This is a genomic window from Burkholderia sp. AU33423, assembly GCF_002223135.1.
Lineage (GTDB): Bacteria > Pseudomonadota > Gammaproteobacteria > Burkholderiales > Burkholderiaceae > Burkholderia > Burkholderia lata_D.
On record NZ_NKFH01000010.1, the window covers coordinates 627007 to 708187 of the forward strand.

70 protein-coding genes and 4 pseudogenes (1 of these 74 cut by a window edge) are annotated in these 81181 nt (G+C 65.5%); 21 read left to right on the plus strand and 53 right to left on the minus strand.

Annotated features, from left to right (window positions below):
* From CFB50_RS38075 to CFB50_RS38090, 4 genes are all read right to left on the minus strand, one after another.
* On the minus strand, positions 1 to 150 hold the start of the coding sequence (locus tag CFB50_RS38075) for an LLM class flavin-dependent oxidoreductase (RefSeq protein WP_089449491.1). 1038 nt of this gene lie to the left of the window's left edge; 150 of the gene's 1188 nt are visible here — the first part of the coding sequence; its start codon is at positions 148 to 150; its stop codon lies off the left edge, out of view.
* A gap of 109 nt (positions 151 to 259) precedes the next feature.
* The gene (locus CFB50_RS38080; protein WP_089449492.1) at positions 260 to 784 is read right to left on the minus strand and encodes a c-type cytochrome; all 525 of its coding nucleotides are present in this window, start codon (positions 782 to 784) and stop codon (positions 260 to 262) included.
* Positions 777 to 2051 carry a sulfite dehydrogenase gene (soxC, locus tag CFB50_RS38085; RefSeq protein WP_089449493.1) on the minus strand — a complete coding sequence of 425 codons (1275 nt, stop codon included), beginning with the start codon at positions 2049 to 2051 and terminating at the stop codon, positions 777 to 779. The genes CFB50_RS38080 and soxC overlap by 8 nt, the downstream gene beginning before the upstream one ends.
* A gap of 133 nt (positions 2052 to 2184) precedes the next feature.
* Entirely contained in the window at positions 2185 to 3369 is a 1185-nt protein-coding gene (locus tag CFB50_RS38090) for a porin (RefSeq protein WP_089449494.1), read from the minus strand.
* On the opposite strand from CFB50_RS38090, the gene CFB50_RS38095 reads away from it, so the two are divergent.
* The 4 genes from CFB50_RS38095 to CFB50_RS38110 all read left to right on the plus strand — a co-directional run bounded on the left by CFB50_RS38095 (position 3368) and on the right by CFB50_RS38110 (position 6596).
* Positions 3368 to 3733, plus strand: coding sequence for a hypothetical protein (locus tag CFB50_RS38095; RefSeq protein WP_166891747.1), 366 nt, complete (start codon positions 3368 to 3370; stop codon positions 3731 to 3733). The two genes, CFB50_RS38090 and CFB50_RS38095, sit on opposite strands and share 2 nt — an antisense overlap.
* Before the next feature lie 120 nt (positions 3734 to 3853).
* The gene (locus tag CFB50_RS38100) at positions 3854 to 4198 is read left to right on the plus strand and encodes a DUF3088 domain-containing protein (protein ID WP_069249546.1); all 345 of its coding nucleotides are present in this window, start codon (positions 3854 to 3856) and stop codon (positions 4196 to 4198) included.
* A gap of 46 nt (positions 4199 to 4244) precedes the next feature.
* Positions 4245 to 5243 (plus strand): ABC transporter substrate-binding protein, encoded by a 999-nt coding sequence (locus CFB50_RS38105; RefSeq protein ID WP_089449496.1) that lies wholly within the window; start codon positions 4245 to 4247, stop codon positions 5241 to 5243.
* A 231-nt stretch (positions 5244 to 5474) separates the two neighbouring features.
* Positions 5475 to 6596 carry a DUF2827 domain-containing protein gene (locus tag CFB50_RS38110; RefSeq protein WP_089449497.1) on the plus strand — a complete coding sequence of 374 codons (1122 nt, stop codon included), beginning with the start codon at positions 5475 to 5477 and terminating at the stop codon, positions 6594 to 6596.
* 553 nt (positions 6597 to 7149) lie between these two features.
* On the opposite strand, the pseudogene CFB50_RS38115 reads toward CFB50_RS38110, so the two are convergent.
* From CFB50_RS38115 to CFB50_RS38160, 10 genes and pseudogenes are all read right to left on the minus strand, one after another.
* Positions 7150 to 7369 (minus strand): annotated as a pseudogene (locus CFB50_RS38115) (IS3 family transposase); the annotation flags it as partial.
* Between the two features lie 5 nt (positions 7370 to 7374).
* A complete protein-coding gene (locus tag CFB50_RS38120) occupies positions 7375 to 8784 on the minus strand; it encodes a class II 3-deoxy-7-phosphoheptulonate synthase (RefSeq protein WP_089449498.1) in 1410 nt (469 codons plus the stop codon).
* A gap of 81 nt (positions 8785 to 8865) precedes the next feature.
* Complete coding sequence (locus tag CFB50_RS38125) at positions 8866 to 9909, minus strand: MDR family NADP-dependent oxidoreductase (RefSeq protein WP_089449499.1); 1044 nt, start codon at positions 9907 to 9909, stop codon at positions 8866 to 8868.
* A complete protein-coding gene (locus tag CFB50_RS38130; protein ID WP_256979426.1) occupies positions 9906 to 10799 on the minus strand; it encodes an SAM-dependent methyltransferase in 894 nt (297 codons plus the stop codon). The genes CFB50_RS38125 and CFB50_RS38130 overlap by 4 nt, the downstream gene beginning before the upstream one ends.
* Positions 10772 to 11482, minus strand: a complete 711-nt coding sequence (gene phzG, locus CFB50_RS38135; RefSeq protein ID WP_231937808.1) for a phenazine biosynthesis FMN-dependent oxidase PhzG — start codon at positions 11480 to 11482, stop codon at positions 10772 to 10774. Before phzG ends, CFB50_RS38130 begins: the two co-directional genes overlap by 28 nt.
* Positions 11448 to 12554: a PhzF family phenazine biosynthesis protein gene (locus tag CFB50_RS38140; protein WP_306427295.1), complete on the minus strand. Its 1107-nt coding sequence runs from the start codon at positions 12552 to 12554 to the stop codon at positions 11448 to 11450. Before CFB50_RS38140 ends, phzG begins: the two co-directional genes overlap by 35 nt.
* 146 nt (positions 12555 to 12700) lie before the next feature.
* The gene (locus CFB50_RS38145) at positions 12701 to 14668 is read right to left on the minus strand and encodes an anthranilate synthase family protein (RefSeq protein ID WP_306427296.1); all 1968 of its coding nucleotides are present in this window, start codon (positions 14666 to 14668) and stop codon (positions 12701 to 12703) included.
* The gene (locus tag CFB50_RS38150; protein WP_275691223.1) at positions 14629 to 15138 is read right to left on the minus strand and encodes an isochorismatase family protein; all 510 of its coding nucleotides are present in this window, start codon (positions 15136 to 15138) and stop codon (positions 14629 to 14631) included. The genes CFB50_RS38145 and CFB50_RS38150 overlap by 40 nt, the downstream gene beginning before the upstream one ends.
* Before the next feature lie 137 nt (positions 15139 to 15275).
* Positions 15276 to 15773, minus strand: coding sequence for a PhzA/PhzB family protein (locus CFB50_RS38155; protein WP_069249553.1), 498 nt, complete (start codon positions 15771 to 15773; stop codon positions 15276 to 15278).
* A gap of 57 nt (positions 15774 to 15830) precedes the next feature.
* The gene (locus CFB50_RS38160; RefSeq protein WP_256979427.1) at positions 15831 to 17075 is read right to left on the minus strand and encodes an acyl-CoA dehydrogenase family protein; all 1245 of its coding nucleotides are present in this window, start codon (positions 17073 to 17075) and stop codon (positions 15831 to 15833) included.
* Positions 17076 to 18383: 1308 nt separating this feature from the next.
* Here CFB50_RS38160 and CFB50_RS38165 point away from each other — a divergent pair.
* The 3 genes from CFB50_RS38165 to CFB50_RS38175 all read left to right on the plus strand — a co-directional run bounded on the left by CFB50_RS38165 (position 18384) and on the right by CFB50_RS38175 (position 21652).
* Positions 18384 to 19028, plus strand: a complete 645-nt coding sequence (locus CFB50_RS38165) for a hypothetical protein (RefSeq protein WP_144020767.1) — start codon at positions 18384 to 18386, stop codon at positions 19026 to 19028.
* A gap of 468 nt (positions 19029 to 19496) precedes the next feature.
* Positions 19497 to 19811: a helicase gene (locus tag CFB50_RS38170; protein ID WP_069249556.1), complete on the plus strand. Its 315-nt coding sequence runs from the start codon at positions 19497 to 19499 to the stop codon at positions 19809 to 19811.
* A 470-nt stretch (positions 19812 to 20281) separates the two neighbouring features.
* Entirely contained in the window at positions 20282 to 21652 is a 1371-nt protein-coding gene (locus CFB50_RS38175) for an MFS transporter (protein WP_089449505.1), read from the plus strand.
* A 317-nt stretch (positions 21653 to 21969) separates the two neighbouring features.
* Here the strand turns inward: CFB50_RS38175 and CFB50_RS38180 are convergent, their stop codons facing one another.
* The 5 genes from CFB50_RS38180 to CFB50_RS38195 all read right to left on the minus strand — a co-directional run bounded on the left by CFB50_RS38180 (position 21970) and on the right by CFB50_RS38195 (position 26162).
* Complete coding sequence (locus CFB50_RS38180; protein ID WP_069249558.1) at positions 21970 to 22158, minus strand: hypothetical protein; 189 nt, start codon at positions 22156 to 22158, stop codon at positions 21970 to 21972.
* A gap of 54 nt (positions 22159 to 22212) precedes the next feature.
* Positions 22213 to 22419, minus strand: a complete 207-nt coding sequence (locus CFB50_RS39370) for a hypothetical protein (RefSeq protein ID WP_144020768.1) — start codon at positions 22417 to 22419, stop codon at positions 22213 to 22215.
* A gap of 461 nt (positions 22420 to 22880) precedes the next feature.
* A complete protein-coding gene (locus tag CFB50_RS38185; RefSeq protein WP_089449506.1) occupies positions 22881 to 24092 on the minus strand; it encodes a DUF2252 family protein in 1212 nt (403 codons plus the stop codon).
* A gap of 112 nt (positions 24093 to 24204) precedes the next feature.
* Positions 24205 to 25497, minus strand: a complete 1293-nt coding sequence (locus CFB50_RS38190) for an NRAMP family divalent metal transporter (RefSeq protein WP_089449575.1) — start codon at positions 25495 to 25497, stop codon at positions 24205 to 24207.
* 281 nt (positions 25498 to 25778) lie between these two features.
* Positions 25779 to 26162: a hypothetical protein gene (locus CFB50_RS38195; protein WP_069249559.1), complete on the minus strand. Its 384-nt coding sequence runs from the start codon at positions 26160 to 26162 to the stop codon at positions 25779 to 25781.
* A 255-nt stretch (positions 26163 to 26417) separates the two neighbouring features.
* Between CFB50_RS38195 and CFB50_RS38200 the strand changes: the two genes are divergently transcribed.
* From CFB50_RS38200 to CFB50_RS38210, 3 genes are all read left to right on the plus strand, one after another.
* The gene (locus CFB50_RS38200) at positions 26418 to 26858 is read left to right on the plus strand and encodes an Hsp20/alpha crystallin family protein (RefSeq protein WP_089449507.1); all 441 of its coding nucleotides are present in this window, start codon (positions 26418 to 26420) and stop codon (positions 26856 to 26858) included.
* 15 nt (positions 26859 to 26873) lie between these two features.
* Positions 26874 to 27281 (plus strand): Hsp20/alpha crystallin family protein, encoded by a 408-nt coding sequence (locus tag CFB50_RS38205; protein WP_089449508.1) that lies wholly within the window; start codon positions 26874 to 26876, stop codon positions 27279 to 27281.
* A 208-nt stretch (positions 27282 to 27489) separates the two neighbouring features.
* The gene (locus CFB50_RS38210; protein ID WP_069249562.1) at positions 27490 to 28053 is read left to right on the plus strand and encodes an Hsp20/alpha crystallin family protein; all 564 of its coding nucleotides are present in this window, start codon (positions 27490 to 27492) and stop codon (positions 28051 to 28053) included.
* A gap of 214 nt (positions 28054 to 28267) precedes the next feature.
* Here CFB50_RS38210 and CFB50_RS38215 read toward each other — a convergent pair whose 3' ends face one another.
* The 8 genes from CFB50_RS38215 to CFB50_RS38250 form a co-directional block, all read right to left on the minus strand.
* Complete coding sequence (locus CFB50_RS38215; RefSeq protein ID WP_144020769.1) at positions 28268 to 28600, minus strand: hypothetical protein; 333 nt, start codon at positions 28598 to 28600, stop codon at positions 28268 to 28270.
* 146 nt (positions 28601 to 28746) lie between these two features.
* Positions 28747 to 29001 (minus strand): hypothetical protein, encoded by a 255-nt coding sequence (locus tag CFB50_RS38220; RefSeq protein WP_069250263.1) that lies wholly within the window; start codon positions 28999 to 29001, stop codon positions 28747 to 28749.
* 110 nt (positions 29002 to 29111) lie between these two features.
* Positions 29112 to 30734, minus strand: a complete 1623-nt coding sequence (gene groL / locus CFB50_RS38225; protein WP_089449510.1) for a chaperonin GroEL — start codon at positions 30732 to 30734, stop codon at positions 29112 to 29114.
* 76 nt (positions 30735 to 30810) lie between these two features.
* Positions 30811 to 31128 (minus strand): co-chaperone GroES, encoded by a 318-nt coding sequence (locus tag CFB50_RS38230; protein WP_069249565.1) that lies wholly within the window; start codon positions 31126 to 31128, stop codon positions 30811 to 30813.
* A gap of 208 nt (positions 31129 to 31336) precedes the next feature.
* On the minus strand, positions 31337 to 33667 hold the full coding sequence (locus tag CFB50_RS38235; RefSeq protein WP_089449511.1) for a putative bifunctional diguanylate cyclase/phosphodiesterase: 2331 nt from the start codon (positions 33665 to 33667) through the stop codon (positions 31337 to 31339).
* 54 nt (positions 33668 to 33721) lie between these two features.
* The gene (locus CFB50_RS38240; protein WP_256979430.1) at positions 33722 to 35821 is read right to left on the minus strand and encodes a putative bifunctional diguanylate cyclase/phosphodiesterase; all 2100 of its coding nucleotides are present in this window, start codon (positions 35819 to 35821) and stop codon (positions 33722 to 33724) included.
* A gap of 511 nt (positions 35822 to 36332) precedes the next feature.
* A complete protein-coding gene (locus CFB50_RS38245) occupies positions 36333 to 38030 on the minus strand; it encodes a M4 family metallopeptidase (RefSeq protein ID WP_089449513.1) in 1698 nt (565 codons plus the stop codon).
* Between the two features lie 638 nt (positions 38031 to 38668).
* Positions 38669 to 39883, minus strand: coding sequence for an MFS transporter (locus CFB50_RS38250; RefSeq protein ID WP_256979431.1), 1215 nt, complete (start codon positions 39881 to 39883; stop codon positions 38669 to 38671).
* A 509-nt stretch (positions 39884 to 40392) separates the two neighbouring features.
* Here CFB50_RS38250 and CFB50_RS38260 point away from each other — a divergent pair.
* Together CFB50_RS38260 and CFB50_RS38265 are read left to right on the plus strand one after the other, a co-directional pair.
* Positions 40393 to 41487: a hypothetical protein gene (locus CFB50_RS38260; RefSeq protein ID WP_144020770.1), complete on the plus strand. Its 1095-nt coding sequence runs from the start codon at positions 40393 to 40395 to the stop codon at positions 41485 to 41487.
* Between the two features lie 234 nt (positions 41488 to 41721).
* Positions 41722 to 42252 (plus strand): toxin, encoded by a 531-nt coding sequence (locus tag CFB50_RS38265; protein WP_089449515.1) that lies wholly within the window; start codon positions 41722 to 41724, stop codon positions 42250 to 42252.
* Positions 42253 to 42275: 23 nt separating this feature from the next.
* On the opposite strand, the gene CFB50_RS38270 is transcribed toward CFB50_RS38265, so the two are convergent.
* The 3 genes from CFB50_RS38270 to CFB50_RS39375 form a co-directional block, all read right to left on the minus strand.
* Positions 42276 to 42683 (minus strand): VOC family protein, encoded by a 408-nt coding sequence (locus tag CFB50_RS38270; RefSeq protein WP_179254276.1) that lies wholly within the window; start codon positions 42681 to 42683, stop codon positions 42276 to 42278.
* 423 nt (positions 42684 to 43106) lie between these two features.
* Complete coding sequence (locus CFB50_RS38275; protein WP_089449517.1) at positions 43107 to 47441, minus strand: YadA-like family protein; 4335 nt, start codon at positions 47439 to 47441, stop codon at positions 43107 to 43109.
* Between the two features lie 954 nt (positions 47442 to 48395).
* Positions 48396 to 48581 carry a hypothetical protein gene (locus CFB50_RS39375; RefSeq protein WP_144020771.1) on the minus strand — a complete coding sequence of 62 codons (186 nt, stop codon included), beginning with the start codon at positions 48579 to 48581 and terminating at the stop codon, positions 48396 to 48398.
* Here CFB50_RS39375 and CFB50_RS38280 point away from each other — a divergent pair.
* Positions 48576 to 49382 carry a response regulator transcription factor gene (locus CFB50_RS38280; protein ID WP_089449577.1) on the plus strand — a complete coding sequence of 269 codons (807 nt, stop codon included), beginning with the start codon at positions 48576 to 48578 and terminating at the stop codon, positions 49380 to 49382. The genes CFB50_RS39375 and CFB50_RS38280 overlap by 6 nt on opposite strands.
* Positions 49383 to 49403: 21 nt before the next feature.
* On the opposite strand, the gene CFB50_RS38285 is transcribed toward CFB50_RS38280, so the two are convergent.
* Positions 49404 to 51602 carry a TonB-dependent siderophore receptor gene (locus CFB50_RS38285; protein WP_089449518.1) on the minus strand — a complete coding sequence of 733 codons (2199 nt, stop codon included), beginning with the start codon at positions 51600 to 51602 and terminating at the stop codon, positions 49404 to 49406.
* Positions 51603 to 52047: 445 nt separating this feature from the next.
* On the opposite strand from CFB50_RS38285, the gene CFB50_RS38290 reads away from it, so the two are divergent.
* Positions 52048 to 53004, plus strand: a complete 957-nt coding sequence (locus tag CFB50_RS38290) for a mannuronate-specific alginate lyase (RefSeq protein ID WP_089449519.1) — start codon at positions 52048 to 52050, stop codon at positions 53002 to 53004.
* A 31-nt stretch (positions 53005 to 53035) separates the two neighbouring features.
* Here CFB50_RS38290 and CFB50_RS38295 read toward each other — a convergent pair whose 3' ends face one another.
* A complete protein-coding gene (locus tag CFB50_RS38295; RefSeq protein WP_089449520.1) occupies positions 53036 to 54061 on the minus strand; it encodes an AraC family transcriptional regulator in 1026 nt (341 codons plus the stop codon).
* Positions 54062 to 54414: 353 nt separating this feature from the next.
* On the opposite strand from CFB50_RS38295, the gene CFB50_RS38300 reads away from it, so the two are divergent.
* From CFB50_RS38300 to CFB50_RS38325, 6 genes are all read left to right on the plus strand, one after another.
* Complete coding sequence (locus tag CFB50_RS38300) at positions 54415 to 55662, plus strand: dienelactone hydrolase family protein (RefSeq protein WP_089449521.1); 1248 nt, start codon at positions 54415 to 54417, stop codon at positions 55660 to 55662.
* 40 nt (positions 55663 to 55702) lie between these two features.
* On the plus strand, positions 55703 to 56491 hold the full coding sequence (locus CFB50_RS38305; protein ID WP_089449522.1) for an SDR family oxidoreductase: 789 nt from the start codon (positions 55703 to 55705) through the stop codon (positions 56489 to 56491).
* Between the two features lie 70 nt (positions 56492 to 56561).
* Complete coding sequence (locus CFB50_RS38310) at positions 56562 to 57800, plus strand: styrene monooxygenase/indole monooxygenase family protein (RefSeq protein WP_089449523.1); 1239 nt, start codon at positions 56562 to 56564, stop codon at positions 57798 to 57800.
* A gap of 5 nt (positions 57801 to 57805) precedes the next feature.
* Positions 57806 to 58333 (plus strand): flavin reductase family protein, encoded by a 528-nt coding sequence (locus CFB50_RS38315; protein ID WP_089449524.1) that lies wholly within the window; start codon positions 57806 to 57808, stop codon positions 58331 to 58333.
* A 36-nt stretch (positions 58334 to 58369) separates the two neighbouring features.
* On the plus strand, positions 58370 to 59326 hold the full coding sequence (locus CFB50_RS38320) for a SphA family protein (protein ID WP_089449525.1): 957 nt from the start codon (positions 58370 to 58372) through the stop codon (positions 59324 to 59326).
* Positions 59327 to 59512: 186 nt separating this feature from the next.
* Positions 59513 to 60724, plus strand: coding sequence for a serine hydrolase domain-containing protein (locus CFB50_RS38325; RefSeq protein WP_256979432.1), 1212 nt, complete (start codon positions 59513 to 59515; stop codon positions 60722 to 60724).
* Positions 60725 to 60774: 50 nt separating this feature from the next.
* On the opposite strand, the gene CFB50_RS38330 is transcribed toward CFB50_RS38325, so the two are convergent.
* The 6 genes from CFB50_RS38330 to CFB50_RS40600 all read right to left on the minus strand — a co-directional run bounded on the left by CFB50_RS38330 (position 60775) and on the right by CFB50_RS40600 (position 68200).
* Positions 60775 to 62718 (minus strand): heavy metal translocating P-type ATPase, encoded by a 1944-nt coding sequence (locus CFB50_RS38330; RefSeq protein ID WP_089449527.1) that lies wholly within the window; start codon positions 62716 to 62718, stop codon positions 60775 to 60777.
* A complete protein-coding gene (gene hflK, locus CFB50_RS38335) occupies positions 62715 to 63758 on the minus strand; it encodes a protease modulator HflK (RefSeq protein WP_089449528.1) in 1044 nt (347 codons plus the stop codon). Before hflK ends, CFB50_RS38330 begins: the two co-directional genes overlap by 4 nt.
* Positions 63755 to 64798 (minus strand): protease modulator HflC, encoded by a 1044-nt coding sequence (hflC, locus tag CFB50_RS38340; protein ID WP_089449529.1) that lies wholly within the window; start codon positions 64796 to 64798, stop codon positions 63755 to 63757. Before hflC ends, hflK begins: the two co-directional genes overlap by 4 nt.
* A gap of 93 nt (positions 64799 to 64891) precedes the next feature.
* Positions 64892 to 66787 (minus strand): protease modulator HflK, encoded by a 1896-nt coding sequence (locus CFB50_RS38345; protein WP_089449530.1) that lies wholly within the window; start codon positions 66785 to 66787, stop codon positions 64892 to 64894.
* A 190-nt stretch (positions 66788 to 66977) separates the two neighbouring features.
* Positions 66978 to 67169: a hypothetical protein gene (locus CFB50_RS39380; RefSeq protein WP_144020772.1), complete on the minus strand. Its 192-nt coding sequence runs from the start codon at positions 67167 to 67169 to the stop codon at positions 66978 to 66980.
* 587 nt (positions 67170 to 67756) lie between these two features.
* Positions 67757 to 68200, minus strand: a complete 444-nt coding sequence (locus CFB50_RS40600) for a type II secretion system F family protein (protein WP_373452998.1) — start codon at positions 68198 to 68200, stop codon at positions 67757 to 67759.
* Between CFB50_RS40600 and CFB50_RS40605 the strand changes: the two are divergent.
* Positions 68105 to 68524 (plus strand): annotated as a pseudogene (locus tag CFB50_RS40605) (hypothetical protein); the annotation flags it as partial. The gene CFB50_RS40600 and the pseudogene CFB50_RS40605 overlap by 96 nt on opposite strands.
* 249 nt (positions 68525 to 68773) lie before the next feature.
* On the opposite strand, the gene CFB50_RS38360 reads toward CFB50_RS40605, so the two are convergent.
* The 15 genes and pseudogenes from CFB50_RS38360 to CFB50_RS39385 form a co-directional block, all read right to left on the minus strand.
* Positions 68774 to 69751, minus strand: coding sequence for a type II secretion system F family protein (locus CFB50_RS38360; RefSeq protein WP_089449533.1), 978 nt, complete (start codon positions 69749 to 69751; stop codon positions 68774 to 68776).
* A 33-nt stretch (positions 69752 to 69784) separates the two neighbouring features.
* A pseudogene (locus tag CFB50_RS38365) lies at positions 69785 to 71152 on the minus strand (CpaF family protein).
* A gap of 18 nt (positions 71153 to 71170) precedes the next feature.
* Entirely contained in the window at positions 71171 to 72379 is a 1209-nt protein-coding gene (locus CFB50_RS38370) for an AAA family ATPase (protein WP_089449534.1), read from the minus strand.
* A gap of 22 nt (positions 72380 to 72401) precedes the next feature.
* Positions 72402 to 72845 carry a TadE/TadG family type IV pilus assembly protein gene (locus tag CFB50_RS38375; RefSeq protein ID WP_069249605.1) on the minus strand — a complete coding sequence of 148 codons (444 nt, stop codon included), beginning with the start codon at positions 72843 to 72845 and terminating at the stop codon, positions 72402 to 72404.
* Entirely contained in the window at positions 72842 to 73375 is a 534-nt protein-coding gene (locus CFB50_RS38380) for a TadE/TadG family type IV pilus assembly protein (protein ID WP_089449535.1), read from the minus strand. Before CFB50_RS38380 ends, CFB50_RS38375 begins: the two co-directional genes overlap by 4 nt.
* A 13-nt stretch (positions 73376 to 73388) precedes the next feature.
* A complete protein-coding gene (locus CFB50_RS38385; protein WP_089449536.1) occupies positions 73389 to 74660 on the minus strand; it encodes a pilus assembly protein TadG-related protein in 1272 nt (423 codons plus the stop codon).
* 25 nt (positions 74661 to 74685) lie between these two features.
* Positions 74686 to 74988, minus strand: coding sequence for a hypothetical protein (locus CFB50_RS38390; RefSeq protein WP_069249608.1), 303 nt, complete (start codon positions 74986 to 74988; stop codon positions 74686 to 74688).
* 20 nt (positions 74989 to 75008) lie between these two features.
* Positions 75009 to 76943, minus strand: coding sequence for a type II and III secretion system protein family protein (locus tag CFB50_RS38395; protein ID WP_089449537.1), 1935 nt, complete (start codon positions 76941 to 76943; stop codon positions 75009 to 75011).
* A 99-nt stretch (positions 76944 to 77042) separates the two neighbouring features.
* Positions 77043 to 77882: a Flp pilus assembly protein CpaB gene (gene cpaB, locus CFB50_RS38400; protein WP_069249610.1), complete on the minus strand. Its 840-nt coding sequence runs from the start codon at positions 77880 to 77882 to the stop codon at positions 77043 to 77045.
* A gap of 35 nt (positions 77883 to 77917) precedes the next feature.
* Entirely contained in the window at positions 77918 to 79318 is a 1401-nt protein-coding gene (locus CFB50_RS38405) for an ATPase (RefSeq protein ID WP_089449538.1), read from the minus strand.
* A 32-nt stretch (positions 79319 to 79350) separates the two neighbouring features.
* The gene (locus CFB50_RS38410) at positions 79351 to 79890 is read right to left on the minus strand and encodes an A24 family peptidase (RefSeq protein WP_089449539.1); all 540 of its coding nucleotides are present in this window, start codon (positions 79888 to 79890) and stop codon (positions 79351 to 79353) included.
* Between the two features lie 54 nt (positions 79891 to 79944).
* On the minus strand, positions 79945 to 80151 hold the full coding sequence (locus CFB50_RS38415; RefSeq protein ID WP_039355490.1) for a Flp family type IVb pilin: 207 nt from the start codon (positions 80149 to 80151) through the stop codon (positions 79945 to 79947).
* A gap of 82 nt (positions 80152 to 80233) precedes the next feature.
* The gene (locus CFB50_RS38420) at positions 80234 to 80425 is read right to left on the minus strand and encodes a Flp family type IVb pilin (protein ID WP_089449540.1); all 192 of its coding nucleotides are present in this window, start codon (positions 80423 to 80425) and stop codon (positions 80234 to 80236) included.
* A 141-nt stretch (positions 80426 to 80566) separates the two neighbouring features.
* Entirely contained in the window at positions 80567 to 80758 is a 192-nt protein-coding gene (locus CFB50_RS38425) for a Flp family type IVb pilin (RefSeq protein WP_039355485.1), read from the minus strand.
* Positions 80759 to 81064: 306 nt separating this feature from the next.
* Positions 81065 to 81181 (minus strand): annotated as a pseudogene (locus tag CFB50_RS39385) (IS5/IS1182 family transposase); the annotation flags it as partial.

Consider the following 81181-nt stretch of genomic DNA (forward strand, 5'->3'; position numbering starts at 1 on the left):
CCAGCCGCCGGCCTGGATCGGCAGGAACAGCCCGAGCATCAGCGGCTGCGCGAGGACGCGCGACACCGGGCTGTCGGGGAAATCCGCCGGTGAGCGAACGTCGACGAACGGCGACGGCGCGACCGGAGCGGCGAGGGAAGTGTCGCTCATGAAGGCTTCCTTGCGGGTTGGACAGGGTCCGGACGACAACGCGACGCACGTGCGGTGGCGAATCGCCCGGGTGTCATGCACGATGTGCCTGCGCGTGGTTCGTGCCGCGTCATAGCGTGCCGGGCCTCGGATCGGACACGAACCCGTCGCGGTTCGGCATCCGCACGCGCGGCAGCGTGCGCGCGTCGAGCCGTGCATCGCTGGGCACAATGCCATTCAGATGGAGGACATACGCGGTGACCGCATAGACTTCGTCTGCGCTCAGCGATTGCGGCGCGTTGTACGGCATCGCGCGGCAGATGTAGTCGAACAGCGTCGTCGCGTACGGCCAGTAGCTGCCGACCGTCTTTTTCGGCTTGGCGCTCGCGAGCGAGCCCAGTCCGCCGACGAGCGGATCGCCAACGCCGCCTTCGCCGCCGGCGCCGTGGCACATCGCGCATTTGTCCGCGAACACGTGAGCGCCGCGCGCGACCGTGCCCGAGCCGGGCGGCAGGCCGCTGCCGTCGGGCGCGACGTCGATGTCCCACGCCGCGAGCGCCGCACGGTCGACCGGCTGGCCCAGACCGTAGCCCGCGCCGAATGCGCTCGGGACGCCCAGGGATGCGACGAGCAGGCAGGCAAGCGGTTTACGCATTGCGCACCTCGCCGTCCGCGTCGACGCGCCAGTTCTGGATGCCGTTGTAGTGGTACTGCGAGTTGACGCCGCGCACGGCGACGAGCGCCTCTCGGGTTGGCTGCACATAGCCGGTGTCGTCGGTGGCGCGGCTTTGCAGGTCGGCCGGCTCGCCGCTCCAGATCCAGTCGGCTTCGAAGCGCGTCAGCGCGCGATCGCGCACGTCGCCAGCGAGTCGCGCGGGCCGCCATGTGCGGCCGCCGTCGGTCGAGACGTCGACCGCGCGAATCCGGCCGCGTCCCGACCACGCGTAGCCGCCGATCGGGTAATAGCCGTGCGCGGCGAGCCGATGGCCGGCCGACGGCCGTGTGATGACCGACTTCGCATCCATCTCGAACACGAACTGGCGGGCGCAGCCGTCAGGCAGCAGGTTCGTGTATTTCGACGTTTCCTCGCGCGTCATCTCCGGCGCGCGCACCAGCTTCAGCCGCCGCAGCCACTTGATGTTCGTGTTGCCTTCGAAACCCGGCACGATCAGCCGTACCGGATCACCGTTCTCGGGGCGCAGCCGTTCGCCATTCTGCGCATAGACGACGAGTGCGCGCTCGAGGACCCGGTCAAGCGGCAGGCTGCGCGTCATTGCCGCACCGTCGGCGCCTTCGGCGAGCAGCCAGCGCGCGTCCGGATCGATGCCGGTTTCGTCGAGCAGCGTCGACAGCCGGACGCCCGTCCATTCGCAGCACGACAGCAGCCCATGCGTGAACTGAACGGGCAGCCCGCTCGGGCCGTTCCATTCGCTGCCGGTGTTGCCAGAGCATTCGAGGAAGTGGATCCGCGATTCGGACGGAAAGCGCAGCAGGTCGTCGATCGTGAACACGCGCGGCTCGCGCACGAGGCCGTGCACGACGATGCGATGACGCTGCGCATCGATCTCCGGCACGCCCGCATGATGACGCTCGTAGACGAGGCCGTTCGGCGTGATGTCGCCGAACAGGTCGGCGAGCGGCGTCATCGACGAGCCGGAGCCGGGCAATGCCGGCGTGCGGGCACTGCGGCGGATCACGTCGCGTTCGTGCGGCCCCGGCACGCCGTAGGGTGGCGACAGTAGCGGCGCACCCGGTCCGCGTGTCCATGGCGGCACGTCGAGCGAAGAGAGCGGGGCGAGCGGCTGGCTCGCCAGCGCGCCGCGGGCAGGCAGCATCGCTGCCGCCCATCCGCCGGCGAGCCGGCGCAGTGCTGCGCGCCGGCTGCTGCGCGGTGGATGGGGCGGGAAACGGGAGTCGGTCATGGTCGAATGCGTATCGTGCGCCGGGGCAGCACGCGGGCAAACGCCCATTCTCGGCAACCGAACCCGGTGCGACAAACAACGATTCCCGCTTTGCTTATCGCACCACGCTGCACCGCGCCCGATACACGCGCTGTCAGAACTTCACGCGCAGCCCCGTGACGAACGCGACCTGGCGGTTCGTCGACGACGCGCTGCCGATGTTCGAGATCGCCGCGATCTTGCGATAGCCGCCCGACGTTGCCGTGCTCGCGTCGCCGGCCGCGAGCTGGTAGATGCCGGACAGGTAGATATCGGTGCGTTTCGACAGCGCGTAGTCGAACCCGAGCGTGAACTGGTGCCAGCGCGGTTTCAGCGTCTGGCCGCTGGTGCCCGGCAGGCCGCTCGCGCGCCCGTCGGTGAACGTGTAGACGCCGATCAGCGTGGCGGCCGGCGTGATCTGGTAACGCGCGTTCACGTCGTAGTTGTTGAACTTGCGCGACGAGCCGTCGAGGTAGTCGAGCTGCGTGTGGCTCCACGCGTAGCCCAGCGTCGCACGGCCGAGCGCGTAGTTCGCGCCGGCCACGCCGATCTGCTGCTTGAGCACGCCGCCGTTCAGCCCGTAGAAGAATCCGCCGCTGTAATCGTTGCCGGTGGTGGAGGTCGCACCGCCCACCGCGCCGCTCGTATTCGACGTCGAATTCGGATGATTGATGCGGACATAGCCGGCGCCCACCGACAACGGTCCGTTCACGTAGTTCGCCGACGCGCCCCACGCGTTGTTGTTCGAGAATCCGGTGCCCGCTCCACCGTTGGCCTGGTTGCTGAACGCATAGAGCAGGTCGGCCGTGAAGCCGGCGATCGTGTCGCTGCGGAACTTCACCGCATTGTTCAGCCGGAAGCTCTGGTTCATGTTGTCGTTGTCGCCCACGTGCGTGGCCGGCGACCAGAAGCCGGACCCCGAGTACTGCGCAACGAGGTCGGTGATCGGCTCGTACTGGCGGCCGAAGGTCAGCGTGCCGAGCCCCTTGCTGGCGAGACCCACGTATGCGGAGCGGCCGAACAGGCGGCCGCCCTGGCCGAGCCCGCCGTCGCTCGGCCGGAATCCGCTTTCGAGCGTGAAGACCGCCTGCAGGCCGCCGCCGAGATCTTCCACGCCTTTCAGGCCCCAGCGGCTGCCGCTCAGCTTGCCGCTCGTCTGCTGGATGTTGCTCGCGCCACCCAGATTGTTCGTATAAGCGAAACCGGCATCGACGACGCCGTACAACGTGACCGAACTCTGCGCATGCGCGCTGACCGAACCGATCGAAACCAAACCCAGGACTACCGATTTTTTGATCATGACTATCCTCTGTTTTTATGGGTACATCTGCGAGGATCACGATCCTATTGACGACGGCGGTGCCGGCGAACGGTCGATCCGTGGTTTGCAAATCGCCGCGCGGCCGATTTGCAATGTGTGTTGCCGCAAACCCGGCATGTGCGCCGTGATCGCGTCCGGTACCCATGCTGCGACGAACGCATCGCGCGAACGGCGAACGTCGAGCCCCGGATACACGTGGGCGCCGTCATATCGATCGATGAAATCGTTCGATGTGCGCAATACCTGCGGCCCGGCGCGCGATGTTTTTACGCAACGCCCGCTGTGCGGCGCTCGCCCGATGCGCTACGTGCGGCCGCATATCGATTCCGCAAAACGTTGGTAGGGCCGTGCGACGCATGACGGTAGAGTCGGGCATCCGGCCTCGGGCCGGCATGCTCCGGGAGCAGAAGGGCGCCCCAGCCCATTCATCCCGGCTGGACAACGAACACGGGAGCCGTCTGTCATGAGTCGCGATGTGCTGTTTCTGCTGGAACCGGGCTTTGCCGATCCGAAGCATCCGGGCCAGCGCTTCGTCTGCCCGCATGGACTGTCGATCGAGGGGCTGCTGGCGAGCGCGCCCGATCACGCGGGTCGAATCGACGTGAAACGTGTCGGCTTCGAGCGGCCGCGGCACGCGGTGATCGACGCGCTCGACGATGCGCACCAGGGGCTGCCGGTCCTCGTGCTCGGCCGCGACCAGCCGGCGCCGGACGACGCACAGACGCTCGGCGACGTGCGCTTCGTCACCGACGCGCGCCGCATCCTCGAACTGCTGGCCGAGCGCCACGGATTTCCGGTGCTGCATTGACGCGGCATTTGTCACTTTCCGTTTGATCGACCGACAGGAGTATCCGATGTCGTCAATTTCGGCGGCACGTCGCCGTTTGCTGCTTGCCGGTGCCGCCGTGGCGGCGGCGCCATGGGCCGCGAAGGCCGCCTCCGCCACGCCCGCGATCAACACCGATCTCGCCGGCACCACGTTGCGCGTCGCAACCTACAAGGGCGGCTGGCGCGCGCTGTTGCAGGCGGCGGGGCTGGCCGACACACCGTACCGGATCGACTGGCGCGAGCTGAACAACGGCGTGCTGCACATCGAGGCGCTCAACGCGGATGCGCTCGACATCGGTTCGGGTAGCGAAATTCCGGCCGTGTTCGCCGCGCGACAGAAGGCCAACGTGCGGCTCATCACCCGTGTGCGCGAAGACCTGAACAACCAGGTCACGCTCGCGCGCAAGGACACGCCGATCCGCAGCATCGCGGACCTGAAGGGCAAGCGTGTCGGGTACGTGCGTGCGACGACGTCGCACTACTTCCTGTATCGCCAGCTCAAGGAGGCCGGCCTGAGCTTCGACGATATCCAGCCGATCAACCTGTCGCCGACCGATGGCTTGTCCGCCTACGATCGCGGCGACATCGACGCATGGGCGATCTACGGCTACAACGGCCAGCTCGCGCGCAATCGCTACGGTGCGCGCGTGCTGAAGACGGGGAAGGGTTATCTGTCGGGCAACTTTCCGGTCTATGCGAACCCGCGCACGCTCGACGATGCGCGCCGTCGCGCGGCGACGGGCGATCTGCTGCTGCGATTCCGGCGCGCGTATGCGTGGGCGAACGGGCATTTCCGCGACTATGCGCTCGTGCAGAACAGCGAGACGCGCGTGCCGGTTGCCGATCTCGTCGCGATGTTCGACCAGCGCAGCGAAGACTACGCGCTGCTGCCGGTGACGCCCGACGTGGTGGCGCAGCATCAGCAGGTCGCGGATGTGTTCGCTCGGATCGGTGTGCTGGATGGGCCGGCCAATGTGGCGCCGCTGTGGGATACGTCGTTCAACGCGCTAGTCGCGGCGACGTGATCGAGGGCCATGAGAAGACGCCCAATCATTCGCACGTTGGCGGGCATTCAAGCTATTTAACAAACGTCCCAGGTAGGAGCACATTTTTGATGGCGCCAACCGTCGCGGCCCGAGGAAGCAGGATCAACCGTGCCGAGCCGCATGTCACATTTTGACAGTTCTTGACAGCTCGAGATCAGTGCAGCGCTATGATCTAACTCTTTATTGGATGGGCATCCTGGAGAACCCCCCATGAGTTTGGCGCGCTCACTCAGCATCGGTATCACAATTGGCCTTCACCACGCGGCAGAGAGTCTCTGGGTCAACGGCATCAAGCAGAACGCCTTGTATCTGATGAGGCTCTTTCAACATTCGCCTCTTGGCCATCAGGTAACCCTCGTCAACACCACGAACGTCAAGATCACGTCGGAACTTCCGTGGGATACCACGCAGTATCCGATACGCTCGTTCGACGATGCGAAAGACTCGCTCGATGTCCTGATCGAACTCGGGGGACAAATTGACCAGCAGCAAACCGCGTATCTGCAGGCACGCGGTACAAAAGTCGTGAGCTATTGCTGCGGTCCGGAATACGTGCACATGATGCAGGCCATGATTTTCGGCAGACGGCATGCGGAAACGGTATTCATCAACCAGCGTTATGATCAAGTGTGGATCATCCCGCAAGTTGTCGATACCAGCGCGAGCTACTTCAGCGTATTACGGCGCCAGCCGGTTCGTGAAGTCCCGTTCGTTTGGGACCCGATGTGCATCGAAGAGCGGTCGGCAGCGCTCCCACATCGCGGGGAGTATCGTCCAACCGGCCAACCGAAGCGCCTCTCCATCATGGAGCCGAATATCGACGTTACGAAGTTTTGCCTCTATCCGCTCTTGATCGCAGAACTGGGCTATCGAAGATTTGGTGAAAAGATATCTTATGTGCACGCGACGAACACGGAGCATCTTGCAAAAAACAGCCCCGAATTTATTGGCGTCGCGCACCACCTGGACCTTGTGCGAGATTCAAAGGTAAGCTTTGTCGGTTATTACAGCACCCCTCAGTTTCTTTCAGAAAACACCGATATTGTAATATCCCATCAATCAGGGCTCGCGCTGAACTACTTCTATTTCGATGTTTGCTGGAACGGGTATGCGTTGATTCATAATGCATTTCTCTGTCGCGAGCTTGGTTATTTTTATAATGAACAGGACGTGGAGGAGGGTGCTCTGCAACTCGGGCAGGCAATGGATACGCACGATGAAAAATGGGTCGACTACAAGAATCGGCAGCGCGAATTTATCGGTGGATTTTTGTCGACAAATTCGAGGCAGATCGAATCGTATGACCGACTGCTGATCGGTCTTTTTGATTAGATTCACGATATTTCATTGTGAGGTCGAATAAGTCGTTGACTGAGGCGAGTGAGATTTTATTCGGAATGTACACATCGCTGCTGTCTTGAGATCGGCATTGACCGAGAGCCGGTAGCAACAAGTGGAGTGAGGTTGGTCGTACCCGTTGAATGCGCTATTTGATGCTCAACGCTTATCTCGGGCAGCACGCTCGCTGGCGATGTGCCTAATTGACATCGACTACCATACCGTGTCCTGGCCGGACAACGCCTCCGCCATTTCCGATATCAGTCTGCGCCAGTCCACCCATGTCGCTTACCGATACAACTGCATGGGCCTGTACCACGGCGCGTCGCGATGGCTGTCGGACCAACGCTCATCGCGTGCAGCCGACAGCAATACCCATACGGGCCGCCCAAGTGCTCCAGCGAGATGGCCGGTCCTGTATCCATGGCAATCAGCGAATATCATTAATTTGACATAATATGTATGATCACATTTTTCCGTTGTAGCAGCCATATCCTAATGTCGTGTCTGGGGGTGCGGCGGAATTCTTGGACTGGTTTATGTCGTCCAGCCCGAGGCTCTCCCGGTATTCAATTGGACTGAGTGCGCCAAGCGAGATCTTGATCCGTTTCTCGTTGTACCAGCGAATGTATGAGTCAACGACCTCAATGAACTGGTCGGTGCTGACGGTCTGCCAGTCCCGAGAGTAAAACAGTTCCGTTTTCAGCCGTCCAGCAGCCTTCGCACGCTGCGTTGTCGGGCAAGCAGCCCTTGCCAGCCTCACGCCGCCCCGCTACGCATACGCCAATTGCCACTTGGCGCCGATTTCGGCAACCCGCGTCATACCCAACTTGCGCACAATCAGCATCGCGATCTCCAGCGACTGCTCATAGTTCAACCTCGGATCGACCGTCGACTTGTAAGCGCGGGCCAAATCGGCCTCAGTCAGATTGCGCGCGCCGCCCAGGCATTCGGTCACGTCCTCCCCGGTCAGCTCCAGATGCACGCCGCCCAGATGCGTGCCGCAGGCGGCATGAATGTCGAAGGCCGCCTCGAGCTCGGCGCGGATGTTCTCGAAGCGCCGTGTCTTCACGCCGCCCGGGGTCGTTTCGCCGTTGCCATGCATCGGATCGCAGCACCACAAGACACGCCGGCCCTCGGCCTTGACGGCATGCAGATGCTTCGGCAACTCCGCTTCGATCTTCGCCGCGCCCATGCGCGTGATGAGCGTCAACCGGCCGGCCTCGTTCGTGGCGTCCAGCGCGTCGATCGTGCGCAGCAACTGGTCGGTGCTCACCCCGGGCCCGACTTTCAGGCCGATCGGATTGCGGATACCGGAGCAGTATTCGATATGCGCGCCGTCCAGCTGCGCGGTGCGCATGCCGATCCACGGAAAATGCGTCGACAGGTTGAACCAGCCCCAATGCCGCGATACTTGCCGTGCCATCGCCTCTTCGTAGTTCAACAGCAGGACCTCATGCGACGTATAGAAATCGACTCTCGCATCGCTACCGGCGGGCTCGCCCGCGAGCGCCTCCATGAAGCGCAGCGATTCGCCGATCGAGTGCGTCATCTTGCGATACTCGTCATAAAGCGGCGAATGCGACGCCCAGGCCAGATCCCAATGTTCGGAGTGGCGCAGATCGGCAAAACCGGCATCGCTCAGCGCGCGCACGAAATTCATCGTCAGCGCCGATTTGGAATGCGCCTCGAGCAGGCGCTTCGGGTCGGGCTCGCGCGCGTCTTTCGTAAAAGCGCTGGCGTTGACGATGTCGCCGCGGTAGCAAGGCAGCGTCACACCGTCGCGCGTTTCGGTATCCGCCGAGCGCGGCTTGGCGTACTGGCCGGCAAAGCGGCCGACCCGAACCACCGGCAGCATCAAGCCATACACGAGCACCAGGCTCATCTGCATCAGCACTTTGAGCCGATTGGCGATGATCGGCGCCGTGCAATCGTCGAAGCTTTCCGCGCAGTCGCCGCCCTGCAGCAAGAAGCATCGTCCCGCCGCAGCGTCCGCGAGCTTGCGTTTGAGCGTCAGCACTTCCCATGCGGTGACGAGCGGCGGCAGTGCCTGCAGCTGCGTCAGGGCGCGATCGAGCGCCGCCGCATCGCGATAAACCGGTTGCTGCAGCGCCGGCTTCGTCTTCCAGGAAGCGGGCGTCCAATTCGCGGCAACGCGCGCCGAAGAAAGATTGCATTCCACAGTTCCACTCCCATAATGAAATGCTGCCGATCGAGCGGGTGTCGTCGCCTGGCATGCAAGCGACGCCCACGCTCCGCACCGCTACAGCTTGACGAGCACCGTGCCCAGATAACGTCCGCTGGACGTGTCGGACAACGCGCTCGGCGCGTCATCGAGGCCGTCGATCACCGTATGCGGGAACGCGATCTCTCCGGCGCGCAGCCACTGCGCGAAACGCTCGAACCATTCGCCGTTCGCCTCCGGATTGTCGTCGGCGCTGTAGCCCCGCATCGTGATCCTCTTGAGGAGAAATTGAACGGTATCGATTTCGGCGGGCGCGGTTCGACCCGTTCCCGTCGCGGCAAGCTGGCCCGACAGCGCGCCGAGGATCAGGAAGCGCGCCCCTTCGCGGGCGGCCGTGACGGCCGCCTGTAATTGCTCGCCGCCGACCGAATCGATCAGGACGTCGATGCCGCCCTGCGCCGCTTCGAGCAACTGCTCTGCGAACGGCGTGCTGTCGCCACGCATGACGGCGGCGTCATATCCGAGCTCGGAAATGAGGCGTCGTGCCTTGTCACGCGAACTCGTGCTGCCGATCACGCGCCCCGCTCCCAGCCGCCGCGCGATCTGTCCGGCCATCGCGCCGATCGCACCGGCCGCGCTCGTGACGAACACCGTGTCGCCCGGACGGATCGGCACGCCGCGCGTCAGCGCCGCGTAGGCGGTCCAGCCGTGCCCCAGGTAGCCGAGATAGCCGGCGGGCTCCGGCAGCGCCTCGCCGACGCGCTGGCAGCCCCATGTGGGCACCACCGCGTAGTCTCGCCAGCCGTGGAAGTGCGTGACGATGTCGCCGGACGACAAACCGCTGCCGGCGGGCGCGCTCACCACCTCGCCTAGCGCTTCGCCCATCAGCGCGTCACCCGCCGACAAACACGGAAACGGCACACCGGGCACGTCTTCCGCGCCTTCGCTGATCATCGCGCGCAAGGAAGCCGAGACCAGGAAATAGCGATTGCGCACCAGCACGTCGCCCGAGCCGGCCGCCGGCGCGGCGGCGGTGACGATTTCGAAATCGTCCGGTGTCGGCAGGCCTTTCAGCTTCGCCTTCAAGCGCACCTCGCGCCGCATGGGAATCGACCGATTCATGATCCGCTCCCGCCGGGCGCCGAGCGCGTCGATGAGGCGAACCAGCCCGCCGGGATGCGCGCGACGCTGCGGCCGTGGGCGATCGTCGGGTCGTCCGAGGCATGCACGGTCGCTGTCCAGCCGTATCGGCCGAGCCAGTCGCGCACATCGTCGCGGGACGAGAGCCAACGAGCGCCCTGCGATTCGACGCGCGCCCGGGCTTCCTTGCCCTCGTCGCTCATCATGCGCGCGGCGAGATGCTCGAGCATGAGCGCGCTGCCCGGCGCCGACAGGTCGGCCACCTGACGGATCAGCGCATCGCAGTCCGTGTCGCGCAGATACATCAGCAGCCCTTCGATGAGCCAGATCGTGGGCTTGGCGGGATCGAAGCCGGCCGCGCGCAACGGGCTCGCCCAATCCGAGGTCAGATCGGCGACGAGCGGCCGCCAATCGCACTGCAGCGGCAACCCGGACTGCTTCATGAGTTCGCGCTTGAAGGCGATGATGTCGTCGAGATCGAGCTCGAACCAGCGCGTGCCGGACGGACACGCCAGGCGCGCCACGCGGCCGTCCATGCCGGCGGCCAGCGTGACGACCTGCCGTATTCCGCGGCTCAGGTTCGCGAGAATGGCATCGTCGAAGTAGCGTGTGCGGACGACGAAATATTGCGGAAAGTTCGCGCGCCGCGCGACTTCGCTGACGTGCTCATGCGTCGGCGTGCCGGCCAAGTGCTCGATCAGCGCTGCGGCGAACGGATCGTGAAACAAGGCATCCGGGCGCTGGCCTTCGGCATGACGTTGCCAGGCGATGAACAGTGCGGTTTGGCCGACGCCAACCGGAATATCGAAAGTAGACACAGGCAAGTTCCTTATCCGCAAGAGAATCAAGGTTGGAGTTGGGTGGTTTTCCAATCGTCGCCATCGCGTTCGTACCTGAGGCGCCGGTGAAGCCGGTCGGAGCTGGCGGCCCAGAATTCCATCTCGTGAGGCTCGAGCCGATAGCCGACGAAGCGCGGCGGCCGCGGCAACGCGACGCCGAGCGCGAGCAACTCGGCGGCGTGCGCGAGCAGCGCTTCGCGGTCGACGAGCTCGTCGCTCTGGTGCGAGGCGCTCGACATCGCGTGCATCGGCACCGAGCGTCCGAACCAGAGCTTGTCGTTCTCGCTTTCCTCGAGCGGTACCGCCTGGCCGGAAATCATGATCTGCTGCCCGGTTTCGCGCCAATACAGCAAGCCCGAGGCCCAGCCCGTCTCCCTGAGTTCGCGTCCTTTGCGGCTCGTCGAATGCGTGCAGAAGATCACGCCACGGTCGTCGATCGAGGAGAACGCGATGATGCGAGAAGAGATGCGTCCGTCGGACGTGGCGGTCGCGAGCGCGAGCGCCTTGGGCTCGCGGACGCCCGCTTCATCGGCCGTCGCGAGCCAGCGCTTGAGCAGCGTGATCGGCTCGGACGGCGGGTCGTCATATTCGGGGAACAGGACATCGACGCGTCCGGTGAGGCTTTCGAATCGACTGGTGTTCATGGCAATGTTTTCGTGATGGCAAAAGACGGGGGCGACGCTAGACGCCCAGGCGGCCGCGCGCGACGACGACACCGTGACCGCTGACCTCGACCGCCTCGATGCCGTGCTCCGAGCCGTTCACCCGCGCATGCATGTGCGAGGGGCGCTTGATCTCGACGCCTTGGAGAAGATGCAGCGGCTCGCCCCACGAAATCAGTCCGTGGCGGGCAAGATGAATGGCGATGGGGCCAGCGGCGGAGCCCGTCGCCGCATCCTCCACGACGCCGTAGGCCGGCGAGAACATCCGGCAGCGCCAGTGGTCGCCCGCTGGGGCCAGGCACATGGCCGACATATCCTCGAACTCGGCCAACGCGCGATGGTCCGGATGCACGTCGGAAAGCGCGGAGGCGTCGGGCACCGTGACGAACACGTGGCGCGGGCCGTTTCGATAGGCCTCCACGGGCAACACGGACGCGTCGACGCCGAGCGCTTCGAGCAGACGCTCGGCCCGATCAAAGCGCGTCCACGTCGGGATCGGCTGCTGCATGGTGACGTAAGCCTCGCCGGGCGCATCGGATCGCACATCGAACGGCACGAGCCCCATGCCCGTCTCGAACACGAAGCGATCCTGCGCCTTGACGTGCCTGAGTGCCACGGCCGTGCCCAGCAGCGGATGGCCCGCGAACGGCAGCTCGTTGACCGGCGTAAAGATGCGCACGTGCACGTCGCCGCCCTGCTTCGGCGGCATCACGAACACCACTTCCGACAGGTTCATTTCGCGGGCGATCCGCTGCATGCGCTCCGCCGGCAGCGGATCGTCGACCAGGAAGACGGCAACCGGATTGCCTTCGAGCGGTGTGCGCGTGAAGGCGTCAACGACGATGTAGTCGATTGGATGCGACGCATGGATCGGCGCCGCCGCGTGTATATTCGCGTGCGATGCCGCCGGCTCGAGCGCGCGCATGCGCGCCGCGATCTCACCGCTCGCGGCGCTTGCCTCCACCGAGAAGCGCAAGCGCTCGGCAACCGGCAAGCCGATCAGCGTCTGAGCGTCGTTCGGTGGCAATAGATGCGCGGGCGGACGCTCGCCGTCCCAGAGCATGATCGCGCCCCAGCGATTCTGGTCGTCGTCGGCGATCCAATGTTTCTCGCGCAAGCCCGGCACGTTCGACCAGCGCGCGAGGGTGCTGTCGTCCACACGCGCCTTCAGCGATTCGATGCTCTGCTCGGAACCGTCGAGGTTCCACCAAACGATGTCGACAATCATGAAACGCGTGTCCTATAGGGTTCGATAAAAAGTGCAAAGAGTCGTCAGGCCGTCAACGCTGTCATGCGTTTTTCGCGGCGTATCGCGTGTGTGATGGCTTCGCCGAGAATGCGCGGCCCGTCGACGGTCAGGACCGATTCGGCGTGGAATTGCATCGAGCTGAACGTTGGACCGCGCAAAGCATGTACTTCGCCCGTGCGCGGATCGCGGCTGATGGCCAGCGTGCCGACGCCGTCGATTTCCATTTCGTCCTGGTCGGTCCGTGCGACATACGTGTTGTAAAAGCCCACGCGCTCACGCTGGCCGAACAGATCGATCTCGACCTGGATGCCCTGATTGGGCACCTCGCGCCGCACGAGCGGAATGCCGAGGATGGCGTTCAGGATCTGATGGCTCAGGCAGACGGCCATGAACGGCTTGCCCGCGTCGATGAGATGCCGCAGCCACGCGTAGAGGCGAGCGATGCGTGGATCACCGGCGTCGCTCGGGTCTCCCGGGCCCGGCCCCATGACGACGACGTCGTAACGCGCAAGGTCCACTGCGTCATGAACCCCGCACACTTCGGTGACGAGGCCAAGCGACGACAGTTGCTGGGCGATCATCGCCGTGAAGTGATCTTCGGCGTCGATGATGAGCACGCGGCAGCCGCTCAACTCAGCCGACGCATCGGCCATCTCGACTTGTCGCCCGCCATAGGGCCGAAACCAGAAGTCCGCGATACCTTCGTTGCGCTCGCGCAGCGCCGCCTGCACCGATGGATGCTGTCCGAGCGCCGGGCCGGCTTCCGGCGGATCGAATGCGTTCGACAGCGCGGCCACCTTGGCATGCGTCTCCATGACTTCCGATACCGCGTCCGAATGCCGGACGAGCGTCGAACCGACGCCGATGCGAACGTGGCCGGCGCGGTCGATCTCCGCGGTGCGGATCAGGATGGCGGAGTCGAGCGTGCGCCCGCCGCACGCATCGCGGCCGATCAGCGCGGCAATGCCGCTGTAGTAGCCGCGGCCGGTCCGCTCGTGCCGCGCGATCACGCGGGTCGCGCTTTCGATCGGACTGCCGGTGACCGTCGGCGCAAACATCGTTTCGCGCAGCAAGTCGCGGACATCGGCCTCGGTGTGCCCGACGATGAAATATTCGGTGTGGGCGAGCCGCGCCATCTCGCGCAAGTGCGGCCCCGTGACCTGGCCGCCGGTCGGGCAGATGCGCGCCATCATCTTGAGCTCTTCGTCGAGCACCATGTACAGCTCGTCGGATTCCTTGCGATCGCCGAGAAAAGCGTTGATCCCATCGATCGTCGGCCCGCTTTGCGGATATCGATAAGTTCCGCTGATCGGGTTCATCGTCGCGCGGCCTTCATGCAGCGTCAGGTGCCGCTCCGGCGTGGCGCCGACGAACGTGCGCTCCCCGGTATGAATCACGAAGATCCAATACGCGCCGACTTCCCGGCGCATCAGACGCTTGAAGACCGCCAGCGCCTTGGCGGGCGAATAGTCGTCGAGATCGCCCTCGAGCGTGCGCTTGATGACGAAGTTCGAGCCCGCGCCGGTACCGATCTCGTCGGTGATGACGCGCTCGACGATCTCGGCGTAGGCCTCGTCGTCGATGTCGAAGTGACGCTCGCCGAGCGCGGTATCGGCATCGGGAATGGCGGCGAGCGCAAGCTGCGCGGACACCGTTTCGTGCTCGTCGCAGGTGATCGCGACGAGCGGAGCGCCGTCGTCGTGTGCTCTGAAGCCGCGCTCGTGCAGCTGCCGGTATGGCACGAGCACAAGCAGCTCCTGACGGTCCGCGGCCGCCGCCGTCGGCGCGGCCAACGGAAGCTCGGCCAGGGAGGACGGATAGGACACCGCGCCGGCGAAGATATCGATCGTCGCGCGCTCCCCGGCGCTACCCGTCGAACGCGCGATCAACGCGAAGCACGGTGCCTGTCCGTGGAGGATGCGATCGAAAAGGTTGCGGTTCGGAGCGGCGTTCATGCCAGCGCCTCCTCGGTGCTCACCACCTTGCCGCAACGCTGGGCCACGTATTCCAGGGCCTGGTGATGATGGTCTTCGGAAAAATCCGCCACGCCATCGGCGACGAAGAACGGTTGAATGTCGTTCGTGAACGCATCGACGGCCGACATCATCACGCCGATGTGCGCGTAGACGCCACACAGCATCAACTGATCGCGACCGCTCTCCCGCATGCGCTCGCGCAGGTCGGTGCGGAAAAATGCGCTGTAGCGCCACTTCGTGAGCATCCAGTCGTCCGGGGACGGGCCGACGGCCTCGGCGACGTCCCGATCGGCCGGCGTCGTCTCCATGCCAGGCCCCCAAAAATCGCGCAGCAAACCGCGTTCCGTTTCGGTCATGCGCCCGGGATGGGCCGTGTACGCGACGGGAATACCGGCCTGCTTGCACCGTTTGCGCAGCGACGCGACATTGGTCGTCAACGTCTCGCGCAGCGTCGGCGGCAACGGCGAAAGGAAATAGTTCTGCATGTCATGAATGAGCAGCAACGCGCGCGACGGATCGACACGCCATGACACGACGTTCTCGGGCAGGCTGCTCGAATCGGGCAGCGCGTACGGTTGAATCGACGGGATACCAGCCATTCGTCTCCTCCATTGGGTATGCGTTAGCTCGGTAGACCATCCCGGCGCACTTCGGGAACCTCGATACCCAACGCACGGAATTGCTCGCAAGGGTTCATGAATTCGCGCTGCTCCTTGATCAATCCGTTTTCGAAGCGGAACGAGTGAAGGAAGTGATTGCGGTAATGGCCTTGGGGGTAGCCGGGGAAAATAATCGTGCCTTCGCCGCGGCACTCGACCCAGAACCAGTTAGGGTCTTGCGTCTCGAAGATCTGGATGTCGGTCCAGACCCAATCGGGGAAGCATTGCAGCGACCACACGGCGTGCTCGCCGAGCTTCTCGCGGCCGCGAATCGCGATCGGCTGGCCGCTGTCGGTCGTCCACAGACCGCCGACGCCATCTTCCGTGAACAGCAGGTGGCGCTTGAGCCTCGCTTCGCCACGCGTGTGCATGTACTGCTCGACGATCTTGCGGTTGTGCTGCCGGGCCGCGACGTGCGCGTGATTTTCCGGCTTGTTTTCGAGGGATTCGACGTCTGACATGCAAGCTCCTGTCGTCAAAGAGGGCCGCCCCGCCGGGAACCGGGAGGCCGCGTGGGGTTACACGAGGTAGCTGATTTCGCGCGGATCGAGGCCGACGAGCGCGCGGCCGTAGACAAGTTGCGGAATGCCCATCCCGAAGCCCGCGTGGCGGCTCGCCACGTTCAGATCGCGCCAGATCAACTGCAGGGGATTGGATTCCATGAAGGCGGCGCTGCCGTAGGCCGTCATGAGGCGATCGATGGCCTCGCGGCACAGGCGCGTGACGCGCGTCGATTCCATCCGAAAGCGCGAACGCGTCACTTCGTCGGGCAGGACGCCGGCCGTTGCGTGGTGTTCGACCGTTTCGACGATGCGGCGGGCGTGCAGCTGCGCGCCGTCGATCATCATCGAAGCTTCGGCGAGATCGGTCTGGAACGCCGGCGAAACAGCCTGGCTCTTGAACGTGGACGAGGCGACGCGGCGCTCGTGGGCCTGATCGCGCACGAGTTCCAGCGCGGTGACGATCGCCCCGAGTTGCGGTCCGAGCAGACCGATCGACAGCAAGCCCGAGAACGCGCTGCTATATAAACGGTGGCGTTCCGACGGCAGGCGCGACCGGCCCTGCACGATCGGCGCGTAAGGCGTCACTCGATGGCGCGGAATGAACAGCCGGTTCGCCACGACCGTGTTGCTGCCGGTGCCGCGCATGCCCGTGATATGCCAGGTGTCGCGGACTTCGAGCTCGCTCATCGGCATGAGGACCAAGTTGATCGTCTCGTCGTCGGCATCGACGCCTTTCGGGATCAGCGCGCCGATCCATTCGGCGTGCAGGCTGCCCGATGCATAACCCCACTCTCCCGTCACCACGACACCGCCGTCGACGCGTTCGACCTGGGCGCGCGAAGGCGCAATGATGAGCGCGGTGCGCGTGTCGCGGTTGCCGCCCCACACGTCGTCCTGCGTACTCTCGGGGAAGTGAGCGATCATGTAATTGCCCATGTTGAGCACGCTCGTGACCCACGACGCCGAGCAGCAGCCGCGCCCCAGCTCGTAGCAGACGTCGAACAGCGTGGCGGGACGCGCTTCGTAGCCGCCGAGCCGGCGCGGCGTGAAGAGCCGCATCAGCCCCGCCTCGGTCAGCGCGGCGACGGAACGCTCGGTCAGGCGGCGCCCGGTATCGGCAGCGTGCGATTCTTCCGCGAGCACGCGGGCGACTTCTGCCGCCTTCGCGATCAATTGCTCATGCTCGACCACCGATTCATCGAGCCCAATGGCGTCATGTCCGGCCGAATTCCCTTCCTGCAACGTGCGTTCATTTGTCATTTCACGAGTCATGCACTGCGAGGTCTGTATCGTGCTCACGGCGTCTCCAGAATGGACTTACAATCTTTTTTGTTGAAAAATTTAAAACAATAAGGGTTGCGAAAAATTCAACGATCAATTAATCAGGAAACCGAAGCAAGCAAGCGCCACCGCCTTTAGTGGGCGCATCCGGAATTCGGAAAATATTGGCGCGACAACAGCCATGAGATCCGCACCCAGCTGTGCCTTATCACTCAAAAAGGCATTTTTATTTCAATTCCCTTATAGGTTTATTGCGTTTTTCATTTAAAGCGGCCGGGCATGCCAGTCCTTCGCGAGACAAGCTGTCTCGTCGAGTTCCTGTTCAAAGCCTGAGTGATGGAGCCTCTGGGCGCCTCTTTACACAATGGAGCGCCGCACGAGTTATTCAGCTTCGCCAGCACTTCCTACTCTTGATGCTATTCAGCGGGCGCCGAACAATATCCGGCAAATCGAGACAAGCCTTCGGCGCAAACCGGGGTCATCAGGTTTCCCACCCCATTTAATGGCATAAATATAAATCCCACCCCATTATGCCGCGCATCCCCATCCATATATGACGGTTAAGCGTAGGATAATTCCGAGAAATTACCACCTGTTAAATTTGACGGGTGATACTCCGCCAAGCTGAATGAGACCGTGAGGAAAATAAATTTGGCGATCATTTTAAAAATCTAATGATGCCCGATATCGGGTCCGAGCGAAGACCGTTCGTGGCTCTAAGCGGTCGGGTGTGATGAACTGCGGATAACTTCGAACACCAACAGCATCAATAAGTGCAAGAGACGAGAGCTGAGTTGCGTTGGTTAAAACAGTGAGTTCATCGGCCTGTCCGAACTGAATGATTGAATATTGGATCGTCTTGTCGAGCGGGCTGGCGTTGATTCTGAACTTTAATAAATGGATCGCACAATTGCTGGGCTTTCTACAATCGGATTGTCGGCGGCAGCCGGGGTGAAACGATCGATTGGATCGTGCAGGATTATCATCAAGCGATTCGTTTCTAATGACCGGAATGAAGAAATTTACGGGTTGTGTGGTCAATGAGGCAGCGAATAATCGGGTATGCATTTAAATAAATGTGTCGCACAAATACATCTTGAATTGGTTTCGCGCTGATCTACTCTCATCCTTGCGCCTGTGGAATTCAGTTTAAATTTCCAATTCTGGAAATTGAACTTCAGGCGCACAAAAAGCACTTCCGAAGTGTGTCGATGACCTTTCCCCTTCAATTGATGATCGGAGCGGCATGATTTTGTTCTTTATTCTCATGCCTGAATCATCGATTCCGTGATTGAACGGGTGCAGGCGATGGCGAGTCGATTTCGCGATTGGGGGCATCGCGTGGCGGAGGCGATTGCCGGCAGCAGCATACCAATAGCGGCAGGCGCGCCGTGGAGCTACAGCGAGGCGGGACGCAGCTTTACCGGCACCTCCACGTCGGAGTCGCCGCTCATCCTCGGCGTGACGATCGAGCAATTGCCGGCGCGGAGCAAGCCTGTCCTCGCGCTCGCCGACGATGAGCCCGGTGCCGAAGCACTCGGCGATGCGTACCGCTTTGAAGCGGGTGCGGGGGATCTGCTCGCGCAAGGCGTTACCGAGGCGCAGGCGCTGGCGCTCGGTGCGCAGAGCTGGATTCCCCGGCGTTCGCTCGAGCAGGCGGCGGTCGTGACACGCCACGCGCATGACGTGCGCGTCGTCGCGTTGCATGGCGATCCGGTCCTGGTCGACGGCATCGCGTCGATCGATTTCAACGGGACGCAGTTGACGCAGTTGACGCAGTTGAGGGCCGGGGTCTTTGCGGTCAACAAGCCGATTCCGAAAGTCGGAGCGGCTTATCAGGTAAGCGGTACGTACGACGAAGGCAACCTGCCGTTCTCGTTCGGGCTCACCTGCACCCACGCCGGCCGGCCGATATCCACATTCGCGCGGTAAGCGCGCGGCGCCCGGGCGGCGGTGCATGCCCGGGCGCCTTGCCTGCGCTAATGATCGTTCACACCCACGCAGTGTCCGATCTTGCAGCAAAAATCATCGACACGCCGTACGTCCATTTGCGGCACTGCAACGCCTCGCACGTCACGCTCGTACACGGCGCGCCGCAAGCGGTCGCCGGATCGGCTATCCGCACAACATCGCTGCTGCCATTCGATTTCCGGCGATTCGAGCCGGTCACGCGCCATTTCCTGCCAGTCGCCACGCTCCCGAGACTGAGCGCGCCAAGCGAGAACTTGACCGACTCAAGGTGATCCAGGCCGTGGTGGACACGGGTTTGAAGCCTGGACGTCCGGAGAAATCGCCCCTGCCGGACTGCCTCGAGCAACCGCGGCCGCCGCACACCGTGGCCGACTCCCGGCGAAGCCTCGCGCAGCGTTAAAATAGCGCCCCTTCTCACAGGAGACGAAAATGTCCTGGTTCGTTTACGAAGTGCCCGAATACCACGAAGACGCTGCGCGCATCGAGCCCTTCAGTGACCTGCGCAGCCGTGTGCTGCAAATCAGTGGCGTGGCCATGGCCGACGAACTGGAAAGCGTTCGCGAGAACGCCGCGGCGACGGCCGACAGCCCCGAGCGCCCGCTGCGTACGCCGGAAAATCCGCATGTCTTTCCGATTCCTTACGCCGACTCCATGATCCTGGTCGGGTTCATCTTCGATCTGAAACGCGAATTCCGGCAACTGGTCGTGTCACCCGTGGAAATGCCCTGGCTGAAAGACGCATGAATGAATGGTGAGCAGGCCTGGTTGGTCCACCGCCGATCACTACGGATCGCTTAGCCGCTTGCCCGTGTTTTCCGACTTGTCTTTGCAGGACTGCGACGGCTTCACGCACGCTATCGGCCATTGTCCGAATGTTTGCAGCCGTCACCTTCGCGCGCGTATGGCGCATGCCTATCCGCCGGATCGACATCGCGCACTGACGCTCGCACAGTGCGAGCCGTAACGACATCAGGTGCGGTCGTCGAATGCTCCGTGACATGCCATTCGGCGTCTCTGCGTGCGTATGGCTCGAACATCACACCCACCTCGTCGTTGCCAAGGCGAATGATGATCAAACCTCATATCATGATATTTAAGGATGGCTGAATGAAGGGCCCGGGCGACGAAGCGGCCATTCGTCGCTCGCGCTTGCCGGAACCTGTCGCGGGGCGTATGGTTAATTTCTCTATCGCCCTGTTCCGGGAGATATCAAAATGGCTGCCATGCAATCCGCGGCCACGCCCCTCTCCGACGAGGAAGCCCGGCGCCAGTTACGCCGCGCCGTCATCGCCAGCACGATTGGCACCACGATCGAATGGTATGACTTCTTCCTCTACAGCACGGTCACCGGCCTGGTCTTCGCAAAGCTGTACTTCCCCCAATCCCACCCACTCGTCGGTACGCTACAGGCGTTCCTGATCTATGCCGTCGGCTTTGTCGCACGTCCGGTCGGCGCAGCGATCTTCGGCCATTACGGCGACCGCATCGGACGCAAGGCCACACTGATCGTGACCCTGTTGCTGATGGGGCTCGCCACGTTCGCCGTGGCTTTCGTTCCGACCTACGCCGCGATCGGCATCTGGGGCGCCGTCATCCTCACGGTATTGCGTTTCATCCAGGGCGTCGGCGTGGGCGGCGAATGGGGCGGCTCGGTCCTGATGTCGATGGAGTGGGCGCGCACCAATGCCCATCGCGGTTTCGTCGCGTCGTGGCCGCAGTTCGGCGTGCCGGCGGGCCTGTTTCTCGCCAACCTTGCCGTGCTGGCCATGAGCTGGTTTTCCGGCAGCGCCTTCCTGACATGGGGCTGGCGCGTGCCGTTTATCCTCAGCGTCGTGCTGGTCGCGATCGGGCTCTATATTCGCCTGAATATTCTCGAGACGCCGATCTTCGCGAAGCTGCTGGCCGAGCGTCGGATCGAGAAGACGCCCATGCTCGAAGTGCTGCGCAAGCAGCCGAGGGATATCGTGCTGTCGGCGTTTGCGCGGATGGCCGAACAGGCGCCCTTCTACATCTATACGGCGTTCGTGTTCACTTACGGGATCACGGCGCTGGGCGTCACGCGCGAACTGCTGCTGGCGGCGGTACTGGCCGCATCCGTGGTCGAGTTCTTCACCATTCCGTTGTTCGGGCACGTGTCGGATCTGATCGGACGGCGGCGGATGTACATGATCGGTGCGGCTGCCGTCGGCGTGTTCGGATTCGTCTACTTCACGATGGTCGATAGCCGGAATCCGGTGTGGATCTTCACGGCGATCGTGTTGTCGCTGGTCCCGCATTCGATGATGTACGGACCACAGGCTGCACTGATTGCCGAATCGTTCACAGGGCGGTTGCGGTATAGCGGCGCGTCGATGGGTTATCAGCTCGCGTCGGTCATTGCCGGGGGCCCGGCACCGTTGATCGCGACCGCGCTGTTTGCCTACTACCACTCGGGGTATGCGATCGCGGCGTACGTGCTGGTGTGTGCGGTGCTGAGCGTGGTCGCCGCGTCGAAGCTCGGCGACTATACGAACAAGGATATTTCGCGGGAATACGACGATGCTCGGGGATTGGGGGATCACGGGCACGCGCCGCCGCTAACTTGACGAATGGGCCCGCTCAGGCCGGCGATGACGCCCGCAACCGCGATCGCAAGGCGTCACGGACGCGAGACGGACGTTGCTTGCGGGTGCATCGAGCCTGCATTGGCGGCCGACATGCCGCGAGACGGCGCCGGGCGCCGCGGAACGCCTACCCGCCCCATCCGGAGCGGGTCTGACGACAGGGCGCGATACGCGAGCCGAGACGTTCGTGATCCAGCGCTCGCCGTCCGGCGAACGCGTTCCATCTCGATCGAAATGGGGAGAGCCGCCGGACGGCGAGATCGGTGCTGTCGCGCAGTGCCTCGCCCGGCGTTACCGGGTTATCGCTCGCTGACCTTCACGCGCGGCAGCCATTCTGCCTCGGCGCCCTGCGTGCCTTTCAGATGGGCGGGAATCGCGTCCTGTGCGTGCGCGCCGAGGCGACGTGCCGCCTCGGTGTCGAGATGCCGGCCGTCGAACGTCGACTGGCGACGGGTAATCATGTTGATGCGAAGGCGTTTTGCCGCCATGGTCGGTATTCCTTGAGAAAACGGTACCTCGCCGACTGGCGAAGTACCATAGATTTACGCGAGAAAGATGTCGCTGCGATGACGCGGCGCGCGACGCAAATCCACTGCCGTCGCATCGCTTGTCGCATGCACCGCAGCGGTCGGCGCCATGCCGGGCCGCCCGCCGCTCCATCGCCTCAAGGTAGCGATGGACGCAAGCAACTCACGATGGACAAGAAACAGCGCTTCGAGTTCAGTTTGCTCGGCGGCCGTCAAGGTCACGCGTCACCGCTCCCCGCCCCTTCGCCCTTTTGCCGTTCCAGGTGAACACTCGTGCCGATCGTTTCACGAATGAATCGACGGGCGGGGGTCCCCTTGAATCCGGGACCTTGCTGGCGACGCTCGGCGCGGCGATCGTTGGGCGTCACGCAGCAATACCGTGACAACGCAGTCGAGTCCGGCCCATGGCGCGTTGTCGTACGGTCTTGTGGACGGATGTTTCAAACTTGAAATCAGCGCCGCCGGGCGTGCCCGACAGCTCGCTTCGGCGTCCGCTGACCGTCTCTCATAGCTATCAGTCTGGCGCCGACAAGTAGGGATCGATTCGCTCGCCGTCCAATCCCCGCGTGTCGGCCACCGTTGTATCGCTGGTGCCGTTCCGTTTCGGTATTCGAGGCCATCTGATTCAATCGTGAAACGACCGGAATGGTTGCCCGCTGTGCGGAGGCTGGAGTTTCGTCGACCTATCGGATGGGCTTGCCGAGTGCGTAACGCCGGCAATGCTCGAGATAGGCCTCCTCATGCGCGACCATCAGTTCGATGATGCTTCGCCACAGCCAGGAGGGTGCATCGACGGTCTTGGGGTGGTGACGCCTCAGCTCGGCGCGCCACGCGAGGCGGGTCCGCTCGTCCATCTGCTCACCATGTGCGCGTCCCACGACCCAAGCAAGATAGCGGGCAGCCTTGACGGCATCGTTTTCGGAGAGTTGCTTGGCCGCCAGTTTCAAATCCTGCGGCATCAGTTCGCGAATCACGACAGAGCGCCCGTCCAGTCGCGCCGCGCACATCCGGCTTCCCAGCATGGGAGAGACGCGTCTCGCTCCTTCGAGCACGCGTTGAGCGGCATCCCGGGGCATTCGTGCACCGGCATGCGAGGGCGCTGCGGCGACCGCAGCCTCCTTGATATCGATCAGGCATGGCGGCCCGCCGTCGGAACACGCGCCATCGATGTCGAGCATCACGGCATACCGGCGCCGGCCCAGAGAACTGCAACCCTTTACCCAGTAGGCAGCATCGAGCACCTTCATTTTGGCGGTGCTGCGCGCGCCGTGACTGAGCGCCGCGCCGATCGTGTCAACAGGCGCGGATTCGAACAACGCGTGTATTGCCGATTTTTCCTGAGTCGAGAGTGGCCAGAATCGCTTGCCCAGTGGAATGTGAGGTTCGACATTCCGGATCGTTTGCCGTTCGAGCTTCCGCCACGACCGATGCAGGGCCGCTTTCATCGCGATCTGAACCGCGGTCGGACGGCGTATCCCATCTGGCCGGTCTTCGGCCTTCCGGTCGAACGCCTGTTCGTATCCGTCGACGAGTGCCTCGATCAAGCGCCAGGTAATGACGCCGGGTAGATCGGAGCTACGAGCCGCGGTCGCGAGCGAAAGTCCAAGCCGGAGCAAATCATGAACAGGATTGCCAATCACGCTCTGGTCGAGATCACGAATCTGCACCGTCACCTCTCCCGTCTTTGACGCGAGGGGGCCGAGATTGCCAAGATGGCAGTCCCCGCAAATCCAGACCGGCGGCCCGTCAGGAAGGGATCCTTCTTTGCGACTCCCGAGCCACTCGTAAAAGTGTGCGGCGCTGCCACGCACATATGTGTGCACCGAACGCGCCATCTTCTCGTGGCGAAGCTCCGCGAGGAAGATCGACCTCTGATCAACGGCAGGCAACCCCATCAATTTCGAAGTTTTCTTCGTCACAATGCCCCCAGCTGTCGCGTTACAACACGCTTCCGATCGGTCGCCGCTTGCCTGCGTGAACTGAATGCGTCGCCTTGAGGAGTCGGTTTCATCCCGGCACAAAAATCCCCGCGGCTGCAATTGCCATTGCAAGTGTTGCAAGCCACCCTCCCCACGCAAGCGGTCCCGCAATGGCGAACTCACCCATGACCCGCTTGCTCCGAGCCATCAGCATCATGATGACCATGATGGGGACCGCCGTTACCCCGTTGATCACAGCGCTCCAATACAACGCACGGATCGGATCGAAATGCATGAATGTGATGACCACGCCACCCACGGTTGCCAATGCGATGACCGCGTAGAATTGTCGCGCGAGCGTCAACTTCAGGGCGAGGCTATTGCGCCAGCGGAATGTGCCGGCCGCCGCGTATGCGGTCGATCCGGCGAGAACCGGCAGCGCCAGCAGTCCGGTGCCGACGATCCCGAGCGCGAACAGCATATAGGCGAAGTGACCCGCGATCGGGGCAAGGGCCCGCGCGGCGTCAGCCGACGTCTTGACCTCGATGTGGTGCGCATGCAGCGTAGCCGCCGCGGTGAGCACGATGAAGAAGGCAATGACATTCGATACGCCCATCCCCAGCCAGGTATCGAAACTGATTCGGCGCAGTTGCGCCGGGGCCTGGTGGGGAACTCGGCGAAGCGGCCCTTCACGCGGCGCGGATTCCAGTTCCTCGACTTCCTGCGAGGCCTGCCAGAAGAACAGGTACGGGCTGATGGTCGTGCCGAGGACCGCGACGACCGTCGTGAGGTAGTCCGGCGCCAGCACGATATGCGGCCATACGATCGCACGGCCCACCTCGGTCCACCGGATCGGGACGATCAGGGCAACCGCCACATAAGCGAGCAGGATCAGCGCCGTCCACTTGAGAAGGCGCGCATACCGTTCATAGGGAACGAACACCTGAAGCACGACCGACAGGCCACCCAGCCCGACAACGTAGAGCTGGTGCGGCCCGGGGAGCAGCAAGCCGGCTGCGGCGCCCATCGCCGACAGGTCGGCTGCGATGTTGATGACGTTGGCGATCATCAGCAGCACGACCGCGCTATAGAGCAGCCACATCGGGTAGTGAGCCCGCATGTTCGATGCAAGCCCCTTGCCGGTCACTCGCCCGATCCGCGCGCTCACCAGTTGTATGGCCGTCATGAGCGGGTATGTCAGGAAGAGGGTCCACAGCAATTCGAATCCGAACTGCGCGCCGGCTTGCGAATACGTACCGATACCTGACGGATCGTCGTCAGCCGCACCGGTAATCAAGCCGGGGCCAAGGCGACGTGCCCAGTTCTGGCCGGTCGACTTAGGCGTCGCTTTCTCGATTTCGAGCGGTTCAGGATTGTTCATGATGGTGGCCTCCCGATACGGCCACAGCAATTCACGTACCCGTTCGATGCAGGTCGCCATCCGGTACGCGCTGAGGTTCGATCCTCGTGGATCACGCGAGGCCACCCTCTCATGCATTTTCCGCGTGCTGCTCCGAGTCACGCTGGTCCGGCGGAAGGCCGCCTGATGCGAGGTCCGCCTGCCCTCCATCGGGATATCGATCACGACCTCGCCGCTGCGCGGTGACGCGACGGGGCGATCCGGCTGGAGGCCGCCGCCCCGCCCCGTGCCGGACCGGCCGATCATCGGATTGGCGACGTCGTACCCAGTTTCTCCGACAGCATCCGCTCATACACGCCGAAGTGCAGATCGACCTCCTTTTGCGTGACGGGCGTGACCGTGATGTTGATCTGGTCAGGCAACAGGCCCAGCACAACGGCCACGGCCGCTTCGAGTTGCGGCGCACAAAACTTGTCCTCCGCCATCGTGGTGCCAACGACGACGTCGTAAGTCTTTTCCTGCCGGCACACGACCTCGACGAGTCGAGCCCGCGCACTCATGTTGTTGTCGATCGCAAGCCGGACGACCTCCGCCACGGTGCGCATCGACTCGGTCGGAAACCCCCTCGTCGAACGCAGCCGGATACGATGTCTGCCGAGCGTCAGCCAATCAGTGTCGAACTCCATGGCGTCCTCCGTAACGTAGTACCGATTCGCCGCGATGATAGGGTCCAGCGCACCGATTTCAAGTGCAAAAAAATGACGGGCGCCCCTTGAATTTCTCCGCAGAATTCCTATCTTAAGTTTCGCTCAGGCAGACGCGCGGGTCGCTTCATTCCGCGCGCTGCGTGTTTCGATTTGTTTGCCACGCAGTCTGGCAGGCGAACTGGAGCGCGTAGGCCCGTTCGCCTCCATGCTGCAACAGGCCAGGAGGATAAGATCATGAGCGATCTCTATTTCGGAACCGATCTCTTCAGCGAGTTCGACCGCCTGCAGCAACAGATGGCGCAACGCTTCGGCGGTTTCCCGTCCAGCATTCGCGCGAGCCGTTTCGGCACTTTCCCTCAGATCAATATCGGCGCGACAGACGATTCAATCGAGATCGTCGCGTTCGCGCCCGGCGTCGACGCCGCCGCGCTCGATGTGTCGATCGACAAGGGGCTGCTGACCATTGGCGGCGAACGCAAATCGGCACAACGCGACACCGGGGGTGAGCGGCGCACCTATGCGCAAGAGCGCTTTGCCGGAACGTTCCGGCGGGTCATCGAGCTGCCCGAGGCCGCCGATCCCGACAAGGTCCAGGCGCACTACGAAAACGGGTGTCTATCCATCAGCATTGGCAAGCGTGAATCGTCCAAGCCGCGTGCCATCGCTGTCCAGTAAGAGAAGGAGCCGATCATGAAAGACACTACCCAACTGGCGGAACGCGACGCGTCCGCCGTTGCGCGTCGCGAAACCGAACAGGCCGTGCGCCGGGGGACGCTCGTGCCGGCCGTCGACGTATACGAGGACAGTCACGGCGTCACGCTGTGGGCCGATTTGCCCGGCGTGACGAAGGACAAGCTGGACGTGAAGGTTCACGACAGCAGCCTCCTGATCGAGGCCGAGGCTGTGGTGCCGACGCCGGCAAATCTGCGGCTTCAGCATGCCGAGGTTCGGGAGCCGCATTTCGCCCGCACGTTTACGCTGTCGGCGGATCTCGACTCGTCGAGGATCGAGGCGAGCCTTCAGGACGGGGTGCTGAAGCTGACCATCCCGCGCCGCGACGAAGCGCGTCCACGACGCATCGAAATCAAGACCGGCTGACGCGTCATGAGCCAAGGCGCAGCACGAGCCCCTCCGTCAACTCAGAACAGGATCAGCGAGGCTTCGCTGCCTGAGTTGACGCAGGCGTATCGGTGAGGACACGCGATCCGGATCCGCACGATCCTCGTGAAACGGATCATGGCGCGCGTGTCCGCACCGGACGGCTACGCCAGGCTCAAAACAGACTGGAGATCAATCGGAGGACGCCATGAATGTCGATCCGAAAAAGTGGAACCCCTTCAAGTTCCTTCGCGGGGCCACCCGCAAGTCCGATGCGGAAGGCCCGGACAGTCCGCCGACAGGCGAGCCGTGGCGTACGTCGTGGCCCGACATTTCGCGACTGTTTTCACGAGAACCATTGCGCGCCATGGAGGAATTCCTTCATGACCCGTTCGCTGGCCACGGCGCGCTCGAACGGTGGTTTGGCGACTTCAGTTCATCGCGCTTCCAGCCGCGCATCGACGTCGTCGATGAAGGCCCGGTGCTGCGCGTGACCGCCGAACTGCCCGGAATGGAGCGCGAAGATCTGAAGGTGAGCGTCGAGGATGGGGCCATCGTGCTGCGCGGAGAGAAAAAGCAAGACGTGAGCAGTGAGGAAAACGGTTGCTACCGGCTGGAGCGCGCCCATGGAAGCTTCGTGCGCACGATCCCGATGCCGGAAAATGCCGACCCTGACCACACCTTGGCAAAGTTTGACAACGGTGTCCTCACGTTGACCGTACCGAAATCGGAGCCGGCCAGATCCACCAGTCGCACGATCGATATCGGCTGAGCTGGTTTCCCGTGCCCGCCGGTTTCGGCTTCCGGGTGCATGCGTTTGTCATGCGAAGTCTTGATGCGGATGGCCCGAATACCTGGCCACGCCGCTTTCAGGAAACGCTTCGTTGAGGTGCTGCCGCACGCGGAATCACGCAGAACGCGCCTGCTATCAGGACGGCTCATGTTGCGCCGACGGGCGACGAACGCAATGAATCCACGGATGGCGGTCAGCCAGCCGATGTGGACGGGTCGTCACGGAAACGCTCGAGGCCGGAAACGCTCGACGCATATCGCACTGCGTCGTGCTTCGAGCCTGACGCGATCTCGCACCAGAATTCCTGATGACGGGCACCGAGACGGCGGGCCGCCTCATGACGGTGAAAGTGACTGGCGAGCCAGAACCGACAGCCATCAAAGAAGACCTTCATTGCCGGTCGTGCCGCGCGCATTGAGCCACATCGGACAGCGACCATCGCCTCCTCCAGCGCTTCGCTGCTGAATTGGCCGAGGCCGGCAAGCCCTGCGTCAATCGAGAGCTGCAAGAACTTCAGGTAGTCCAAACCGAGCACGCCGGCGGGAATCCTTGGCGGCGAACCGACGGGCGAGCGGCGATTGCCTGGCATCGACGCGACCAAATCAGAAGGATAACTTATGGATGCAAACGCGCATCATGCCCCGCCTGCCGATTGAAACCGGCCAGGCCGATTCAGTCGCCCGCCATCAGATAGCGAATCACGAGTGCCGGATCGGCGATATCCAGGATCAGTCGGCGAAGAATACGTCGGCGCATGTGGTCCGCGTCGAGGCTCCAGGGCGCCCCCTTCTCGTTGAGATAACGGGTGATGGCGTCCCGGTGATCGGCGTTTTCCGGCAAATCGAGCCGAACGGCCAGCAGTCCTGCCACGACGTCGTCAAGCTCGATGTCGAGCGGTTTGGAGTCAATGCAAAGTTCGAGTTTCATGTCGATCATCGGCAAAAAGGGGCGCCGCATGATGAGGGGCAGCCTGCGGCGCCAAACGACTCGCACCGGCCGCGACTGTTGGCCGGCGCGTACACGACCCGCTGCCGGGGTCAGTGCTCGAACTCAGGTGCGGCCGACTGCACCGGTTTTGGGTCTTTCGGCGCTTCGGCTACCGTTGCGTCTGTCGTCAGGATGAGCCCGGCAATCGATGCGGCGTTCTGCAATGCCGTGCGCGTGACCTTGGTCGGATCGACCACACCTGCCTCGACAAGATCGCCGTATTCACCGGTGGCCGCGTTGTAGCCAAAGTTGCCCTTGCCTTCGAGCACTTTCGCAACGACGACCGAAGGTTCATCCCCGGCATTCGCGGCGATCACGCGCAGCGGTGCTTCGAGCGCGCGCAGCACGATACGAATGCCCGCGTCCTGGTCGCCGTTGGCGCCTTTCAGGCTCGTCGCCGTGGCACGCGCGCGCAGAAGCGCCACGCCGCCACCCGGTACGATGCCCTCCTCGACCGCCGCGCGTGTCGCATGCAGCGCATCGTCGACGCGATCCTTTTTCTCCTTCATTTCGACTTCGGTGGCCGCCCCGACCTTGATGACGGCCACCCCTCCGGCAAGCTTCGCCACGCGTTCCTGAAGCTTCTCGCGATCGTAGTCGCTCGTGGCTTCCTCGATCTGCGCGCGGATGGACTTCACGCGCGCCGCGATGTGCTGCTCGTCGCCCGCGCCGTCGATGATGATCGTGTCGTCCTTTCGAACCTCGACGCGCTTCGCGCCGCCGAGATCCTCGAGCGTGGCCTTCTGCAGTTGCTTGCCGGTTTCTTCCGAGATGACGGTTGCGCCGGTGAGGGTGGCGATGTCTTCCAGCATGGCCTTGCGCCGGTCACCAAAGCCGGGCGCCTTGACGGCCACGACTTTGAGGATGCCTCGCATCGCGTTGACCACGAGCGTGGCCAGCGCTTCGCCATCGACGTCCTCGGCAACGATCAGCAGCGGCTTGCCTGCCTTGGAGGCCGCCTCGAGGATCGGCAGCAGATCCCGGACGTTCGAAATCTTCTTGTCGTGCAACAGGATCAGCGCGTCGTCCAGATACGCCGCCTGCTTTTCCGGATCGTTGATGAAGTAGGGGCTGACGTAGCCGCGATCGAACTGCATCCCTTCGACGACATCCAGCTCGTTCTCGAGGGACTTGCCATCCTCGACCGTGATGACCCCTTCCTTGCCGACTTTCTCCATGGCATCCGCGATGATTTTGCCGATCGCCTCGTCGGAGTTGGCCGAGATCGAGCCCACCTGCGCGATTTCCCGGTTCGTGGAAATCGGCTTGGACAGTTTGCGCAGTTCATCGAGCACCGCGGCCACGGCCTTGTCGATGCCGCGCTTGAGGTCCATCGGATTCATGCCGGCGGCAACGTGCTTCATGCCTTCCTGCACGATCGCCTGCGCGAGCACGGTGGCCGTGGTGGTGCCGTCGCCGGCCACGTCGGCGGTCTTCGATGCGACCTGCTTGACGATCTGCGCGCCCATGTTTTCGAAGCGGTCCTTCAGCTCGATTTCCTTCGCGACCGACACGCCGTCCTTCGTGATGGTGGGTGCGCCGAAGCTGCGCTCGATCACCACGTTGCGACCTTTCGGCCCGAGCGTGACTTTCACGGCATCGGCAAGCACGTTCATGCCCTCGACGACACGGGCGCGGGCGCTGTCGTGGAATTTGACGTCTTTTGCACTCATCTTGTTACTCTGGATAGAAGTCGTTGATTCGATGTATCGCGAACGCCTGGTGGGTGTTCGCGATCTGCCCGGGATCTCAGGCGGCCTTGCGGGACGCGCCAGTATCGGCCTCGAGGACGCCCATGACGTCTTCTTCGCGCATGACGAGGAGTTCCTCGCCATCGACCTTGACGGTCTGGCCCGCGTATTTGCCGAAGAGAACCTGGTCACCGACTTTCAACTGGAGCGCGCGAAGCGTTCCATCCTGCAGCAGCCGACCATTGCCGACCGCGACGACTTCACCCTGCTCGGGCTTTTCCGCGGCCGAATCGGGAATCACGATGCCCGAGGCCGTCGTCCGCTGCGTCTCGATTCGCTTGACGATAACCCGGTCGTAGAGGGGACGAATCTGCATTCTCATCTCCTGAGCGATTGAAGGTTCGAAAAAGGAATCCGCCTGCCAGGCATGGCGACGCAAGCGTCGCGGCCGGGCAGCCGTACCACTGTCTGGCGGAAAGCGAAATAGAGGTGCTCGTCGCGCACTTCAAGGGGAGCGAAATGGGCTATATGTAACAAATTGTTTCAGGCTGCCAAGACGATGGCCTTGGCCGTCTCGCCGCCGCTCACGCCTGCCTGGCCGTGGCCCGCGCCGCCAGCGCGGCCCGCTCGATCCAGCGGATGGCCGGCGCATCCTGCTCGCCCGGCGCGGGCTTGCCGATCAGGAAGCCCTGCACCTCGCGGCAGCCCGCATCCGTGATGCACGCCAGCTGCTCCTCCGTCTCGACGCCTTCCGCAACGGTCGTCACGCCGAGACGCTTGCCCAGATCGGCCACCGTGCGCACGACGGCCGCGCAGTCCGGACGCGTGACCGCATCGCGCACGAAGCTGCCGTCGATCTTGATCTTGTCGAACGGGAACGCACGCAGATGCGCGAGCGACGAGAAGCCCGTGCCGAAGTCGTCGAGGGCAACGCGCACGCCCATCGAACGCAGCGCGCGCAGGTCCGCGATGGCCTTGCCCTCGTCGTGCAGCAGCGCGGTTTCCGTCACTTCGATTTCCAGCCGGTCGGGTGCGAGGCCCGCGCCGGCCAGCGCCGCCGCGAAGGTCGGCGCGATCGTGCCGTGGCCGAGCTGCCCCGCCGACACGTTGACGGCGACGCGTGCGCCGTCGGGCCAGCGCGCCGCCTCCCGGCAGGCCTGCTCGAGCACGAAGCGGCCGAGCCGGTCGATCAGGCCGCCGCGCTCGGCCACCGGAATGAAGTGGCCCGGCGAAATCCAGCCGGCGCGCGGGTGATGCCAGCGCAGCAGCGCCTCGCGCGTCGTGATCTGGCGGGTGAGGACATCGACGATCGGCTGGTAGAACACGTACAGCCCCTGGTTCTCGTCCAGCGCGACGCGCAGCTTCGATTCGAGCGCGACCCGCTCCTGCGCGCTCGTTTCCATGTCCGGCGAGAACATCCGGTAGGTGCCCTTCCCGGCTTTCTTGGCCGCATAGAGCGCCATATCCGCGCGTGACAGCAGCGCGCCGGCGTCGTTGCCGTGATGCGGCGCCAGCACGCAGCCGATCGACGCACCGATGCGGAACGGCCGGTCGGGCGACGGCGCATAGGGCGCGACGAGCGTGTCGACGAGCCGCGCGGCCGCGCCCATCGCGCCGTCCGCGTCGGTGTCGCGCAGCAGCACCGCGAATTCGTCGCCGCCGATGCGCCCGAGCATCATCCCCGGCTCGGGGCACTGCCCGCGCAGGCGTTCCGCGACCTGGCGCAGCACCGCGTCGCCGGCCGAATGCCCGCACGCGTCGTTGATCAGCTTGAAGCCGTCGAGGTCGATGAAGAGCAGCGCGATCACCTTGTCCGAGCGGCGCAGGCTCGCGTCGAATTCGGCCAGGAAGGTTGCGCGGTTCGGCAGGCCGGTGAGCGAGTCGTGATGCGCGAGCTGGTGAATTCGCGCCTCCGCCTCGGCCTGCTGCGTGACGATCGACCACGACAGCATCGGGCCGATGTAGCGCCCCTGGGCATCGCGCACGGCCGAGACCTGGAAGTCGAGCACTTCCGACCCGAGCGGAATGCGGGCGCGATGCGGCAGGTTCGCCGGATCGGCGAGCAGGCGGCGCTGGTGCTGCGGGTGCGGATGAAAGAAGTCGATCGACGCGCCGAGCGCGTCGTCCGCGCGGATCGGCAGCAGGTGCTCGATCGAGCGCAGCAGGTTGCGCGACGTCGCGTTCAGGTAGTTGATGCGGAACGTCTCGGGGTCGGCCGTCATCACGGCCACCGGCATGTCGTCGATCATCCGCATCAGCCGCGTCTGCGCCTGCTCGCGCAGACGCGATTCGGCCTGCGCATCGACGGTGCGCAGGAAGCCCCGGTAGTTGACGGAGATGACGGCGATCAGCGCCGCCGACACGAAGGCCATGTTGACCGCGGTGGCGACGAGTGTCGGCTGGCGCGTCGAGAGGAAGAACGCGATGAACGCGACGTTGACGATCAAGGCCACGCTCAGCGCGGCCGTACGCAGGTACATCAGGCTGAAGACGCAGCCGATCACCGTGATCGCCATGTAGAACGCGACCTGGGCCTTTTGCCACGCATCGCCGTACGGGAACAGCAGCAGCGCCCAGGTAGTGAACGTCACCGCGACCGGGATCACCAGCCAGTTCGTGACCGTGAGCGCGCGCATCACGGTGTCCGGCGTCGGCTCCAGCAGCCGGGTGCGGTGCCAGTGCAGCAGCCGCGCGAGCGCCGCGAGCGTCATCGCGGCCGGCATCGCGACCGACAGCCACCACGGCGTGCTGCCGAGGTGCGTGACGGCGAGGCTCCAGGTGCTCGAGATGAGGATCAGGTACGACACCGGGATCTGGCCGGCGAATACCCGGTATTGCGCCGCGAGCAGGTCCGGGTTCCGGGCCGGCGCCGCGATGCTTGCCAGTCTTGCCATCCGTGCGTAGAGGATTTTCATGTGAGCGTGCCGGCGGCAACCCGGGGACGGGCTGCCGTGTCCGGCGTCGAAGGGTTACCCGCGCGGGCCCGGGTCGAGATCGGCCTCGACGGCCGATTCGGACGCAGGAACCGCCGTGCGGACGCGGTTGCCGCCGGTCAGCGCAATCTGCCCGCTGCCGACGATCTCGTTGAGGGGGGCAGGCCGGCCGAGCAGGAAGCCCTGCGCTTCGTCGCAGCCTTCGTCGGCCAGCAGCGCAAGCTGGTCGTGCGTCTCGATGCCTTCGGCCAGGATCGGAATGCCCAGGCTCTTGCCGAGCGCGAGCACGGCGCGGATGATCGCGCGATCCTGCGGTTTCGCTTCCGCGTCCGCGACGAACGACTGGTCGAGCTTGATGCGGTCGAACGGGAACGAGCGCAGCGTGTCGAGCGACGAATAGCCGGTCCCGAAATCGTCGAGCGCGATGCTCACGCCCAGCGCCTTGATCTGCCGCAGCGTGTCCAGCGCGCGCTCGCGGCTGGCGAAGATCGTCGATTCGGTCAGCTCCAGCTGCAGGCGCGACGCCGGCAGGCGGGTTTCTTCGAGCACGTTCGCCACGAGCGCCGTCAGGTCCGCGTGCATGAACTGCACGGCCGATACGTTCACCGCGACCGCGTAGGGCGGCTCCCACGTGGCCGCCCGTGCGCAGGCCTCGCGCAGCACCCATGCGCCGATGTCCAGGATCACGCCGTTTTCCTCGGCGAGCGGAATGAACTCGGCGGGCGGAATCGTGCCGAGCGTCGCGTGCTGCCAGCGCAGCAGCGCCTCGTAGCCGCGGATCTCGCCGGTCGCGAGCGACGTCTGCACCTGGTAGTGGACGCTCAGCTGGTTGTCGGCCACCGCGCGGCGCAGGTCGGCCGCGAGGCTGCGGCGCGCGCGGACGATCAGGTCCATCGCCGGCCCGTAGAAGCAGATCGATTGCGCGATGCTGCCCTTGGCGCGGTACATCGCGAGGTCCGCGTTGTTGATGAGGACGGCCTTGGTGGCGGCGTCGTCCGGGTAGATGGCGACGCCGAAGCTCGCGCCCGGCACGACCTCGTAGTCGTCCAGCCTGACCGGCTTGTAGAGCGCCGGCTCGAGCCGTTCGAGCAGATCCATCAGGCGCGTGTCGTCATCCATCCGGCAGAGCGCCGCGAATTCATCGCCGCCGATGCGGGCGACGAACTCGCCTTCGCGCAGCAGGTTCGTCATGCGGCGCGCGAGGATGCGCAGCACCTCGTCGCCGGCATGGTGGCCGCGCAGGTCGTTGATTTCCTTGAAGCGGTTCAGGTCGATGCCGATCAGCGCGAGCTTCGTGCGTTGTTCTTGCGCAAGTGCGATTTCGAGGTCGAGCCGCTCGTTGAAGCTGGCCCGGTTGGGCAGGCCGGTCAGCATGTCGCTCAGCGCCAGCCGGCGCAGGTGTTCGAGCGATTCGGCCCGTACGTTGCTGTCGATCACGTAGCTCACGAGCCCCGTGCAGACGATCACGAGCGACGTGCCCGCGACCGCCAGCGCCAGCGGACGCAGCTCGCCCACGTCGGTCCAGTTGCCGTCGAGCATCAGCGGCGTGATGCGCAGCGCGGACATCCCGGTGAAATGCAACGCGAGGATCGCGAGCGACAGCACGCCGGCCATCTGGTTGACGGCGTGCGCCGACGGCCGCATCGCCAGATGCAGCGCGAGCGCGGCGAGCGTCATCGCCAGGACCACCGACGCGATCAGGTAGCCGACGTCCCACGACACGATCCCCTCGACCCGCCACGCGAGCATGCCGGTGTAGTGCATCAGCACGATCGCCACGCCGACGATCGCGCCGCCGAGCGCGGGCGCGATCTTGACGATGCGACAGGTCGTCAGCGCGAAGCCGATCGTACTGCCGCCGACCGCGATGAACAGCGACACGAGCGTGAGCGGCAGGTTGAAGTGCACGGGCGCGCTGGCGTTGAAGCCGAGCATCGCGATGAAGTGCGTGCACCAGATCGCCACGCCGGCCGAAATCGCCGTCAGCACCTGCCAGCCGAGCCGCTGCGTGCCGGAGGTGTTCACCGTGCGCTGGAACAGGCGCGCGGTGACCCACGAGCCGCCTCCGCACAACAGTGCGGCAAGCAACACCAGCCAGTGATTGTGCCGATGAACGATGCACCCGAAAACTGTCACCAAACCTTTCTTCCCCTATCCGTCGCATGGGCCGATGCCATTCCCGATCGACGCGGCGGGACAATGCCGCTTCGATCAGGCGCGCCTTCGAGATATCGGCATGCGATGAATAAACTGAACGCCGCGCGACCGGGCGCAAACGATTGCCCGGCAGATATTTTTTTGGGAAAAAGTGCCGGAACGGGGCGGGATGGGGGGAGCGGAGGTTCGGACGAGGGCTGGCCGGTCTAACGCGTGACGAAGGCAACGAGAAATGCGGCGTGAATCCGCGGAGGTTCACCGTCAGGTGAATAGCACGACAGGAGGCGAATCGAGGCGAGATCAGCGAGACAAGTTGCGGGTGGAATGAAAACGGGAATCTGGAAATCGACCGCCTGCAATCGCAGGCGGTCGATCAACCTCTGCCCTCTATTTACCTGGGCATCGCGTGGCTTCGACCGGTTCGCCCTGCTCCGAAGCGAAGCATCCGCCACGCGATCCTCGGGCATTCAACGCACTCACACAGGCGCCATCAATTCACCCCGACCGCACTCCACGCGCGAGCGACCGCTGCGCTTTCGGCCGAGTTCGCGCCATACAGGTCGTTCGCCGCCTGGATCGATGCACGACGCGCGTTCGGGTAGCTGGAGTTCGCGTTCAGATACACGGTCAGCGTCCGGTACCAGATCTTGCCGGCCTTCTCGCGACCCACGCCGCTGAAGGTCGTGTCGCCGTTGCAGACCAGCTGCGCCTTCGTCAGGCCGGTATCGGTCGACGGCACCGTCGGGCCTTCCGCGAGCAGGTAGAACAGGCGGTTGCCGACGCCCGACGTGAAATGCGGATCGTGGCGCGGATTCGACCACGAGAATCCACCGGACGGGTAACAGCTGAACGACCGGCCGTCGAGATCCTGCTTGTACATCTTGCGCAGGCCGCCGCTCACCACGCGCGCACCGATCACGTAGTTGCCGGGATCGTTCGGGTTGTTGGCGTAGTACTTCACGAGCGTGCCGAAAATGTCGGACGTCGACTCGTTCAGGCCGCCCGCGTCGCCCGAGTAGTTCAGATTGGCCGTGGCCTCGGTCACGCCGTGACTCATCTCGTGTCCGGCGACATCGACCGACACGACGGGTTTCGGCAGGCTGGTGCCGGGTTGGCCGTCTCCATACACCATCACGTGCGAATCGAGCCATGCCGCATTCGCGCCGGTCGTGCCGCTGCCCGTGTTGAACACCACGTGTGCATAGCTCTTCACGCCGCGGCCGTCATTGAAGATGCCGTTGCGGTTGTGCGTCGTCTTGTAGTAGTCCCAAGTCAGCGCGAGACCATAGTCGATGTCGGCGGCGACGGTCTGCCGGTCGGTGGTCGTATTGTTGCCCCACACGTTCGTGCTGCTCGTGAAGATCGGCAGGTCGGTCGCCCGCTCGACGTCGTCCGAGGTCAGCCCGCGGCCGTCGTAAACCGAGCCTGAGCCGCGGCTCGGATCGAGCATCCGGTACGCGTTCGTGCCCGTCTGGTCCGTGGTGAGCGTCAGGTTGCCGTAGTACAACGAACGGCCGGTGCCGGTCGCGGCGGCCGTCTTGATCAGGTCCTGTGCGTCGAGCACGGTGCCGGTGCGCGCATCGACGTAGTACAGCACCGCGTCGCCATGCACATCGGTCGCCTTGCCGTAGACGCGCACCGCGTAGGCCAGCGTCGGCGTGACGTCGCGTGCGAACACGACGAGTTCCGCGTCATCGACGCGGCGCACGTCCGAGTTGAAACGCGCGGCTGCGATGCGCTTGACTCGGGCGGCGCCGATGTCGGGTGCGTTGCGTACGACCGCGCGGTCGCCCACCTTGCCGATCGTGCCGGCGAGATTGATCGGCGCGAGCTGGGTCACGCTCGCCTGCTTCAACTGCCCTTTGCTCGAATGCACGACCACGTCGCCGCCGATCACGGGTAGGCCCGCGTAGAAGCGGTCGAAACGCACGTGCTCGGTGCCGTCGGGGTCGACGATCACGTCGCGCACCTGGAACTGATCGCCGTCCGCCGGCGCGCTCGCCTGCGGCCCTGCGAACTTCAACGTGCGTGCTGCGCCGCCGGCTGCGAGACTGAAGGCGGAAGGGTTCTGCTGGATCAGTTGCAGTGCCTTGTCGACCGTAGCCGACTGGTCGCCGGCCTGGGCAAAAGCACTGAGACTCGCGACGGTAATCGCGGAGATGGACAGCAGACGAGACAGTTTCTTCATGTAATCCCCCGGCTTATAAGTGGGTGATGTTCGAGGAATGCATCAAGTACAGACTTTGATGTAAGACATGTCACGAACCGCAGAGGGATGCTAGAAGGTCATCTTTATAATTACAAGATATTTTCCAACAGTTTAATTTTTTCTGTCACCGGTGTTAATCGAGTCATGATTTGGTGAGAAATTTGAAATGATCTCGTCGGCCGCGATGGCGGGATCGACAAGGTTGCATCGGTGGAATGTGCCCGAGAGCCCGGTGCTGTCTGGGAAAGGCCGCACGTGGCGCGGGTTGATGAGGACGGGCGAGGTGAAGCCGGGGATAACGCGCCAGACACTAGTTGCTTTATTAAATATTTATTTTGATTGTTGCCATTGCCGGCGCGCCAATGAAACTTTTAATGGTCTTCGATTCTCGTTTTTGACGGTTACGCCTTTGAATTCGTAGTGAAAGCCTGCCGAGCGACGCACTAGATAATGCTTTCTACGAATCCTTCCGCTTGAGCAGCGTGGCGAAATCTATCGCATGTGCATGTCACACTTTCTCTTGCGTCGGAAGGCTCACGCTCAGCCAGAGGTTGCGCACGCGGTTGTTTCCAGCGGAGACACAGGTGGCCGATGAACCCTCCGTCGACGTCCGCTGCCTAGCCGGCCCTTACCTTGAACCGCACCACCAGCCACGTCAGCGCGCCCAGCACGAACACGGCGAGCGTCCACGTGCCGCCATGGTGCTGCAGCACCGCGGCCGTCGCCGCGATGCCCGCCAATCCTTGCTGCAGGAAGCCGCACAAGGCCATCGCATGCGCGCCATGTTCGTGCGCATCGCTGACGGCGGTCGCCATGCTGTTCGGAAACAGCACCGCCTGGCCGAAAATCGCGAGGCAATACAGCGCGATGAAGATCCACAGGCCGCTGAAATGAGCCAGCAGGCCGCGGAGCCACGACGCCAGCATCAATGTGGTTGCGAGCGCAACCAGCGCGGCGCCGGCATGCATCAGCCGCACGCCGCCGAGCCGCTTCACGAGGCGATTGACCAGCATCGCGCCGCTGAAATAGGCGACACCGAGCAACAGGCCGATACCGCCGAAGCTCGTCACGGCCAGCCTGAAATGTTCCTGGAACACGAACGGACTCACTTCCTGCAAGGTCACGGTCGTCGCGAACCCCAACCCGCCCGCGCAAGCCGGCCAAAGGAAGCCCGGGCGCCGCAACAGGATCCGGTAAGTGCCGGCCATGCCCGACGTGACCGCGGTGCGGCTTCCCGCCTTCAACGGCAACGCAACCGACAGGCCGATCGCCAGCGCGGCGATGACGGCCATCAGCACGAAACCCGTTTGCCAATGACTGTACCGGCCGATCAGCCCGCCGACGAACTGGCCGCCGCCCAGTGCGGTGATGAAGGCGATCGACAACACGGAGAGGCGTCGCGCCAGTTCGTCGCCGCGCCAGTTGTCGCGGACGATGATTCTGGCGATGATCGCCGCACCGCCGCCCCCGATGCCCTGGAGGGCGCGCAACGCGAGCAGCGCCGGTGCGACCGTGCAGATGGCGAGCAGCAGGCTGCTGGCAACGAACAGCAGCAGCGAGATCAGCAACGGGCCACGCCTGCCCCAGCGTTCCGCGGCAGCGCCCCAGAACGGTACCGGCAATGCCGCGCCGATCACATACGCGGAAATGGAGAATTCGGCGCCGCCTTGCGTCATCGTCAATTCGCGCATGACGACAGGCAGTGACGGCAGGTAGACCGTCGTCGCCATTTGCACCATGAATACGACCAGACACGCCAGCGCCATCAGGGATGCAGTCGACGCGGCCGGTTCGCACGGTGTGCCGGCGGCAAGAACGGGTTTGTCGCTCATGCCGGCACCCGATTCGCTCGAGATGCGGGCCTGGCCGTTACCCATCCGTGCACACATGATGGGTTGCCGTCGCGGGTGCTACGCACATGCATGCAGTCCCGCAACCCGGGTTCGGTCACCATCGTTTCTCTCTCTTGATCTTGTCGGGGTTGGCCGCCGCGGTGTGCGGCAGGATTGTTGTGGTTGGTCGTACAAAGGCGCAGGCAGCGAACAGCCGACGTCGATGTCACATTCAAATGGCCATTGCGGGACAGCGAGACTACCCGGCCCGGACACATCTGCTCGCCCCCCGATACAGGCGCTGCCGGCACGCCGCGCCGCGTAATCACGTGTAATCGATTCTGGAAAAAACCGGTCCTATATTGGCGTCACTCTTTCGCCATGCGCCTGACTTCGGGCGGGTCGAACAGAGCCAATCAAGCGCCGGGCGTCGTTCGATCAATCTCGAGACTGACGGGGAAGAATTCAACGCTCCCGTGCGTACCGTTCGAATGAATCAGGAGAGCATCATGCCAGACATCTTCATCTGGAAGCCCAATGAAAACCAGACATACAGCACGGCGGGTACGAATGAGGTGAGCGCCCCTTCCTTTGACAAGGAAGCCGGCAAATCCTTCTCGATGATCGCTCCCGCCGGAACGTTGACGCTGCTGTCCCGGCAGTCGTCGGTATGGGGCGGAAGTTTCGACAACGACATCCTGCCCGTTGAAATCGATCTTCGTAGCGGTGCCCTCGTGATGCGCGGAATCTCCGGCGATGCGCGCGGCGTCGATTTCACGATGGGCCCGTATCCGCACAAGCTCATCGGTCACCCGTTCGTCAACTTCAGGATCGTCGACGCCGCGTTCGAGGCCAGCCGTTTCGATACGGTGAATGCGGGCGGCCTGGTCCCGCCGTTGCTCGGCATGTATATCGACCTTCTCCTCGATCTGGAACTGGCCGGCGCCAGCCGCTATGACATCTCCTGCCGGTTGTACGCCAGCACCAAGAAGCTGCGTGTCCAGGGCCAGTCCGCGGTGAATGTCCGTGCCGAAGAGATCGTGCTGACATTCAGCGAGTATGCCGTTCTGCCGGCGGCGCTGCCCCGGGTTCCGGGCAACGATTACTCGCTGCACATGGAATCGACGGGCGGCAAGATGGAGATCGCCGAATCGCGTCTCGCGTTCGGAAAGCGTGCGAAGAGCGCGATGACGAGCAAGCAGATTACGTTGCGCAAAAGCGTGCGGGTCTGGGCTCAGGACGATGCAAATGCGAAGTTCGTTACCGACGCGGTCGAGTTTTACGACAGTGCGTCGACGGCAACGTTTTCCATCTCGCACAACGCCAACGTGGAATTCGATACGTATTCCGGCGGAAAACCTTTCGATTTCCTGGGCAACAAGACGTATCCCCAAGGGTTGTTCAACTTCCAGTCGACACCTGAGTCCAAGGCGACGGGCAAGTTCACCTTCTACGGCGCCGGCAGCGCGTTCGACCAGTCGGCGATGCTGCACAAGCAGGTCATCGCCATCGACGGAGTACCGCAGTCGAACGACCAGCAACTCCGCTTCGAGTACGTTCGCGTCGGCAACACGCAGAACATGGTGGTGTCGCTCAAGAAGTGACCGGAAGGGTTCCGTCTTCAGCCTGCGTGTGACGGGTCCGAGCAACAGCCCGTCAGGCTGATTCGGCGTTGACCAGGCTGCCCCTCCAATGCAGATGGGTTGGCGGAGCAAGCCTGGGCATCGCGAATATTCAACGATGAACCGCGGCATTCGAGGCGCTGCTTCCTGCCTTCCTACATGAGGCACGCATGAGGCACAATACGCAGCTTCAAAAATTCAGCCGCGGTCAAACCCATGCGCTTCATCGTCGTTGGAACCAGCGGAGCGGGGAAATCCACTTTTGCCAGCGCACTGGCGGCGGCAGCCGGCTGCCCATACATCGAGCTGGATCGACTCTACTGGGGCCCCGACTGGACAGCCGTGCCGCCGGCACAGTTCGAGAACGCCGTGCTGGCCGCGACCGCCGGTGATCGCTGGGTCGCCGACGGGAACTACAGCGCCGTGCGCGACGTGCTCTGGTCGAGAGCCACGCACGTGGTCTGGCTCAACTTCGGGCGCCGGACAGTATTCTCTCGGGTGCTCTGGCGCACGTTGAGCCGCGGGCTCATGCGCACCGAGCTTTCGCACGGCAACCGCGAATCGCTGCGGATGGCGTTCTCCCGAGAGTCGGTGCTGCTGTGGTCGTACACCACGTTCGCCAGGAATCGCATCAAGTTCGCCGCCCTGCGGGACGACCCGGCATTCGCGCATCTGCACTGGACGGAAATCACGCGGCCTTCGCACACCCGCGCGGTGATCGACAGGCTGGCCCGCGCCGGCGGTTGAGCGCGGCGCAACGCTCACCTGCGTCAGTTGTCGAACGTGCCTTGATATGCCGGCGCGGCATCCGCGCGCGTGTTCAGTTCGAACATCACGCCGCCCGGTGCGCGGCAGAAGAAACGCGAACCGCGCCCGTTGTTGAAGACCTCCGTCACCATCTCGACGCCCTCTTCCGTCAAGCGCTCGAACAACGTGCGAACGTCATCGAGGCTCGGCAGTTCGAACCCGACGTGGAAATTGGTCGGCCATGCCGGCCTGTCGTCACTGACGTGATCGATCACCACGTCGAAGCCCGGGCGCTTGAGGATCCAGGATTGTTCCCAGCTTCCCGCGATCGTGAAACCGAGGTGCCGCTCGAAGAATCGGGCCGTCGCCCGTGTGTCGGCCGACGGAAAGCTCAGGTGGTTGAGCTTCATGGTTTGCGTAATGGCAGTCATTGCGAGTCCCTGTCATGCGTGGATCGGCGGAGGCCCCATGCCGTTCCGCCCGACGCATTCAGAATACGAGCCGGCGCTCACATTCGGCAATTCGCATGAGTCGCACGTCCGGACAGCCCGCGAACCCGCGTGAAACCGTGGGCCGGGGCGCCGTTGCGATCGCCGTGGATCGCGCTATTCGCATTCGGCCGGGATGGGCCCGAACACCCTCGTTTCGCTGTGTTTGCCGCGTAAGACCCAGTCGCAAGGCAAGCGGCATGGACTGCCGGACGCGCTCGGCGCAGCCCTGTCGCGCTGCGTGACGCATCAAGCATCGATGGCCCGAGGGTGGCAAACCCACCCCGGGCCACGGATTTCCCGCCAGTGCCGGACATCACAACCGCTGCCCGACACCACCGGTCAATCGATGCTGTGCGGACGACGTCAGAACTGGTAACCCGCGCCCACGACCGCGCCGAAGTCCGAACGCGCGTTGCCCGTCACCGACGCCTTGACGACCCAGCGGTTGCTTTCCGTCACGTACGAGTACCCGGCGGCGAAACCCTGCTGGCCGTGATAGTTCGACGTCGCCGCCGAGACCATCGAGCGGCCCGCGCCCGTCGGTTGCGGCAGGCCGGCCACGGCCATTGCCGATGCCACGCCGCCGTACATGTCCTTCTTCAGGTCGTTGAACGAGTTGTACACCTGGCCGATGCGCTGGTCGGTATAGCCCTTCGCCTGATTCGACGCGGCCGACAGGTTGTCGTTCAGTTGCTGCACGTTCACCGCGTCGGTCGGCGCCGTGCCGGCCGCGACGTTCGTGACCTGGCGCTCGCTGCCCTTCGCGCCGACCGAGAACGAATTGTCGCGATCGGCGACGGAGCCCTGGCCGACCGCCACCGCGTTCTTGCCGGTTGCGGTTGCCGTCGACCCGATCGAACCCGCGTCGGCGCGCGCGATCCACGTGGTGTTCGCATCGGTTGCCAGCGCGCGGATCTGGTCGTTGGCCGCCACGTTCTTCAATGCATTGTTGAACTGGCCCATGTTGACCGCGTCGTTGTCCTTCACGCCCGCCGCGACACCGGTCAGCACACGGTCGCCCGACGTGCCGGAGAAGTTCACGCTGGACCCGCCGGTGTCCTTCCCGACCGTGATCGCGCCGTTCAGATCCTGCTGCTGCACGAGGCCGGCCTTGCCGTTCGCGATGTTGGTCACGTTCCCCTGCAGGTTCGTGATGTCGGTCGTGTTCTTCGCGACCTGCTGGTTGGTCGCGTAGAGCTGCGAGCCGTTCACCGCGTCCGTGCTGGTTGCGCTGAGCGTCCCGGCCTGCACGTTGGTAATGCGCGTGCCGCCGGCGCCGCCGAGGGTGATCGAGCTCTTCGAGCTGTCGTCGTACTGCACCGCAAGCGCGCCGAGCTGGTTGAGACTCGACTGCACGCCCTTCAGCTGCTTCACGTTCACTGCGTCCGTATCGTCGGTGCCCGCGGCGACGTTCTTCAGCACGACGGCCGCATTCGTGTCGCCGCCGATCAGCGATACCGAATTCAGTCGGTTGCCGTTCGTGTCGACATCGTACTTGACGACGTTCTTCACGGCCTCGCCCGCCTGGTTGGACACCTGCGTGATCTGCTGTTCGAGCGACGACTTCACGCCCGACAACTGGCCGCCGTTCACCGCGTCCGTGCTGCCCGCGGCGATGTTGCCGTCGGCCACGTTCGTCAGCTTCGTCGGTGCGCCGCCGCGCGCCGCATTGTAGGCGCCGGCCTTCGGGTCGAACTGGAGCGCGTCCTGCTGCAGCCCGGCGATCGCGGCCGTGTTGCCGGCGATGTTCGTTTCGGCGTTGCCGATGCGCGTTTCGTGATTCTCGAGCGTCGTCGTGTTGCTGCCGACACGGCCGTCGAGGTTCGTGAGCGCGTCGCCGACGTTGTTGAACGAACCGCCGCCGACTTTATAGGCCGGCGCGCTGATCGAACCGTCCGGATTCGCCGTTGCACCGCCGCCCAGCGCGGCTGCCGTGCCGTCGGTCGCGCGGCGCAGTTGCGCGCCGTTCACCGCATCCGTGCTGCCGGCCGCGACGTTGCCTTCCGCGACGTTGGTCACGCGCACCGGGCTCCCGCCGTTACCCGCGCCGAGCGAGACCTGCTTCTTGCTCGCGTCGTCGTACTTCACCGCGAGCGCATCGAGCTGGCTCGTGCCGTCCTGAATCGCCGCGTTCAACTGGTCGACGTTGACCGCGTCCGTTCCGTTCTTGCCCGCCGCGACGTTGCCGATGCGTTGCGGGCCGTTGCCGCCGTGGCTCGCGTCGTAGGTGCCGAGGGTCGCGTTCCACTGGAGTGCGTCCTGCTGGAGCGCGGCGATGTTGCCCGTGTTTGTCGTCACCTGGTTGCCGAGCGTCGTCACGTTGTTGCTGACGGTCGTGATCGACTGATTCAGCGTGTCGGTGGCCTTGCCGAGCTGGCCGACGTTCACGGCGTCGCTCGCGGCAAGGCCGTCCGCCACGTTGTGCAGGCCGACCGGCGACTGCGCGCCCTTGCCGCCGAGCGTCACGCCGCTGTGCGCGTCATCGTCGTACTGCACCGCGTTCTTCGTCGCGTTGCCGATCTGGTTGTTGATCGACGTGCTCAGGTTGCCGAGCGTCGTGCTGAGGTTGTTCGTCACGCTCGTGCTGAGCGACGACAGGCCGCCGTTCAGTTGCCCGACGTTCACTGCATCGGTGTTCGCGACACCCGCCGCGACGTTGTGCAGCGTCGTGCCGTTCGTGCCGGCGAACGTCACCGAGTCGAAGCCGCTCTGGCCGTCGTACTTCACGTTGCGTGCATCGGCCGCCTGCAGGTTGCCGATATTGGTCGTTGCCGTGCTCAGCGACGCATTGATGCTGGTGACGTTGCCCTGCAGGTTCGTGATGTTCGACGCCGCCGTCGAGATGGACGATTGCAGCGGCGCGATGCTGCCCGTCAGCTGGCCAACGTTGACCGCGTCGGTGTTGGCGACACCGGCCGCGACGTTGCCGATGCGTTGCGGGCCGTTGCCGCCGTGGCTCGCATCGTACGCGCCAAGGTTCGTGTTCCACAGAAGCGCGTCCTGCTGGAGCGCCGCGATGTTACCCGTATTCGTGGTCACCTGGTTACCGACGTTCGTAATCGACTGGTTCAGCGTGTCGGTGGCCTTGCCGAGCTGGCCGACGTTCACGGCGTCGCTCGCGGCAATACCGTCCGCCACGTTGTGCAGGCCGACCGGCGACTGCGCGCCCTTGCCGCCGAGCGTCACGCCGCTGTGCGCGTCATCGTCGTACTGCACCGCGTTCTTCGTCGCGTTGCCGATCTGGTTGTTGATCGACGTGCTCAGGTTGCCGAGCGTCGTGCTGAGGTTGTTCGTCACGCTCGTGCTGAGCGACGACAGGCCGCCGTTCAGCTGACCGACGTTGACTGCGTCCGTATTCGCGACACCGGCTGCGACGTTGTGCAGCGTCGTGCCGTTCGTGCCGGCGAACGTCACCGAATCGAAGCCGCTCTGGCCGTCATACTTCACGTTGCGTGCATCGGCTGCCTGCAGGTTGCTGATATTGGTGGTCGCCGTGCTCAGCGACGTGTTGATGCCGGTGACGCTGGTCTGCAGGTTCGTGATGTTCGACGCCGCCGTCGAAATGGACGTCTGCAGCGGCGCGACGCTGCCCTTCAACTGACCGACGTTGACCGCATCGGTGTCGGCGACACCCGCCGCGACGCCGCTGATCGTCGTGCCGTTGCTGCCGTCGAGCGCAATCGCCGCATGCGAATCGTCGGTGTATTTCACGACGTTCTGCGTCGCCGTCACGATGCTGGTGCTGAGGCTGTTGCCCACGCTGGTCACGCGCTGGTCGACGTTCGAGATCGTGGTCGACAGCGAATTGCCGACCGACGTCACGCGCGCGTCGACCGTGGCGATGCTCGTGCTGAGCGTGCCGTTCACGTTCTTCAGCTGCTGGACGTTGACGGCGTCCGTATCGGCCGCGCCTGCCGCGACGTTCTTGAGCTGACGCTCTTTGCCGATTGCGCCGAACGACACCGCGCCGCCAACCGGCGCGGCCGTGCCGCCGAACACCGGTGTGCCGCCATTGTTCGCACCGGTGCTGCCCGAACCGATCGCCACCTGGTTGTTGTCGTTCGTCTGCGCGCCTGCGCCGATCGCCACGGATTGCGTGCCGCCGGCGCGCGTCTGGGTGGCCGCGTCATACGACGCGCCGGCCGACACGCCGTCGCTCGACGTCGGGTTGGCGCCGCCGATCGCAACCGAGCGATCGCCGCTGGCGAGCGCCGAGTGGCCCAGCGCGATCGAGCTCGTGCCGTGCGCATCGGCGACGTTGCCGAGCGCCATCGAGAAATCGCCGACCGCGGCCGACTGGCGGCCGATGGCGAGCGCCGTGTTGCCTTGCGCGACGGCTACCGTGCCGATGGCCGTGGCAGAGTTCGCCAGCGACTGCGCGCCGACGCCGATCGCGATCGCGCCGCCGCTGCTGGTGCCGCCATTGCTGCTTGCATTCGACTGGTCGCCGATCGCGATCCCGCTGGTGCCTGCCTTGGCATTCGTGCCCATCTTGACGTTTGCGGTGCTCACTGCCACGTAACTCCCGCTCTTGGTCGCGACGCAAAGCGGGTTCGTCCCGTCGATGCACTGACCGGTCAGTGCGTTGTCCGGGTTGCCGCGGTCGACGAAATTGTCCGCATGCGCGGCGCCCGAGATCAGGACACCTGCACCCGTGAACATGGCGGCGGCAAGCGCCGAAATCTGCTTTCTCTTCATGGTCTTCTGCTCCGTTTTGTAGCGTTTGGTTTGAATACGGACTACTTACTTTCTGTTGAAGACTTCAGCTGCGATTGCGATTACGACTTCAGTGCGGAACCCGATTCCCGTGCCCAGATCGAGCGTGCCGCAGGCGACACGCATCGTCCGCCCGTGGCGACGGGACGTTCGAAAGCGCGGGCACGCCGTTCGTGTGACGGCCCGTTCCGTTAATTCATTCAGTGCATTAGGAATGCATATCGTTTTATATGGGCGAATTCGCCCAGCGACTGAATCCGGAGATTCAACCCGCCGTTATGGACACCCCTGATTTGATGCCGCGCTGACCGCGACCAACCCCGCTTCTTTTATTTCATCCACGGCAACCGGATTTGCGCTTGCGCGCAACGGACCTGCGCCCGGATTCACATCAATTGATGCCTCGGACCCGAATCGCACAACGTCCGTCACAATCCGCCGTGTCTTGCGCTGCTCGGTGCGACCCTGCATTCAAGACCGGACGAATTATGAGACACGATTTAAAATTATTGAAGCCGACATTCTTTATAGATTGTAAAATTCAATATATTCAATGAGTTGCGATAAAATCGCGTATCTCGCAAACGATTTCTCTCCACCAGAATTAATTGGGATGTTTTGTCGAGCGGACAGAATCTTTGCTGAGGCGGATTAAAGGAAAATTCCTCAAAAAGTTTTTTCAAAAAAAACCGCGGAACTGCGCGACTGCATGTGGCGGTGCAAAAGAAAATGGCGGAAATGGACAGGCATCAGCGTTCCGCACGGCAAACTCGAATCAAAATACACGATGAAGCATCCGAAAAGCGGTATGAAGCAGATAGAGTCAATGTGTCTGGCAAGAATTGAAATATGCCCCTACAATTCGGCTCGCATCGAGACCGGCGGGCGCGCACTTTTCAGCGCGCGACGACGGCAACGCTCCGCGCCTTTACCGAATCAGTGATCAAAACCGGCCATGCCGGGCATTACGCCGACCGGTTGTCCGTCGTGTCGTGGGGCGAAATCCGAATATCGATGCGCTTGTACGTCGCCATCGAGCAGCTTCCGACGATTGATCCGAACCGGGCCGGCCACCCGCAGGAACGCAGCCAGCAGCCATTCCAGAACAGGTGCACGATGCATCCATCGATCTCCGCATTGGGCGACGCCCATATCCTGATCGTCGACGATCAGCCCGACCAGCTTCGCTTGCTGATCGACATCCTGCGCGGCACAGGGTGCCGGATCAGCATTGCATCCGACGGGCTGCAGGCGTGCCAGCGCGCGCAGGCGCTCATGCCCGACCTGATCCTGATGGATGTCCGCATGCCGCGCATGGACGGTTTCACCGCGTGCCGGCTGCTTGCCGCCGATCCGCTGACGTGCACGATTCCGGTGATTTTCCTGACCGTGGCCGGCGCCCTGCACGAACGCCTCGAGGGGTTCGAAATCGGCTGCGTCGACTATGTGGTGAAGCCGTTCGAGCCCGCGGAAGTGCTCGCGCGGATTCGCGTGCAGCTCGCGCGGGAGAAGCGCGAGCAGTCCGTCGACATGGAAAGCCCGTTCGCGGCCGGCAAGGACGACGACATCATCGTGCGCGCGGCCATCCGCCACCTGGCACGGACGCTGAACGATCCGCCGACGGTGGAGCAGCTGGCCCGCGCGGTCGGCACGCACGAAAAGCGGCTGTCACGTGCGTTTCGCGACAATCTCGGCCAGACGGTGTTCGAGTATCTGCGGCACGAGCGGCTGCGGATCGCGCAGGATCTGCTGGATTCGACGTCGCTCAGCATTGCCAGCATTGCGAAGGAAATCGGCTTTTCCACGCCGGCGAATTTCGCGACCGCATTCCGCGAACGTTTCGGCCTCACGCCGACCGAGTGGCGGCGCCAGCGCGACGCCGGCGAGCGCGCCGCGCGCCGGGAGCCGCAACGCGACGCGTAGGCCCGTTCCGCGCGTTCGCGATCACCAGTTGTATTTCGCGGTGGCCAGCACGGTCCGCTCGTTGCCGAACACGCAGACTGTATACGACGTGCAGCCGCTGACATAACGCCGGTCGAACAGGTTCGCGACGTTCAGCGCGAATCGCCAGTGCGGCATCTCGTAGTGCAGCGCCAGGTCATACAGCGTCACGCTCGGCACGGTCAGCGAGTTGTCGGGCGCGCCGGCCGACGCGCTCTGGTACCGCACGCCGCCGCCGAGCCCGAGGCCCGACAGCGCGCCCGTGCGCCAGGTCCAGTCGGCCCACATCGACGCCATCTGCCGCGGCAGCGGCACGGCCACGGGCCAGTGGTTCAACGACGCGTCGTTCGCCTGCACGTTCTTGACGTCCTGATACACATACGACGCGACGACCGACAACTCGCGGGTGACCTTGCCGACCGCGCTCAGCTCGATCCCGCGCGAGCGCACCTTGCCGGTCTGCACCGACGTCGTGCCGGTCGGGTCGAGACTCACCGGTGTTGGCGTCGCGACGTTGGTCTGGTCGATCTGGTAGACGGCCGCGCTCAGCAGCAGGTTCTTGCCGGGCGGCTGCCAGCGCAGCCCGGCTTCCGTCTGCTTGCCCCGCGTCGGTGCAGGCAAGCCGCCGCCATACATCCTGATGCCGATGACGGGATCGAACGACGTCGAATAGCTCACGTACGGCGACAGCCCGGCGTCGCCCTGATAGGTGAGCCCGACGCGCCCGGAGAACGCACTGACGTCCTGCTGCGCCTGCGTGCCGGCCGTCCGGTCGTCGAACCGCGCATCGACGAAATCCTCGCGGCCGCCGAGCGTCAGCGTCCAGCGCTGCCAGCGGATCTGGTCCTGCGCGTACACGCCGAACGTGTTCATCGCCGTGTACTGGTCGACGTGGCCGAGCGACGTCGGGCCGGAGAAGATCGCGGCCGTGACGGGCCGGTAGACGGGGTGATACAGGTTGAGCGACGGCGCGAGCGCCAGCCACACGCTGTTGGTCGTCGTCTGCCGGTCATATTGCGCGCCGAGCAGCAGCGTATGCTCGAGCGGCCCCGTGCCGAAGCGCGCCTGCGCGTGGTTGTCGATGTCCAGCCGGCTGTAGTTGAGCTGGAACAGCCCCGCGAAACGCATCATGTTGGTGGTGCTGCGCGGCACGAAGCCGTTGCCGAACACCGTCGCGTCGTCGAGCGACAGGTGCGACCAGCGCACGTCCTGGTGCAGCGACCAGATCGCGTTCACGCGGTGCTCGAGCGCGTAGCCGAGTGACCACTGCTTCTTCCGGTAGTCGTTGAACCCGGGAGCGCCCATGTAGATGTCCTGCGACAGCCGGCCGTTCGGGTTCGGCAATACGGTGCCCGACGCGGGCAGGAAGTTCGACGAAATGTCGCTGCTGTCCTGCAGGAACGTCGCCGAGAGCGTCAGTGACGTATCGGCGGTCGGCCGCCATCGGAACGACGGCGCCAGCGCGACGCGCCGGTCGCCGTTCGGGCCGGTGACCGCGTTGCCGTCGCGCGCCACGCCGACGAAGCGGTACGCATAGCGGCCGTCCGGGTCGAGCGCATCGCCGACATCGAGCATGAATTGCTTGCGCGCGTCGTTGCCGATCTGCACGCCGGCTTCGCGGACGCGCTCGCCGTCGGCGAGCTTCGTGTGCGCATCGACGATCGCGCCGGGTTCGCCCGCGCCGTACAGCACCGAGGTCGGCCCGCGCAGCACGGCGATCGAGTCGATCGTGTACGGGTCGACGCGCCAGTTCGCGATCACGGCCGTATTCGGCGCGGCCACGCCGTCGACGTACAGCGTCGGCGTGAAGCCGCGCAGCGCCGCATACCAGTCGGTGCGGCTGTCGGCGCCGAACGTGGCAAATCCCGGCACGTAGCGCAGCGCCTGGTTCAGGTCGGTCGCGCCGGTCATCTCGATCTGCTGCGCGGTCACGAGATTGACCGTTTGCGGGATCTCGGCCACCGGCGTGTCGGTCTTCGTGCCGGCCGTGGTGCGCAGCCCGACGAGCCCGCTCGACGCGCCGTCGGCCTTCCCGGTCACGTCGATCGTCGGCAGCACGGCCGCCGCCGCGCCGGCCGGCGCCGTGGCTGCCGCACCTGATGCCTGCGCGTGCGCGCCGCCCGCGGCCGCCACATACAACGCGCTCCCGGCAGCGATCGCCCTCGCGCGTCGCGCCGCACCCGTCCCCCTCCCCGTTACCATCGTTCCTTGCTCCGTCGTGCTGGTGGCCGATTCGGCCCGATCGCGGCGCGACGCACCGTCGGCGTCCGCCCTGCGTTGTCTTCTTTGCGATGCGGTTTGCGCGCGAGTCGGCATGCACTGGCCCATGGCGTCGGTCGCGAGCGCAGCGATGATACCGGGGGAACATGGCGCAGTCTCGAAAAAAAAAGTGCGTCATCGGCCGGCGCGTGGAAGACGGGGACGGCCCGGCGTCGATCCAGCCGGCTGGCGCCGGGCAAGGCGGATGAAAGACGGGGACGCTAGACTGCGTGCGCCACGGGAAGCGTTCGCGGGCTGCACGGTCCGCGCGCGTCACCGGCGTTCGTCGTGCCTTGGCGGCCACGCGCGTCCGGCGTCGCGAGGTTGTCCGCCCCGGGTTCGGCTTCCGTGTTTGCCACGCCACCGTCACGTCACCACCGAGGACCGTATGCCCCGCCTGTCGGCTCGCCCCCTGTTCGCCGCGTGGCTCGCGGTGAGCGCACTCTTCTGTGCCGTGCCGCCGGCCCGCGCCTGTGACGTCCCGGCGGCCGTCACGACGATCGATCCGCCCGGCTACTATGACGACGCCGCCGGCTATGCGCGCGCGGTCAAGCCGATGCGCGATTTCATTTCACGGCTCAATGCGTCGGCGGACCATGGCGACTGGTCGTGCGTGACGAGCCTGCTGGAAAGCTGGGCGCGGGCCGACGCGCTGATGGGCCGGATCGCCGGTTATCAGGGCGACTACGAGCGTTCGTGGGCCGGCACCGACTTCGCGATGGTGATCCTGCGCATGCCGCGCGACGTGCGCGACGCGAACCGTGCGCGGTTCGACGCGATCGATCCCTGGCTCGAACGCATCGCGATCGCCACCCGCGATGCGGAATCGATCAACCATCTGCACAACAACCTCGTGTACTGGGCCGGACTCGACCTGATCGCCATCGGCACCGTGACCGGCAACGCGAGCCTCGTCGACTCGGGGCTGCTGCGGGTTCGCGAAGGCATCCGCGACATCGGCCTCGACGGTTCGCTTGCACGGGAAGTCAAACGCGGCAACCGCGCGCTGCACTATCACACGTTCGCGCTGCTCCCGCTCGTGTTCGCGGCGGAACTCGTGCAGCGGCGCCATATCGATCTCTATCGGGAAAACGACGGCGCGATCGGCCGCCTGGCGAACCTCGTCATCGATGCGGTCGATAATCCCGCCAGCTTCACGGCGATCACGCCGGTCAGGCAGGACCTGTTTCCGTGGACGTTCCGCGATGAACTGAGCTGGGTCGAGCCGTACTACGCGCGCTTTCACGACGCGCGCCTGCCGGCGATCATCGCACCGCGCCGCCCGTTCACCGAATGGCGGCTCGGCGGGGACGTGACGGCAGTCTGGGGCGTGCCGCTGCCGTAGCGGATCGGCGGGCGGGCTGCCGCGCGAGCCGCTAGGCGCGCCCGCGCCGCATCCTGAGCGTCGCCGACGGCGACTCGCCGAACGCCCGCTTGTACTCGATCGCGAACCGTCCGAGGTGCGCGAAACCCCATTTCAGCGCGATGTCCGTCACCGACGCGAGCCCCGGCGACGCGTCGGCCAGCAGTTCCTCGCGCACATGTTGCAGCCGCAACTGCCGCACGAAGCCCATCGGCGTGATGCCGTGGCGATGGCGGAAGCCGGCGAACAGCGTGCTCGGGCTGACGCCGGCGAGTTCGGCGAGCCGTTCGATCGTCAGCGGCTCGTCGAGATGCGCGCGGATGTAGTCCTCGACGCGCCGCACGTAGAACGGCGCGAGCGCCACCGGCAGGTGCCGCGTGCCGTTGCGCGCGCTGTTCGGGTGGCCGTGCAGCAGCAGGTTGAGCAGCGTCGATTCGAGCGGCTCGAACGCGAGCGGGTGACGCAGCGGATGCGCCTCCGTCGCGATCGCGCCGGCGAGGATCGGCAGCATCTGCATCAGACACGTCCCCTGCGACGACGACAGGCTGAATTCCGGCTCGAATTCGACCGGCGCGCGGCGGTCGTCGCCGAAATGCCGCTGCGCGTGGCGCTCCATCACTTCGCGCTCGATGCGCAGGATGACTTGCGGACACGCGTCGCCCCAGCGCATCTTCAGCGACAGCGTCGGCGAGATCAACGACGCGGTGCCCGGCGACGACACGAAACGCGCCGAGCCGCACTCGATCTCCGCGTCGCCGCGCAGCGGGATCTGCAACAGGAAGAAGTGCTCGAGCGGCCCGGGCTCGATGCTGACGCCACCGCCATAATCGAGCAGGTTCAACGACAGGTTGCCCCAGCGCGCGTGATGCATGCAGCTGTGCAGCGCGCGCGATTCGCCGGTCGGCGTGAGCCGGTGCGGCTTGAAGACGTCGGCGACGCGTGCGCGAACCTCGTCGACGTCGTTCGACTGCAGCAGCAGGTTGTCGTGATTGAAACAGGCCGTATCCGGCAGCCAGCCCGTTTCGGAAAATTGCGCCATCGCTGTTCTCCCGTCATGCCCGATTGCACTCGCGCCGTGCATGCGTTCCCGGTATGGGGGCATCCGCCGCACGATCCGGATAGCGCCCGGAGTATCCGGACAGTCCGGCCGCCCAAGCACGCACGTCCCGCGCAAACGATGCAAGAAGCGGACCGTTCGCGCATCGTAGAAAACTGTGCGGGCCTTCCGCATCCGCACATACCCGCAGTCAGCCGCGCGCCCGCCCACGCGCGGCGGCCGGCTCCGCAGGTTTCCGGAATTCGCGGATACCGGCCGAAGAAAGCGGATAGAAGTGCCCATTTCGTCCGCCAATACTGGGCCCGTCGCAGCAAAAAACTGGAATGGAGGAACACATGCAAGGACGTCACATCGAGATTCCGTCGCCGGACGGCGGCACGTTTCGCGCGTACCTGAGCACGCCGGCCGCCGGCAAGGGGCCCGGCATCGTGCTGTGCCACGAGATCTTCGGCGCGAACGCGACGATGCGGGAAGCGGCCGACTACTACGCTGAGGAAGGCTATACGGTGCTCGTGCCCGACTTGTTCTGGCGCCAGGCGCCGGGGATCGAACTCGGTGACACAGCCACCGATGTCGAGCGCGCGATGGCCCTTTACCGCGAATACGACGAGAACAAGGGCGTCGAGGATGTGAGCGCCGCGCTCCGGGTGCTCAGGCAGTTGCCGGAATGCACGGGCGCAGCCGGCGTGCTCGGCTACTGCCTCGGCGGCAAGCTCGCCTATCTCGCCGCGTGCCGGCTGCCGGACGTGGCCGCGGCGGTCAGCTACTACGGAGTGGGCATCGAGCAGGCGCTCGACGAGGCGTCGCACCTGCACGGCCGGCTCGTGCTGCAGATCGCGGGGCAGGATCGCTTCTGCCCGCCGGACGCGCAGCAGCGCATTGCCGACGCGCTGGCCGGACGCGACGGTGTCGAAGTGGTTGTGTATCCGGGTGTCGATCACGCTTTCGCGCGCGTCGGCGGCGACCATTTCGACAAGGCCGCCGCGATCATGGCCCATCAGCGCGCGATCGCCGCCTTCCGTGCCGCGCTCGGCCCGCACTACGACCTGTCCACACTGTGGGAAGCCCATCTGAAACACGAATTCGACACGCGCAACGTCGATGCAACGATGGCGACGATGGTTGCCGAGCCGTACGTCAACCATATTCCGACACTGACGGGCGGCGTCGGCTACGACGAGCTCAAGCGCTTCTACACGCATCATTTCGTGCATGCGAATCCGCCCGACACGACGATCACGCCGATCTCGCGCACGATCGGCGCGAGCCAGATCGTCGACGAGCTGCTGTTCTGCTTCACGCACACCACCGAGATCGACTGGATGCTGCCGGGCGTCGCGCCGACCGGCAAGCGCGTCGAGATTCCGCTCGTCGCGATCGTCAAGTTTCGCGGCGACAAGCTCTATCACGAGCACATCTACTGGGACCAGGCGAGCGTGCTCGTGCAGATCGGCCTGCTCGATCCCGCCGGCTTGCCGGTCGCGGGCGTCGAAACGGCCCGCAAGCTGCTCGACGAAACCGTGCCGTCGAACGGCCTGATGCGCCGCTGGCAGGACAGCGAACCGTCGGCGGGGGCGCGTTGACGCGGCCCTTCCCTCACCCAACGATTTCCGGAGACACCCCATGACTGCCCTTGCTGGCAAAGTCGCGATCGTCACCGGCGGCGCCACGCTGATCGGCGCCGCGGTCGCGCAGGACCTGAGCCGCGCCGGGGCGTGCGTCGCGATCCTCGATCTCGATGCGGAGAACGGCGCGCGCGTGGCCGATTCGCTCGGCGAACGGGCGATGTTCGTCGCGCTCGACATCACCGACGATCGCGCGATCGAGCATGCGGTCGCGGCCATCGTCGATCGGTTCGGCGCGATCGACGTGCTCGTCAACCTCGCGTGCAGCTACGTCGACAACGGCCTCCAGGCCACCCGCAACGACTGGCTCGCCGCGATGGACGTCAACGTCGTGTCGGCGGCGATGCTCGCCAAGGCCGTGCATCCGCAGATGGTCCGGCGCGGCGGCGGCGCGATCGTGAACTTCAGCTCGATCTCGGCCCAGTGCGCGCAAACCGGCCGCTGGCTGTACCCGACGTCCAAGGCGGCGATCCGCCAGCTCACGCGCAGCATGGCGATGGATCTCGCGCCCGACCGCATTCGCGTCAACTCGGTGTCGCCGGGCTGGACGTGGTCGCGCGTGATGGACGAGATGACGCACGGCGATCGCGCGAAGACCGATCGCGTCGCCGCGCCGTTCCACCTGCTCGGCCGGGTCGGCGATCCGTCCGAGGTCGCGCAGGTCGTAACGTTCCTGTGCAGCGACGCGGCGAGCTTCGTGACGGGCGCCGACTACGCAGTGGATGGCGGCTATTCCGCGATGGGGCCCGAACAGGCGGTGCCGGCCATTCCGCGTCTCGCGGAGTGACCGTTCGTCGCCGCCGCTTCCCGCCATCATTTCGATTCCGGCCGGCATCCGGCCAACCAAGGACACATCCATGAGACGCATCGCCATCGTCGGCGCCGGCCAGTCCGGCCTGCAACTCGCCTTCGCCCTGCTCGACCAGGGCTACCATGTCACGCTCGCGACCAACCGCGACGCCGAACAGATCCGCACCGGCAAGGTCATGTCGAGCCAGTGCATGTTCCACACGTCATTGCAGATCGAGCGCGACCTCGGCCTGAACGCCTGGGAGGAAGCGTGCCCGTCCGTCGAAGGGATCGGCATCGCGGTGCCGCATCCGGACGGCAACGGCCGCAAGGTGATCGACTGGTCGTCGCGGCTGACCCGCTATGCGCAGTCGGTCGACCAGCGCGTGAAGATGGCCGACTGGCTCGACGGCGTGCGGCGCCGGGGCGCGGACGTGCGCATCGGAGACGTCGGCGTGCCCGAACTCGAGGAGCTGGCGCGCAGCCACGACCTCGTGCTGCTCGCGGCCGGCAAGGGCGAGATCGTCAACCTGCTCGGCCGCGACGACACGCGCAGCGCGTTCGACCGCCCGCAACGCGCGCTGGCCCTCACCTACGTGAAAGGGATGACGCCGAGCCAGCCGTATTCGCGCGTGCGCTTCAACCTGCTGCCGGGCATCGGCGAGTATTTCGTGTTCCCCGCGCTGACCACGACGGGCCCGTGCGAAATCATGGTGTTCGAAGGCATTCCGGGCGGCCCGCTCGACTGCTGGGCCGACGTGAAGACGCCCGAGCAGCATCTGGACCGGAGCCTGTCGTTCCTGCAGCAGTACGTGCCGTGGGAATTCGAACGCTGCCGCGACGTCGAGCTCACCGATCCGAACGGCACGCTGGCCGGGCGCTTCGCGCCGACGGTGCGCAAGCCGTTTTTCCGGCTGCCGTCAGGCCGGACGGTGTTCGGGATGGCCGATGCGGTCGTCGTCAACGATCCGATCACCGGCCAGGGATCGAACAACGCCGCGAAATGCGCGAAAGCGTATTTCGACGCGATCCTCGCGCGCGATGCCGCGCCGTTCGGCGAAGACTGGATGCAGCAGACGTTCGAAGGCTACTGGGCGTATGCGCAGCACGTCGTGCGCTGGACCAACTCGCTGCTCACGCCGCCACCGCCGCACATCCTCGAACTGCTCGGCGCGGCCGGCCAGTTGCCGTCGCTCGCCGCGGCGATCGTCGACGGCTTCGACGATCCGCGCCGGTTCTCGCCGTGGTGGTTCGAGCCGTCGGCCTGCGCGGCGATGATCCGCGAACACAGCGCACGCACGGAGTAACCGACATGGAAACGACCGCTACCGATCGCCCGGCCCTCGACCCGCTGCAGTTGCGCGCCGCGTTCGGGCAGTTCCCGACCGGCGTGACCGTGATCACCACGTGCGCGGCCGACGGACGCAAGGTGGGCCTCACCGCCAATTCGTTCTCGTCGCTGTCGCTCGATCCCCCGCTCGTGCTGTGGAGCCTGCGCAAGGTCGCGCCGAGCCGCCCGGATTTCGTCGCGGCCAGCCATTTCGCGATCAACATCCTCGCGCACGACCAGATCGAGCTGTCGCGCCGCTTCGCGACGCCCAGCGCCGACAAGTTCGACGGCGTGCTTCACGTCGATTCGGAAACCGGCGGCGTGCCCTGCCTCGACGGCGCGAGCGCGCGCTTCGTGTGTCGCAACGTCGGCCATTACGAAGGCGGCGATCACCTGCTCTTCATCGGCCAGATCGAACAGTTCGACACGTTCGGCCATGCGCCGCTGGTGTTCCATGCGGGCCAGTATCGCGCGATCGTCGATCATCCCGATCTCTTTCGCGTCATTTGATTAGTTATACAAATAAATAAACAGGAGGTGGTGAACATGAAATTCGGCTCTCGCGTGCTCGTCGTCGCAGGCCTCACGATCGCCGGCATGGCCGCCGGCGCGCCGGCCGGCGCAGCCGACCTGCCGGCGGTCAACCTCGGCATGACCAGCTTCCTCGACGGGATGCCGCCGGCCGGCTCCGGGTGGTACGGCACGCAGTACCTGCAGTACTACACGGCCGGCCGCGTCAACGACAATGCGGGCAACAAGGTCGGGCTGCCGAAGCAGGACATCGACCTGTTCGCGGGGCTGAGCCAGCTCGTCTATCAGTCGCCGCTGACGTTCGCGGGCATGCATCCCGGCCTCGACGTGATCCTGCCGTGGATCGCCTCGGCACGAACCGACGACGGCATCGGCAACGTCGCGCTGAATGCGCGCGCCGGCTTCGGCGACCTGCTGATCGGCCCGTTCATCCAGTTCGACCCGGTGATGGGCGCACAGGGCCCGCGCTTCGCGCAGCGCGTGGAATTCCAGTTCATCGCGCCGACCGGCGCGTATGACCCGTCGCGCGCGATCAATCCCGGCAGCCATTTCTGGTCGTTCGATCCGTACTGGGCGGCGACGCTGTGGCTCACGCCCAAGTGGACCGTGTCGTGGCGGCTGCATTATCTGTGGAACGCGACCAACCACCAGCCGGCCACGTCGCTCGGCCCGGACGTGACATCGACGCAGGCTGGCCAGGCGATCCACGCGAACTTCGCGACCGAGTATGAAGTGCGCCCCGGCCTGCGGCTGGGGCTCAACGGCTACTGGCTGCGCCAGACCACCGACATGAAGGCAAACGGGCAGGACGTGCCGGGCACGCGGGAGGCCGTGTTCGCGATCGGCCCGGGGGCCATGTATAGCTTCTCGCCGCAGGATCATCTGATGTTCAACGCGTACTTCGAGACCTATGCGCGCAACCGGCCGCAGGGCACGCGGATGGTGCTGCGGTATGTGCATCACTTTCAGTGACGGCCGCGACCGGGTGAACGGGCCGGATCGCTATCGTCAGACCAAAAATGCGTGCTGCCGGCGGCAACACGCCTGTCCTATAGTTTTGGAGAAGACAACGCAGGCAATACGTCACGACCACGGAGGGTCCGCATCATGGTTACGTCAACAACCTCCCGGTTTTTGTCGAACGTATCGCGACGGCTGATGCACGGCCTGGTTGCCGTCGCACCGGCCGCGGTCATCGGCCTCGCCGTTTCCGCATGCGGCGGCGACAGTTCGCCGGCCTCGAGCACGCCCGCGTTCGCGAACGCGGCGCGCCCGCAGATCAACGCGCTGCTCACGGACACGCTGACGCCCGGCGCGGTCGTCTATGTGCAATCGCCGCAGGGCAACTGGCTCGAATCGTTCGGCACGGCCGTGCGCGGTACGAACACGCCGATCCCGACGAATGCGCACTTTCGCGTCGGCAGCGTGACGAAGACCTGGACCGGCACGGTGATCCTGCAACTGGTGCAGGAAGGCCGGCTGAGCCTTGGCGACTCCGTGAGCAAGTTCGTCGCGAACGTGCCCAACGGCGACACGATCACGATCGAACAGTTGCTGACCATGCGCAGCGGCCTCTACAACTATTCGACGAATCTCGCGTTCAACCAGACGCTCGATGCGCAGCCGGACAAGGTGTGGACCCCGTCCGAGCTGCTGGGCATCGCCAAAGGCCAGCCGGTCTATTTCCCGCCCGGCACGGATTTCCGCTACTCGAATACGAACACGGTGCTGCTCGGGCTCATCATCGAGCAACTGACCGGCATGAGCGCGGCCGATGCGATGAACGCGCGCCTGTTTGCGCCGCTCGGCCTGGCCAATACCTTGCTCCCGCCGCAGCAGAACACGTCGCTGCCGGCGCCGGCACCGCAGGGCTATCAATGGGGCACCAATGCCGAGACGACCAACAGCGACGCGCTGTCGCCCCAGCGCCAGGCTGACGCGAAAAGCGGCGTGCTGCAGCCGACGAACGTGACCGGCGTCAATACGTCATGGGCGTGGACGGCCGGCTCGGGCATTTCAACCGTGACGGAACTGGCCGCCTACGTGCAGCGGATGGTCGGCGGCGGCTACCTGAACGCCGACCTGCAGGCGCGACGGCTCGCCAGCTGCACGCCGATCGATGCGACCGATCCGATGTCGGCGAGCTACTGCATGGGCCTGGCCAAGTTCGGCACGTTCTACGGACATACCGGCGAGATACCGGGCTTCAACACCTTCATGGGCTACGACCCGGTCACGAAAACGACGATCGTCACGTGGGCGAACACGGCTGCCGCGCCCGATGGACGCGCACCGGCCAACGAGATCGCGCGGATCATCATGGGCGAGCTCAGCAAGGCGGCCGAGGTGCCGAGCGAAGGTCGGCCGTGAGGCGGTGAAGGGGCACGTTGCGACAGGGGACGAAGTGCCCCCTCCACCGCTCACGCGTCGCGAACGTCCTCATCGATCCGCAGCAGCCGCCCGGCGTTCGCAATCACGATGAACGTGCCGACGTTGTGCAGGATCGCCGCCCACACCGCGCCGAGCATCCCGGTCGCGGCCAGCGCGATCACCGCGAGCGTCCATGCGAGGCCGATCGCCGCATTGGTTGTCGCCGTGCGACGGCATTGCCGGCCGAGGCGGATGCAGGTCGGAATCCGCTTCAGGTCGTCGCCCAGCAGCACGACATCGGCCGATGCGATTGCAATGTCGACGCCACGCTCGCCCATCGCGATGCTCGTCGAGCCGGCCTTGATCGCCAGCACGTCGTTGAGCCCGTCGCCGACCACGAGCGGATGCAGGCCCGCGCCGATCTCGCGCATCACGTAATCGAGCTTGTCGTGCGGCAGCGCCTGCGCAACCACCGTCTCAATACCCGTCTCGGCCGCGACCTTGCTCGCGACGCGCTCGAGGTCGCCCGTCAGCAGCGTCTGCCGCGCAAGGCCCAGCGTCCGCAGCTCGGCGAGCACGTCGCGCGCGTCGGACCGCAGCGTGTCGGCAAAGCCGAACCATGCGAGCAGGCGCCCGTCGAGCACAAGGCCGACGAGCGGCCCGTCGAATCCGTCCGGGGGTGACGGTAAGTCACCGGCATGGTCGGCAAGCAGCGCGGGCCGGCCGAGTACCGCCGTGCCGTCCGGCGTATCGGCGACGACGCCGAGCCCGCGCAATTCCCGCGTGCGTTCGAACGGCGCCATGGCAACACCGGTGAGGCCGGACGCGGCGGCATCGCGGACGAGCGCGCGGCTCGCCGGGTGCGCACTGCTTTCGCCGAGCCGCGCGGCCAGCGCACGCGCGTGCGCACTGTCGACACCGGGCTGCAGCCATACCTGCCGAACCTGCAATTCCCCGCGGGTGAGCGTGCCGGTCTTGTCGATCACGAGCGAATCGACTTCGGCGATCTTGTCGAGAAACGCGGCATTGCGAAACAGGATGCCGTGCCGCGCGCCGACCGCGATCCCGGCGATGGCCGTGGACGGTGCCGCGAGCACCAGCGCGCACGGGCACGCGGCCACGATGACCGCGAGCATCGCCGATGCATTCGAGGACGTGAACCAGACGATCGCCGCGATCAGCAGGACGAGCGCGAGATACGCGCCCATGTGCCGCTCGAGCACCTGCGTGACGGGCGGTTTCGCCTGTTCCGCGTGCTGCATCAGCGCGATGATCTTGCCGAGCGTCGAATCCTTGCCCGTGTGCGTGACGTCGATGCGCAGCACGCCGTCGAGATTCAGCGCGCCGCCATACACGGCGCTGCCTGCATCGACGTCGTGCGGTACGGATTCGCCGGTGATCGGCCCGTTGTCGACGCTCGACGTGCCCGCGACGACGACGCCGTCGACCGGAATGCGCGCACCGGCCACCACTTCGATACGGTCGCCCGCGCGCAGCGCGTCATACGCGACTTCGACGACACTGCCGTCGGTGCCGATGCGACGCACGCGGCCGGCCGTCAGCCGGCCGAGCGCGCGGATCGCCTCCTGCGAACCGAGCACGCTGCGCTCTTCGAGCGCGTGGCCGAACGTCATCACGATCGGCAGCAGCGCGGCCGTCGTCATGTCGCCGATCGCCCAGGCGGCCAGCATCGCGAGCGCGATCAGGCGATCGGTCACGCCGTGCAGGCTCGGCGCGCGCAGGCTGTGCCACGCACTCGCGAACACCGGCCCCGCGACGATCAGCGACGCAAGCGCGGCGAGCAGTTGCGCGAGCGTGTCACCGCCGCCCGACAGCATGCGCCACGCGAACGACAGCACGAGCAGGCCGCCCGCGAGCAGCGCCAACGCGATCTGCCGCGTGATCGTGCGGCGCTCGTCGGAGGACAGCGCGTAGGCGGTCGCGCCGGCGGGCGCGGTGTCCGGCTGCGTAGCCGGTTCGACGAGCGAATTCATCGGGCGGTTCCGGGCAGGATCAGGTTCGAGGTGTCGTGCGGATCGATCGTCGTCACGCGTCCGGCTTTCGACAGCACGCGCTGCACGCGATCGCGATACAGCCGCGCCAGCAGCCCCGGATCGCCGTTCTCGCGGAGCGTCGCATCGAGCTGCCGGATCTCCAGCGTGTCGGTCTGCGCCGTCGCGACGCGTTCGGCCGCATGGGCCCGCGCGTCCTGCACGATCCGGTCGGCATCCTGCTGCGCGTCCTGCCGCCGCTGTTCGGCGGCAGTGCGGGCTTCGGCGATGGTCCGCTCGGCGACCTGCAGCGACGTCAGCACCGCGTTGAACGCATCGGCGGCCGCTCCGGGAAACGCGGGCTGCACGTCGACGCGCGCGACTTCGACGCCGAGCCCCGCGTGCGCCGCGTCGAGTGCACGCAGGTGCAGCGCGATCGCATCGGCGAGATCGCCGCGCAACCGTTCGCGTCGCGCGGCCATTTGCCGGTCGGCGGCCAGTTGCTCGGGCCGCGCGACCAGGATCGCGTCGAGATTGCGGGTCGCCGCGACCTCGACGGCCGATGCGGACACGATCCGCTCGAGCGCCGCGTCGAGGCGAGCCTGCTGCAGCACGTACGCGTACGGATCGCTGACCCGGTAATAAAGCACCGCGCTCAACGCGACCGCGCCGCCGTCGCCCGTCAGCACGTAGCCTGAACCGGCGAGCGCGTCGGACAACCGCGCGACGCCCTTCGCGGACGGCGCGAGCGCTCGCGGATCGCGGTCGAGCGAGCGGATCCGCTGCTCGAGCACGCGCGCGGCGCCCGGCACGAGCAGGACCGATTCGAACGGCTGCGGCCATGCGATCACGAGCCCGGCGTCCTGGGTGCGCACGAGCGCGCCGAAACGCGTCACGACCGCGCGGCTGTCCGCCGGAATCCGCCGGATGTTCGAGCCGGCCCACGCGCAGGCGGCGAGCACCGCGAGCGCGGCGACGAACCAGAACGACAGGCGCACGGCCTGTGCGCCCGGCCCGAGCGGCGATGCGGACGGCTCGCTCATCGCACGGCCCTGTGCGTCTTGGGTGCCGGCACGGCCTGCCCCGACGTGTCGGCCGGGCCCTGCACGAGCACGCGGAACGGCGCGGCGTCGGTACGCAGGATCAGGTTCGTATTGGTACCGACCACCGCGTTCAGCGTGTCGAGCGAACGCAGCATCGTGTACAGGTGCGGGTTGCCCGCATAGCTCTTGCCGTAGATGTCGGCCGCATCCTTGCGCGATTGCGCTTCGATGCCGGCCGCTTTCACGTTCGCGTCGGCCAGCGCGATGCGTGCATCGCGCTCGGCGTCCGAGCGGATCTGCGCGGCCTCGCGATTGCCGTCCGCGGTACGCTGCGCGGCCACGGTCTCGCGTTCGGCGCTCATCCGGTCGACCGTCGCGGCAAGCGTGACGGCCGGCAGCGTGAGCCGTTCGAGCCCGACCTGGGCGACGCGCACGCCGTAAGCCGCATAGAGCTGCGCATCGATCTGCCGGCGCAGCGCATCTTCGAACTCGCCGATCTTCACCTGGGCCGGATCGGTGTTCACGAGCGACGCGAGATCGTACCCGGCGGACGTCGTCTGCAGCGCGGAGCCGACGAGCGAGCGGATCTGCCGCGCCGCTTCATCCGGCTCGTTGCCGACCGCCCGCATGAAGCGCCCGATGTCGCGCGCATCGGCCGGCACGCGCCACGCGACGTAGGCCTCGACGATGATGCGCAGCCCGTCGCGGGTGCCGACGTCCTGCAGGCCGCTCGACGTGGTGTGCAGGCGCAGGTCCACGGGCGTCACCGCATCGATCGGCGCTGGCAGGCGCCACGCGAGCCCGGGTTCGAGCAGCACGCGCACGGGCCGCCCGAAGCGCGTGATCACCGATGCCTCGCCGGCACGCACCTGCACGAAGCTCGCCACCGCGAGCGCGACGATCACGCACAGCAGCGCGACCGCGACGCGCAGGCGGAACGCGCCGGGCGGCTGCGGCGCACCGTGATGCGCGTGATGATGATGGTCGTGGCCATGGCCGTGGTGCGCATGATCATGCGCGTGCGAATGAAACAGACTCACGATGTCGTCCCGGGTGCGGCGTCGCTCGCGTGCGGTGCGGCGGCACGGCTTGTTGCCGTGTCGCGCCGCCCATGCGGAAATCGCCGCGACATGTCAATGGATGCCGGCCAGATCGCCGGCAGGCGTATTGCGAAGATCGACGGTCGCCCGCGTGCCGTCGGCAAGCCGGTCGTCGATGATCGTCATGCGCGCGTCGCTCAGGCCGCGTTGCAGCCGGTCGAGGTAATACTCGAACGGAAACGCGGGGCCGCCGAGCCGGTACGCGACCAGGTCGGCGTCGAACTCGATCTGCTGCACGCGCGCCGACGACACCGTGTCGCCGGCCTGCGCTTCGGCGTGCGCGACCCGTTCGAGCGCCTGCTGCTGCGCGTTGCCGAGCAGGCCGGCCGCGAAGCCGCGCGCCTGCGCGACGCTGCCCTGCGCGCGGATCTGCGCGGCCTGCACGTCGTGGAACGCGGCCGCTGCGCCGGTCGGCGGATGCACGCTCTCGATCACGACCGCGATCACGTCGACGCCGCTTTGCAGCCGGTCGAGCTGCCGCTGGATCGCGCGCTTCAACTGGCCGGCCATCGCGGCCTGATTCGTTTCCAGCAGCGATTCGAGCGTATGCGACGCGAGGTAGTGCACGAGTTCGCGATTGGCGCTCGTGCGCACCGTGCTTTCCGGGTCGATCGCGCGATAGAGCGCCGCGCGTGCGTCGGCATCGGTCAGGCCGAGCCGGTAATCGACCCGCACGTCGGCGTTGACGATCTGGAAGTTCTGGCGGTCGCCGTTCGCGCCGGCGATCACCTGGGTGGTTTCCCACGGATGCGGCACATCCCACAGACGGTCGAGGCGCTCGGGTGTCGGGCCATCGGCGGGCACGGGCGACGTATCGGCGCTGCCGTCGTTCGTGCTGCCCGCGATCGCGACCTGGTGCACCGCGCCGTTGTCGACGATGCGCGCGCGCCCGAACGGCCAGGGCAGGCCGACGTGCAGGCCCGGCTGCCACACCGTGACCGGCGCGCCGAAGCGCTCGTAGACCGCGCGCTGCTCCGGGTTCAGCACGACGACGGCGGTGAGCAGCCATGCACACGCGACGGTGGCGGCGAGCGCGCCGGGCAGCAGCCGCACGAAGCTGCGCCAGCCCCAGCTCTGCCGCAAATCGATGCCGTAACGATGGCGCAGCTCGGCGCCGAGCGACGCGAACGGCGACGGGCGCCGGCTCAGCAGCCCGGTGATCGCGCTGGTCGGCGCGACGGCGCCGCGCGGCCCCGCAAACCACGACAGCACGCCGCGCAGGGTCAGTTCGGCGGCGACGGCTGCATTGAGCAGCGCGACCGCCTGCACGAGCCAGTCTGCCGTGCGGTGCCGGAACGCGAACCATGCGGCGGCCAGCGCACCCGCGAGCGCGGTGACGAGCGCAACGCGCAGCATCCGCGTGAGCGACGCGGACACCGCCGAACGGCTGACGGCCGCCGCATGGTGGCGTTCGGCGACGAGTGTCAGGAAGGCGAGAACGATGCAGGCCGCGCCGGCCGCGAGCGTAGGCTCGGGCGAACCCATCGCGCGCACCAGCATCACGGGCGACGGCGGCTGCCACGCGAGCACGGCGAGCGCGACGGAAAGCACACCGCAGCCGGTGACGGCCCACGGCCGCCAGTCGATCGCAGCGGCGATCGCCGGCCACGGGTTGTCGTCGTGCTCCGGTTCGTGCTTTCGGCTGAATGCATGGCGCAGCCAGTCGCCGATCAGCGTGGCGGCCGATATTTCCGGAGGATGGCGGCGTGCGCGGCCGGCGAGCAGCACGCCGATCGCGACGACGAGTACGTTGCACCATGCGCTGGCAAGGGGTGCGCACCAGCGCAGGTCGGCGGGCAGGACGTCGACGGCGCCCAGCGCGCCGAGCGTGGCGACCAGCAACGCGGCGGCGCCTGCGACCGGCGCGAGTGCGTCGCGCACGGCCGGGTTGCCGGTAATGTCGTCGTTGCCTTCCGCCTGCTGCCCCATCGGGATTCCTTACGTACGAATTACAGGGTGTGCAGGCGTCCGTACGGAATTCTGCGAGCGGCAATGTAGCGCGGCGGATGATGAAACTCAAGGCATCGATGCGATTGACGCGACGGATGAAACAGTCGTGCGGACCGGAATTTTCCGCCGCATGGCGGGCAACGCGTCGGTCGGCCGTCCGCGCGGCGAATCATCCCGGATTCAGATCAGCTGCCGGCCCGCGGCCGACTCGATCTTCCAGCACGCGGCCGGAAATCGGCACGTACGCGATACGGATACGCTCGCCGTTGCGCAACGGGTCAGGGACGGCCTTGTCGATCTGGAAGCGCCGGCGCGGCACATCGGGGCCGTCGTCGGCTACGCTCAGGCAGTCGCTCGACATGCCGCGAAATACCGCGCGTCGAGCCGGGCGATCGTGGTGTCGAGCACGAGCTTCCGATTGGCTTTCAGGTTGAGCGATGCCTTGTGCTCGCTCCACAGGTAGATCAGGCGAGCGTCAAAAGCGGGTACGACACCGGATGCGTGAGGAACGCACAGCCCATGGGAATCGCGGGAAATGCAAATGCGAGCGTCAGGAGCAGCAGGCCGCCGCCTTTGGTGCCGCGCCGCGAATGTCAACCATGCCATAGCGCGGCGTCCATCCTGTCATCACCACGATTGCGTCAGGGACGCAGTTGACACGCCGGTCGCGATCCGCGACGTTCGCGCCGTCGCGCACAACGTGATGCCGGCAAACTTCGCCGGCATTCAGGGTAGCAGTAGGGGGCAGCCGCTGAGGCGGTGGACTACGGCTCGTTCCATGGCCGACCATGGGTCCAGGATGCCTTGACGCCGCTATGGTCAACCTGTCTCGCGGCGCCACCTGGGGAGGGAGCCTCCATGAAGCCTGTTACCGTGCCGGCCGGCGGGGGTGGCCGTCCGGCACGCAAAACCTTGATCGACGAAACGGGCGCAACGCCGCTGCGCCACTCACTGCCCGATGCCCACGAACGTCGGCAGCAGCACGCGATAGACGTGGATCATCGCCGGCCCGAGCAGCACCATCATCAGTGCGGGGAAAATGAAGAAGATCAGCGGGAACAGCAGCTTCAGCGCGATCTTCGCGGCCCGCTCTTCCGCGCGCATCCGCCGCCGCGTGCGCAGCATGTCGGACAGCACGCGCAGCGATTCGCTGATGCTCGTGCCGAAGCGGTCGGCCTGGATCAGCATCGCGCAGAACGACTCGATGTCCTCCACGCCGGTACGCAGCGCGAGATTGCGCAGCGCCGTCTCCTTCGTGAAGCCGGAGCGCATCTCGAGCAGCAGCAGGTCGAGTTCGCTCGCGACCACCTCGCTGCTGAACCGCAGTTCCTCGCTCACCTTCATCAGCGCCGCATCGAGCCCGAGCCCCGCTTCGACGCACACCGTCAGCAGGTCGAGCGCGTCCGGGAAATCCTCGAAGATCTTCTGCTGGCGCACCTTGACCCGCTGCGACAGCACGACGTTCGGGATGTAGTAGCCGATGCCGGCGAGCGCGACGAGGATGACCGACAGGATCGCACGCTCGTCGCCGAGCGACGTCGTGATCAGCACCATCAACGCCACGCACGGCAACCCGAGCGCGAGCGCCGTCTTCGCGGTGAAATACAGGGCGGCCGCGCTCTGGTTGCGCCAGCCGGCATTCATGAGCCGGATGCGCAGCGGCGAATCCTCCCAACCCTCCTTCGGCACCGACAGCTTCGAGATCGGGGTGGATAGCTCGACCAGCTTCGCGACCCAGCGCGACGCCAGGTCGTCGCCGTCGCCCGTGCCCGCCGCGCCGGTCGCGCCCGCCCCGGTCCCGCCGGCCTGCTGGATCCGGCGCTGGATGCTGCGTGGCGCGAACAGCAGCATCGCGACGAGCGCGCCGCCGGCCACGAAGAGGAACAAGCCGCCCAGCATCACGGCCTGGACTACGCTCAGGTTTTGCATGACAGCCTCGCAACGGTTCGTTATACGGCTCGCGCGTCAGACGCGAATGCGGACGATACGGCGGATCCAGAACAGCCCGAACAGCATCGACACCAGCATCATGCCGACCATCCGGATCCCCGCCGGGTCCTCCCAGAGCACGGACAGGAATTCGCGGTTCAGCAGCGCCATCACCGCGGCGGTGCCGAACGGCAGCAGCCCGAGAATCCATGCCGACAGCCGCCCTTCCGCCGACAGCACGCGCACCTTGTCGAACAGCTTGAAGCGCTCGCGGATCAGCGCGGCGATGCTGTCGAGCAGCTCGGCGAGGTTGCCGCCCGTCTCGCGCTGGATCAGCACGGCGATCACGAAGTAGCGCAGGTCCTGCACCGGCACGCGCGTGACGAGGTTCATCAGTGCGTCGTGCAGCGACACGCCGTAGTTGACCTCGTCGAACGTGACCCTGAACTCGCCGCCCATCGGATCGGGAAACTCGTCGCCGACCATCCCGAGCGTGCTCGTGAACGAGTGGCCGGAACGCAGTGCGCGCGCGATCATGTCGCAGATGTCCGGCAACTGCCGCTCGAGCTTGCGCATCCGCTTCCCGCGGCAGCGCATCACGTACATCATCGGCAGGCATCCGGCGAACAGCGCGACCGGCAGCGCCGCGAGCTGCGGCAACGTCGCGAAGCTCAGCGCAAGCCACGCGAACGCCGCGAACACCGCGCTGAGCATGATTAGCTTCGGCAGCGTCCAGTCGAGGCCCGACTGCTGGATCACGAGATCGAGCCGATGCACGCGCGGCATGCGCAGCAGCAGCCGGTCGAACGGCTTCGATTCGTCGAGCATCCGCTTCTTCAGGATCGACAGCCGTTCCTGCTGGACGTTGCCGCCGGCCGACATCGAGCGGATGCGCGATTCGATCCGGCGCGCGGCAGCGCCATGCCGCGCGTTCCACCATTGATAACCGCCTTCGATCGCGAGTACCACCGCGACGAAGGTGAGAATCACAAAACCGTAAAAGATCGTGTTCATGAAGCCTCCCCGGCAGCGAACGGCGCCCTGTCGTCAGTTCGTCTCGTACCGCTGAGACGGGTCGTACAGCGAATCCGGCAGGTTGATGCCGAACGCCTGCAGCCGCTCGACGAACTTCGGCCGCACGCCCGTCGCGCAGAAGTGGCCGCGTACCGAACCGTCGCGGTCCACGCCCGTTCGCTTGAACGTGAAGATCTCCTGCATGTTGATGATGTCGCCCTCCATCCCCGTCAGTTCCTGGATGCTGACGATCTTGCGCCTGCCGTCGGTCAGCCGCGCGGCCTGCACGACCACCGAGATCGCCGATGTGATCTGCTGGCGCATCGTCTTCGGCGGCAGCGTCAGGCCGGAGATGCTGACCATGTTCTCGAGCCGCGTCAGCGCGTCCCGCGGGGTGTTCGCGTGGATCGTCGCGAGCGAGCCTTCGTGGCCGGTGTTCATCGCGTTGAGCATGTCGAGCGCTTCGGCGCCGCGCACTTCGCCGAGGATGATCCGGTCCGGGCGCATCCGCAGCGCGTTGCGCACCAGCGTGCGCTGCGTGATCTCGCCCTTGCCTTCGATGTTCGGCGGTCGCGTTTCGAGCCGCAGCACGTGCGGCTGCTGCAGTTGCAGTTCGGCGGCATCCTCGATCGTCACGATCCGCTCGTTGCGCGGAATGAAGCCGGACAGGATGTTGAGCAGCGTCGTCTTGCCGCTGCCGGTGCCGCCCGACACCAGCACGTTCACCTTCGCGCGCGACAGCGCGTCGAGCAGCTCGGCCATCGGCGGCGTCAGGCTGTGGTAGCGCACGAGGTCGTCCATCTTCAGCGGATTGACCGCGAAACGCCGGATCGACATCAGCGGCCCGTCGATCGCGGACGGCGGGATGATCGCGTTCACGCGCGAGCCGTCGGGCAGCCGCGCATCGACCATCGGGCTCGATTCGTCGATGCGGCGCCCGACGCGCGACACGATCTTCTCGATCACCTTCATCAGGTGCGCGTCGTCGTAGAACGTCACGTCGGTCAGTTCGAGCTGGCCGAAGCGCTCAACATAGACCTGCCGGTACGTGTTCACGAGGATGTCGGAAATGCTCGGGTCGCGGAGCAGCGCTTCGAGCGGGCCAAAACCGAACATCTCGTCGTACACGTCGATCGCGAGCTGCCGCCGCTCGATGTCGTTCGCCGGCAGCCGCTCCTCGTCGAGGATGCGCGTGATCAGCAGGCCGATCTCCATGCGGACCGATTCCTGCGGCATCCGCGACAGGCGCTCGAGCTCGACGCGTTCGAGCACGGCCAGATGGATTTAGCGGCGCAGCTTCTGGTATGCGTCGCGCACCGACGAATGGGCCGGGCCGGCCGGGTCGCTGCCCGCCGCCGGCGGCTGGGCCCGTTGCAAGGACATCTGTTCGCGCAATGACATGATGGTTCCCCGAAAGATTTACATGGACTTGAGCTTCGGCGTGGCCTTGCGGCCGAACAGCCGGGACATCAGCGGTTCGCTGTGCGTCGCGCCGTGCTCCGCGCGCACCTCCCCTTCGACGAGTTGCTTCGCATACCCCTGCAACGCACGGACGACCCCCGTGCCACGCGCGACCCGCGACACCGGATGGCCCTGGTTGATCGCTTCGAGCACGGTGTCGGCATCGTCGGGAATCATGCAGGCCGCGTGCAGGCCGAGCACTTCCTCGAGCGCCGTGCGGGTGCGGTCGCTCGCGCGCGTCGCGCGGTTCACGATCAGACGCATCTGGTCGGTCGAGTAGCCGAGCGACACGAGGATCTCCAGCAACCGGCGGCCCGCGCGCACGTGCGGCATCGCGGGTTGCAGCACGAGCTCGATCTGGTCGCTGCGATCCAGCGCGACCATCGACAGCGGATTGATGCAGACGCCGACGTCGAAGACCACGAAGTCGTAACGCGGCGCGGCGACGCCCAGGATCCATTCGAGCGCGTCCTCGCGCATCTCGGCGGCCTTGACCGGATCGCCTGCGCCCGCGAGCACGTGGAAGTTTTCCGTCACGTGCGCGACGCTCGCGTCGAGAAACGCGCTGTCGAGCCGCTCGATCTGCGCGCACAGCTGCGGCAGCGTCGACGGCGGGGTTTCGTCGCTGACGAGGAACGCCGCGTCGGCGAACTGCTGGTTCAGGTCGATCAGCAGCACGCGGCGCTTGAAGCCTTCCGCGATCTCGAATGCGAGGTTGCTGGCCGCGAAGCTCGTGCCGGCCCCGCCCTTGCACGACATGAACGACACGATCCGCGTATCGTCGGTGTCGCGCCGTGTGCTCTGCGCGGCCGCCCGTTCGAGCGCGTGGCCGAGCGCCTGCGGGTCGAGCGGCCACTGCAGCACGTCGCGCGCGCCCGCACGCATCGCGTCGAGCAGCACGTGCGGCGACGCATCGGCCGTCACGAGAATGCAGGTCAGGCCCGCGTGCGCGCGGCAGATGCGCTCGATCGCCGACAGCTCGGACGGGTCGAGCGACGTGCCGTCGACCAGCAGGATGTCGAACGCGTCGAGCCCGTCGGTGCGATGTTCGATCTGCGACGGGCGGCCGGTCGCGCGTGTCGCGCGATAGCGTCCGCAGTCGGCCACGAGGCGCGCGATCTGCGTGAGTCGCGCGGTGTCGTCGGAAGCTACGAGAATGTTGATCATGTCGTGTGCCTCGCCTGTTCGATCAATTGCAGTTGGCGCCGCCGGTCGCGGAAGTCAGGCTTTCGCGCGGCAGTGTCGTCGTGAACGGCGGCATCGTCACCGTGACGTTCACGAACGGGATCATCGTCTTGACGGTGACGTTCGTGACGCTGACCGTCACGAACGCGCACGAATTCACGTCACAGCTTGCGGGCGAGTAGTTCACCGACACGTTCGCGTTCGACAGCAGCGGCAGCAGCGATCTCACGCGCTTCACGACGCCGGCCGCATTCACGTCGCAGACCACCGCCGTGCGCGCGCCCAGGCGCACGGCTTCGCTCGCGGTGCTCCAGTAGAACAGCACGCGGCCGAATTCGAAGATGCCGATCAGCAGCATGATCAGGATCCACGCGATCAGCGCGAACTCGACGATCGCCGAGCCGCGTTGGGCACGCCGGCGTGACGGGAGGGCATGGCGCGCGTTCATGACACTTGCCTCATCACGGTGACGATGTTGTTGAAGGTGATCGACGGCAGCCCCGGGAACGCGGGAATCGGCTGGTACTTGTAGCCCGTGATCTTCACTTCGACGACGTTGATCGCGCCCGTCGCGGTGCCGCCCGACGCGTTGTTGTTCGAGTCGTAGGTCGGCAGGTTCGCGAACTGCGCCGGGTCGGACGTGTCGCTGCAGCCGGTCGTGCGCTGCGCGTCGCAGATCGTCACCATCGACGTGGTGAGCCCCGGCACCAGCTCGGTGCCGGCGGCGCCGCACGTCGTGCTGCCGTAGACGACGAGGCACTGCGCCTGCGAGGCCGGATACGCGCTGTCGCTCGGCAACCAGACCGACAGGTAGCGCGCCGCATCGCGAGTCGCCTTGGTCAGCGTCTCGAACTGGTAGATCGCGCGGCCGAACTCGGCCACGCCGGTCGCGAGCATGATCATCGGCATCAGCACGAGCGCGAACTCGACGGCGACGGCGCCACGGGTGCGCGAACGGCGAAACGGGGGCTTTTTCATGATCCGCTCTCCGCTATTGAACGAGCATCGGGACCTGGGTCCCGGACGCGCTGCCGCTGCCCGGCAAGCCGTGCGTCGCGCACGGATTGTTGCCGGAGACCGACGAGCCGAGGTATTCGAGGTGCGCGACGACCGCGCCGCTGCCTGCGCTGAACGGAAGCGGATCGAGCATCAGCACGCAATCCCACTGCGTGACGTGCACCTTGCCGCTGCTGCCCGACAGCGTCGAGCAGTCGCCCTCAGGCGCGAGCGCGACGCGGCGGTCGCTGCCGAAAGTCTGGTAGTTGCTCGCCGTCGCGGTGCCGTTGGTGTTGATCCCGCTGCCCGTCGGCGGCGCGCCGTCGCCCTGGTAGGACTTGAAGGCTGCGCGGTCGGCCACGAACTGCGTGTACGCATCGCCCTTGATGCCGGCCGTTCCGGGCGGCCCGTAGTTCGGGCCGACATACGCGTAGCCGGTGAAGTCGGGCTGGCCGCTCGAGCCGTTCGCGCCGTTCGTATAGATGCCGAAGCGCGTATTCCAGGCGCGCAGCGACGCCGACTTCAGGCCCGTGGTGGCGAGATCCGGCGGGCTCTTGATGTTGCAGGTATTGCCCGACAGCTCGCCGGCGAGGGTCGGTTCGTTCGTCGAGCCGTCGAGCGCCGCCCAGCCGAAGTTGCCCGGCCCGTAGGTCGACGACGACCCGGACGGCGACGAGATCCAGTCGCCGACCTTGTACGCCGGATCGGATGGGCCGCGACACACGAACACCGGGATCGCGCAGGTCGTCTGCCCGCCGCCGACGGTTGCGATCGCGCTGGCCGACACCTCCGCCGCGTTCGCGAGCTTCGTGCCCGGCAGCACGTTCAGTATCTCGACGAACCAGTGCGCGATGTTGCTCAACGTCGCGGTGCACTGCACGTACTTGATGTTCGCCGGCGTCGTGACCGAGTTCTTCGTCAGGAACGCGTTGGACAGCGAGTCGCTGAATGTGACGTTCGCGTTCGTCGACATCTGCACCGACTTGTTCTGGAAGAACACGAAGTTCAGGTGGCCGGCGGCGATGCCGTCCGCCTCGGCCACCGACAGGCTGATGGCCGAAGTCAGGTCACGCGCAGCCGACAGCGCGCACGCATCGGCGCTGTTCTGCAGTTCGCTGCGCGTGACGTACAGCTTGCCGAGATCCAGCGCCAGGCCGACGAACCCGATCATCACCGCCAGCGAGAGGCCGACGATGATCGCGACGGCACCGCGCTGGCGATGCAGGCTGCGACGCATGACTTTCGGATAACGGGCTGCGCTGTTCATGGCGTTCTCCCTGAGCGTGCCGTCGTTACTGGGTGGACTTGCCGATGCCGATCACGAACGCATTGGCGGGCGGCACGGTTTGCTTGAACGACTTGTCGTAGTTGTCGAGCGCGGCCGCGGCGGCAGCGCCGTCGACCCCCGGCGCCGACACCGAGGCCGCGTGTTCGCCGGCATGCGGGTCGATGATCTGGGCCTGGGTCACGGCGCGGACCGAATCGCCGAAGCGGGTGTCCCACACCGGGGTCGACGACATGCAGCCGGCAAGCGCGAACGCGAGCGGTGCGGCGAGCGCCACGCGGCGCACGATGACGAGGTAGGCGGATTTCATGAGCGTCCCCTTGGATGGCTTCAACGATCGGTGGATTCGGGTGCCGCGCTCACGCGCACGACCTGCTGCGCATGGGCCGCCGCCGGTGTCCGGCGCTTCGGCTGCCCCGCCGGCTGGGCCGGCGTGTCGGAACCGGCTGCCGCAAGACGTGCGGCGGCGGCTTCGATGCGCGCGATACGGGCCGCGTTGGCGGTATCGTGCTGCGGTACGGCTGCGGCAACCGGTGCAGGTGCAGGCGTCTTCTGTGGCTCGGCCGGCACCGGCGGCTGTGCGTCCGTCCCCTGCGGCGCGCGCGGTGCGGGCAGCGCGGCGGCCGGGCCGGCGGGCGCTTCCGATTGCGGTACCGGTGCGGGGGCCGGTGCCTGGGCCGGGGTCTGCGGTGCGGCTGCCGCGCCGCTCGCCGGTTGAGCACCGGGCTTGCGCACACCACCGCGGCCTTCCATGTTGCCCGTCGCATACACGTCGATTTCGTTCGGCTTCGAGAAGCTGTCGGTCGGCAGCGGCACGTCGGCGGTCTGCAGCGGCTTCACCAGGTGCGGTGTGATCACGAAGATCAGCTCGGTGCGGTCCTGCTGGAACGATGTACTGCGGAGCAGCGCGCCGAGCACGGGAATTTCGCCGACACCCGGGAGCGCCTTCAGTGCGCCGGTCCCGTTGTCCTTGATCAGCCCGCCGATCGCGAACGTTTCGCCGTCACCCATCTGCACCGTCGTCGATGCGCGCCGCGTCGTGATCAGCGGCAGGATCGACGTGCCGCCGATGTTGGTCGCGCTCAGCGTGACGCCCGTCTGCGACAGCTCCGACACTTCCGGCGCGACCTTCAGGCTGATCCGGCCATTGCCCAGCACGGTCGGCGTGAACTTCAGCGCGACGCCGAACTCCTCTTCCTGCAGCGTGATCGACGACGTGCCGTTGCCGCTGCTTTGCGGGATCGGGATGAAGATCTTGCCGCCGGCGAGGAACGTCGCTTCCTGGCCGCTGATCGTCACGAGATTCGGCTCCGCGAGGATCTTGACCAGGTTGTCGGTGTTCTGCGCGTCGGCCGCGAGGTTGAACGGCTTGTTGTTCGCCTTGCTGAAGGCGATCCCGGTTGCGACGCCCGCGAGCAGGTTGCTGACCAGCGCACCGCTCCACGAACCGAACCCGCCCTGGATGTTGAGCGCGCTGCCCATCTGGTTGATCAGCGTCTTCGACACCTCGGCCACCTTCACCTCGAGCATCACCTGCTGCGGCGACGTGACGTTCAGCATGTTGAGCACCCCGCCCGCCTTGCCGCCGCCCGCCGGATCGGCCGCGCTGTCACCGTACGCACGGGCGATCTGCACGGCCTGTTGCGCGGCCATCGAGCTCGACACGGTGCCGGCCAGCACGATCGTGCCGGCGGCGGTCGACACATGGATATCGCGCTCGTTCGGCATCAGCTGCATCAGCGACGCCTGCAGGCCGCCGGCATCCGCGCCGACCGCGACGTCGATCACGCGACATGCACCGCTCTTGCCCTGCACGATCATGTTGGTCGTGCCGACCGCAAGCCCGAGGATGTACAGCGTCTGCGGCGACACCATCGTGGCCTGCGCGACGGCCGGATTGCCGATCGTCCGATTACGGACCGGCTCCGGCATCGGCACCAGCAGCGACTTGCCGAGCGGCACGCTGACGCTGGTCGATTCGCGCACGGCGCCGACGCAGTTCGGTCCGCGCAGCGGCCCCGCCGCTGCGGCGGGCGCGGCGGCCGCCACCGGCGCCATGCTGATCGTCATCTGCATCGGCCCCTTGCCGACCGCGGCCGGCGCGCTGGCGCCGCCCTTGGTCAGCGCGGCCGACTCGACGCCTTCCTGCGCGAGTGCGCCATAAACGGTCAGCCATCCCGAACAGAGGATCGCGGCCATCATCGTGCCCCGTGCGACGCGTGTCTGCAGCGGCCCGGTACCTGTACATTGCGGTTTGATCTTCATTTCGTCTGATCCCCCGAGAGACCGGCGCCGTGCCGGTTATCGACTTCCAGGGCCACCGCGCGTTGCCGGCGGCCGTTTATGTGACTTCAATGAACTGATTCAGAAACACTCGACGCTGCCCTTCACGCCCGTCAGCACGCCGACGCAGTCGCGCCGTACCTCCGGCGCCGCGTGCGATGCGACGTGCACGCGTACCGTCTTCACACGGGCCGGTGCCGGCGGCGCTGCGGGTGCGGGCTCCTTGCCGAGCAGCGTCAGCTTGGTCGCCCCGTCGGTGTTCAGCGTCTTCTGGTCGACCTGGTTGCGCAGCACGAGCGACAGCGTGCCGACGCTGCGCGCGAGATCGAGCCGTTCGGCCTGGTCGGGCGTGACTTCCAGCGTCACGGCGTTGACGACCTTCGGTGCGGTGTCGTCGCGGCTCACCTGCTGCGCGACAGCCAGCACGAGGATGTGTTCGAGCACGATCTTGGAGATGCTCTGCCCGTCCGTCTTGCCCTGCTGCTCCTGCGTGTTGACGATCACGTCGACGTAGTTGCCCGGCAGCGCGAAGCCCGCGACGCCGACCACGTCGTTCACGCGCACCGTGATCGCGCGGCTGCCGTCGGCGATCACCGCGGACAGCCCGCCCTTGGTGCCGACCGGCGCGAGCTTCGACTCGATCACCGGCTCGTCGCGCGACAGGCTGGTGCGCACGACCCGCCCTTCGAGCGCCTTGGTATCGGTGAACGCACCGGTCGGCACGCTGCCCGACGGCCAGCTGATCATGCGGATCTGGTTCGGCCCGAGCGGTTCGCCCAGGTTCAGGTCGGTCGCCGCGACCGCCACCTGCGTGACGGAACTCGTGGATGTCTGCACCAGCCAGTGGGACGCAAACACGACCGCGGCAAGACCCGCGATCATCGCGACGACCAGCATCATGACCGCTCGACTGTTTTTCATGGCAATGCTCCTCGACGAATCGTGAAAGAAACGGCTCAACCGGTAATGAACGTACGGCCACCGCGCTCGACGGGCGGCGGATGGCTGCCGTCACGTTCGGGAGCCGCGCCGAAATAGCTCGCCCACGCGTCGTACAGTGCGTCGTGCGTCACCTCGGGCGGATCGCCGCGGTAACGCGCGCCGGCGGCCACGAGACGCAGCAGGTCCGCCGGGAAACAGGCGAGAAACGCCTTGCCGGTCGGCAGGTGCAGCCGATGCAGCAGGTAGTCGAATGCATCGCTCGCCGATACGAGTCCGAGCGATGCGCAGGCCGCGTTGTACACCCGGCGGTAGTCGTCGATCGACATCGCGCCGACGTGCAGCTTCGAACCGAGGCGGCGCAGGAATGCCTCGTCGCCCAGCTGCTCCGGCGACAGGTTGCTCGAGAACACCGGCCAGACGTCGAACGGCATCACGAAGCGGTTGCCGGATTCGAGCGTCAGGAGATCGACGCCGCGATCGAGCGGGCGCAGCCAGCGATTGAGCAGGTCGCGCGGCTCGACGCGCTGGCGGCCGAGATCGTCGACGACGTACATGCCCAGGTTCGCCTTCATGTGCGGCGGCGCCTGGTAGAAGCCGGCGGCCTCGTCGCGGCGCAGGTCGAGCTCGTCGAGCGTCAGTTCGCCGCCCGACATCACGACCGGCCGTTGACACAGGCGCCAGCGGCGATCGACCGACAGGCCGCCGGACGGCGCGTCCGCGTCGACGTGCACGAGCGGGTCGTAGATCTGGATCACTTCGCCGGCCGCGCAGATCGCGTGCGGCACCGGCACGCGGCCGCGCATCAGCGAGCCGAGCCGCTCGGCGAGGAAGGTCTTGCCGCTGCCGGCCGGGCCGTAGATCAGCAGCGGACGGCCGGCGTTCAGCGCGGCAGCCGCCGCATCGAGCAGCGACGTGTCGATCACGATCCCTTCGAACGCCGCCCACACTTCGTTCTGGCTGATATTCAGCTTGCGTACCGAATGCGCGTTCAGGCACTCGATATAGGCATCGAGCGTCACCGGCGCGGGACCGCTGTAGCCGCTGCGCGCCCCTTCTTCCAGTGCGAGCACCCGGCCCGCCTCGGTCAGGCGGAACGTCACGTCCAGATCGGTCGCACCGCGATGGGTGAGTTCGACGAGGTGCTCACGCACCAGGAATGCGAAGACGTCGTCGAGCACCGCGAGCGACAGGCAGTGCCGTTCGACCAGGTCGCCGTATGATGGGCGGCCGAGCACCAGTGTCGACTTCAGCACGAGGCCGGCAACGAACGTCAGGCTCAACCCGGTTTCCTCGAGCGAGCGCGGCGCCGCCGGCAACTGTGCGCCCAGCTTCGTATGCACTTCCCGCGACGGCAACGGATCGGGCAGGCGTGCCACCTGTGCGTCGCGTCTCGGTTCGGTGTAATTCGTGTTCATGATCGTTCCGTCCTCGTTGCGGATGCGTCGCGCTATGCGCACGACGCGAACAGCATGCCCAGCGTGCCGGCCGCGATCGCCACGCCGTACGGCAGCGTGCCGACCGATGCGATTTCGACGGGGCCGCCGGCGGCCTCGGCGCTCGCGCCTCGCGAGCGCAACGCGATCAACGCGTGCACGTTCGCCCACATCTGGCGCATCCGCCCGCGCAGCAGCGCGACGGCGATGGCGCCGATCCCGCCGGCCAGGAAGGTGGCCAGCACGATGTAAAACGTCATTTCCGCGCCGACCCAGGCGCCGATCGCGAGCATCAGCTTCACGTCGCCGGCCGCCATGCCGCGCAACACATAGAACGGCAGCAGCATGCCGAAGCCGGTCGCGGCGCCGGCGAGCCAGCCGAGTGCACCTGCCACGACACCGTGCAACAGGCACTGGGCAACCAGCGCGCCGGCCAGGCCGAGCAGGACGAGACGGTTCGGAATGCGACGGGTCGCGATGTCCGTGCTGGCCGCGGCGACGGCGAGCAGCGTCACGCACAACGGAACCGGGTAAGGCGGCGCAACGGGGAGCATGGCGAACCTCGCAGTCGAATCGGTGGAACCGGTGGAATCGGTGGAGTCGGCGGATCAGGAAACCATTGCCAGCGCGGTGGCCACGGCGGCCGTCACGGCCGTAGCGATCACCTCGTACGTATCGGCAAGCGAGCCTTTCAGCGTAACGACGCTGCCCAGCACCGCAACGGCGAACATCGCGCCGAGCAACGCATATTCGGTCGACGTCACACCCTGCTCGTCGCTGATCCAGCGACGTACGACGCGCATTCTGGCTTGCATGATGGTCTCCGGTTCCGGGTTGATCAGATGACCGGGGACGGCTCGAGCGCTGCACCGGCCGAGCCGTCCGCGGCACGATCCATCAGATGGCTGCGACCGCCGAATCCAGGTCGTCCGCGATCGTCTTGAACACGGTCTTGAGGTCCTGGCCGACCGTCGTCAGCGCGCCGATGATGCCGATGGCGATCAATGCGGCGATCAGGCCGTATTCGATGGCCGTCACACCGTCTTCATCGCGGATGAAGCGGCTGGCTTGTTGAATGAACTTGGACATGATGATCTCCTTGCGTAGTCACTTTCAGATCCCTCGCGGGCCGGCAGGATCGATTGATCCGGCATCGATACGTCGAGGCATGTTGTTAATGCCGTGTGGTGCCGACGAACGAATCGGACGAGCCGTTCGCCGCACCGTCCATCAAATCGCAGCTACTATCGAATCCAGATCGTCGGCGACCGTGCTGAATACGGTCTTCAGATCGGTACCGACGGTCGTCAACGCGGCGACGATGCCGATCGCGATCAGCGCGGCGATCAGGCCGTATTCAATGGCCGTCACGCCGCCCTGATCCTCGACGAGCCAGGCGATCTTCTCGATGATTCTTGACATGAGCATTCTCCTTTCGGACTGCTATGAAATACCCTTCGTCTGTCAGGACGTCGGGGGTGGGCACCACCGGCACTACTCGAAAAATCGGAACGCGTCGCTCAGCTGCGCGAGCGGGGATAGTCACCCCGGTCCGTGCGAACAGGTATCAGTGAGGCAGTGAGCGAGAAAGGCGTGTACGGTGCGACCGGCCGGATGAACCGGACGATCCGATCGACCGGAACGGCACGACTGCCGTTCGACGCGTGGAATCCTGTTGAACGGGAGACAAACTCCCGGAAAATCCGCAATGTGTCTTTAGAGGCCAGTTCAAAAACCTTGCTCAGCTCGCCTGAAGACGTTCCAGCAGACGAGCGAGCAGCCAAGTTTCAAGAATGCTTCGTGAATGTCGGCACGTCGCTCGAAGCGCGTGCGTAGACGACGGAA

Coding starts and splice junctions, on each gene's coding strand:
- CFB50_RS38180 (WP_069249558.1), bottom strand. CDS start 22,158: ATGGCGGCAAAACGCCTTCGCATCAACATGATTACCCGTCGCCAGTCG.
- CFB50_RS38150 (WP_275691223.1), bottom strand. CDS start 15,138: ATGCAGAACTATTTCCTTTCGCCGTTGCCGCCGACGCTGCGCGAGACG.
- CFB50_RS38095 (WP_166891747.1), top strand. CDS start 3,368: ATGACTATCCTCTGTTTTTATGGGTACATCTGCGAGGATCACGATCCT.
- CFB50_RS38160 (WP_256979427.1), bottom strand. CDS start 17,075: ATGACAAATGAACGCACGTTGCAGGAAGGGAATTCGGCCGGACATGAC.
- CFB50_RS38100 (WP_069249546.1), top strand. CDS start 3,854: ATGAGTCGCGATGTGCTGTTTCTGCTGGAACCGGGCTTTGCCGATCCG.
- CFB50_RS38370 (WP_089449534.1), bottom strand. CDS start 72,379: ATGATCAACATTCTCGTAGCTTCCGACGACACCGCGCGACTCACGCAG.
- CFB50_RS38345 (WP_089449530.1), bottom strand. CDS start 66,787: ATGGGGCAGCAGGCGGAAGGCAACGACGACATTACCGGCAACCCGGCC.
- CFB50_RS39380 (WP_144020772.1), bottom strand. CDS start 67,169: ATGTCGAGCGACTGCCTGAGCGTAGCCGACGACGGCCCCGATGTGCCG.
- CFB50_RS38250 (WP_256979431.1), bottom strand. CDS start 39,883: ATGAGCGACAAACCCGTTCTTGCCGCCGGCACACCGTGCGAACCGGCC.
- CFB50_RS38325 (WP_256979432.1), top strand. CDS start 59,513: ATGCACGGCCTGGTTGCCGTCGCACCGGCCGCGGTCATCGGCCTCGCC.
- CFB50_RS38390 (WP_069249608.1), bottom strand. CDS start 74,988: ATGAAATCCGCCTACCTCGTCATCGTGCGCCGCGTGGCGCTCGCCGCA.
- cpaB (WP_069249610.1), bottom strand. CDS start 77,882: ATGAAAAACAGTCGAGCGGTCATGATGCTGGTCGTCGCGATGATCGCG.
- CFB50_RS38155 (WP_069249553.1), bottom strand. CDS start 15,773: ATGTCAGACGTCGAATCCCTCGAAAACAAGCCGGAAAATCACGCGCAC.
- CFB50_RS38285 (WP_089449518.1), bottom strand. CDS start 51,602: ATGGTAACGGGGAGGGGGACGGGTGCGGCGCGACGCGCGAGGGCGATC.
- CFB50_RS38260 (WP_144020770.1), top strand. CDS start 40,393: ATGCCAGACATCTTCATCTGGAAGCCCAATGAAAACCAGACATACAGC.
- CFB50_RS38080 (WP_089449492.1), bottom strand. CDS start 784: ATGCGTAAACCGCTTGCCTGCCTGCTCGTCGCATCCCTGGGCGTCCCG.
- CFB50_RS38415 (WP_039355490.1), bottom strand. CDS start 80,151: ATGCAAGCCAGAATGCGCGTCGTACGTCGCTGGATCAGCGACGAGCAG.
- CFB50_RS38105 (WP_089449496.1), top strand. CDS start 4,245: ATGTCGTCAATTTCGGCGGCACGTCGCCGTTTGCTGCTTGCCGGTGCC.
- CFB50_RS38405 (WP_089449538.1), bottom strand. CDS start 79,318: ATGAACACGAATTACACCGAACCGAGACGCGACGCACAGGTGGCACGC.
- CFB50_RS38395 (WP_089449537.1), bottom strand. CDS start 76,943: ATGAAGATCAAACCGCAATGTACAGGTACCGGGCCGCTGCAGACACGC.
- CFB50_RS38220 (WP_069250263.1), bottom strand. CDS start 29,001: ATGAAACTCGAACTTTGCATTGACTCCAAACCGCTCGACATCGAGCTT.
- CFB50_RS38195 (WP_069249559.1), bottom strand. CDS start 26,162: ATGGAGTTCGACACTGATTGGCTGACGCTCGGCAGACATCGTATCCGG.
- CFB50_RS38235 (WP_089449511.1), bottom strand. CDS start 33,667: ATGAAAATCCTCTACGCACGGATGGCAAGACTGGCAAGCATCGCGGCG.
- CFB50_RS38300 (WP_089449521.1), top strand. CDS start 54,415: ATGCAAGGACGTCACATCGAGATTCCGTCGCCGGACGGCGGCACGTTT.
- CFB50_RS38270 (WP_179254276.1), bottom strand. CDS start 42,683: ATGACTGCCATTACGCAAACCATGAAGCTCAACCACCTGAGCTTTCCG.
- CFB50_RS39375 (WP_144020771.1), bottom strand. CDS start 48,581: ATGCATCGTGCACCTGTTCTGGAATGGCTGCTGGCTGCGTTCCTGCGG.
- CFB50_RS38295 (WP_089449520.1), bottom strand. CDS start 54,061: ATGGCGCAATTTTCCGAAACGGGCTGGCTGCCGGATACGGCCTGTTTC.
- CFB50_RS38305 (WP_089449522.1), top strand. CDS start 55,703: ATGACTGCCCTTGCTGGCAAAGTCGCGATCGTCACCGGCGGCGCCACG.
- groL (WP_089449510.1), bottom strand. CDS start 30,734: ATGAGTGCAAAAGACGTCAAATTCCACGACAGCGCCCGCGCCCGTGTC.
- hflK (WP_089449528.1), bottom strand. CDS start 63,758: ATGAGCGAGCCGTCCGCATCGCCGCTCGGGCCGGGCGCACAGGCCGTG.
- CFB50_RS38200 (WP_089449507.1), top strand. CDS start 26,418: ATGAGCGATCTCTATTTCGGAACCGATCTCTTCAGCGAGTTCGACCGC.
- CFB50_RS38170 (WP_069249556.1), top strand. CDS start 19,497: ATGTCCTGGTTCGTTTACGAAGTGCCCGAATACCACGAAGACGCTGCG.
- CFB50_RS38375 (WP_069249605.1), bottom strand. CDS start 72,845: ATGAACGCGCGCCATGCCCTCCCGTCACGCCGGCGTGCCCAACGCGGC.
- CFB50_RS38090 (WP_089449494.1), bottom strand. CDS start 3,369: ATGATCAAAAAATCGGTAGTCCTGGGTTTGGTTTCGATCGGTTCGGTC.
- CFB50_RS38330 (WP_089449527.1), bottom strand. CDS start 62,718: ATGAATTCGCTCGTCGAACCGGCTACGCAGCCGGACACCGCGCCCGCC.
- CFB50_RS38210 (WP_069249562.1), top strand. CDS start 27,490: ATGAATGTCGATCCGAAAAAGTGGAACCCCTTCAAGTTCCTTCGCGGG.
- CFB50_RS38420 (WP_089449540.1), bottom strand. CDS start 80,425: ATGTCCAAGTTCATTCAACAAGCCAGCCGCTTCATCCGCGATGAAGAC.
- CFB50_RS38245 (WP_089449513.1), bottom strand. CDS start 38,030: ATGAAGAAACTGTCTCGTCTGCTGTCCATCTCCGCGATTACCGTCGCG.
- CFB50_RS38175 (WP_089449505.1), top strand. CDS start 20,282: ATGGCTGCCATGCAATCCGCGGCCACGCCCCTCTCCGACGAGGAAGCC.
- CFB50_RS38385 (WP_089449536.1), bottom strand. CDS start 74,660: ATGAACAGCGCAGCCCGTTATCCGAAAGTCATGCGTCGCAGCCTGCAT.
- CFB50_RS38125 (WP_089449499.1), bottom strand. CDS start 9,909: ATGAATCGGTCGATTCCCATGCGGCGCGAGGTGCGCTTGAAGGCGAAG.
- CFB50_RS38380 (WP_089449535.1), bottom strand. CDS start 73,375: ATGAAAAAGCCCCCGTTTCGCCGTTCGCGCACCCGTGGCGCCGTCGCC.
- CFB50_RS38110 (WP_089449497.1), top strand. CDS start 5,475: ATGAGTTTGGCGCGCTCACTCAGCATCGGTATCACAATTGGCCTTCAC.
- CFB50_RS38315 (WP_089449524.1), top strand. CDS start 57,806: ATGGAAACGACCGCTACCGATCGCCCGGCCCTCGACCCGCTGCAGTTG.
- CFB50_RS38275 (WP_089449517.1), bottom strand. CDS start 47,441: ATGAAGAGAAAGCAGATTTCGGCGCTTGCCGCCGCCATGTTCACGGGT.
- CFB50_RS38205 (WP_089449508.1), top strand. CDS start 26,874: ATGAAAGACACTACCCAACTGGCGGAACGCGACGCGTCCGCCGTTGCG.
- CFB50_RS38190 (WP_089449575.1), bottom strand. CDS start 25,497: ATGAACAATCCTGAACCGCTCGAAATCGAGAAAGCGACGCCTAAGTCG.
- CFB50_RS38425 (WP_039355485.1), bottom strand. CDS start 80,758: ATGTCAAGAATCATCGAGAAGATCGCCTGGCTCGTCGAGGATCAGGGC.
- CFB50_RS38280 (WP_089449577.1), top strand. CDS start 48,576: ATGCATCCATCGATCTCCGCATTGGGCGACGCCCATATCCTGATCGTC.
- CFB50_RS38360 (WP_089449533.1), bottom strand. CDS start 69,751: ATGAACACGATCTTTTACGGTTTTGTGATTCTCACCTTCGTCGCGGTG.
- CFB50_RS38290 (WP_089449519.1), top strand. CDS start 52,048: ATGCCCCGCCTGTCGGCTCGCCCCCTGTTCGCCGCGTGGCTCGCGGTG.
- CFB50_RS38320 (WP_089449525.1), top strand. CDS start 58,370: ATGAAATTCGGCTCTCGCGTGCTCGTCGTCGCAGGCCTCACGATCGCC.
- CFB50_RS38310 (WP_089449523.1), top strand. CDS start 56,562: ATGAGACGCATCGCCATCGTCGGCGCCGGCCAGTCCGGCCTGCAACTC.
- CFB50_RS38410 (WP_089449539.1), bottom strand. CDS start 79,890: ATGCTCCCCGTTGCGCCGCCTTACCCGGTTCCGTTGTGCGTGACGCTG.
- CFB50_RS38185 (WP_089449506.1), bottom strand. CDS start 24,092: ATGGGGTTGCCTGCCGTTGATCAGAGGTCGATCTTCCTCGCGGAGCTT.
- CFB50_RS38230 (WP_069249565.1), bottom strand. CDS start 31,128: ATGCAGATTCGTCCCCTCTACGACCGGGTTATCGTCAAGCGAATCGAG.
- CFB50_RS38265 (WP_089449515.1), top strand. CDS start 41,722: ATGCGCTTCATCGTCGTTGGAACCAGCGGAGCGGGGAAATCCACTTTT.
- soxC (WP_089449493.1), bottom strand. CDS start 2,051: ATGACCGACTCCCGTTTCCCGCCCCATCCACCGCGCAGCAGCCGGCGC.